Genomic DNA, 111,672 nt, shown 5'->3' with positions numbered 1-111,672 from the left:
CTGGCGCGGGGGCGGGCAGCCTCGGCCGCGGGGCTGTGGCAGGGTGCAGCCGAGTGGCGGGTGGTGCCGGCGACGGGGGCCGCCTGGGAGCCGGTCTCGCCCTCGGGCTGGCTGGTGGAGGACACGCTGTCGGCACGTATCTCGCCCCGGCTGGCGCTGGGCGCGCTGGAGGAGGCGCTGCGGGGGCGGGGGGCCGAGGTGGTTCCCGATGCGGCCGAGGAGGGGGCGGTGGTCCATGCGACGGGGGTTGCGGGACTGGCCGATCTGTCGGCGGCGCTGGGCCGCAAGGTCGGGGCCGGGGTGAAGGGGCAGGCGCTGGCCCTGCGGTTCGAGGCTGGGGACCGGCCGCAGCTTTTCGTCGACGGGCTGCACATCGTCGGCCATGTGGACGGGACGGTGGCGGTGGGATCGACCAGCGAGACCGCCTGGACCGAGGACGGGCCGGACGGGCAGCTGGACGGGCCGCTTGCCCGGGCGGTGGCGGCAGTGCCGGCACTGGTGGGGGCGCCGGTCATGGCGCGCTGGGCCGGGGTGCGGCCGCGGGCCGTCAGCCGGGCGCCGGTCCTCGGGGCCTGGCCGGGGCGAGCCGGGCATTTCCTGGCCAACGGGGGGTTCAAGATCGGCTTCGGGATGGCCCCGAAGGTGGCCGAGGTGATGGCCGACCTGGTCCTGGATGGCCGTGATGGGGTGCCGGAGGGGTTCCGGGTTGAGGACCTGCGCTAAGGCTGTCCACGGTGGACATTCCCCGGAAGTCTTTTCGAAACAAAGACTTGGTTGTGGGCGTTAAGGATCTGGTAAGTCCTGCGACGAGCGTTGCAGGTCGCGCGCACGGGGCGGGTCGGTATCCGGCTGATCCGGCCGCTGGGGGCGCTTCGCCCCCCAGACCCCCCGAGGATATTTGTGGACAGAAAATGTCTGGCGGGGAGGGAAAGGGGGGCGGTGCCCGGCCGCTCTGGAGCGGGGCGCCGGGGCAGGGTGGCCCATGCAGGGCCGGGGCTGCGCCGGCGCTGAGCACCTTGCATCGGTCGGCCCGTGGGGACGGCGTGGCAGATCGGCCTTACCGGGCCGCCTCGGCGCGCAGGGCTTGCATCAATTCGGCAAGGGCCTTGTGGTAGCGGGCGTCGATCAGGTGGCCTTCGGGGGTGAAGGCGTGGGCAGCGTCGGCGACGAGGATTTCGGGGCCGGGCAGCAGGCGCGGGCGAAAGGGGGTCAGCATCAGGCGCAGGGCGAACTGGCTGCGGTCGCCGCCGCCGCGCCCGTCGGCGGCGGAGATGATGGCGACCGGCTTGTCGCGGAAGGGCGCGCCCTTGGTGCGGCTGACCCAGTCGAGCGCGTTCTTCAATACGCCGGGCGGGGACTTGTTGTATTCGGGCGTGGCGATCACCACGGCATCGGCGGCGGCGATCTGGTCGGCGAGGGTCTGCACCTCGGCCGGGATGCCGTCACGATCCTCAAGGTCGCCGTCATAGAGGGGGAGGCGCAGGTTTGCCTCGGTGTGGATGGCTTCGCCGAAGGCACGGCGCGCCTCGGCCAGCAAGAGGCGGTTGGTCGAGGCGGCGCGCAGGGCGCCGGGGATGCCAAGGAGGGTGAGCATGGGGGGCCTTTCGGGTTTTGGACCGAGGTAGGGGAACGCCGTGTCACGGCAAGGTCAGGTCGGCCGGGCTTTCGTCGTGCAGCGGCTGGGGGACGGCGGGGCCAAGGGCAAACTCGGTAAAGCAGGCCTGAAAGCCGGGGCCTTCGGGGGAGCAGGCCATCGGGCCGATGGTCGCAGGGCCGGTCGGGAAGGGCGTGACGCGGAGCAGTTGCCAGCGGTTCGCGGTATTGCGGGCCTGCACGACAATCGCGCCACCCAGCCGGGTGAGGCGCAGGCGCTGGGTGCCGGCGGGGCCTTGGAGGGGGAGGGTTGACCAGTCGGAATGGCCGACGGTCGCCACGACCGAAAGGTTGGCGACGCCGTCCGAAAGCTCGATCCCGGCTTTCACCCAATGCGCCTCGTCCTGCCAGAGGAGGAGGCCGGCCTGGTCGTAAAGGTCGCGGTAGTCGCCCTGGAAGGTCAGGTGCAGGGTGAAATCGCCGGGAACGGCGGCAAGGAGCGCATGGCCCGAGGCGCGGCGGAAGCCATAGAGCGTGTCGCGCCAGAAATCGGTTTTCGGGGCGGTGGTGAGTGTGAGGCTGTCGCCGAGGTGCGAGGCAGGCGGCGGGTTGAGCCAGGTGGCTTGGGCAAGGTGGTTCATGGGACAGGTCGCCGGAAGGTGAGTGAGGTGGGCCGGTCATAGCCGGGATGGGCGGTGCGGGCCGTTTCGGCAAAGCCGAGGGCGCGGAAGGTGGCGTGGTTCTCGGTCAGCTCGATCCGGGTCTGGAGTTCGAGGGCGGGAAGGTCAAGGGCGCGGGCGCGGGTCTCGGCCAGGTCGATCAGGCTGCGGGCAAGGCCCTGGTGGCGATGGGTGGCGGCGACGGCCAGCTTGCCGATGTAGAGGGCGCCCGGTTTCGGGGTGAGGAACACGCAGGCGAGGGGCGGGGTGCCGATGGCCCAGACCTCACCGCTGCGGGCCTGGGCGGCGATGGTCTCGGGGGTGAGCGCGTGCATCGAGGAGGGCGGGTCGATGCGGCTGTCCATGAAGGCGAAGGCGTCCTGGATGAGCCGCAGGAGCGCGGCCCAGTCATAGGGATCGGTGGCGCGGATGGGGGTCATGCGGCACGCAACGCGTCCGAAAAGGGGAGCCAGGCGAGGGCCGATGCAGGGTTAAGCATGGCGCGAGGCTGGCACGGGCGGGTGACTGGGGCAAGCGGGCGGTTTTAAAAAGGAGCGCCTTGCGGCGCGAAGACTCCTTGTCTCGTCGTCGGGGCTTGCGCCCTCCTCCTCGGCCGGGGGTTTTCCATCCCCGGACCCCCGGAGGATATTTGGACAAATGTGAAAGGCGCTTTGCGCAAGATGTTGGGGATAAGCCGCCAGGATTCGCGAGATGCTGGGGGGTCGGGTTGACTCCTGCCCGGTGCGGCGGGAACATCGCGGCCCTGCGACTCGTGAGGTATCCGTGCGTCTGACCCGGCTGCGGCTGAATGGATTCAAGAGCTTTGTCGACCCCACGGATCTGGTGATCCACGAGGGGTTGACGGGCGTTGTGGGTCCGAACGGGTGCGGCAAGTCGAACCTGCTGGAGGCGCTGCGCTGGGTGATGGGGGAAAACCGCCCCAGCGCCATGCGCGGCGGCGGGATGGAGGATGTGATCTTCAACGGCGCGGCCACGCGGGGGGCGCGGCATTTCGCCGAAGTCGCGCTGGTGATCGACAACCAGGATCGGCTGGCGCCGAGCGGATTCAATGACGCGGACCAGATCGAGATCGTGCGGCGGATCACGCGGGATGCGGGCAGCGCCTATCGGGCCAATGCCAAGGAGGTCCGCGCGCGGGACGTGCAGATGCTGTTTGCCGATGCCTCGACCGGGTCGCACAGCCCGGCGCTGGTGCGGCAGGGGCAGATTTCCGAGCTGATCAACGCCAAGCCGAAGTCGCGGCGGCGGATTCTGGAGGAGGCGGCGGGGATCAGCGGGCTTTATGCGCGGCGGCATGAGGCGGAGCTGAAGCTGTCGGGGGCCGAGCAGAACCTGTTGCGGGTCGATGACGTGCTGGAAAGTCTGGCGCAGCAATTGTCGGTCTTGACCCGGCAGGCCAAGCAGGCGGCGCGGTACCGGGAAATCTCGGAAGAGTTGCGGAAGTCCGAGGGGATGCTGCTGTGGCGGCGCTGGCGCGAGGCGGATGAGGCGCGGTCCCAGGCCGAAGCGGCCTTGCGGGAACGGCTGATCGCGCAGCACCAGGCCGAAGCGGCGTCGCGCGCCTCGGGCAAGGCGCGGGAGGTGGCAGAGGATGCGTTGCCGCCGAAGCGCGAGGAGGAGGCGATTGCCAGCGCCATTCTGCAGCGGCTGGTCTTGCAGCGGGATGCGCTGGGCGACCAGGAGGCGCGGGCGCTGGCGACGATCGACACGCTGCGCGGCCGGATCGAGCAGCTGTCGCGCGACATGGAGCGCGAGGCGGGGCTGAACCGCGATGCCGGTGAGGTGATCGAGCGGTTGGAATGGGAAATCCGCGAGCTGACGCGCGCCCATGACGGGCATGAGGAAAAGCTTGCCGAAGCGGTCGAGGCCGCGCGGGAGGCGGGGGCGGTGCTGTCCGAGCGCGAGGGTGCGCTGTCCGAACTGACCGAGGACGCGGCGCGGTTGGCGGCGCGGCACCAGTCGACGCAGCGGATGCTGGCGGATTCGCGGTCGGTGCTGGAGCGGGCGGAAGACCAGGCTGGCACGGCGCGGGAAGCGGTGGCAGCAGCGGCCGGCGCGCTGGAGGCGGCGGGCGAGGCGTTCGAGGCGGCGGAAGAGGCGCAAGAAGCGGCGCTGGCCGAGGGCGAGGCGACGGAAGCCGCGCTGGAAGCGGCCGAAGTGGCGCGGGCCGAGACACAGGGGCGCGAGGCCGAAGCGCGGGCGGCCCGATCCTCGGCCGAGGGTGAAGCCAACGCGCTGCGGGCCGAGGTGGCGGCCCTGGCGCGGCTGGTGGAGCGGGAGTCGCAGGCGGGGCATCAGCTGCTGGACCGGCTGGAGGTGGAGCCGGGCTTTGAAAAGGCGCTGGGCGCGGCGCTGGCCGACGACCTGCGCGCGCCCGAAGTGGCGGCGGAGGCGCGGTCGGGCTGGGCGGTGCTTGCGCCCTATGACGAGGCGCAGGCCTTGCCGGTGGGCGCTGAGGCTCTGGGCGACCGGGTGAAGGCCCCCGCGGTCCTGGCGCGCCGGTTGTCGCAGATCGGGTTGGTCAGCCGTGCGCAGGGGTTTGCCTTGCAGGCGGCGCTGCAGCCGGGTCAGCGGCTGGTCAGCGTCGAGGGCGATCTGTGGCGCTGGGACGGGTTCCGGGCGGGGGCCGAGGATGCCCCGTCAGCGGCGGCGCTGCGGTTGCAGCAGCTGAACCGCCTGGTGCAGCTGAAGCGCGATCTGGAGGACGTGGGCGCCCGGGCCGATGGCGCGCGGCAGGCGCATGAGGCGTTGCAGGCGCGGTTGGGGGAACTGGCGACGGCGGACCAGCGGGCGCGGGATGCGCGGCGGGCGGCGGATGCGCGGCTGGCCGAGGCGAACCGGGCGCTGGCGCGGGCCGAGGCGGATCGCTCGATTGCCGGGGGCAAGCTGGAGGCCGCGAAACTGGCGGTCAGCCGCTTCGAGGACGAGGCGATGGGCGCCCGCGCCCGGCTGCGCGAGGCGGAGGCGGCGGTGTCCGACCTGGGCGATCTTGACGCTGCGCGGGGCGCGGTGGAGGCCGCGAAGATCACGGTCGAGGCAGCGCGGATCACGATGATGACGCGGCGGTCCGCACAGGATGAGGTGCGGCGCGAGGGCGAGGCGCGGGTGCGGCGGAGGCAGGAGGCGACGAAGGAGCTGTCGGGCTGGAAGCACCGGCTGGAGACGGCATCTCGGCGCACGAAGGAGTTGACGGAGCGGCGGGCCGAGACCGAGGAGGAACTGGCCGAGGCGATGTTGGCGCCCGAGGAGATCGCGGCCAAGCGGGACGAGTTGGTCGAGGCGATTGCCGATGCCGAGGAGCGTCGTCGCCGCGCCGCCGATGCGCTGGCCGAGGCCGAGGGTGCCCTGCGCGAGGCGGCCATGGCCGAGCGCGAGACCGAACGACTGGCCGGGGAGGCCAGAGAAGCCCGGGCCCGGGCCGAGGCGCGGCTGGATGCAGCGCGGGAAGGCGTGGCGCTGGCGGCCGAGCGGATCGCCGAGGAGGACGACCGGACGCCGGATGAGCTGCTTGCCAGCTTGCGGACCGACCCCGACAAGATGCCCGATGCCGAGACTCTGGACCACGATGTCAGCCGGTTGAAGCGCCAGCGCGAGGCTTTGGGCGCGGTGAACCTGCGCGCCGAGGAGGACGCAAAGACCATCGAGGCCGAATACGATGCTCTGGCTGGCGAAAAGTCGGATCTGGAGGAAGCGATCAAGAAGCTGCGCGCCGGGATTGCGGGCCTGAACAAGGAAGGCCGCGAGCGGTTGCTGACGGCGTTCGAGCAGGTGAATGCCAATTTCTCGACCCTGTTCACCCATCTTTTCGGCGGCGGTGAGGCACGGCTGGTGCTGGTGGAAAGCGACGACCCCCTGGAGGCCGGGCTGGAGATCCTGTGCCAGCCGCCGGGCAAGAAGCTGGCGACTCTTAGCCTGCTGTCGGGTGGCGAGCAGACCCTGACCGCGCTGGCGCTGATCTTCGGGGTGTTCCTGGCGAACCCCGCGCCGATCTGCGTGCTGGACGAGGTGGACGCGCCCCTGGACGACGCCAACGTGACCCGGTTCTGCGACCTTCTGGACGAGATGACCCGGCGCACGGAAACGCGGTTCCTGATCATCACGCACCATGCGGTGACGATGGCGCGGATGGACCGGCTGTTCGGGGTGACGATGCAGGAGCAGGGGGTGTCCCAGCTGGTCAGCGTCGATCTGAAGAAGGCCGAGGCGCTGGTCGCGTAAGCCACGGTTAACCTTCCCTCACTACCCCTTGGCGGGCCGCAACCCTTTGCGGTGCACGGAGGTGAGGGAACTGAACGAAAAAGACCATCGTAAATGGATGGCGCTGATCGCGGCGGGAACGCTTGCTGTCTGCCATCCAGCTTCTGATCGGGGCTGACCCTGAAAAGAAGGGGACCCGGCGGAGCAGCAACTCCGCCGGGTCTTATTCAAGGTGAGGACCCTGAACGATCAGAACTATCGTAAGTCCAGAATGATGGGCATTCCTTGCCAAAATGTAAAGTCCGGCGCGGGCGCATGGTTAACGGGATGGCAAGCAGAATCGGGTAGAACGGGGCGTGAACAAACGCACCAGGGGCCCATCATGCACAGCCTTATCACCTCGATCACCATCCTGATCCTGGCCAGCATCGCGCAGGGCCAGGTCTCGGACGCGGTGGCGGGCTGGGACCCGTTCGCCAAGGTGGCACCCGCCGCCCCCTGATGGCAGAAACGGACGATCCGGTGGCGAAAACGGATGCGTTTTCCGACCTCTGCGGGCCTAGAACAGGGCAAACAGGAGGTCGGGCGTGCGCTATTCGGGATTTCGGGTCATTGCCGAGGCACTGACGGGCCACAAGGGCTGGAAGCCGGTGTGGCGGGACGCCACGCCTCAGGCGGAATACGACTATATCATCATCGGCGGCGGTGGGCACGGGCTGGCGACGGCCTACTACCTGGCGAAAGAGTTCGGCCAGGCCCGGATCGCGGTGCTGGAGAAGGGCTATCTGGGCGGCGGGAACGTCGGGCGGAACACCACGATCATCCGGTCGAACTACCTGCTGGACGGAAACGAGCCGTTCTACGAGTTCAGCCTGAAGCTGTGGGAAGGGTTGGAGCAGGACTTCAACTATAACGCCATGGTCAGCCAGCGCGGGATCATCAACCTGATCCACACCGATGCGCAGCGCGATGCGGCCACCCGACGCGGCAATGCGATGCGGATGCACGGGGCGGACGCGGAACTGCTGAACCGCGAGCAGGTGCGCCAGATGTATCCCTGGCTGAACTTCGACAACGCCCGCTTTCCGATCAAGGGTGCCTTGATGCAGCGCCGGGGCGGGACGGTGCGGCATGACGCGGTGGCCTGGGGCTATGCGCGCGGGGCCGATCTGCGCGGGGTGGACCTGATCCAGAACTGCGAAGTGACCGGCATGCGGATCGAGAACGGCCGCATCAAGGGGGTGGAAACCACCCGCGGATACATCGGCGCGAAGAAGGTCGGTGTGGCGGTGGCCGGGTCGTCGTCCAAGGTCATGGCACATGCCGGGATGCGCCTGCCGATCGAAAGCCACGTGTTGCAAGCCTTTGTTTCCGAAGGGCTGAAGCCGCTGATCGACGGCGTGATGACCTTTGGCGCCGGGCACTTCTACGTCAGCCAGTCCGACAAGGGCGGTCTGGTCTTCGGTGGCGACATCGACGGCTACAACTCTTACGCGCAACGCGGGAATCTGCCGGTGGTCGAGGACGTGGCCGAGGGTGGCATGGCGCTGATGCCGGCGATCGGCCGCGTGCGGTTGCTGCGCAGTTGGGGCGGGATCATGGACATGTCGATGGACGGCTCGCCCATCATCGACAAGACGCATGTCGAGGGGCTCTATTTCAACGGCGGCTGGTGCTATGGCGGGTTCAAGGCAACCCCTGCCAGCGGCTGGGCCTTTGCCCACCTGCTGGCGAAGGACGCGTCGCACCAGACGGCCACGGCCTATCGCTTCGACCGGTTCCTCAAGGGCCGGATGATCGACGAAAAGGGCCAGGGCGCCCAGCCGAACCTGCATTGACGGAATAAGCGAATGATCATTCATCATCCGATCCTCGGACCCCGCGACGCGCAGGAATTCGTCTATCTGGGCGACGCCGCCCTGATCGACCGGCCCGACGGCATGACGGCGGGCGTCGAGGTGTTCCATGACTGGCTGTACAACCGGGACAACCCGGCCGGCGAGCATCGCGAGCTGTGGTATCACGAACAGGGCGACCGGTCCTGGCTGGTGGTGACGCGGAACACCGTCACGCATGAGATCACCAGGGTGGAACTGGCGCGCGACGTGGCGCGCAGCAAGGGGCGGTCGAAATGACCCAGTCTAATCGGATTTCGGGCGGCCAGATCGACCGCACCAAGACCCTGCGTTTTACCTTCGACGGCATCCCCTATCAGGGGCATCCGGGGGATACGCTTGCCTCGGCCCTTCTGGCCAACGGGGTGCGGCTGATGGGCCGCAGCTTCAAGTATCACCGGCCGCGCGGGCCGATGACCGCTGGGTCGGAAGAGCCGAACGCGCTGGTCGAACTGCGTAGCGGCGGGCGGCAAGAGCCGAACACGCGGGCCACGGTGGCGGAGCTGTTCGACGGGCTGAGCGCGAACAGCCAGAACCGCTGGCCCAGCTTGCGCTTTGACGCGATGGGGATCAATGACCGGCTGTCCACCTTCTTTGCGGCGGGCTTCTACTACAAGACTTTCATGTGGCCCAAGGCCTTCTGGGAAAAGCTGTATGAGCCGATCATTCGCCGTGCGGCGGGTCTTGGCTCGGTCAGTCGGGAAGAGGACCCGGACGACTATGACAAGGGGTTCCTGCACTGTGACCTGCTGGTCATCGGGGCCGGTCCTACCGGGTTGATGGCGGCGCTGACGGCGGGTCGTGCGGGCAAGCGGGTGATCCTGGCGGATGAGGATTTCCGCATGGGCGGCCGGCTGAATGCCGAAACCCTTGCCGTTGGCGGGACGCATGGCGCGGACTGGGCGGCCGGGGTGGTGGCGGAACTGGCCAGCCTGCCGAACGTCCGGCTGATGCCGCGGACCACGGTGATCGGCGCCTTTGACCACGGGATCTATGGCGCGGTAGAGCGGGTGAGCGACCACCTGGCGCTGCCTGCGGCCGGCAAGCCGCGGCAGGTGCTGTGGCGCATCTACTCGCACCGGGCGATCCTGGCGGGCGGCGCGACCGAGCGGCCGATTGCGTTCGAGAACAACGACCGTCCCGGCATCATGCTGGCGGGTGCCCTGCGCGCCTATGCGAACCGCTGGGGCGTCAAGGTGGGTCAGCGGGTGGCGGTGTTCACCAACAACGACGACGGGCTGCGCACGGCCGAGGATCTGAAGGCCAAGGGGGTCGAGGTCGTCGCGGTGCTGGACAGCCGGCAGGGCGACGAGGTGATCGACACCTCGGGCCGGTTGGGGCTGAAGTCGATCATCGTGCGCGATGCCAAGGGCCGGACCCGCGAAATCGCGGTCGAGGCGCTGGGCGTTTCGGGCGGGTGGAACCCGAATGTGAACGTCCATTCGCATCACCGCTCGCGTCCCGTCTATGACCCGACGATTGCGGCCTTTGTGCCGGGGGCCGAGGGGCCTCCGGGCCTTATGGTCGCGGGGGCGGCGGCCGGGGTGCTGTCCACGCATGGCGCGCTGCGCACGGGGCGCGATGCGGCGGTCGAGGCGCTGGGTCTGACCGGCGCGGCCGACCTGCCCGAGGCCGAGGATGCGCCGGTGCGGATCAAGGCCCTGTGGCATGTGGCGCACGGCAAGGGCCGGGCCTGGATCGACCAGCAGAACGACGTGACCGTGAAGGACGTGAAGCTGGCCAAGCAGGAGAACTTTACCAGCGTCGAGCATCTGAAGCGCTACACCACGCTGGGTATGGCGACCGACCAGGGCAAGACCGGCAACGTGCTGGGCCTGGCGATCATGGCCGAGTTGACGGGACGCTCGATCCCCGATACCGGGACCACGATCTATCGGCCGCCCTATACTCCGGTCGCGATGGGCGCGCTGGCGGGGCGGTCGCGAGGGACAGAGTTCAAGCCGTTCCGCCTGACGCCCAGCCACCATTGGGCCAAAGAGCAAGGCGCGGTCTTTGTCGAGGTCGGGATGTGGCTGCGCACCCAATGGGTGCCGAAGGCCGGCGAGACGGAATGGCGGCAGTCGGTGGACCGCGAGGTGCTGGCGACGCGGCGGTCCGTGGGTATCTGCGATGTGACCACACTGGGCAAGATCGACATCCAGGGCACCGATGCGGGGGCCTTCCTGGACCGGGTCTATGCCAACACGTTCAGCACCCTGGCCGTGGGCAAGTGCCGCTATGGCCTGATGCTGCGCGAGGATGGGATCGTCTTTGACGACGGCACCACCGCCCGGATGGGCGAGCATGAATATGTGATGACCACGACCACGGCCAATGCGGTCCCGGTGTTCCGGCATCTGGAATACTGCCGTCAGGTGCTGTGGCCGGACATGGACGTGCAGCTGATCAGCACCACGGAAGCCTGGGCGCAGTTCTCGGTCGCCGGGCCCAATGCGCGGAAAGTGCTGGAAAAGGTGGTCGATCAGGATATCAGCGACGCGGCTTTCCCCTATATGGGCGCGCGCAACATCACGGTCTGCGGCGGGCTGCGGGCGCGGCTTTTCCGCATCAGCTTTTCGGGCGAGTTGGCCTATGAGATCGCGGTTCCCACGCGCTATGGCGATGCGCTTCTGCGCGAGATGCTGGCGCGCGGGGCGGAGTACGATCCGATCGTCTATGGCACCGAGGCGCTGGGCGTGATGCGGATCGAAAAGGGCCACGTCGCGGGCGGCGAGTTGAACGGCCAGTCCACGGCGCTGAACATGGGTCTGGGCAAGATGGTGTCGAAGAAGAAGGACTCCATCGGCATGGTGCTTTCGCAGCGCGAGGGGCTGGTGGAGGCGGAGGGGTATCGCCTTGTCGGCGTGAAGCCGGTCGATCCGAAGGGCAAGCTGAGCGCGGGCAGCCATTTCCTGGAAAAGGGGGCGGCGGCGGTGGCGGCGAACGATGGCGGGTGGCTGACCTCCAAGGTCTATTCCCCGCATATCGGCTGCGACATCGCGTTGGGCTATCTGAAGGCGGGCGACCAGAAGATCGGGCGGCGGATGCGCGCGGTGAACCTGCTGAGCGGGCAGGACACCGAGGTCGAGATCGTCAGCCCGCATTTCTTTGATCCGGAAGGGGAGCGGCTTCGTGGCTGAGTTGCAGGCAATGACGGCGCTTGGCGCGCGCCAGGCGGCGGTGGCGGTGGTCGGCCCGGTGACGATCACCGAGCGGTGCGACGTGGCGCTGGCCTCGGTCGCGGCGCGGCGGGGGCGGATGGCGGACCTGGCGCGGGCGGCGCAGGCGGCGGGGGTTCCGTTGCCGGACGCTGCGCGCCATGCGGGTGGGGCGGTCTACAACGCCTTCTGGGTCGCGCCCGAGATGTGGTTCGTCGAGGCGCCCTTTGCCAGCCACGAGCTGATCGCGGACCAGTTGAAGGCCGCGCTGGGCGATGCGGCCAGCGTGACCGAACAGAGTGACGCCTGGGTGATCTATGACCTGACGGCCCCGGATCTGGCCCCACTCTTGGAACGGCTGTGCAACGTCGACTTCCCCGCCGCGCCCGATGGCTTTGCCACCCGCACGGTGATCGAGCATCTGGGCTGCTACCTGATCCGCCACGGTCGCGGACAGGTGCGGATCATCGGGGCGCGGTCGTCGGCCGGCAGCCTGTTGCACGCCCTGGAAGTGGCCGCCGCGGCCGCCTGGTAGGCTAGTGCTTGCCGCAGGTGGTGTTTCCTGCTAGGAAAATCCTGTGGTAACAGGGGTTCCAGATGTCCGAAGACGCCAGCGTAACGCTTCCTCGCGGCAAGCCCGCCTTTGAACAGGACCCGCACCGTGTCCGCGAGATCACCGAACGGAACCTGGAAGCCGCCATCGGCCGCGAGGTGCGGAACTTTCGTCGCCAGCAGGGGATGACGGTCGCCGACCTGGCCAATGTCACCGGCCTGTCGATCGGGATGCTGTCGAAGATCGAAAACGGCAACACCTCGCCCAGCCTGACGACCTTGCAGGTGCTGAGCCACGCCTTCTCGGTCCCGGTGACGTCCTTCTTCCGCAGCTATGAAGAGCGGCGCGAGGCGCAGCATGTGAAGGCGGGGGACCACCTGGAGATCGAGCGGCGCGGCACCCGTGCGGGGCATCAGTATCACCTGTTGGGGCATATCGGGTCGAACAACTCGGGCGTGGTGGTCGAGCCTTACATGATCACGCTGTCGAAAGAGAGCGATACGTTTCCGACCTTCCAGCATGGTGGGCTGGAACTGTTGTTCATGCTGGAGGGCGAGGTGGATTATCGCCACGGCGACCAGGTCTATCCGCTGAAGCCGGGCGACAGCCTGTTCTTCGACGCGGATGCGCCGCATGGGCCGGAGGTCCTGGTCAAGCTGCCGGCGCGGTATCTTTCGGTGATTTCGTATCCCCAGGGCTAGGGACGGCTCCTCGTGCGGCTTCGCCTTCTCGTCGCGCGACGAGTGACGCAGTCATCGAGGAGCGTTTCGGTGATCCCAGACGGCGCGGCGGATGCGCGCGGTCTTGTAGGCATCGAGGATCGCCATCGCCCAGACGAATAGCCCGCCCGCAAGCTTGCCGACAAATGACACGTCGGGCGCGGCGGTCTTGAGGGTGAAGCCCCCCAGAAGGACGGCAAAGCAGACGAAGATCAGCCCGCGCACCGGCTGGCGGTTCAGGACCTGGCCCATGCCGGGCAGGGCCACGGCGACGGCCAGGACGAGGTAGGGGTTCAACGGCGGTTTCATGGCGTCTCCGTCAGGGCCAGCACATCCTTGCGCAACTGGTGCAAGCGGTCCAGCAGCGGCTCCAGGCGCGCGGCGGCAAGCGGGGTCATGCCCATTTCAGCCTCGCGGAAGATCAGGTAACGGCTGCGGTCGGCTTCCTCGGCCAGGATCACGATGCGCAGGCCCTTGGGGGACAGGACCAGTTCCTTGACCCGCTGGTCGTCGAACAGGTCGGCATGGCGGGCGATCAGGTCGGGTGGCGGGATGCGGCTGGCATCGTCGCTGCGCACGGCCACCTCTTTCGGCAGATCCGGTGGCGTCGGCAGCGACTGGGGCAGGCTGGCGAAGCGGGTGAAGGGTTCGTTGCCGGACGGGCGGGCCATGAGGTCGAGACTGGCGTGCAAGGGCAGCGGCTCGGGCAGGGTGACCAGGACCCACAGCGCGGGAAGCTTGCGGAAGGTCAGCGTGTCGGGGATCGCCTGCAGATCGAAGGCCAGCCCGTCGCGGCGGCCGGTCATGCGGGGAAAGCCGGTGGGTTGCAGGCGCGTCTCGCCGTCCTGGAACAGGGGTTTCACCGCGTCGAAATAGGCGGCGCGGGCGGCGGTGCGGCTGCGGGATTCGGTGACAAGCCGGTAGCCCAGCCAGAGGCCGAGCAGGGCAAGAGCGAAGCCGAGGGGAATGAGGGGGGACATCCGGGGGATGGCCCGCGCCGAACGGGGCGCGGGCCATTTGCCTTAGTAGCCGCGCGGCTTTGGCCAGGGCATGGTGAACTGCGCGCCCCGGTTCACGAAGCGGTAGCGCCAGAAGTGGAACCACAGCGACACGACGATGTAGAAGCCGATCATCGCGACAAGCTGGGTGCCGTAGCCCAGGAACACCGCAAAGAAGGTCACGCCGCACAGCGTCAAGAGCGTGATCGCGGGGATCGGGTGGAACGGGTGTTCATACCCGCGCTTGATCGTCTCCAACGGCCATTTGCGCCGGAAGAGGATGATGTTCAGCGGCATGAAGGTATAGCCCAGCAGGCCCGAGAGGATCGAGAAGGTGATCACCTGGTCCAGGGGCGCGCCAAGGGCGAAGATCAGCGCGATCGGGACCAGGAAGATGATCGACCGATATGGGGTGCGATAGCGCGGATGCACCGCCCCGAACCAGCCGGGCAGGTACTTGTCGCGGCCCATGGCGAACCAGGCCCGCGAGGCGTCGTTGATGCAGCCGTTGGCCGAGGCCAGCGTGGCAAAGAGGGTGCCGAAGCCCAGAAGCCAGACCAGCGCGGTCGAGCCCGAGAGCCGTGCCGTGTCGAACAGGGGTGCCACCGAACCGTTCACCCCGTCGCCCAGGTATTCCCAGGGCAGCACGCCCGAGCACATGAACCAGGTCAGCGTCGCCGCGATCAAGAGCGTCATGATCCCGGCCAGCGTCCCGAAGGGCAGCGAGCGGGCGGGCGAGCGGACCTCTTCCGCGGCCTGGGTCGTGCCTTCGATGCCAAGATAGTACCAAAGGCCGAAGTGCATCGCCGCCAGCACGCCGATCCAGCCGTAGGGCAGTTCGTGCCCTTCGAACAGCGCGGCGTGTTCCAGGATGCTCTCTCCCAGGATGCCCGAGGTGGACAGGAACAGGACCAGGATGGCGCAGAAGGCGATGGAGGTGATGACCAGGTTGAAGGTCAGCGTCGCCAGCACGCCGCGATAGTTCAGCCAGGCCAGGAACATGATGACCAGGATTATGAAGGGCCGCTGGTCCAGCTCTCCGGTATGGCCGGACATCGTGGCCACGACCGAGAAGAGATAGCCCGCCGTGATCGCGTTCGCGGCCTCCAGCATGGTGTAGGCGAAGACAAGGTAGAGGCCGACATTGAAGGCCATCAGCGGCCCGACGATGTGTTTGGCCTGGGTATACTGCCCGCCGGCCGAGGCGACGGTCGAGGTGACCTCCGAATCGATCATGGCGACGCAGGAATAGAGGATGCCCGCAAACCAGCAGGCGATCAGCGCGGCATAGGCACCGCCTTTGCCGACGGCAAAGTTCCAGCCCATGTATTCGCCGACCAGAACGATGCCGACGCCCAGGGCCCAGACGTGGGCCGGCCCCAGGACGCGCAGCAGGCCGACCTTGGTGCCATGCGGCCCCATGCCGTCCATGGTCTGCGAGGTGATGTCGAAGTCGCTCATGATCTCACCCCGTGCTTTTCGGCGTGTTCTTCGGCCATCGCCTCAAGCTCGCCTTCGCGCGAGGAGGTGAGGACGTCTTCGGAATAGGTGCTGTCGGTCTTGAGCCAGTCGAAGGCCATGTGCAGCCCCAGAAGCGCCGAAAGCGCCCAGGCGCCGTATTCAAGCCAGTTCCACAGATCCATGGCAGGTTACTCCCCGAATTTTTCGGAAATGACCTCGCGGTATTCCACTTCGGAAAACCGCAGGATCAGGAAATAGTACAGCAGGATGACCCCGATCATCACCAGAAGCGCGGTGACCGAGAAGCTGTAGTCGAAGCGGGCCAGGATCAGGTCATGCGCCGTTTCCGGGGTGTAGCCCAGGGCCTCGTACTTGGCGGCCTGCGCTGCGTTCTGGCCCAGGGCCTCCCATGTGGGGTTGGCGACCGGGGTGGCGACGGACTTGGCCGCGCCGGCCATGCCCATCCAAAGCGGCACGAACAGCGCGCCGACGGTCAGGACCACCAGCACGACCACGTCGAAAAGCTGGCTGGCCTTGCCCTGGGTCGGGGGTTTGTAATGGGTCATCTCAGTTCCTCCGCCCCTTGGCTTCGTCCAGGAACTTGATGTCGATCCCGTACATGAAGTCGCGATCCTCGCGGTAATGCCGCAACATCGCCAGGATGGCGGCAGTATTGAACAGCAGCACCACAGCCCCGGCGATCAGAAGCAGCGTCCGGGCCGTGCCGTTGGGTGCCAGGTCCCAGGTGGCGATGGCCACGAAGATCACGGAAAACCAGAGGCCAATCACGAACGCCCATGCCACAAGCACGTCGCGTCGGTGCATCGCCTCAATCCGCCGATTAAGGTCCGTCACAGGTTTCCTCCCTTGGGCTGTTTTGCTTTGCCGCCCCCAAGACGCAGCCCGACGTCTTTTCCCTACGCGGCAAAATTGTTTTCCGTAGGGAAAGCGAGCTGCGACATTCTGTCAAGGGAAACTGCTGCTTTTTGCGGCAGTCTGAGAAGATTCCCCATCAGGTGAAAAAAAGTTTCTTACCAGTTGATGGACGCAAAACGTGATGCTAGCGTCACCTCAATCACGCAAAGGAGAGACGAATCCATGTGCGGCATCGTTGGACTGTTTCTGAAGGACCCCAAGCTGGAACCCCGGCTGGGCGAACTGCTGACAGACATGCTGATCACCATGACCGACCGCGGCCCCGACAGTGCCGGGATCGCGATCTATGGCGGGGCCAAGGACGGGTTGGGCAAGATCACCATCCAGTCGGCCACCCCGGACGCCGATTTCAAGAACCTGGACGGCGACATGCATGATGCCATCGGCCAGCCGGTCACGATGAAGATCAAGTCCACCCATGCCGTGCTGGAAGTGCCGCTGGACCAGATCGACGCCGCACGCTCGGCCCTGTCGCACCTGCGCCCCGGCGTGAAGGTGATGAGCGCGGGTGACAGCATCGAGATCTTCAAGGAAGTCGGCCTGCCCAAGGACGTGGCCGCCCGCTTTGACGTGGCCCGGATGAAGGGCACCCACGGCATCGGCCACACCCGCATGGCGACCGAATCCGCCGTGACCACGATGGGTGCGCACCCGTTCTCGACCGGGCCGGACCAGTGCCTGGTGCATAACGGCAGCCTGTCGAACCACAACGGGCTGCGGCGCGAGTTGATCCGCAAGGGCATGACCTTCGAGACCCAGAACGACACCGAGGTCGCCGCCGCCTATGTCAGCCAGAAGCTGAAGGAAGGCGAGGATCTGGGCACCGCGCTGGAATCCGGCCTGGACGATCTGGACGGGTTCTACACCTTTGTCGTCGGCACCAAGAACGGCTTCGGCGTCGTCCGTGACCCCATCGCCTGCAAGCCCGCCGTGATGGCCGAGACCGACGAGTATGTGGCCTTCGGATCGGAATACCGGGCGCTGGTCAACCTGCCGGGCATCGAGAACGCCCGCGTCTGGGAACCCGAACCCGCCACCGTCTACTTCTGGGAGCGTTGAGAGAATGCAGAGTTTCGATCTGGGCAAAGAGGGCCTGCGGGCGCTCAACTCGGCGCTGCATGCGCTGAAAGGCCAGACCAACATGACCGACTGGGAGGTCATCAATCCCAAGGGCGCCCACGCCATCGCGGCGGGGGTGGACGCGCCGGTGAACATCACGGTGCATGGCTCGACCGGGTACTACTGCGCGGGCATGAACAAGCACGCGACGATCCGCATCAAGGGCAGCGCCGGGCCGGGCGTGGCGGAAAACATGATGTCGGGCACGGTGATCATCGACGGCAACGCCAGCCAGTATGCCGGCGCGACCGGGCGGGGTGGTCTCTTGGTCATCAAGGGCAACGCCTCCAGCCGCTGCGGTGTGTCGATGAAGGGCATCGACATTGTGGTGCATGGCTCCATCGGCCACATGTCGGCCTTCATGGCGCAGTCCGGGAACCTGGTGGTGCTGGGCGATGCGGGCGATGCGCTGGGCGACAGCCTGTACGAAGCGCGGCTTTTCGTGCGCGGTTCGGTGAAATCGCTGGGCGCGGACTGCATCGAGAAAGAGATGCGGCCAGAACATCTGGCGCTGCTGGCCGACCTTCTGAAGCGCGGCGAAGCGGACGGCAAGGCCAAGCCGGAAGAGTTCAAGCGCTATGGTTCGGCCCGGAAGCTGTATAATTTCAACATCGACAATGCGTCGTCGTACTGAGGCACAGGAATGACCGATCTTCCCCGTACCCCGCCCCGTTTCTCGGCGACCTTCACCCCCGCGGTGAACGCCGAAATCCGCCGCGCGGCCGCCTCTGGCATCTACGATATCCGCGGCGGCGGCACGAAGCGGCATCTGCCGCACTTTGATGACCTTCTTTTCCTGGGCGCCTCGATCAGCCGCTATCCGCTGGAAGGCTACCGCGAGAAATGCTCGACGGACGTCTGGCTGGGGACGCGCTTTGCCAAGAAGCCGATCCACCTGGATATCCCGATCACCATCGCGGGGATGTCTTTCGGGGCGCTGTCCGGCCCCGCCAAAGAGGCCCTGGGCCGGGGCGCATCGGAAGCCGGCACCTCGACCACCACCGGCGACGGCGGGATGACCGAGGAAGAGCGTGGGCATTCCAAGACGCTGGTCTATCAGTATCTGCCCAGCCGTTACGGCATGAACCCCGACGACCTGCGCCGCGCGGATGCGATCGAGGTTGTGGTCGGCCAGGGCGCAAAGCCGGGTGGCGGCGGGATGCTGCTGGGCCAGAAGATCAGCGACCGCGTGGCGAACATGCGGAACCTGCCGAAGGGCATCGACCAGCGTAGTGCGTGCCGGCACCCGGACTGGACCGGGCCCGATGATCTTGAGATCAAGATCATGGAACTGCGCGAGATCACCGATTGGGAAAAGCCGATCTACGTCAAGGTCGGCGGCGCGCGGCCCTACTATGACACGGCGCTTGCGGTGAAGGCGGGCGCTGATGTGGTCGTGCTGGACGGCATGCAGGGCGGCACGGCGGCGACGCAGGATGTGTTCATAGAGCATGTCGGCATGCCGATCCTGGCCTGCATCCCGCAGGCGGTGAAGGCGCTGCAGGACCTGGGGATGCACCGCAAGGTGCAGCTGATCGTCTCGGGCGGCATCCGGTCGGGCGCGGACGTGGCCAAGGCGATGGCGCTGGGCGCGGATGCGGTCGCCATCGGGACGGCGGCGCTGATCGCGCTGGGCGACAACGACCCGCGTTGGGAGGAAGAATACCAGAAGCTGGGCACCACCGCCGACGCCTATGACGACTGGCACGAAGGCCGCGACCCCGCCGGGATCACCACGCAGGACCCGGAACTGTCCAAGCGGTTCGATCCTGTCCTCGGTGGCCGCCGCCTGAAGAACTATCTCAAGGTGATGACCCTGGAGGCGCAGACCATCGCGCGGGCCTGCGGCAAGAACCACCTGCATAACTTGGAGCCCGAGGATCTGTGCTCGCTGACCATCGAAGCGGCAGCGATGGCGGGTGTACCGCTGGCGGGCACCAACTGGATACCGGGGCGGAACGGCGGCTGGTAAGCCGCCGTTTCCACGTCGCGACAGAAGAAACGATAAAAGACTCAGGGAGTTACAGTGATGGCTAAGGACCTTGCCAAATGGGCAAAGGAAAAGGGCGTCAAGTATTTCATGGTTTCCTACACCGACCTGTTCGGTGGCCAGCGGGCAAAGCTTGTGCCCACTCAGGCGATCAACGACATGGCGGTGGACGGTGCGGGTTTTGCGGGCTTTGCCACCTGGCTGGACCTGACGCCGGCCCATCCCGACATGATGGCCGTGCCTGACCCGGATGCCGCGATCCAGTTGCCGTGGAAGAAAGAGGTGGCCTGGGTTGCCTCGAACTGCGTGATGGAAGACAAGCCGCTGGACCAGGCCCCGCGCAACGTGCTGCGCCGCCTGGTGGACGAAGCGGCCAAGGACGGCCTGCGCGTCAAGACCGGGGTGGAGCCGGAGTTTTTCCTGCTCACCCCGCAGGGCGACAAGATCGCCGACCCCTACGACAATGCCGAAAAGCCCTGCTACGACCAGCAGGCGATGATGCGGCAGTATGACTGCATCTCGGAGGTCTGCGACTATATGCTGGAGCTGGGCTGGGAAGCCTACCAGAACGACCATGAGGACGCGACCGGCCAGTACGAGATGAACTGGAAGTATGACGATGTGCTGGCCACGGCCGACAAGCACAGCTTCTTCAAGTTCATGATGAAGTCGGTGGCGGAAAAGCACGGCTTGCGCTGCACCTTCATGCCGAAGCCGTTCAAGGGCCTGACCGGTTCGGGCTGTCATGCCCATATCTCGGTCTGGAGCCTGGACGGGTCGACCAACGTCTTCGCGGACAAGTCGAAGGAACTGGGCCTGTCGGATCAGGGCCGCAACTTCCTGGGCGGGATCATGAAGCATGCCAGCGCACTGGCGGCGATCTGCAACCCGACGGTCAACAGCTACAAGCGGATCAACGCACCCCGCACCTCGTCCGGGGCGACCTGGGCGCCGAATACGGTGACCTGGACCGGCAACAACCGGACCCACATGGTCCGCGTCCCGGGACCGGGCCGGTTCGAACTGCGCCTGCCGGATGGGGCGGCGAACCCCTACCTGATGCAGGCGGTGATCCTGGCGGCGGGTCTGGACGGCGTGCGGACCAAAGCCGACCCGGGCCGGCGCTATGACATCGACATGTACCAGATGGGCCATACGGTGAAGAACGCGCCGAAGCTGCCGCTGAACCTGCTGGACGCCCTGCGCGAATACGACAAGGACAAGACCCTGAAGTCGATGATGGGGGATGCGTTCTCGTCCGCCTTCCTGAAGCTGAAGCACAAGGAGTGGAACGACTATTGCAGCCACTTCTCGGCCTGGGAAACGCAGAACACGCTGGACGTCTGACGCCGGCCTCTGACCAAAAGCGGTTCCGCGATTTCAACGGGTTGCGGGGCCGCGTTCACTGACTTGATCATCGTCCTTTCAGCCCAAGGGACGGTACTGCCCATTTTTGCCTTACCTGACCCCCAACTGGCCCCGGAGCGATCCGGGGCCCCTGTTTTTCTTTTGGGGAAAGATTCTTGACTCAGGTCAAGGTGTCGCGCGCCCGGCTGTGGTTTCATATGCATGAAGCCAATGGACCAGAGGGTGCGGCAATGACCAAGAAGATCCTTTGCCCGGTGGACGGCAGCGACCACGCCGAGACCGGACTTTTGCACGCGGCAGAGCTTGCAAGACTGACCGGGGCGCATCTGACGATCTGCGCTGTCAACCTTGCGGTCGGCGGGGCGCGGGGGCCGACGATCAACCATTGGACCGACGCCGAGGCCGAGGCGCTGCTGGCGGCCGCGGCTACCCGGGCCAAGGCAGCCGGGGCGGGCGAGATTTCCACCGCGGTCCTGATTTCGCGCGGGGCGGGTCCGGCGATCATCGCCTATGCCGAGGAAATCACCGCCGACCATATCGTCATGGGCACCGGCGACAAGCGTGGGGTCAAGCGTCTGGTCCTGGGGTCCGTGGCGGCCGAGGTGGCCGGCCAGGCGGGCTGTTCGGTGACTGTTGCCCGTTAGCCAGTGATCTGCCAGAATTTCGTGCAGAAGTTGTGAGTCGGACCCCAGAGGTGCAAACCTCTGGGGTTTCTGCTTTTCACCACTGGGAAGAAGATTTGACACACACGCAACTTGTCCTCTAGGCTTTTGGTCAAGACGACGCCTGGAAGCGTCGCGACGACTGACCAACACCGGAGGTACAGATGAAGAAGAGAGTCGCCGTCATCGGGGCGGGCCCGTCCGGGCTTGCGCAATTGCGCGCGTTCCAGTCGGCCAAGGCGAAGGGCGAAGATATCCCGGAAGTGGTCTGCTTCGAGAAGCAGTCGAACTGGGGTGGCCTTTGGAACTACACCTGGCGCACGGGGCTGGACGAGCATGGCGAGCCGGTCCACTGCAGTATGTACCGCTATCTGTGGTCGAACGGCCCGAAGGAAGGTCTGGAATTCGCCGACTATTCCTTCGAGGAACATTTCGGCAAGCAGATCGCCAGCTACCCGCCGCGCGCGGTGCTGTTCGACTATATCGAAGGCCGGGTGAAGAAGGCGGGCGTCCGCGACTGGATCCGCTTCTGCACCACGGTCCGCATGGTCAAATACAACGAGGACAAGGGAAATTTCACGGTCACCGTGCATGACCTGAAGGCCGACCGGATGTATTCCGAGGACTTCGACAACGTCATCGTCGCGTCCGGTCACTTCTCGGTCCCGAACGTCCCGGAATACCCCGGCTTCGACAAGTTCAACGGCCGCGTCCTGCACGCCCACGATTTCCGCGACGCGCGCGAGTTTGCGGGCAAGGATCTGCTGTTGCTCGGCTCCAGCTACTCGGCCGAGGATATCGGGTCGCAGTGCTGGAAATATGGGGCCAAGTCGATCACCGTCGCCTACCGGAACGCGCCGATGGGATTCAACTGGCCGGACAACTGGAAGGAAGTGCCAAAGCTGGTGCGCGTCGATGAGACGACCGCCTACTTCGCCGACGGCACGTCAAAGAAGATCGACGCGATCATCCTTTGCACCGGCTACAAGCACCATTTCCCGTTCCTGCCGGACGACCTGCGGCTGAAGACGGCGAACCGGCTGGCGACGGCGGACCTCTACAAGGGCGTGGCCTGGGTCCACAACCCCAAGCTGTTCTACGTCGGGATGCAGGACCAGTGGTTCACCTTCAACATGTTCGACGCGCAGGCCTGGTGGGTGCGCGATGCGATCATGGGCAAGATCCAGATCCCGACCGACAAGGCCGTGTTGCTGAAGGACGTCGAGGACCGTGTGAAACACGAGGACGAGGGCAAGGATGCCCACGACGCGATCCACTATCAGGGCGACTATGTGAAAGAGCTGATCGCCGAGACGGACTATCCGTCCTTTGACGTGGACGGCGCCTGCGAGGCCTTCTTCGAGTGGAAGGAACACAAGAAGAAGGACATCATGGCCTTCCGCAACAACGCCTACAAGTCGGTCATCACCGGCACGATGGCCCCGGTCCACCACACGCCGTGGAAGGATGCGCTGGAAGATTCGATGGAAAGCTACCTGCGCAATTGAACCACGCCCGGCGCGCCCCCTGATCCGGGCGCGCCGGGCACGTTTTCCGGGCAGCGCGTGCGGCTGCCGAAACCCTGGGAAACATTTTTTCGCGTAGATGAATTTTTTCTCGCCATGCGGGCAGGAGCGTGCTTTCCTTTCCGCGTTCGGCACCAAAAGCCTGACTGTCTGGACGAAGGAAAACCGGCGGAACCTATCGCCCCACGTCCCGGTGAAAACGAAAACCGGAAGCGGACCATGGACTGGCCATGCGGGAGGGCACCGGCCGCGAACCTCCGCTTCTTCCAACAGGAGTGAGGGAATGACGACTGAAATCGGAGTGGGCAATCCAGCCCAGCCGCATAGCGGGTCCGGGCAGATGGTCCGGGCGCTAAGCTGGAAGGGCGCCTTCTGGGTCGCCGCCGGCGTGCCGCCACTGGTGCTGTTCTCGATCGGCGGGATCGCGGGCACCACGGGGAAACTGGCTTTCGCGGTCTGGATGATCTCGATGGTCATGGGGTTCCTGCAAAGCTTCACCTATGCCGAAATGGCGGGGATGTTCGGCAACAAGTCGGGCGGAACCTCGGTCTACGGGGCGACGGCCTGGCTACGCTATGGCAAGCTGATCGCGCCATTGTCGGTCTGGTGCAACTGGTTCGCCTGGTCGCCCGTGCTGTCCTTGGGCTGCGCCATTGCGGCGGGCTATATCCTGAACGCGCTGTTCCCGATCCCCTTGGCGGATAGCCAGCCGGTGATCGACTGGGTGACTGCGAACATCGCCAGCTACACGGCCCAGACGCAGTCGGTCATCGACTACATGGCCGCGAACGCGGGCGTTGCGGTCGAGGATGCGATCAAGGCGGTTGCGGCAACGGACGGTGTTGCGGCGCTGACCCCGGCCTTCCGGGTCTGGGAAGCCTTCACCATCACCATTCCGGGCCTTGGGACGCTGCACTTCAACTCGACCTTCGTGATCGGCGTGATCCTGATGCTGATCATCCTGACGATCCAGGAGCGGGGCATCGCCTCGACCGCCTCGGCGCAGAAGTACCTGGCGATCATCGTGCTGGTGCCGCTGCTGCTGGTCGGTCTGGTGCCGATCCTGACCGGGTCGATCAACTGGATGAACGTCACCAACCTGGTTCCGCCGACAGCGGCCTATTCCGGGGTGGATGGCGAGTGGAACATCGGGGGCTGGACGCTGTTCCTCGGCGGCATGTACATCGCCGCCTGGTCGACCTACGGGTTCGAGACGGCGGTCTGCTACACGCGCGAACTGAAGGACCCGAAGACCGATACGTTCCGCGCGATCTTCTACTCGGGCCTGCTGTGCATCGTGTTCTTCTTCCTGATCCCGTTCTCGTTCCAGGGCGTCTACGGGGTCGAGGGCATGCTGGCCACCGGCATCGTCGACGGCACGGGCGTGGGCGAGGCGATGGGCAACATGATCGGCGGCGGGCCGGTGATCACCCAGATCTTCGTGATCCTGATGATCATGGCGCTGTTCCTCGCGATCATGACCGCTATGGCCGGATCGTCGCGCACCCTTTACCAAGGCTCGCGCGATGGGTGGCTGCCGAAGTACCTGGGCGAGGTGAACAGCCACGGCGCGCCGCGAAACGCGATGTGGACGGACTTTGCGTTCAACGTCGTGCTGCTGGCGCTGGCCTCGGACATCGGCGGGTACTTCTACGTCCTTGCGATCTCGAACGTCGGTTACATCCTGTTCAACTTCCTGAACCTTAACGCCGGCTGGATCCACCGCATCGACAGCGCCCATATCGAGCGGCCGTGGAAGGCGCCGACCTGGCTGATCGGGGTGAACACGCTGCTGGCCTTCGTCAACGCCCTGTTCCTGGGCGCGGGCGCCAAGGTCTGGGGCTATGAGAACGCGCTGTGGTCGGGGCTGATCTTCGCGGCCTTCATCTTCCCGGTGTTCTGGTATCGCCACTATGTCGTGGACGGCGGCAAGTTCCCGAAGGAGGCCTATGACGATATGGGCCTGGCCTATGGCGATCTGGGTGAGCGGAAGGCGGGGATGCTGCCCTACCTGGCGCTGATTCTGGGTGCAGCCGTGGTGCTGTGGGCGAACTGGTTCTTCGTGCTGCCTGCCTGACCGGGGGCAAACCGCTTTGGAAAGGGCCGTCCTTCGGGGCGGCCTTTTTCTTGGGCGATTGTTTTCTGGCAAGAAATTTTGTTGCACTTCATTATTGCTTTCTGGCGGGAATCGCCTGACACTCGGCGAAAATCAAGACCACAGGGGAGGGTTGAAGCATGACGAATTCCTGGCGTTTCTCGGCACTGATGGACCGGCATCGGGCGCTCGGCTCGAACCTGGAAGATTGGAGCGGGATGGGCACGGCCTGGTCCTATTCCAAGGGCGACCCGAATGCCGAATACATGGCGATCCGCACCAAGGCCGGCCTGATGGACGTGTCGGGTCTGAAGAAGGTCCACATCACCGGTCATGCGGCCAGCCATGTGATCGACCGGGCGACGACCCGCGACCCGGAGAAGATCGCGCCCGGCAAGTCGGTTTACGCCTGCATGCTGAACGACGCGGGCAAGTTCGTTGACGACTGCATCATCTACCGGATGGGGCCGAACAGCTATACCGTGGTGCATGGCTCGGGTCAGGGGCATGAGCAGCTGACGATGGCGGCGACGGGCCGCGACGTCTCGATCCGGTTTGACGACAATCTGCACGACCTGTCGCTGCAAGGCCCGCTGGCAGTGGACTATCTGGAAAAGCACATCCCCGCCGTGCGCCAGCTGCCCTATATGGGTCATATGCCGGCGATGCTGTTCGGCAAGCCGATCACCCTTTCGCGCACCGGGTATACCGGTGAACGCGGCTATGAAATCTTCTGCCGTGGCCAGGACGCGGGCGTGATCTGGGACACCATCCTGGAAGAAGGCAAGGCGATGGGGATCATCCCCTGCCGCTTCACCACGCTGGATATGCTGCGGGCGGAAAGCTACCTGCTGTTCTTCCCCTTCGACAACTCGGAAATGTACCCGTTCGAGGACGAAGGCCCGGGGGATACCCTGTGGGAGCTTGGCCTCGACTGGACCGTGACCAAGGGCAAGACCGGCTTCCGCGGCGCGGAGGAGCATTACCGCCTGCAAGGCAAGGAACGCTTCAAGATCTGGGGCCTGAAATTGGAGGGCAAGAATGTCCCCGGCAACGCCCCCGTCTACAAGGATGGCAAGAAGATCGGCGTCGTGACGCAGCCGATGTATTCGCCGCTGAACGACTGGGTCGTGGCGATTGCGCGTCTGCCGGTCGATTGCGCGGTGGATGGCGTCGAGGTGGAAGTGCGCTGCGGGACGCATGGCCCGATCAAGGCCGTGACCCATTCGCTGCCCTTCTACGACGTCGAGAAGAAGCGCCGCACCGCCAAGGACTGAACCGCGTTCGGGACCCGCTGCCAAGGCGGGTCCCCTCTGCAAGGAACCGGAGCCTGTGAAAATAGACCTGACCCCCATCGACGCCCCCGCGATCAAGTCGCGCCCGGTCTATGCGCCGCTTGAACCGCGTCCGGGCAAGCTGCATGTGATCGTGGCCGACGATGCCGGTGCGGATGCCGTGACGGACCTGCTGGCCAAGGCGAGCAACCGTTCGGAAATCCTGGCGGTGGCCCATGTGATGTACTGCCCCGGGCCGACCGGGACCGATGGATCGGCGAAGCTGGAGGCTTTGGGCGCGGCCCAGTTCTTTCGTGCCCCCACGATTCCGGCGCTGCTGCCACGACTTGTGCGGGTGCTGGCGGATGCGCATATGGGAACTCAGTTCTACCTTGCGGGCACCGAAAGCCTGATCGGTCAGGCCGAGCGCGAGATCATGAATACCGGCTTTCCCTTCGCCTCGATCCAGAAGGAACAGCGCGGGTCCACCCTGCGGCGGGTGCAATGCGTGCATTGCAAGGGGATCACCGAGAACGTGGCGACGGACCCGTTCAAATGCAGCCATTGCGGGCTAAGCCTTTTTGTCCGCGACCATTATTCCCGGCGCATGGCCGCCTTCCAGGGCGTCAACATCGACGCCGAGGACCCCGGCCAGGTGCCGGAAAGCGTGGTGAGGTTCAAATGAGCGGGGGTGCGAAACTTCTGGTTCGCGTGGCCGAAGTGGTCGAAGTCAACGAGTTGATCAAGCGCTTTCGCTTTGTCAGCCGTGACGGCTCGCCGCTGCCCGCCTTTTCGGGCGGCGCGCATACCGTGGTCGAGATGGATGACCACGGGACGCGCAGGCTGAATCCTTATTCACTTATGTCCGACCCCGAGGACAGGTCGGGCTATGAGATCAGCGTCCGGCGCGATGATGTCGGCCGTGGTGGGTCGCTTTACATGCACCGGCACGTGGTGTCGGGCATGGAGATGGTGCTGTCGCACCCCGTCAACCTGTTCCCCTTGGACAACCGGGCGAAAAAGCACCTGATGATTGCGGGCGGGATCGGGATCACGCCATTTCTGGCGCAAATCTCGCAATTGACCCATTTCGGGGGCCGGTTCGAACTGCACTATTCGGCCCGCTCCCCGGCCCTGGGGGCCTATATGGACCGTCTGACGGCGGCGCACCCGGACCGGGTGCATTGCTACTTCGACGAACAGAAGCAGATTGTCGACCTGAAGAAGGTCCTAGAAAATCAGCCGATTGGTACGCATCTGTATGTCTGTGGCCCGAAAGGAATGATCAACTGGGTGCTGTCCACGGCCGAAGGCATGGGCTGGCCGAAGCAGGCGCTGCACCACGAGGAATTCCTTGCCCCCGGCACCGGCCTGCCGTTCGAGGTGGAGCTTGCCATCACGGGCAAGACCATCACCGTCGGCACGACGCAAAGCCTGCTGGAGGCGATGGAGGCCGCCGGTGTGGATGCACCCTACCTGTGCCGGGGCGGCGCCTGCGGTCAATGCGAAACGGCCGTTCACAAATGTGACGGAACGATCCTGCATCGCGACCACTGGCTGACGCCGGAAGAGCAGGCGTCCAACCAGAAGATCATGCCCTGCGTAAGCCGCTTCGAGGGCAAGACCCTCGTCATCGACCGATAGGAGACGACGATGAGCCTTGATTTCCGCCCCGGTGCGTTCAGCGAATTTTTTCGGGACGAGACGTTCCGCGACACCTTCACGTACACCAACAGCAACCCGCGCCGGTTTCCGTTCCCCTTCGACCGCGACGACTACATGTACTCGGTCAATATGGAGCCGCATGTTCCGGGTCGAAAGGGCACGGCCTTCGAGCATACCTTTGACGTCGACGAACACTATGTCGCCGAGATGATCGACCGCGCCAAGGTGCTGGCCGAGGATCCGCTGCGCTGCCAGTCGCTGCCACACATGACGCTGGCGGGCTGGGACGTGCTGGAACTGATCATGGAGGCGAAGGCGCGGGATTATCCGCAGTGGTTCAGCCTGACCAAGGACGGCAATCGCTGGCACTGGGTGAACCGGCCGCTGGGTATCGAACAGTCGTTCACATTCCTGGATGAGGCGACGCTGCCTTATCCCCCGTTCGAATACATCATGCGGCAGACCCAGGGCGACTGGACCTTGCAGGATGAGCGCGACGGGACATTGTGGATGGATGCGGGGATTGCAACCTCGCAGGCTGACTGGTCGGTGGACTTTGACGTGGGGATGAACTTCCACGAATGGCACGCCCCGGTCCCGCTGGCGCATGAGAAGGGGGTTTTCGACCGGGCGCTGAAGTTCCTCTTGAAGCTGCAGCAAGGTGCCCCGGTGCGGCGGTTCAACTGGACGATGACGGTGAACCCGCTTCTGGACACCGCGCCCGAGACCTACCCGAAATGGGGGCCGATGAAGGCCAGCATCACCCCGGAAAATCTGGGCCGGAAGCAACACCTGCGGGTAGAGTTGCAAAGCCTGTACCGTCTGCCCAGGTCGAATGCGATCGCCTTCGACATTCGCTGCTACCTGTGCAGTTTCGAGCAGATCGTGACGGTCCCGAAATGGGCGCGCCGGTTGCACCGGGTGATCCGCGACCTGCCGGAAGAACTGGCAACCTACAAGGGCTTCAGCCGGAACCGTGCTGCCATGGTCACATGGTTGTCGCAGTATGACGATGGGGCGCCGACCTCGGCCGGCTGGTGGCCAGATGACTGAGGCGCGCGCTCCGGAGTCGCTGCGGCTGGGGTTCCTTCTGTTCCCCGGCTTTCCGATGGCCTGCCTGACCTCGGCCATCGAACCCCTGCGGGCGGCGAACGAAATCACCGGCCGCCGCGCCTTTGACTGGACTCTGGTGGCCGAAAGCCCGGCGCCGGTCCGGTCCTCGGCCGAGATCGGCTTTGACCCGGACGCGACCCTGCAGACGGTCGAGGGGCTGGACCACCTGTACCTGCTGTCGCCGCCGACGGCCGAATTCGCCGACCCGCGCCGCAGCCCGGCGCGGCTGCGCTGGCTGGACCGGACCGGGGTGACGCTGGGCGCATTCTCGGGCGGGATCTTCCCGCTGGCCCGCGCCGGGCTGATGGAGGGGCGGCCCTGTTCCGTCCACTGGTGCTATGAGGCGGCATTCAAGGCCGACTTCCCGGGGATCGAGGCGCGCGAGGTGACCATCCTGCGCGAGGGGCGGCGGATCACCGCCAGCGGCGCCGGGGCGGTGTTCGACCTGATGCTGCGCCTGATCGAGGAACGTCTTGGCCGCGACTGCATGACCGAGGTCGCCTGCTGGTTCCAGCATCCCTTCGTCCGCGATGCCGACGCTAGCCAGAAGGTTCCCGTGGCGCGCGCCGGTGGCACGACTGACAGCCTGCCCGCCCCGATCCGCGAGGCGATCCGCCTGTTCGAGACCCATGTCGAGGACCCGCTGCGCATCCCTGACGTTGCGGCCGCCGTGGGCCTGTCGGGCCGGCATTTCGAGCGGACCTTCAAGCGTGAGACCGGGCAAAGCCCGCTGCGGTACTACCACCAGATGCGGCTTATGAAGGCGCGGCAGCGGGTGCTGTATTCCAATGACAGCTTCCGCGAGATCGCCGCTTCGGTGGGCTACATGACCTCAAGCCCGATGATCCGGCATTATACCGAGCTGTTCGGCGTCTCGCCCCGGGACGAGCGGCGGCTGACCCAGTCGATGCGCCGGGCAGCGCCGCCCCGCGTGGAAGCGGCGGAATAGGGCCCCGGCGTAGGGTGGGCGATATCGCCCACCTTACGCCCTTGCCAAGATTTAGAACGGTTCCAAACTTGACAGTCGGGGGTCTAAGGCGCATATCCGAGTAATCCTGTCGGAGACTCGACCCATGTTCATCCAGACCGAATCCACCCCGAACCCCGCGACGCTGAAATTCCTGCCCGGCCAGACCGTGCTTGAACTGGGCACCGCCGATTTCCCCAGTGCCGAAGCTGCGGCGAAATCCCCGCTGGCGCGGCGCATCTTCGCGGCTGGCGGCGTGACCGGTGTCTTTTTCGGCACCGATTTCGTGACCGTGACCAAGGCCGAGGCCGTGGACTGGGCGCATATCAAGCCGCAGATCCTGGGCGCGATCATGGAGCATTTCCAGTCCGGCCAGCCGGTGATCGAGGGCGAAGCCTCGGGTGGCGGTCATGCCGAGCATACCGGCGAGGATGGCGATATCGTCCGCCAGATCAAGGAGTTGCTGGACACTCGCGTCCGGCCTGCCGTGGCGCAGGATGGTGGGGACATCACCTTCCACGGCTTTGACCGGGGCGTGGTCTACCTGCACATGCAGGGCGCCTGCGCCGGCTGCCCCTCCAGCACGCTGACGCTGAAGATGGGGATCGAGAACCTGCTGCGGCATTACATCCCCGAGGTCCTGGAAGTCCGCCCCGTCGCCGCTTGATGGCTTGGGCCTGAAATGATCCTGCCGATCCTGGCCTTCGACACGTCGGCCGCGCATTGCGCGGCCGCTTTGCTGTTGCCCGACCGGGTGGTCCTGCGCGACGAACCGATGGAGAAGGGCCAGGCCGAACGGCTGGTGCCCTTGCTGGAGGAGGTGCTGGCCGAGGGTGGGCTGGCCTGGTCCGACCTGAAGGCGCTGGCGGTGGGGACTGGGCCGGGGAACTTTACCGGCGTCCGCATCGCCGTGGCCGCTGCCCGGGGGCTTGCCCTGGGGCTGGGGATTCCGGCCGTTGGCGTGACCCGGCTGGAGGCGTTGGCGCATGGCCTGCCGCGTCCCGTGATGGTGATCGAGGATGCCAGGCGCGGGCAGGTCTATGTCCAGCTTTTCACGCCCGGTGGTGCCGGGCCGGCGCATCTGGCCGACCGGGTGGTCCCGGCCTGCGCTGCCACCGGCTCGGCCGCGGGGCAGGGGGCGCTGGTCCCGGCGATGCCGCTGGTCGAGGCGATCGCCCGGATCGGGGCGACGCGCGCCGCGATGCCGCAGCCCCGGCCTGCGCCCTTCTATCTGCGCGGTGCCGATGCCGCCCCGCCGGCCGACCCGCCTCCGGTGATCCTGCCGTGACGCCTGCCGATCTTGCCGCGCTGCACGCCCGCTGCTTCACCACCCCCCGACCCTGGACCGAGGTGGAATTCGCCGGCTTCCTGGCCGATCCACTTGTGTTCCTGCTGGTCGAAGGCGATGCCGGGTTCCTGCTGGGCCGCGCAGTGGCGGGTGAGGCCGAGTTGCTGACCCTTGCCGTCGCGCCTGAGGCGCGGCGTCGGGGGCTGGGGCAGCGGCTGGTCAGCCGGTTCCTGTATCAGGCCCGCCTGCGGGGGGCCGACAGCGCCTTTCTGGAGGTTGCTGCGGACAATCTGGCGGCGCAGAGCCTGTATGTGCGCGCTGGCTTTGCCCCTGCCGGCCGCCGGCGCGGCTATTACCGCGCGGCCAGCGGCGAAAGCCTGGACGCGCTGGTGCTGCGCCGGCTGCTTACGGATGCGGCGGCCGCTGCGTCAACCTGACCGGACGGTCAAAATTCACCGCGACCGCAATGGAATATCCCTTGACCCACCTGCGGGAACCGGCCCAATTTCAACCGGAGTGCCGGGTTCCGACTCTGGTCCCCCTTGGGGTCCGATAAAGTCCGGGCATGACGAATAACAACAACGACCGGGAGCATCCGATGACCTTCATGAAATCCCTGCTGGGCGCCTCTGCCATCGCCCTGACCGCCGGGGCCGCCTTCGCGGAACCCGCGATCATCTTCGATCTGGGCGGCAAGTTCGACAAATCCTTCAACGAAGCCGCCTTCAACGGCGCCGAGAAGTGGGCCAAGGAAACCGGCGGCACCTACAAGGAACTGGAGATGCAGTCCGAGGCCCAGCGTGAGCAGGCCCTGCGTCGTCTGGCCGAATCCGGTGCCAACCCGGTCGTCATGACCGGCTTTGCCTTCGGTGACGTGCTGAACACCGTCGCGCCCGACTTCCCGGACACCAAGTTCGCGATCATCGACATGGTCGTCGATCAGCCGAACGTCAAATCGGTCGTCTTTACCGAGCATGAGGGGTCCTACCTTGTCGGCATGATGGCGGGTCTTGCCTCCAAGACCGGCACCGTTGGTTTCATCGGCGGCATGGACATTCCGCTGATCCGCCGCTTTGGCTGCGGCTACGCCCAGGGCGTCGTTGCCGCCAACCCCGAGGCTAAGGTTGTGCTGAACATGACCGGCACCACTCCGGCGGCGTGGAACGACCCGGTCAAGGGCGCGGAACTTGCCAAGGGTCAGAAGTCGCAAGGCGCGGACGTGATCTATGCGGCGGCTGGCGGCACCGGCGTGGGCGTCCTGCAAGCGGCGGCGGACGAGGGCATTCTGGCCATCGGCGTTGACAGCAACCAGAACGGCATGCACCCCGGCAAGATCCTGACCTCGATGCTGAAGCGCGTGGACGTTGCCGTCTACAACGCCTTCAAGGAAGGTGTCGACCTGGCCCCCGGCATCAACGTCCTGGACCTCAAGTCGGACGGCGTCGGCTATGCGATGGACGAGAACAACGCCGCCCTTGTGACCCCGGAAATGCAGGCAGCGGTTGATGCCGCGGCCGAGAAGATCAAGTCGGGCGAACTGGTCGTTCACGACTACATGTCCGACAACACCTGCCCGGCGGCAACGTTCTAATCGTCGGATCAGAGCAAATCGGTGCCGCGCCAGACATGGCGCGGCACTTTTCGCAAGGATGCCTTGAAACCCGCGCACCAGAAGCGGACCATCCGGCGTGAAGGGGGAACACATGGCTGCTGACGGCGCGCTCGCCATCGAGTTGAAGGGCATCTCCAAGGCCTTCGGTCCGGTCCAGGCAAACAAGGACATCAACATCGCGGTGCCGCGCGGCACGATCCACGGGATCATCGGCGAGAACGGGGCGGGCAAGTCCACGCTGATGTCGATCCTCTATGGGTTCTACAAGGCTGATGCCGGGCAGATCTTCATCGGCGGCAAGCTGACCGCGATCCCCGACAGCCAAAGCGCGATCCGGGCCGGGATCGGCATGGTGTTCCAGCATTTCAAACTGGTGCAGAACTTTACCGTCCTGGAAAACGTCGTCCTGGGCGCGGAAGAGGGGCAGCTGCTGAACACCAGTCTCGCCAAGGCGCGCAAGGTGCTGGAGGCGCTGTCCCGCGACTATGAACTGGACGTGGACCCCGACGCGCTGGTCGAAGACCTTTCGGTCGGTCACCAGCAACGGGTGGAAATCCTGAAGGCCCTGTATCGGCAGGCCGAAATCCTGATCCTGGACGAACCCACGGGCGTCTTGACCCCGGCCGAGGCCGACCATCTGTTCCGCATCCTGAAAGGGCTGAAAGAGCAGGGCAAGACGATCATCCTGATCACTCACAAGCTGCGCGAGATCATGGAGGCCACCGACAATGTCAGCGTCATGCGGCGCGGCACGATGGTCGCCACGGTCAAGACCGCCGAGACCAGCCCCGAGCAACTGGCCGAGCTGATGGTGGGCCGCAAGGTATTGCTGGAAGTCGAAAAGAAGCCCGCGACGCCGGGTGCCGTGGTTCTGAAGGTCGAGGATCTGCGGGTCAACGACGAACACAAGGTCGAACGCCTGAAAGGCGTCAGCTTCGAAATCCGCGCTGGCGAGATCCTGGGCATCGCCGGTGTCGCGGGCAATGGCCAGTCGGAATTGCTGGCAGCCCTGGGTGGCATGATGCGCGCCACCGGCAAGGTCACGCTGAACGGGGCCGATCTGCCCCTGTCCGGCAAGGGCTCGGACGGGCAGTCGCGCCGCCGGGCGGGTATCGCTCATGTCCCCGAGGACCGGCATCATTACGGGTTGATCCTGGACTTCACCGCCTGGGAAAACGTGGCCTTCGGCTATTTCAACGAACCGGAATACCAGAAGAACGCGCTTTTCATGGACAACGAGGCGCTGCGCGCCGACACCGCCCGCAAGATGGAGAAGTTCGACGTCCGCCCGCCGATCCCGGGCCTGGCGGCGAAAAGCTTTTCCGGCGGGAACCAGCAGAAGATCGTCGTCGCCCGCGAGATGGAGCAGAACCCCGACCTGTTGCTGGTCGGCCAGCCCACCCGGGGCGTGGACATCGGCGCGATCGAGTTCATTCACAACCAGATCATCGCGCTTCGCGATGCCGGCAAGGCCGTGCTTCTGGTCAGCGTCGAACTGGACGAGATCATGTCGCTGTCAGACCGCATCGCGGTGATGTTCGACGGCAAGCTGATGGGATTCCGCGACCCTGAAAAGACCGACGAGCGCGAGTTGGGGATGCTGATGGCCGGAATGACCGGCAAGGGAGAGGCAGCATGACCCCTCTGCCGCAATCCCCCGCCCCGACCCTCTTGCCAAATTGCGGGAGGGGAGGGGCCTTGGCCCGCTCCCCCCGCCTGACCATCAACGTCGGGATGCCCGCGAAGGGGAATGGCAGCGGGGCATCCCGCGCAAACCGAAATGACCGGAGGGCCGTCTGATGGACCGCTTGCCACGCTGGGCCGACGTCGTCCTCGTCCCGCTCGTCTCGTTGATCCTTGCCGGGGCCATCTCGGCGCTGGTGCTTCTGTCCATCGGGCAAAGCCCGGTCGAGGCGTTCAACGTCATGGTCGAGGGCGCGCTGGGATCGGCCTATGGCTGGGGCTATACGCTATACTACACCACCAGCTTCATCTTCACCGGATTGGCGGTGACGGTGGCCTTCCATGCCGGCCTGTTCAACATCGGCGGCGAGGGGCAGGCACAGCTGGGCGCCCTGGGCGTGGCGCTGGTCTGCCTTTCGCTGGACTGGCCGCACTGGACGCTGGCCTTGGCCGCCGCAACGATGGGGGCGGCGATCTTCGGGGCGGCCTGGGCGGCGGTCCCGGCCTATCTGCAAGCGAAACGCGGCAGCCATATCGTGATCACCACGATCATGTTCAACTACATCGCGGCGGCGCTGCTGGTCTACCTTCTGGTCGATGTCCTGCGCCCGGATGGCCAGATGGACCCCGCCTCGGCCCGCTTTCCTGCTGGCGCAGCCCTGCCCACCTTCAGCGAAATCCCCGGCATCCGGCAGCTTTACGCGGTGATGGGGCCTGACGGCGTGCAGCGCATCAATTCCCGGGGCGAACCGATGTATACCGGCGTCCCGGCGAACGTGACCCTGTTCCTGGCACTGGCCATGGCGGTCGTGGTCTGGGCGATCCTGTGGCAGACGCGGCTTGGCTACCAGATCCGCGCCTTCGGCAAGTCCGAGGCCGCGGCCCGCTATGCCGGGATCAACCCGGTTTTCATCATCATGGTGGCGATGCTTCTGTCCGGCGCGCTGGCCGGAATGATGAGCGTCAACAACGTGATGGGCGAAGCGGGGCGCCTGCTGCAGAACTCCTCGGAAGGGGCGGGTTTCATCGGTATCGCGGTGGCGCTTATGGGACGGAACCATCCCCTGGGCGTGGTGCTGGCGGCGCTTCTGTTCGGGTTCCTGTATCAGGGCGGCGCCGAACTGGGCCTGATCCTGCAGATCCCGCCCGAAATGCGGATCGTCGTGCAGGGGTTGGTGATCCTGTTCACCGGGGCGCTGGACATGATGGTGCGGATGCTTCTGACCCGGATCTTCGGCCTTTTCCGCAGCCAGAAACTGGGGGCCGCGTGATGGACTACGCCACACTCCTGCAACTGCTCGACTCGACCCTGCGCCTGGCGACGCCGCTGCTGCTCGCCTGCCTTGCGGGGTTGTTCTCCGAACGGTCCGGCATCTTCGACATCGGGCTGGAGGGCAAGATGCTTGCCGCCGCCATGTCCTCGGGTGCGGTGGCCTTCCTGACCGGGTCGGTCTGGCTTGGCCTTCTGGCCGGGATCGGCGCCTCGCTGATCTTCGCCGCTATCCACGGGATCGCCTCGATCACCTTCCGGGGCAACCAGCTGATTTCCGGGGTCGCACTGAACTTTCTCGCCTCTGGAATCACGGTGCTGATCGCTCAGGCCCTGTTCGGCCAGGGCGGCCGCACCCCGCCGCTGGAAGGTGCGGCGCGGTTCAACCCGATCACGCTGCCTTTCGCCGAAAGCCTGCAGGGCGTGCCTCTCCTTGGACCGTTGTATTTCGAGGTGATCTCGGGCCACTCCCTTCTGGTCTATGTCGCGCTTGCCATGGTTCCCCTGTCCTGGTGGGTTCTGAACCGTACCCGCTTTGGCCTGCGCCTGCGTGCGGTGGGCGAGAACCCGGCCGCCGTCGATACTGCGGGTGTCTCGGTCGTCGGCCTGCGCTTTGCGGCGGTGGCGATCACCGGCGTCCTGTGCGGCCTAGCCGGGGCCTATATGGCCACCGCGCTGCAAGCAGGCTTCGGGCGCGAGATGACGGCGGGACGCGGCTACATCGCCCTTGCCGCACTGATCTTTGCCAAGTGGCGTCCGGTGGCGGCGCTTTGGGCTTGCCTGCTGTTCGGCTTCTTCCAGGCGCTGGCGCTGAGGCCCGACGTGGTGCAGGCGGTGGTGCAGGTGAAGGTGCCTGTCCCCTTCCTGGATGCTCTGCCCTATCTCCTGACCGTGATCGTGCTGGCAGGGTTCATCGGCAAGGCCATCCCGCCCCGCGCCGGCGGTGAACCCTATGTGAAGGAACGCTGACCCGGACAATTCGTTTAAAATTGTCTTTCTCTTCTCCAAATATCCCACGGGGGTGCGGGGGTGTGAAACCCCCGCTTCCCCGGCCAGCCAGAGGCGCAGCCGATGACAGACTCCGCGACCCTTGCCACGCTGATCCGCGCCCGTGCCGGCGACGCCCCGGTCCGCCTGGGCCTGATCCTCGGCTCGGGCCTCGGTCATATCGCGCGCGAGGTCCAGGGCGAGGCGATCCCCTACGACGACCTGCCCGGCTTCCCGCATGTCGGCGTTTCGGGCCACAACCCCAACCTGCATATCGGAGAGCTGGAGGGCATCCGCGTTGCCGTCTTTGGCGCGCGTGAGCATTACTATGAAAACGGCAATTCCCGGGCCATGCTGCTGCCCTTGCAGGTGCTGAAGGCTCTCGGCGCCAGCGACCTGATCTTGACCAATGCAGCCGGCTCGCTGCGCGGCGACATTCCGCCGGGCAATGTCATGCTACTGTCCGACCACATCAACTATTCCGGCCTGAACCCGCTGATCGGCGAAAAGACCGACGCGCGCTTCGTCCCGATGACCGAGGCCCACGACCCCGGCCTGCGCGCCGCGCTCAAGGTCGCTGCCGCGCGGGCAGGCGTGGATCTGCCCGAAGGCGTCTACTGCTGGTACTCCGGCCCCTCGTTCGAAACCCCGGCCGAAATCCGCATGCTGAAACTTCTCGGCGGCGACGCGGTCGGCATGTCCACCGTGCCCGAGGTGATCCTGGCGCGCTTCCTCGGCCTCAAGGTCGCCGCCATCTCGACCATCACCAACATGGCCGCCGGGATGAGCGACGAGAAGATCAGCCACGAACACACCAAGGCTATGGCCCCCCTGGGTGCGGCAAAACTGGAACGCATCCTGCGGGATTTCCTGCGCAACCTCCGATGAGGGCAAAGGCCGTTTGACATCGCGGTCAAAGGTGCGCAACCCTTTGATCACTCCGCCGCTTTCCCCCTGATCGGGCCCGTGCCCATGCAGCTTTACCTCCCCATCGCCGAGGTTTCGGTCAATGCCTTCCTGCTTCTGGGGCTGGGTGGAATCGTGGGCTTCATGTCCGGCATGTTCGGCGTGGGTGGCGGCTTTCTGATCACGCCCTTGCTGTTCTTCATCGGCGTGCCTCCAGCGGTGGCGGTGGCGACCGGGGCGAACCAGGTGGTGGCCTCGTCGGTCTCGGGCGTCCTGGCGCAGCTTCGGCGCAAGGGGGTAGACTTCACCATGGGCTGGGTGCTGCTGGTGGGCGGCATCGTCGGGTCTGCCATCGGCATCTGGGTCTTTCGGTTGATGACGGCGGCAGGTCAGGTCGACCTGTTCGTGCAGCTTTCCTATGTCATCTTCCTGGGCCTGATCGGCGCGATGATGTTCCAGGAAAGCCTGCGCAGCCTGCTGCGCGCCCGCAAGCCCGGCGCGCCGATCCGGCGGGCCCATGTCCATTCCTGGGTGCATGGGCTGCCCTTCAAGATGAAATTCCGCGCCAGCGGCCTTTACATCAGCGTGATACCACCCCTGGCCGTGGGGGCGCTGGTCGGCTTTCTGGCGGCGATCATGGGGGTTGGCGGCGGGTTCATCATGGTCCCCGCGATGATCTATCTCCTGGGGATGCCCACGAAGGTCGTGATCGGCACCTCGCTTTTCCAGATCATCTTCGTCACCGCCTTCACCACGGTGATGCATGCGGTGACCAGCCAGACGGTTGACATGATGCTGGCGCTGCTGCTGATCCTGGGCGGGGTGGTCGGCGCGCAGATTGGCACTCGCGTCGGCATGCGGCTGAAGGCCGAACAGTTGCGCATCCTGCTGTCGCTTCTGGTGCTGGCCGTGTCGGTCCGTATCGCCGTCGACCTGCTGCTCGAACCGTCAGAACTCTATTCGGTCGCCGGGGCGCTGCCATGATCCGCCTCGCGCTCCTTCTGGTGGCCCTGGCGCTGCCTGCCGCCGCGCAAGAGCAGATCGTCGCCGGGATGAGCCAGAACCGCGTCTCGATCACCGCTGATTTCGACGGATCGGAAATCCTGATCTACGGCGCGGTCAAGCGCGCCGGCCCCCCGCCCGAGGGGGTGGGTCCGCTGGAGGTGATCGTGACGGTCCAGGGGCCGTCCACCCCGGTCACCGTGCGCCGCAAGGATCGCGTCGCGGGCATCTGGCTGAACAATGCCGAAGTGCGGGTGGACAGCGCGCCCAGCTTCTATGCCGTGGCGACGACCGGCCCCTTGGACCACATCCTGTCGGACACCGACAACCTGCGCCACGCCATTACCATCGAACGCGTGATCCGCGCCGTGGGCATCACGCAAGAGGCCGACCGCGCGGGCGAGTTCCTGTTGGGCCTTCTGCGCGTGCGCACCGACGAAGGCCGCTACCGCGTGCTGCAGGGCAAGGTGGAACTGACCGAGGAAACCCTGTTCCGAACCGATGTGATCCTGCCCGCGAACCTGACCGAGGGCGAATACAAGGTCCGCCTGTTCCTGCTGCGCGACAAGCGCGTCATTGCGCATCAGGAACGGGTGATCGGCGTGCGCAAAGAGGGGTTGGAGCGTTGGATCTTCAACCTCGCGCAAGAAGAGCCGCTGATCTACGGCCTTCTGTCGCTGGTGCTGGCCGCGGTCGCGGGCTGGGGTGCTTCGGCCGCATTCCGCCTGGTGCGCGCCTGAACGGGCCGCCTCCTCGTGCGACTTCGTCTTCTCGTCGGGGACGCTGCCGCCGCGAGGAGTGACGCAGTCATCGACGAGCAGTCCCGGACCGGAACCGCTGACGGGCCGCGTTCAGCCCTTCTTCTTCGCCAGGGCCGCTTCCAGCGCGGCGATCCGCGCCTCCAGCGCCGCATTCTCCTCGCGCGCTTTCTGGGCCATCGCCCGGGCGGCGTCGAACTCTTCCCGCGTCACGAAATCGCGGTCGGCCATCCAGCGGTCAACCATGCTTTTGAAGGCGGTCTCGGCCTCGGTCTTGGCCCCCTGGGCCACGCCCATGGCGTTGGTCATCAGCTGGCTCATGTCGTCGAAGAACTTGTTGCGGGTCTGCATGGGGACCTCCTTTGCGCTTGCCCTTATATGGCCCCGCCCGCGCGGCGGGGCAAGGCGGATGGCCCGCCGGTTGACTTCACGCGCCCCGCCCGCGACAAGCGCGGGGCACGGAGGCCCGCATGATCCCCTTTCCCGACATCTCGCCCACCCTGTTCGAGATCGAGCTTTTCGGCTTCACCCTGGCGCTGCGCTGGTATGCCCTGGCCTATATCACCGGCATCCTGTTCGGCTGGTGGATCATCCAGCGCGCCGTGCGCACGCCGCGCCTTTGGGCCGGTGAGCCACCGCTGACCCCCGATCAGGTCGAACGCTTCCTCACCTGGGCCGTTGTCGGCATCATCCTGGGCGGGAGGATCGGCTATGTGATCTTCTACGATCCGGGCACCTATCTGGACGATCCCCTGCAGATCATCCGGGTCTGGGAGGGTGGCATGGCCTTCCACGGCGGCTTTGCCGGGGTGGTCGTCGCGGGCCTGTGGTTCTGCAAGCGCGAGCGCATTCCGATGCTGTCGATGGGCGACCTTCTTGCCCTTGCGGTGCCCGTCGGCCTGATGCTGGGCCGCCTGGCGAACTTCATCAACGCCGAGCTTTGGGGCCGCCCGACCAGCCTGCCCTGGGGCGTGATCTTCCCCGGCGAGGCTGCGCAGGCCTGCGCCACCGCAACCGCGGCCTGTGCCCGCCATCCCAGCCAGCTGTACCAGGCCGCGCTTGAGGGGCTTTTGCTGGCCGTCGTCCTGACCTGGCTTGCGTTCCGCCGCGGCTGGTTGAAGCGGCCGGGCGCCATCATGGGCCTGTTCCTGGTGGGCTACGGCCTGGCGCGGTTCCTGGTGGAATTCGTCCGCCAGCCCGACGCGCAATTCGTCAGCCCCGGCAATCCGATCGGCTGGGCGGTGCAGTTCGGCAGTCTGGGCCTGACCATGGGCCAGCTTCTGTCCCTGCCGATGATCGCGGCCGGCCTGTGGTTTCTGGCCCGCGCCCGGGCAAGATGACCCCGCTGGCAGCACTTCTGGTCGACCGCATCCGCGAAGGCGGGCCGATCACGGTCGCCGATTACATGGCCGAGTGCCTGCTTCACCCGCAGCACGGCTATTACACCACGCGCGAACCCTTTGGCACGGCGGGCGACTTCACCACCGCGCCCGAGATCAGCCAGATGTTCGGCGAGCTTCTCGGCCTGGCCCTGGCGCAAGCCTGGCTGGACCAGGGCGCACCCGCGCCCTTTACCCTGGCCGAGCTTGGGCCGGGCCGTGGCACGCTGATGGCCGACGCCCTGCGCGCGACCCGCGCTGTCCCGGGCTTTCACGCGGCGGCACGGGCGGTGCTGGTCGAAGCCTCGCCCCGCCTGTGCGACGTGCAGGCCGCGACGCTGGCCCCCCATGTGGTCACCTGGGCCGACCGGGTGGAAGACCTGCCCGACCGCCCGACCTTTCTGGTGGCCAATGAATTCCTTGATGCCCTGCCGATCCGGCAGTTCCTGCTCTCGCCCGAAGGCTGGCGAGAACGTCTGGTCGGCCTGCAGGACGGCGCACTTACCTTTGGTCTCTCCGCCCCGCTGCCGCAGGTGCCCGACACCCCGGCTTTCCGCGCCGCGCGGCCCGGCGATCTGGTCGAACATTGCGCCCCGGCGCACCAGGCCGTCACGGCCGCGCTGCGCCCGATCCTGCGGCACGGGGGGCTGGCGCTCTTCATCGACTACGGCGGCTGGCGGTCCTGCGGCGATACGTTGCAGGCCCTGCGCGGCCATGCCTTCGATCCGCCGCTGGCCCATCCCGGCCAGGCCGATCTGACCGCCCATGTCGATTTCGAGCCCTTGGCTGCGCTGGCCCCGGCCCATGCCTATGCCACGCAAGGGCAGGTCCTGGGGCGCCTCGGGATCGATATCCGCGCCGAGCGTCTGGCCCGCAGTCTGACCGGACCGGCGCTGGACAGCCACCGCGCGGCGCTTGCCCGCTTGACCGATCCGGCAGAAATGGGTTCGTTGTTCAAGATGCTGGCCCTGACCCGGGCCGGCGCGCCCCTGCCCCCCGGATTCGCCTGATGCAATCGATGCTGGAGATCATCACCTCGCCCGCCCTGACCACGCGACACGGGTTCTTCACCCGCAAGGGCGGGGCCTCGTCGGGTATCTTTGCCGGGCTGAACTGTGGCACGGGATCGTCGGACCAGGCCGAGATCGTGGCCATCAACCGCACCCGCGTGGCCGAGGCGATGGGCCTTGGCCCGCAGGCGCTGGTCACCGTGCATCAGGTCCATTCCGCCGATGCGATTCCCGTCACCGGCCCGCTGGCCGACCGCCCGCAGGCGGATGCGCTGGTCACGGCGACGCCTGGCGTGCTTTTGGGGGTGCTGACGGCGGATTGTCAGCCGGTGCTGTTCCACGATGCCGCAGCCGGGGTGGTCGGTGCCGCCCATGCCGGCTGGCGCGGCGCGGTCGACGGGGTGCTGGAGGCGACCATCGACGCGATGGAGCGCCTTGGCGCGCAGCGTGCCAATATCCACGCCGTGATTGGCCCGACGATCAGCCAGGCCGCCTATGAGGTCGGGCCGGAATTCTTCGACCGCTTCCGCGACGAAGACCCTGAAACAACGCGCTTTTTCGCCAATGGCCAGGGGGATCGGCTGCTGTTCGATCTGCCCGGCTATGGCCAGTGGCGGCTGCGGGCGGCGGGGGTCGGCCATGCCGAATGGACCGGCCACTGCACCTATCGCGATGCCGCGCGGTTCTATTCCTTCCGCCGCACGACCCATGCGGGCGAGGCGGATTACGGGCGGCTGATCTCGACAATACGGCTATAATGCGGCTCAAACGGGCATGAAAATGCACCGTTTGGTCCCAACCTTTTCCCCATCGCCGCCGCATTCCCCCGGCAGGGTCTCGCCATAGGGGAACTGCGTGCTGCGGGGAAAAGCATGATCATCGAGTTGAAGACCAAGCGGCGCTGGATCGTATCGGTGCTTGCGGCCGTGGCCGAAGCGCAGGAAACCCGCAGCCCGGCCCGCGTTTCTGCCAAGCAGCCCGCCGCGCGGCGGATGGCTTCGGGTGAAAAGGGCTTTGCCATGCGGCTGAAGGCGGCAACCCGCCCGGTCCACGACGCCTCGCGCTAGGCGTTCTTCGCCAGCCGCGCTTCCAGCACGTCAAAGGGCAGGCCAGGCTCGTCCTTGGCGCAGCGGATCACCAGGCTGGTCTTTACGTTGGCCACATGGTCGGCCTTCAGCAGTTCCTCGGTCAGGAAGCTTTGGAAGGTCGACAGGTCAGGCGAGACGCACTTCAGGATGAAGTCGATCTCGCCGTTCAGCATGTGACATTCACGGACCAGGGGCCAGGCCCGGCAGCGCGCCTCGAAGGTCGACAGGTCGGCCTCGGCCTGGCTGTTCAGGCGGACCATCGCAAAGACCTGGACTTCGAACCCCAACTCGCGTGCGTCGATGTCGGCATGATAGCCACGGATGAAGCCCGTTTCCTCCAGCCCGCGAACGCGCCGCAGGCAGGGCGGGGCGGAAATCCCGACACGGCTTGCCAGCTCGACATTGGTCATGCGACCGTCGGCCTGCAATTCGGCCAGAATCTGACGGTCGATGGGGTCAAGCTTGTGTCCGGCCATGGGGCGCCTCCGTTCGGATGCCTTACTTAAGCAAGGCCGGCCCTTTGCGCAATAATGTTTCAACTTTGCGCAAGAAAACATTCACCTTCTGCCAAGGCGCTGCCTGCAAAGCCGCCATGCAGGGGCTTTCCGCCCCCGGCCGCCCTGGCTATATCGGGGCGTGGACTTCCAGGGGGCAAGCATGGGCGAGACGCGGCATACCAAGGTTCTGATCATCGGTTCCGGCCCTGCGGGCTATACCGCCGCGGTCTATTCGGCCCGCGCGATGCTGGAGCCGATCCTGGTTCAGGGCCTGCAACCGGGCGGCCAGCTGACCATCACGACCGAGGTCGAGAACTGGCCGGGCGACCACTCGGTTCAGGGGCCCGACCTGATGGTGCGGATGGAAGCGCACGCCCGCGCGATGGGGGCCGAGGTGATCCAGGATTATATCACCAGCCTTGACCTGTCGCAGCGGCCGTTCACCGCGCAGGCGGACAGCGGGACGACCTATACGGCCGATGCGGTGATCCTGGCGACGGGGGCGCAGGCCAAATGGCTGGGGCTGCCGAGTGAGGAGAAGTTCAAGGGCTTCGGGGTCTCGGCTTGCGCGACCTGCGACGGGTTCTTCTATCGCGGGAAAGAGGTTGTGGTGATCGGGGGCGGGAATACCGCCGTCGAAGAGGCGCTGTTCCTGACCAACTTCGCCTCGAAGGTCACGGTGATCCACCGCCGCGACAGTTTCCGGGCCGAGAAGATCATGCAGGATCGCCTCTTCAAGAACCCGAAGATCGAGGTGGTCTGGGACACCGGCGTGACCGAGATCCTGGGGACCGAGGCGCCCTTGGGGGTGACCGGGGTGCGGGTCCAGAATCTGAAGACCGGGGCAGAGGGGGTGATCCCCTGCGATGGGTTCTTCGTGGCGATCGGCCATGCCCCGGCGTCGGAGCTGGTGAAGGACCAGCTTCCCCTTCACTCCGGGGGCTATGTGGTGGTCGAACCCGGCAGCACCCGGACGGCTGTTCCGGGGGTCTTCGCGGCGGGGGACTTGACGGACCACATCTATCGGCAGGCGGTGACCAGCGCCGGGATGGGCTGCATGGCGGCCTTGGATGCCGAGAAATTCCTGGCCGGGCACTGATCCTGTCCACGGTGGACAAAGGCGCAAACCCCTGCATGGTCAAGGGGTTGCGCTTTTTCGTTCAGGAATTCTTAACGGATGCTCCTCGTGCGACTTCGTCTTCTCGTCGCGGTTGCCATAGCGAGGAGTGACGAAGTCATCGACGAGCGGACCCTTTAGCGCAGCCGTAACCCGTCCTGGTCGAACAGCATCGCGTCCCGCGCGTCGAAGCTGATCCCGACCTTGGCCCCCGGCTCCAGGTTCACCTGGTCGTGGCGTTCGACGATCAGCTTTTCGCCCGACGGTGCGGTGAGGTGGACGTAGCTCACGCCGCCCAAAGCCTCGGTCAATTCCACCCGGTGCGTATCGCCCGGCCCGATCTTGAGGTGCTGCGGGCGCAGGCCCACCGTCACATCGGCCCCGGATGCCGGCAGGCCGATCGACGTCGCCACCGTTCCGGCCAGACCCTTGGCCGCCACCGACCCCGCCTGGGCCACCCCGGCCACGAAGTTCATCGCCGGGCTGCCGATGAAGCCCGCCACGAACTTGTTGTCGGGATCGTTATACAGGTCCAGGGGCTTGCCCACCTGCTCGATCCGGCCCGAACGCAGGACGACGATCTTGTCGGCCAGCGTCATCGCCTCGACCTGGTCATGGGTCACATAGATCATCGTCGCCCCGATCTCGCGGTGCAGGCGGGCGATTTCAACCCGCATCTCGACCCGCAACTCGGCATCCAGGTTCGACAAGGGTTCGTCGAACAGGAACACCTCTGGCCCCCGGACGATGGCCCGCCCGATGGCGACGCGCTGGCGCTGGCCACCCGACAGGGCCTTGGGCTTGCGGGCCAGCAAGGGTTCCAGTTTCAGGATGCGGGCGGCCTCGGCGACCTTGCGGTCAATCTCGGCCTTGGGATGGCCGGTCATCTTCAGGCCAAAGCCCATGTTTTCCGCCACCGTCATGTGCGGATAAAGCGCGTAGGTCTGGAACACCATCGCCACCCCGCGTTCCGAAGGGTCGATATGCGTCACGTCCCGCGCGCCGATGCGGATGGCCCCCGAGGACGTTTCCTCCAGCCCCGCGATCATGCGCAGAAGCGTCGATTTCCCGCAGCCTGACGGGCCGACGAAGACGCAGAACTCGCCATCTTCGATCTTCAGGTCGACCCCATGGATCACCTGCACGTCGCCGTATCGCTTGACGACGGATTCCAGCGTCACTCCGGTCATGTGTTCCTCCCCTTAAACCTGTTCCGGAAAGCGCCAGCTTTCCGCTTCGGCGGCGATCTTCGCCGCGATGTCCTTGATCATCGGTGCCTGCGCCCCAAGGGCGTCCAGCGTCGTCCGCGCCGTGGTCGAGGTGACCGACAAGGCCCCCATCACCCGGCCCTGCCGCGACAGAATCGGGACGGCGCAGCAGATGATTCCCGCCTCATGCTCTTCGGCGTCCCAGGCGTGGCCGCGTTTGCGAATCGCCTGAAGCTCGGCCAGCAGCGCCTCGCGACTGGCCAGCGTGTGCGGCGTGTGGCGGTGGAAGGACTGGCGTGCCAGCGCCGCCTCCAATGCGTCCGGCGGCAGGTAGGCGAGCATCGCCTTGCCGACCCCGGTGCAATAGGCCGGGCCGACCTTGCCCGCTTGCGCGAACATCTCGACGGGCCGGGCGGCGTTGCGCTTGTCGACATACAAGACCTGCCCCAGGTCCATCTGCGCCAGATGGATCGTCTCGCCGGTTTCGCGTGCCAATTCATCAAGATAGGGCCGCGCGATCGGGGCCAGCGAGGACTGCGCCCAGGCGGCATGGGCCAGCCGGACAAGGCGCACGCCCAGCGCATAGGTGCCGGTGTCAGGGTCCAGCGTCAGCATCCCCTGATGCGTCAGCGTCTGCAAAAGCCGGTAGAGCGTGGCCTTGGGATAGGCGGATTGCGTCAGCAAATCGGAAAAGCGCACGGGCCGGCCATGGCTGGCCACCATGTCCAGCACATCCAGCGCCTTGCCGACGGTTCCGTCCGCGTGCCCCTCGGCCCCCATCGTCCCCTCCTTGGAACGTCCTTGTTGACAGGGATAACGATAGCCGACATAGTTTTCAATATTCAAGACTAAGTTTCAAATAGTGAAACCAAACGGGAGGAAACCATGGTTCACAAACTGACGGGCGCCCTGACGCTCGGGGCGGCTTTGCTGCTGTCCACCTCGGCCTTCGCGCAGGACAAGCGCGTCGTCACCTGGAACGCGGACTATGACCCGATTCCGCTGGCCGCCGCCGAAGCCCTGATCGCCGATTTCGAGGCCGCGAACCCCGAGATCGACGTCCAGCTGACCAACTTCGACCACGAAGCCTACAAGAACGCGATCCGCAACTTCCTGACCGCCGATGCGCCGGACCTGGCCAACTGGTATGCCGCGAACCGGATGCGTCCCTTCGTCGAGGCCGGTCTGTTTGCCGATATCTCGGACGTCTGGGCGAACAACGGCCTGATGGAATCGCTGGCCTCGTCGGTCCCGTCGTCGACCATCGACGGCAAGCAGTATGCGATCCCCTACACGTACTATCAGTGGGGCATCTATTATAACCGCGACGCTTACGCCGCTGCTGGCGTTGAAGTGCCGGGACCGGAAGGCGTGAACTGGGAAACCTTCCTGGCGAACTGCGAGAAGTTCAAGGCTGCGGGCATCGACTGCGTGACCACCGGCTCGTCGGCGCTGTGGCCGGTCGCGGGGATCTTCGATTATGTGTCCCTGCGGACCAACGGCTATCAGTTCCACAGCGATCTTGCTGCCGGCAAGATCTCGTGGACCTCGCCCGAAGCGCGCGCCGTGTTCGAGAACCTGGGCAAGCTGCAGCCCTATGTCACCGAGAACCATGCCGCCATCGACTGGCAGGATGCGGCGGCGCTGTTCGTGCAGGGCAAGGCTGCCAACTATGTCATGGGCAACTTTGCCGTCGGCGTCTTCAAGGAAGGCGGGATGACGAACGACAACCTGGGCTTCATGGTGTTCCCGGAGATCGCCGCGGGTATCGCCCGGGCCGAGGAAGCGCCGACCGACACGATCCACCTGACCTCGGGCGCGAAGAACCCCGAGGACGCCAAGGCGTTCCTGGCCTATATGGCCAGCCCGGAAGCGCAGTCCAAGTGGAACACCGCTGTTGGCCAGCTCCCGACCAACAAGAACGCGACCGTTCCGGCGGACGATCCGTTCCTGACGGCGGGCTTCGAGGCGCTGTCCACCGCGACGGGCGGCATCGCCCAGTTCTGGGACCGCGACGCGGACGCTGAATATGCCAAGGCCGGCATGGAAGGCTTCCAGCGGTTCCTGGTGCAGCCCGAGGCGCTGGAAGAGATCCTGACCCAGCTGGAAGCGACGCGCACGCGCCTGTTCCCGCAGTGATCCAAGGCTAACGGGCGCTCCCCTTGCGGGGGGCGCCTTTTTCGGTTTCCGGGGGGAGTGACATGGCACAGGCATCGCAGGCGGCGAGACGCTGGAACCAGAGGACCATCGCGCCCTGGCTGTTCCTGGCGCCCGGGCTGTTCATGTTCGGCGTCTATGTGCTGTGGCCGATCATCCAGAGCGTGACGCTGTCGTTCTATGACTGGAACGGCCTCTACAACCAGGATGGCGAGTTCACCGGGACCTTCGTCGGCACCCGCAACTATGCCGAGCTGATGACCGACCCGGCGTTTGAGACCAGCCTGTGGAACAACCTGAAATGGCTGGTCCTGTACATGCTGGCCCTTCCCATCGGCCTTTTCATCGCGATTTTCCTGAACCAGACCGTCACCGGCATCCGGCTTTACAAGTCGCTCTTTTTCTTCCCCTTCGTGATCAGCCAGGTCGTCGTCGGCCTGATCTTCGCCTGGTTCTATGCGCCGAACTTTGGCCTCTTCTACCTGCTGACGGAATCGCTGACGGGCAAAGGCACCGCGATCCTTGCCGACCCGGACCTCGTCACCTACGGCATCATCGTCGCCGGGCTTTGGCCGCAGATTGCCTATGTGATGATCCTGTACCTGACGGGCCTGAACAACGTCGCCCCCGACCAGATCGAGGCGGCGCGGCTGGATGGGGCCAAGGGCTGGCGGATGCTGTGGTATGTGGTGCTGCCGCAACTGCGGCCTGCCACCTTCATCGCGGTCATCGTCACCGTGATCGGCGCGCTGCGGTCGTTCGACCTGGTGTCGATCATGACGACCGGCGGGCCGTTCGGATCAAGCCGCGTCCTGTCCTACTACATGTTCGAGATGGCGCTGGGCGAGTTCGGCTTCCGCATGGGCTATGGCGCGGCGATTGCCGTCGTCCTGTTCGCCATCATGATGATCTTCATTTCGGGCTTCATCTGGAAGATGTGGCGCGACGAGAAGGAGCGCTGAGATGTTCCCGCGTCCGATCCAGAAATCCTCGACCGCCGCGCAGTGGCTTTATGCCGTGGCGCTGCCCATCGCCCTGCTCGTCTGGCTGTTCCCGCTTTTAGGCGTCGCACTCACCTCGCTGCGCCCGGCGTCGGATCTGGCGCAGGGCAATTACTTCGGGATGCCCTCGGGGATTGCCTGGGAAAACTATATCTTCATCTTCACCGAAACGCCCATAGGGCAGTACATGATCAACTCACTTTGGGTGACGATCCCCACGGTGATCGGCGCGGTCAGCCTGTCGCTGATGACGGGGTTCGCACTGGCGGTCTACGGGTTCAGGGCGAACATCCTGGTGTTCTTCATGTTCGTCGCCGGGAATTTCGTCCCGTTCCAGATCCTGATGGTGCCTGTCCGCGACATGACACTGCAACTGGGGATGTACGACACCTGGTATGGCCTCGCGCTGTTCCACATCGCCTTCAACACCGGGTTCTGCACCCTTTTCATGCGGAATTTCATCAAGGCCCTGCCGTACGAGCTGATCGAGGCCGCCCGCGTCGAGGGCGTCACCGAATGGCGCATCTTCTGGTACATCGTCCTGCCCCTGATGCGCCCCGCGATTGCGGCCCTTAGCGTGCTGGTCTTTACCTTCATCTGGAATGACTTCTTCTGGGCCACGGTCCTGACGCAAGGGGTGGACAGCCAGCCGATCACCGCCGGCCTCTCCAGCCTGAACGGCCAATGGATCGCCCAGTGGCACCTGGTCAGCGCGGGGTCGATCCTGGCCGCCCTTCCCCCTGTCGCGATGTTCTTCCTGATGCAGAAGCACTTCATCGCCGGGCTTACTCTTGGAGCCGTGAAGTAATGCACTGGCGCATTGATACGCAGGGGCAGACCATCGCCCTTGCCACCGAAGGCGGGATTCCCGAGGTCATCTATTGGGGGCCGTCCCTGCCCGAGGCCGAGGATCTGGGCCAGCTTGCCCTTGCCGCGCGAAACGACATCACCGGCGGGATGCTGGACAAGCTGCCGTCGTTAAGCCTGTCGCCCGAGCCGGGGCGGGCTTTCCAGGGCCAGCCGGGCCACATGCTGGCCGAGGCGGACGGCACGCCGCTGCTGCCCGCCTTCCGTTTTGACCGGGCCGAAGCCGCGCCGGGCCGCCTGACCCTGCACAGCCGGGCCGAGGGGCTGACCCTGTCGCACCACCTGCGCGCGGAAGATACTGGGGTCATTACCCTGCAAACCACGTTGCAGTCCGACCGCCCGATCCGCGTGCAGTGGCTGGCCGCCCCCGTGTTGCCCGCGCCGCAGCAGGGCGAGATGATCGACGTCCACGGCAAATGGATCGGCGAGTTCCACCTGATCCGCACCCCCTGGGCCCCCGGCATCCGCCTGCGTGAGGCGCGGACCGGCCGCTCGGGCCACGAACATCCGCCCTATCTGATCCTGGCGGGCGAGGGCTGCACCAACACGGCCGGCGCGGCTTTGGCCTTGCATTACGCCTGGTCCGGCGGGCACCGGATGGTGGCCGAGGAATTGCCGGACGGCCGCCGTCAGGTCCAGTTCGGCCATGCCCTCGGGGCCGAGACGGAACCCGGAACCCGGTTCCAAACGGCCGAGTTGATCGTCGCCTGTTCGAGCCAGGGGCTGAACGGCCTTGGCGCCGCGTTCCAGCGCGACCTCCGCGACCGGGTGGTGCAGTGGCCCGACGCCGCGCGCCCGCGCCCGGTGCATTACAACTGTTGGGAAGCGGTCTACTTTGACCACAAGCTGGACACTCTGGCCGAAATCGCCACCCGCGCCGCCGCCTTGGGGGCAGAGCGGTTCGTGCTGGATGATGGCTGGTTCGGGCGGCGGGACGACGATACCTCCTCGCTTGGCGACTGGACGATGGACCGGCGCAAATGGCCGCAGGGGCTGCATCCGCTGATCCGGCATGTTCACTCGCTTGGCATGACGTTCGGGCTGTGGTTCGAACCCGAGATGGTGAACCCCGACTCGGACCTGTTCCGCGCGCATCCGGACTGGATGCTGGGGCCACGGGACCAGATCACCGGGCGGCAGCAGATGGTGCTGAACCTGGCACTGCCCGAGGTGCGGGAGAACCTGTTCCAGCAGGTCTCGGCCATCCTGCAGGAATATCCGATCGACTATATCAAATGGGACCACAACCGGCTGTTGCCGGTGGTCGATGCCGCCCAGACGCGGGGGATCTATGACCTGATCGACCGCCTCCGTGTGGCGCATCCGGGGGTCGAGATCGAAAGCTGCGCTTCGGGTGGCGGGCGGATCGACGCAGGCATCCTGGCGCGGACGCATCGGGTCTGGCTTTCCGACAGCAACGACGCTCTGGAACGCTTGCGCATCCAGCACGACGCGGCGCTGTTCCTGCCTGCGGCGGTGACCGGCAGCCATGTCGGGCCGCGCCATTGCCATACCTCGGGGCGCGTCCTGCCGATGGCCTTCCGCGCCTGGGTCGCGGCACAGCGGCACATGGGCTTCGAGATGGACCTGCGCGAGTTGACCGAGGACGAGGCGCTGACCCTGGGGCGTGTGACGTCCTGGTGGAAGGCGAACCGCGACTGGACCATGGCGGGCACGATCCTGCGGCTGGACAGCGACGATCCGGCGGTGACGGCCGAGATGCAGGTCTCGGCCGCGGGCGACCGCTTTGTCGTCTTTGCCGGTCAGGCGGAAACCAGCCGGCAGATCCTGCCGCGGCCCTTGCGGCTGGCGGGGCTGGAACCCGGGGCGCGCTACACGGTTACCCTGACCAACCCCGAGGACGCCCCGCGCCAGTCGCGCGGCCCCACCGCGATGAAAGCTGCCCCCTTGACGCTGACCGGCCAAGCCCTGATGACCCGCGGCATCCTGTTGCCGGTAGCCTGGCCCGCCACGATGTGGGTCGTCGAAGGACGCAAAGCATGACCGATCCCGTCTTTCCCGACCTGAAGAACCGCTCGGTGTTCATCACCGGCGGCGGCTCGGGCATCGGGGCCGCGCTGACCGAGGCGTTCCTGCGCCAGGGCGCGCGGGTGGCGTTCTGCCAACGCTCGGACGCGACGGCGTTTTGCGACCGGATGGAACAGGCGACGGGCAACCGCCCCTTGTTCCTGCCCTGCGACATCGGGGTCACCGATCAGTTGCAGCTGACGCTGGCCACGGCGGCGCAGGTGCATGGGCCGATCACCGTGCTGGTGAACAACGCCGCGAACGACCAGCGGCACGAGACGCTGAAAACCGACCAGACCTTCTGGGACTGGTCGATGGCGGTCAACCTGCGGTCCTATTTCTTTGCCTGCCAGACCGTGATCCCCGGCATGAAGCAGGCCGGCGGGGGCAGCATCATCAACTTCTCCTCGATCAGCTTCATGATGGCGGATGCGGGCTATGCTGCCTACATCACCGCCAATGCCGGGATCGTCGGCCTGACCCGCACCCTGGCGCGAGAGTTCGGGCGGGACCGCATCCGCGTCAACGCCATCGCGCCCGGCTGGGTGCTGACCGAGCGGCAGAAAGAGATGTGGGTGACCCCGGACAGCCTTGCGGCGCATCTGGCGCGGCAGTGCATCCCCGACCCGATCCAGCCGGAAGACATGGCCGGGGCGGTGCTGTTCCTGGCCTCGGGGGCGTCGCGGATGATGACCTCGCAGACGTTGATCCTGGACGGGGGGTATATCTCGGCATGACTACGAACCCCGCATGGATCGCCGTCGACTGGGGCACCTCGAACCTGCGCGCCTGGGCGATGGCGTCGGATGGCCGGGTCCTGGCCGAAGCCACCAGCGACGAGGGGATGGGCAAACTTCCGCGTGATGGGTTCGAGCCTGCGCTGCTGCGTCTGATAGGGCCGTGGCTGGGCGCGCACCCGCCCGTCGTGGCCTGCGGCATGGTCGGCAGCCGCCAGGGCTGGTGCGAGGCACCTTATCGCAGCGTCCCCTGCACCCCCTTGGACCGCGCGGCGCAGGTGATGGCGCCTACCACCGACCCGCGCCTGCGGGTGTCCATCGCGCCCGGCCTGAAACAGACCAGCCCCGCCGACGTGATGCGCGGCGAGGAAACCCAGATCGCCGGCGCGCTGCGGCTTTTGCCCGGCTATGACGGCGTTTTCTGCCTGCCCGGCACCCATTCCAAATGGGTCCACATCAGCGCGGGCGAGGTGGTCAGCTTTCAGACCTTCATGACAGGCGAGATGTTCGCGCTGCTGTCCGAGGCATCCGTCCTGCGCCACGGGATGCAGGGCGAGGGCTGGGACGATACCGCCTTTGACACCGGCGTCGGCGATGCGCTGTCGCGCCCCGAACGCCTTGGCGCGCGGCTTTTCTCGCTGCGGGCCGAGGGGCTGATCGCCGGGCTGTCGCCGCAAGCCGCCCGTGCAAGGCTGTCGGGATTGCTGATCGGTACCGAACTGGCGGCCGCGAAACCCTATTGGCTTGGCCAGCGCGTCACCCTGATCGGGGCCGAGAAACTGTCAGCCGCCTATGCCCGCGCCCTTGCCGCGCAAGGGGTCGAGGCGCAACGCCTGAACGCCACCGATTGCACCCTTGCGGGCCTTGCTTCGCTTGCCCCCCAGACCGAGGCAGCCCGATGACCCAGCACCGCAACCTGATCGCCATCCTGCGCGGGATCACCCCGGCCGAGGCCGCCGCCGCCGCCCGCGCGCTGGTCGCCGCCGGGATCACCCGGATCGAGGTTCCGCTGAACTCTCCCGACCCCTTCGCCTCGATCACCGCCATGGCTGCTGCCGTGCCGGACGCCGAGATCGGGGCCGGCACCGTCCTGACCGTCGATCAGGTGGGGCAGGTGAAAGCGGCAGGGGGCAGCCTTGTCGTCTCGCCCAACTGCGACCCGGACGTGATCATTGCCGGCCGGGCGCACGGCATGGCCTCTTGGCCGGGTGTGATGACGCCCACCGAATGTTTCGCGGCAATCAAGGCCGGGGCCACGGGGCTGAAGCTGTTCCCCGGCAGCCTGATCGGGCCCGAGGGGTTGAAGGCGATCCGCGCCGTCCTGCCGAAAGACCTGCCGGTCTATGCTGTCGGCGGGGCGGGGCCTGCCAATTTTGGCGACTGGGTCAAGGCCGGGGCCAGCGGCTTTGGCATCGGCACGGCGCTGTATACGCCGGGCCTGTCCACCGACGAAATCCACGCCCGCGCGGTCCAGATCGTCGCGGCCCATGACGCGGTATTCGCATGATCCATGACGCGCGCCCCTGTGAACTAGGCGAAGGCCCGCTGTGGCATCCCATACGTGAGGACCTGTATTGGTTCGACATCCTGAACCGGACGCTTCATTCGCAAACACGGTCCTGGACCTTCCCCGAGATCGTCTCGGCCGCCGGCTGGATCAGCCGGGATGAGCTGCTGATCGCCTCGGAATCCGGGCTGTACCGCTTTGACCTGACGACCGAGGCGCGGCAGGTGGTGGCGCTGGCGGGCTCGGCCGAGACGCGGTCGAACGACGGGCGGGCCGACCGGCAGGGCGGCTTCTGGTTCGGCACGATGGGCAAGAAGGCCGAGAAGGGCGCAGGCGCGATCTGGCGCTGGTATCGCGGCGAATTGCGCCAGCTTTTCAAGGGTGTGACCATCCCGAATTCGATCTGTTTCACGCTGGATGGGGCGGCGCATTTCTCGGACACCGCGACAGGGCAGGTAATGAAGGTCGCGCTGGATACGGCCGGCTGGCCGGTGGGCGAGCCCGAGGTCTGGCTGGACCTGGCCCGCGCCGGGTTGAACCCCGATGGAGCGGTGATCGACGCCGAGGGGCGGTTCTGGAACGCGCAATGGGGTGCGGGGCGGGTGGCCTGCTATGCCCCCGACGGCAGTTTTGTGCAGGCGGTGGAAACCCCGGATGCGCCGCAATCCTCTTGCCCGGCCTTTGGTGGCCCCGACCTTTCCACGCTATTCATCACCACCGCCCTTGAACACATGGACGCCGAGGCGCGCGCGAAGCATCCGGCCTCGGGCCAGCTTTTCGCATTCCCCGGCGTCGCCAAGGGCCTTCCCGAACCCCAGGTCATCACATGAAAAGAACGCTTGGCGTCTGCTACTACCCCGAACACTGGAACGAGGCGCAATGGGCCGAGGACGCCGCCCGGATGGCCCGTCTGGGCCTGACCTGGGTCAGGATCGGCGAATTCGCCTGGAGCCGGATGGAACCCGAGCCGGGGCGCTATGACTGGGCCTGGCTGGACCGCGCGATCGAGACCTTGGGCGCGCGCGGGCTGAAGGTCGTCCTGGGCACGCCCACGGCCACCCCGCCGCGCTGGATGATCGACCGTCACCCCGACATGCTGCCGGTGGACGCCCAGGGTCGGCAAAAGGTCTTCGGGTCACGGCGGCACTATGACTTCTCGCACCAGGGCTACCGCGCCGAATGCGCGAAGATCGTCACCGCGCTGGCGGAACGCTACGGGAAGAACCCGCATGTGGCCGCCTGGCAGACCGACAACGAATATGCCTGCAACGAGACGACGCTTTCCTATTCCGAGGCCGCGAAGACCGCGTTCCAGGATTGGCTGGCGCAGAAGTACCAGTCGCCCGACGCGCTGAACCGGGCCTGGGGCAACGTGTTCTGGTCGATGGAATACCGCGACTTCCGCGAGATCGGCCTGCCGAACCTGACGGTGTGCGAGCCGAACCCGTCCCATGTCCTGGACTTCCGCCGCTTCGCCAGTGACGAGGTGCGCGCCTTCAACAAGCTGCAGGTAGAGATCATCCGCAAGCACTCGGCCGCCCCCGTCGCGCACAACTTCATGGGCGCGATCACCGAGTTCGACCATTGGGACGTGGGCGACGACCTGGATATCGCGTCCTGGGACAGCTACCCCTTGGGCTTCCTCTCGGACCGCATCCCCGCGGATGCCGAGCACAAGCGCCGCTTCGTCCGGCAGGGCGACCCTGATTTCCAGGCCTTCCACCACGACCTTTACCGCGCCGTGGGAAAGGGCCGCTGGTGGATCATGGAACAGCAGCCCGGCCCGGTGAACTGGGCGCCCTACAACCCCGATCCCCTGCCGGGCATGGCCCGCCTCTGGGCCTGGGAGGCCTTTGCCCACGGGGCCGAGGCGGTGTGCTATTTCCGCTGGCGCCAGGCGCCCTTTGCGCAAGAGCAGATGCACGCGGGCCTTCTGCGCCCCGACAGCGCCCCCGCGCAGGCCTTTGCCGAGGCGGAACAGGTGCTGCAGGAACTGGCCGCGATGCCCGAGGTGGGGACGGCGCGGGCGGATGTGGCGCTGGTGTTCGACTATGCCTCGGACTGGGCGTGGAGCATCCAGCCGCAGGGACGCAGCTTCAGCTATTTCTGGCTGGTGTTCCATGTCTACAAGGGCCTCCGCCGGCTGGGGCTGAACGTGGATATCCTGCCTGCCGATACGGCGGACCTGTCGGGCTACAAGCTGGTGCTGGCGCCGGGGCTATTCACTCTGGCTGCGCCGTTGAAAGCCGCGCTGGCGGGGTTTGGCGGCACGGCGATCCTGGGACCGCGGACAAACTCCAAGACCGCGGATTTCGCGATCCCGGTGCCGCTGCCGCCGGCCTTGCCGGGGCTGGACGCGGTGGTGGCGCGGGTCGAAAGTCTGCCGCCCGACGTTCCCGTGCCCCTGGCCCTGGGTGGGGCGCTGGTGAACTGGCGCGAAAAGCTGGAGGGCCGGGCCGAGGTGGTCGAGACGGCCGAGGACGGCTGGCCCGCGCTGGTGGCGGTGGGCAAGCTGCACTACTTGGGCGGCTGGCCGGACGATGCGGCGCTGGCCCGCATCCTGGGCCGGGCCTGCGCCGCCGAGGGGATCGAGTGCGACCCCCTGCCCGAAGGGCTGCGCCGCCGCGACACGGCCACGCACCGTTTCCTGTTCAACTACAACCCGGTCCCGGCGGAATGGGGTGGGGTCTCGATCCCTCCGGCCGGGGTCCACTGGACGGCACGGTAAGGTGGGCGATACCGCCCACCCTACGCCCTTGCGCAAGTCCGACCGGCGGGGGCCTGGGGCACGGGCGTAGGGTGGGCAATGTGCCCACCCACCCGGCACAACTGGGACAGGCTGTCGCATAGGGCAGCCCGTCGCAGCCCCCTAACAGTCTGGCCGCGCAATCCTACCTTCGCTTTGACCCAACGGAGCGGATCATGGACACCCTGCTGCTTTCGCGTATTCAGTTCGCGGCAAACATCTCATTCCACATCCTTTTTCCCACCATTACCATCGCCCTTGGCTGGGCGCTTCTGTTCTTCAAGGTCCGGTTCAACCGCACCCGCGACCGCAAGTGGATGGACCTGTATCTGTTCTGGGTGAAGGTCTTTGCCCTGTCCTTTGCGCTGGGCGTCGTCTCGGGCATCACCATGTCCTTCCAGTTCGGCACCAACTGGCCCGGCTTCATGGAGACCGTCGGGAACGTCGCCGGGCCGCTCTTGGCCTATGAGATCATGACCGCCTTCTTCCTGGAGGCCGTGTTCCTGGGGATCATGCTGTTCGGCGCCAGCAAGGTGCCGGGCTGGCTGCACACGCTGGCCACGTTCCTGGTCGCCTTCGGCACGACGATGAGCGCGTTCTGGATCCTGGTCCTGAACAGCTGGATGCACACCCCGGCGGGCCATGAACTGCGCGATGGCGTGGTCTATGCGACCGACTGGTGGGCGATCATCTTCAATCCTTCGATGCCCTACCGGCTGGCCCACATGCTGCTGGCCAGCGGCCTGACCGTCGCTTTCCTGATCGCGGGCCTTTCCGCCTGGCGCTGGCTGCGCGGCGACCGTGAGCCAGAGGTCGCGACCGGCCTGCGCTTTGGCGTCATCCTGGGCGCGCTTCTGATCCCGGTGCAGATCCTGGCCGGCGACATGCACGGGCTGAACACGCTGGAGCATCAGCCGCAGAAGGTGGCCGCGATGGAGGGCAACTGGGAGACGGGCGGCAACGTGCCCCTCCTCCTTTTCGCCCTGCCGGACGAGGCGGCGCGGGTGAACCATTACGAGATCGGCATCCCCTCGCTGGCCTCGATCATCCTGAAGCATGACCCCGCGGGCGAGGTGCCGGGCCTTAACGACTTTGTGGCCGAGGATGGCACCGTGATGCACCCGCCCGTCGCCCCGGTGTTCTGGTCCTTCCGCATCATGGTCGGGATCGGGATGCTGATGCTGGTGGCAAGCTGGGCCGGGGCCTGGATGATGTGGCGGCGCGGGGCCGACAACCTGCCGCGTCCCTATCTTTGGGGCCTGACCGGCATGACCTTTGCCGGCTGGGGCGCGACGCTTGCCGGCTGGTACACGACCGAGATCGGCCGCCAACCCTGGCTGGTGCAGGGCGTCCTGACGGTCGAGGAGGCGGTGGGCGACATCGCGGGCGGCATGGTCCTGACGACGCTGCTGGCCTATGTCGCGATCTACCTTGCGCTTCTGGCCGCCTATATCGCCGTCCTGTTCCACCTGGCGCGGAAGGGCGGGCGCATCGCTGCACCCCTTGCCGCCCCCGTCATCCAGCCGGCGGAGTAGCGCGATGTTCGACCCTGTTGCGTTGCCCCTGATCTTTGCCGGCCTTCTGGGCCTGTCGATCCTGCTTTATGTCGTGCTTGACGGCTTTGACCTGGGGGTGGGCCTTCTCTTCCCCTTTTCGGACGAGGCCGAGCGGGACCGCATGGTCGCTTCGATCGGTCCGTTCTGGGACGCGAACGAGACCTGGCTGGTGCTGGCCATCGGCATCCTGCTTGTCGCCTTTCCCACCGCGCATGGCGATATCCTGACCGCGCTGTATCTGCCGGTCGCAGTGATGCTGATCGGGTTGATCCTGCGGGGCGTGGCGTTCGAGTTCCGGGCCAAGGCGCCCATCGGGCACAAGCGGCCCTGGGACCTGGCCTTCTGGTCTGGCAGCCTGATGACCGCGTTGGCGCAGGGTTTCATGCTGGGCATGTACATCATGGGGCTGCAATGGAGCTGGGCCACGGTGGCTTTCGCGACCCTCTGCGCGGTGGCCCTGGCGGTGGCTTACAGTTTCATCGGCGCGGCCTGGGTGATTCTGAAAACCGACGGCGACTTGCAGAAAAAGGCAGTCGGCTGGGCCAGGGGCGGGATCTGGGGCGTGGTTCTGGGGATGGGCGCGGTGTCCATCGCCACGCCGCTGGTCAGCGAGCGGATCTTCGACAAATGGTTCCGCTTCCCCGAGATCGTGACGCTTGCGCCCCTGCCCTTGATGTCGGGCCTGCTGGTCGCGCTCTTGTGGCTGGCGCTGCGGCGGCTGCCCACGGCGAACGACAGTTTCGCCTGGTTCCCCTTTGTCGGCGCGGTGGTGCTGATGGTGCTGGGTTTCTTCGGGATGGCTTACAGCTTCTACCCCTATATCGTGCCGGAACAGCTGACGATCTGGCAAGCCGCCGCCGCGACGGAAAGCCTGGCGATCATCCTGGTCGGCACGCTGGTCGTGCTGCCGATGATCCTGGGTTATACCGTTCTGGCCTATGTGATCTTCCGGGGAAAGGCCACGAAACTGAGCTACGACTAGTCGCGCACGGCCACATCGCCGGTGACGGAAAGGAAGGCGGCGGCATTCGGCCCCAGGGTCAGGCGGTCGCCTTCCAGCACGGCGTTGAACGAGACCGGGTCCAGTGCCTCGGCCCCGTGCAGGGCAACCGACAGCGCAACGGGCGAGAGGTTGAACAGGCACAGGACCGCGCCCGCGCCCTCGCCCCGGACAAAGCCCAGGATCGGGTCGTGCAGGTCCAGAAACCGGGTGTGGCCGGTGCGCAGGGCGGGGGTGGCGCGGCGGAAGGCCAGCATGGCGCGGTAATGCTCCAGCACCGATCCGGGCACCCCGGTCTGCCCCGCGACATGACGGGCGGCCTGCTCGGGTTTGACCGGCAGCCAGGGCTTGCCGGTCGTGAAACCGCCATGCGGCGCGGCGTCCCAGACCATCGGCGTGCGGGTGTTGTCGCGGCCCACGGGTTCCGGCCAGAAGGCGATGCCCTGCGGATCGGTCAGCTCCTCAAACACCAAGGGCGTGTCGGTCTGGCCCAACTCCTCGCCCTGCCAGAGGCAGATCGAGCCTTCGAAGGACAACAGCAGCGAGCCGGCCTGTTTCGCCAGCGACTCAAGCGTGTCGCCATGTTTCGCCCAGCGGGTGACATGGCGCGGCACGTCGTGGTTGGAAAAGGCCCACATCGGCCAGCCGCCACCGCCGGCGAAGAACTCGCCCAGCTTGCGGCGGAAGAAGGCGGGGGAATAGTCGTAGCCCATCAACTCGAAGCTGTAGCACTGGTGCAGCCGACCGGGGGCGGTGTAGTCGCCCATCATGCGGATCGCGTGGTGGCTTTCGCCCATCTCGCCCACGCTGGCCGCGCCGTATTCGTCCAGAAGGCCGCGCACCCGTTCCAGCCACAGCAGCGTCTGGGGCTGGTTCTTGTCGAACAGGTGATACTGCATGCCGTAGGGGTTGGCCTCGACCTCGTTCTTGACGCGGTAGTCGGACGGATTGTCGCGGAACTTGGGATCGTGGAAGAAATAGTTGACCGTATCGAAGCGGAAGCCGTCCACCCCCCGGTCCAGCCAGAAGCGCAGATTGGCCAGCGCCCAGTCCTGAACCTCGGGGTTGTGATAGTTCAGGTCGGGCTGGCTGGTCAGGAAGTTGTGCAGGTAATACTGCTTGCGCCGCGCGTCCCAGGCCCAGGCTGTGCCGCCAAAGACCGACAGCCAGTTCGACGGCGGCGCGCCGTCGTGGCGGGCGTCGGCCCAGACATACCAGTCGGCCTTGGGGTTAAGCCGGTTCTGCCGGCTTTCGACAAAGGCCGGATGCTGGTCCGAGGTGTGGCTCAGGACCTGGTCGATGATGACCTTCAGCCCCAACTCATGCGCGCGGGCGACAAGGGCGTCGAAATCGGCCAGCGTGCCGAATACCGGGTCCACGTCCTGGTAGTCGCTGACGTCATAGCCCATGTCCTTCATCGGGCTGCGGAAGAAGGGCGAGAGCCAGACCGCATCCACGCCAAGACCCGCCAGATGCTCCAGCCGCCGGGTGATGCCGGGCAGGTCGCCGATCCCGTCGCCGTCCGTATCCTGAAACGACCGGGGATAGACCTGATAGGTCACCGCTCCACGCCACCAGTCCTGCATCCCCGCCTCCGCTTGTCGCGGGCGTAGGGTGGGCGATACGCCCACCTTACCCCCGTGCTTTGCCCTTAGCGTCAGGCCGCTTGCCGCAAAAGGCCCGGACCCCGCGAATCCCCGGCTTGCGGCACATCCGCCACGTCACGGCGGGCCGGTTGCGCAAATCGTGATCGTATCCATCACAATTCTCCATTTGACGCCGCCCGCGCACGGACGCACCTTCCGCCCCCCGGAGCCCGGAGCGCGCCCATGACCACCGTCCCCTCGATCAAGGCCCCCCTGATCACCCCCGTCCTGATTGCCGGCTGCGTGATCCTGATGATCTCATTCGCGATCCGGGCCAGCTTTGGCGTGTTCCAGATCCCCATCGCGACCGAGTTCGGCTGGATGCGGGCCGATTTCTCGCTGGCCATCGCGATCCAGAACCTGGCCTGGGGCATCGGCCAGCCGATCTTTGGCGCGCTGGCGGAACGCTTCGGCGACCGCAAGGCGATCATCTGGGGCGCGATCCTCTATGCGGCGGGGCTGGTGATCTCGGCCTATGCCGTCACGCCGGGTCAGCACCAGCTGTTGGCGATCATGGTCGGCTTCGGCATCGCCGGCACCGGCTTTGGCGTCATCCTGGCCATCGTCGGCCGCGCCGCCAGCCCGGAGAACCGTTCCATGGCGCTTGGCATCGCCACCGCCGCCGGGTCCGCCGGCCAGGTGATCGGCGCGCCGACGGCGGAACTTCTGCTGCAATCCTACAGCTGGCAGATCGTGTTCATCATCTTCGCTGGCGTGATCCTTGCCACGCTTGCCGCCCTGCCGTTCCTGCGCAGCCCGCAGATGGCGACGAAGCAAGAGCTGGAGGAAAGCCTGGGCACCGTCCTGGTCCGCGCCTTCAAGGACCCGTCCTATATGCTGATCTTCCTGGGCTTCTTCTCCTGCGGCTATCAGCTGGCCTTCATCACCGCCCATTTCCCCGCCTTCGTGACCGAGCTTTGCTCGCCCATCGACGCCGGGTCCATGCTGGCCGGGATCGGAGTCACCTCGACCTCGATCCTGGGGGCGGTGGCGATTGCGGTGATCGGGCTGTTCAACATCGTCGGCACCCTGACAGCGGGCTATCTGGGCAAGCGCTACACCAAGAAATACCTGCTGTTCTGGATCTACGTCGGCCGCACCATCGCCGCAGCCGCCTTCATCCTGATGCCGATCACGCCGACCAGCGTGCTGATCTTTTCGGCCGTGATGGGGTCCCTGTGGCTGGCCACGGTTCCACTGACCAGCGGATTGGTCGCGCATATCTACGGCATACGCTACATGGGGACGCTGTATGGCGTGGTGTTCCTCAGCCACCAGATCGGCGGCTTCCTGGGCGTCTGGCTGGGTGGGCGGATGTATGACCTGAACGGCGATTACACGCTGGTCTGGTGGATCGGCATCGGTGTGGGCGCGTTCAGCGCCATCGTCCACCTGCCGATCCGCGAACGCCCGATGGTCGCGCAGGCGGTCTGAACCATCGGCTCGTCGAGAACTTCGTGCACTCCTCGCCCGCCGCAGTACGAGGAGTGCATGAAATGCTCGACGAGCGAGGCACCTAGTCCTTCGGCATCGGCTGGACGATCAGCACCTCAAGATCGCGGTCCGGTGTGTAATTGGTCTTTTCGACCACGAAGGTCGTCGGCCCGGTCTTCTTGACCCCCTCGGCACAAAGCGAGATCACATTCCCCGGATCGCCCTTGTCCAGCGTCAGGGTGAACGTGCCGATCGGCCCGGCCCAGCTGTTCGCCGTCCGCAGGACGTAGGACAGGTAATAGGCGGTCCCATAATTCCCGAACTCGTCCCCGTCCGGGTTCTGCAGCACCTTCGCAATCGCCTTCGAGGTGCCTGCGTCGATGCAGTACTGGTCGGTCAGGGTGGCCTGATAGTCTTCCGGCGGGTCGGACCAGTAGAACAGGCCGCCGGGCGGGCGGTTGGTGTAGCTGTGGCTGACTGCCAGCGTCTTGCCTGCCGGGAAGGTCTGGGTCCAATGGTATCGGGTGACGATGGCCCAGCTGCCCCAGACATCGGGCGGAATGTCCTGGGCCGCGTCGCCCTCGTAATACTCGGCCAGCCCCAGGGCGGTGACCTCTGCCCGCTTTTCGGGCGGCAAAGCCAGCAGTATTTCACGCACCGCCATATAGTCCAGCGTCAGGGGAATCCCCAGCCGTTCAAGGTCTGCCGTCACGTCGCGGCCGGGGTTGTCGTATTGCTTCGACGGCGGATTGGGCTGGTCCCAGCCTTCCTCGACCACGGCGATCCGGTCGATGGTCACCTGCACCGGCTGGCCGTCCACCGTGGCGGTGAAATCCACCAGATCCGGTTGGGTCAGATCCTCGGGCAGGTTCATCATCGCTTCATAGCCCGACCAGACGCCGATGGGCGGCAGGGGAAAGATCACCTCGCCGGTGACGTCCTGGTCGGTCAGGTTGCGAAAGACGTAATCGACGCTGATCCGGTCCAGGCCGATGAACAGCCGCTCTTCCTCCATCGCCACGGCGTCGGTCTGGCCGAAGGTCAGGCCGGTGGCGGACAAGCCGCCGAAGCCGTCATTGGCAAGGAGCGGGGTGGAAATCGCGATCAGGGCTATCGGCAAACAGCGCATGGCATCCTCCGGCACCGCAGATGGACGCATCTGACTTGCAGATCCGGCCCTTGGCAAGTGGGGTAGCCGACCCCGTGCCAGCAGAGGCCCCGATGCGGATCATCGCGGCGTTTCCCGTTTCACGAAGGCGATCTCCAGGTCGCGGTCGGGCCGGAAGTCGGTCCTTTCCCAAAGCTGCGTCATCGGCCCGGTCTGGATCATGCCGTCCAGGCAAGCGAAGGCGAAAGCCGAGGGGTCCGTCGTGTCGATCGTCAGGCGGAAGCGGCCGATCGGCCCGGCCCAGCTTTTGGCCGTAAGCAGGATGAACCGGGAAAAGCTGACGCTCCACACCTGGCCGGAATCGGACCTCACGGTTGACGCGACCCTGGCAAACGCCGTGTCATCGACGCAGTATCGCGCCGCATCGGCCGAGTGCAGCGAGGCAGGCAAGGACGCGGCGTCGAACAGCATCCCGTCCATCAGGTTCCGGTACGAGATCGAAATCCGCACGTCCTGTCCGGCCGGAAAGGTCTGCGTCCAGTGATGCCGGATCGACAGCGACCACAGGTTGCGCGGGTATCCCCGGCCATAGTTCTGGTCGGCCGCGTCAAGCAGACCCAGCGCCACCGCCTCGCGCACCGCCCCTTCGGAAAGCGCAAGGATTGCAGGTTTCAGCACGTCCTTGTCGACCGAAACCGGAAGCCCAAGCCGTTGCAAATGGGCCGTCACATCCCGGCCCAGAGAATAGGGGGGATCGGTCTGGCGGAGGATCGTCGGCGGGCCCCTGGATGGCAGCACGGCTGCAAGCTGGACTGCGGCCAGCGTTTCCTGACCATTCACTGTCAAGGAGAAGGCAACAAGCTGCTCTGGCGGCGGCAGCCCGTCGCTGAACCGCGGCCATCGGATCCAGTCCATGTCCTCGATGGCAGGCAAAGGAAAGATGACCTCGCCCGTGACGTCGGCTGCGGTCAGGTTTCGGAAAAGGTAGTCGACCGTGATCCGGTCGGGGTCGATGCGAAGGTCTTGCTCGATCAGGGCGACAGCTTCGGTCTGGTCGAACTGAAGGCCGGTCGATGTCAGACCGCCGAAGATCGGATCGGGGCACGCCGGCGTGGCATAAGACAGGACAGCAAGAAGCAGGGGCAGGCGCATGTGACCCTCGGGTCTGGCCAGACCATCTGATGCCTGTTGCGGGCGGTCTGCAAGTCGGAACGCAACGCGGTTCGTCCATTTTTTGGGCAGATTCTGCCTTGCCTCTGCCGCCCGGCCTTGCCACAACCGGCCAACCCCCGAAAGGTCTGCCCCATGCGCATCGGCATCGCCGCTCTTGTCCTCGCCTATGTTCTAAGCCAGTTCTACCGCGCTTTTCTGGCGGTGATGTCGCCGGTGCTGACGGCCGACCTGGGCGTCACGGCGGCCGAGCTGGCCTCGGCCTCGGGGTGGTGGTTCCTGACCTTTGCCGCGATGCAGATCCCCATCGGGGCCTGGCTGGACAAGGTGGGGCCGCGGCTGACCTCGGGGCTGCTTCTGGCTGTGGGGGCCGCGGGGGCGGTGCTGTTTTCGCAGGCCACCGGGGCCTTGCAGATCAAGCTGGCGATGGCGCTGATCGGCATCGGCTGCGCGCCAGTGCTGATGGCCGGCTATTTCATCTTCGCGCGCAGTTACTCGCCGGCCGTGTTCGGCACGCTGGCCGCGCTGATGCTGGGGGTGGGGACCTTGGGCAACGTGGCCTCGTCGCTGCCCCTGTCCTGGGCCGTGACGGCCTTTGGCTGGCGCGAGACGGTGCTGGGCATCGCGGTGCTGACCGGGGCGGTGGCGCTGGCGATCCTGCTGCTGGTGCGCGACCCCGAGCGGTTGGAGGGCGCGCAGGGCGGGTCCTTGCTGGAACTGCTGAAGATGCCGGTCCTCTGGCCGATCCTGGTGATGATGATGGTCTGCTATGCCCCCATCGCCGGGTTGCGCGGGCTGTGGATCGGGCCCTACTTCGCCGATGTCCACGGGGCGACGCAATCGGGGATCGGCGAGATCAGCCTGTGGGTCGGCCTTGCAATGGTGGCCGGGAACTTCGCCTATGGCCCGCTGGACCGCTGGCTTGGCCGCCGCAAGGCGCTGGTGGTCGTGGGCAACGCGCTGACGTTGGCGTGTCTGTTCGGGTTGTGGTGGTTCGCCGCCGCCCCGCCGCTGGTCGGGACGGCGATCCTGGTTGCCGCCGGCTTCTTCGGCGCAAGCTTCCCCATCGTGCTGGCGCATGGCCGGTCCTTTGTCCCGCCGCATCTGACCGGGCGGGGGGTGACGCTGCTGAACTTCTTCGGCATCGCCCCCATCGGCATCGCCCAGATCGTCACCGGCCGCATCCACGCCGCGACGCCGCCCACGCCCCCCGCTGCCCCCTATGAGGCGGTGTTCCTGTTCTTCGCCGTGGCCACCGCCATCGGCCTGGCCGTCTACCTTCTGTCACAGGACCGGCCCCACTGACGCCGCCCCGGACGAATCCGCTTTCCCCGGCCCGGCCCATAGGCTAACAGCCGCCCGTCCCGAGGTCCGGGACGGACAAAGGAGAACCCCGATGGGCTACAAGGTCGTCGTCGCGGGTGCCACGGGCAACGTGGGCCGCGAAATGCTGAACATCCTCGCCGAGCGCGAGTTCCCGGTCGATGAGATCGTCGCGCTGGCGTCGCGAAAATCGCTCGGCACTGAGGTCAGCTTTGGCGACAAGACTCTCAAGACCAAGGACCTGGACACTTTCGATTTCACCGGCTGGGACATCGCGCTTTTCGCCGTGGGGTCCGAGGCGACCAAGCTTTACGCGCCCAAGGCCGCCGCGGCCGGTTGCGTGGTGATCGACAACTCGTCGCTCTACCGCTACGATCCGGAAATCCCGCTGATCGTGCCGGAAGTGAACGCCGACGCGATCCACATGTACAAGAACAAGAACATCATCGCGAACCCCAACTGCAGTACCGCGCAGATGGTTGTCGCGCTGAAGCCCTTGCATGACCGCGCGAAGATCAAGCGCGTCGTCGTCTCGACCTACCAGTCGGTTTCGGGCGCCGGCAAGGAAGGCATGGACGAGCTGTGGGAGCAGACCAAGGCGGTCTACAACCCGGTCAAGGAAGTGCCGCCGCAGAAATTCTCCAAGCAGATCGCCTTCAACGTGATCCCGCATATCGACGTCTTCCTGGACTCGGGCGAGACCAAGGAAGAATGGAAGATGGTGGCCGAGACGAAAAAGATCCTCGACCCCTCGATCAAGGTCACCGCGACCTGCGTCCGGGTGCCGGTGTTCGTCGGCCATTCCGAGGCGATCAACATCGAGACCGAGGAATTCCTGGACTGGCAGGAAGCCCAGGACATCCTGCGCGAAAGCCCCGGCATCATGCTGGTCGACAAGCGTGAACCCGGTGGCTACATCACGCCCATCGAATGCGTGGGCGAGTTTGCCACCTATGTCTCCCGCGTGCGGCAGGACAGCACCATCGACAACGGGCTGAACCTGTGGTGCGTCAGCGACAACCTGCGCAAGGGCGCGGCGCTGAACGCGGTGCAGATCGCGGAACTTCTCGGTTCCAAGGTGCTAAAGAAGGGCTAAGCCTTTCTTAACCGATCCATGGAAGGGTCTTGGTCCATGGCCGAGACCCTTTTCCATTGCGATGACGTGTTGTGGCAGCGGTTCACCGCGCTGTGCCGGGCGCGGGATGAAACCCCCGGCGCGGTCTTGCGCGACCTGATCCGGTTGGAAGTGAAGCGCGCCGCCAGCCGCTCAGCGAGGAGTGACGAAGTCATCGACGAGCGGCTCCTCGTGCGACTTCGTCTCCTCGTCGCAGAGGCCCTTGCCGCTTCGGAAAGCTGGGGCCAGCTGCAAGTGGAGCTGGGCGACCGTGGCCTGCGGTTCATCCCCTCGGGTGGCGGTCTCCTCCTTGCTGACGCCGCCACCGGCGCAGCCGTGGCCAAGTCCAGCCAGGTCGGCCCGGCCTACCTCGACCTGGTCCGCCGCTTTGGCGCGGGCTTTCCCGGCCATCCCCGACCTGGCCTTGCCACCCAGGCCCTGGCCCGCACAGGCTGAGACGCAGGCCACCAGCCCGGGCTTGGGCAGGGGTTTCCTGCCTTGCGCCGCTGGTTCCCGCAGCCCTAGTCTGCCGCCTGCATTCCCTGTGAAAGGCCTTTGCCATGCGCGCGCTTCTTGCCCTTCTTCTGGCCACCACGGCCCTGCCGGCCCTGTCCGACACGATCACCGCAGCCAGCCGGATCACCGCCGTCACCGTCTACCCGGACGGCGCGAAACTGACGCGCGAGGTGACCTTCACCGCCCCCGCCGCCGGCCGGCACGAGTTGCTGGTCGCCGACCTGCCCGTCGGCAGCGAGGCCGGGCTGATCCAGCTTGCCCCCGGCGCGGGCGTGCAGCTTGGCGCCTTCAACCTGCGCAGCGACCGGCTTCCCCCGCGTGAGGACCCGCTGACCCCCGATCAAGCCGCCGCGAAAGCCACGGTCGAAGAGTTGGAAGCCGCCGAACGCCAGGCCCTTCTGGCACTGGAAGCGGTGCAGGCCCGGGTCGAGGCCGCCGAGGCGCAGGCGCGCTTCCTGTCCTCGTTCACCGGTGCCCTGCCCGAGGCCGCGACGCCCGAGACGATCAAGGCCATGGCCGCCATGATCGGGGCCGAGACGCTGGCCGTCCGGCAATCCGCCCTTGCCGCCCGGGCCGACCTCTTCCCGGCCGAAACGGCGCTGAAGGAGGCGCAAGAGGCGCTGGCCAAGGCCCGGGCCGCCTATGACGCGCTGCCCTCAGCGGATATGGACTATGTCGCGCTGGCGGCGGATGTGTCGGTCGAGGCCGGTGAGCATAGTGTCACGATCACCCAATATGTCGCCGACGCCGGTTGGCGGCCGTTCTACGACCTGGACCTGACCCGGCAGGGCGGTGCGGCGCTGGCTTTCAACCGCTCGGTCCTGGTGACGCAGTATACGGGTGAGGACTGGTCGGACGTGGCGTTGACCCTGTCCTCCTCGGCCCCCGCCCAGCAGGCGGCACCGTCGGTCCTTTGGCCCGAACTGCGCCGGATCGAGCCGGAACGCGAGGCCGAGGATGCGATGGCCCGGGCCGACTTTGGCGCCGCGCCCGAGCTGGTGTTGGAGGCGGCCCCCGCCCCGATCACCGCTGCGGCGGCGATCGAAGGTGACACGGTGGTCTATCTTTACCCCGATGCGGTGACCGTCGCCTCGGGGTCCGAGGACCTGCGGCTGGCGCTGGACAGCCTTGCCTTCACCCCGGTCGTCGAGGCGGTCGCCGTGCCGCGGCTGGACCGCACGGCCTTCGTCTCGGCCAGTTTCACCAATGCCAGCGACGAGCCGCTGCTTCCTGGCGAGGCGATGCTGTACCGCGAAGGCGTGCTGGTCGGGACCGCCTGGCTGGACACCATTGCGCCGGGCGAGGAAGTGGACGTGGGCTTTGGCGCGCTGGAGACGCTGCGGCTGAAGCGCGAGATGCCCAAGCGGGCCAGCGGCGAGACGGGGGTGTTCACGACCTCGAACGAGCAAAGCGAAAGCGCGGTAATCACGGTGGAGAACACCGGAACCGAGGCCTGGCCGGTGCGGCTTCTGGACCTGGTGCCCTATTCCGAACAGGACGATCTGGAAGTCGAGATCCTGGCGACCCCGGAACCGACCGAGACCAACGTCGAAGGCCAGCGCGGCATCCTGGCCTGGGAGTTCGACCTGGCGGCCGGCGGCAAGCAGACGATCACGCTTGAGCATCGGCTTAGCTGGCCCGAGGGGATGGACCTGCGTTAAGGCACGGGCGTAGGGTGGGCGATATCGCCCACCTTACATCCCGACAGGGTTGACCAACGGTTAATGCCCGCAGGCAACCCGTTGAAATCGCCTCGGTCCGCCGGTCCGACCAGCGTGGACATCAGACCGGCGCAAAGCTTCCCCGCGTCGGATCGTACTGCTCCAGCCCGCCTTCGCCGGTGTCGGTCCACAGGCCATGCAGGGTCAGCCGGTCACCCTCGACCGCGGTTTTCACGAAGGGGAAGGTCAGAAGGTTTTCCAGGCTGGTCAGCACCGCCTGCTTCTCCAGCGCCGGCAGGATCTGGTCGTCCGGTAGGCCCGCCACCTTCTGGAACCCCGGCCGCAGGATATCCATCCACCGCCCGACGAAGCTGGTCTTTTCCTCCAGATGCGGCGCATGCCCCCGGCACATGTCGTGGCACCCCTTCACGCCCCCGCAGTTCGAATGTCCCAACACCACGATATGCGCGACCCCCAGCCCCGTGACCGCATATTCCACCGCCGCCGAGGTCCCGTGATACTCGCCGTCCGGGTTGTAGGGCGGCACCAGGTTGGCGACGTTGCGGTGGATGAAGAACTCCCCCTCATCCGCGCCGAAGATCGAGGTGACATGCACCCGGCTGTCGCAGCACGAGATCACCATCGCCCGCGGATGCTGCCCGCTTTCGGCCAGTCGGCGATACCAGGCGCGGTTGTCCTGATAGGTCGTCGCGCGCCAGCCATGAAAACGCTGCACCAGATAGGCGGGCAGGGGGCGGATATGGGTCATGCTTGGTCCTCGGCTACCCGCTGGCTATGCGGCATTCGCGGAAAATTCGAAAGGCAAAATCCGTCACGGTCTCTCCGGGGGCAACCCTTTCTTCAGCATGAGCGCGCAGGATCGCCGACGGGTTGTGTTGGATTTTGGGTGATCCGAATGGGACAAGTGACGGCTCTCAGGCCGCGCGAGGTGGTGCGCCAGGATGTCGAGGCGATTGCGGTGATCTACCGCAATCTGGGCGCGCCGGTGGCCGAGCAGATGGTGACGCGGGCGCTGGGTGAATTGGCGCTGACGATGGCGGGGATCGCGGAGAAGGTCCGCGCGCAAGAGCTGCGCGATCTGGCACACCAGCTGGGCCGGCTGCGCCGGCTGTCCGAGGATATGGGGCTGGTCAGCCTGGCCACGGTGGCGGGTGACGCGAAATACTGCCTGGAGAGGGCGGATGGCACGGCTTTTTCGGCCGTCTGGGCGCGGCTGCTGCGGGTGGCCGAACGCTCGCTGGCGCCCGACCACGGTACGGCCGATCTGTCCGGCTAGCGGGTCCTGCGCCCGACTCGCGACCGCCTGCGCATCCTTGGGCTGCGCGGGCGCGTCCGGTGCAACCGCGACGTGGGTTGCTGCGTCGCTTTTTCCGCATCAATGCGACGGGATTCCCCGATCCTTCAGGAATTGTTAGACCTTTCCGACGCAGGACTTGTCTGGCCTGCGCTTCCCTTGCACTAGAGGACCATCGCCGTGTCACGTTCCCAAGCCGCAGCCAATGCCATGACCTTCGCGCCTGCCTCTGCCTCTGTCCTTCCGCTGCATGTCCTGCGGCCCGAGGAGCTGGACGCCTTCCTGTCGGGGGCAGGCCGGTCCTGGGCCGACTGGCTGAAAGCCTCGCGCTTCGAGGCGGGGCTGGGCGAGTTGCGGTTGTTGCCCGGCCCCAAGGGCGGGGTTGTCGGGGCCGTTGCCGGCTATGGCACGGCCCAGGCCCGTCGCCGGTTGCGTTTCGGCTTGGCCAAGGTTGTAACGGCGTTGCCGGGCGGCGACTGGGTCTTGCAGGGCAGCCTTTCGCAGCCCGAGCGGGCCGAGGCCGCGCTTGGCTGGCTGCTGGCGGGCTATCGCTTCGATCGTTATCGCCCGGGCCGCAAGCCGGCCGACCTGCCGCGCCTGGTCTGCCCTGAGGGGGTGAACGCCGATCTGGTGACCGCGATGGCCGAAGGTGAGGCGCTGACCCGCGACCTGATCAACACGCCGGCGCAGGATATGGGGCCGGGGGAGCTGGAGGTTGTCCTGAACTCGCTGGCGCGCGGTTTCGGGGCCAAGGTCGCGGTCACCTCGGGCGATGCGCTTCTGGCGCGGAACTTCCCGATGATCCATGCGGTGGGCCGCGCCAGTCCGCGGGCACCGCGGCTTCTGGATATGACCTGGGGCGAAAGCGGGCCGAAGCTGACGCTGGTCGGCAAGGGGGTCTGCTTCGACACCGGGGGGCTGAACCTGAAGCCCTCGACCGGCATGAACCTGATGAAAAAGGACATGGGCGGCGCGGCCACGGTGATGGGCCTGGCGCAGATGATCATGGCGCTGAACCTGCCGGTGCGTCTGCGGGTGCTGATCCCGGCGGTCGAGAATGTGATCTCCGGCAATGCCTTGAAGCCGAAGGATATCCTGACCAGCCGCAAGGGCCTTACGGTCGAGGTGAACGACACTGACGCCGAGGGCCGGCTGGTCCTGGCGGATGCGCTGGCCTACGCCTGCGAGGACAAGCCCGACCTTCTGGTCAGCATGGCGACGCTGACCGGCGCGGCGCGGGTCGCGGTCGGGCCGGACCTGGCGCCCTATTACTGCGACGATGCCAGGATAGCGGCCGCGCTTGAGGCGGGGGCGGCCGAGGGGTTCGATCCGGTGTGGCGGATGCCATTCCACGACGCTTATGAAAGCGTGATCGAGCCGGGAATCGCCGATCTGGACAATGCGCCAGGCTTTGGCTTCGCCGGGTCGATCACCGCGGCACTGTTCCTGCGGCGCTTTGTCGATGTGCCGCGCTATGTGCATTTCGATATCTACGGCCATACGCCCAGCGACCAGCCAGCACGGCCGAAAGGCGCGTCCGGGCAGGGCGCGCGGGCGATCCTTGGGGCCTTGCCACAAGTGCTGGGGGTGACTGTAAGATAGGTTCGGGCCCGCGTGGCCCTTTGCGTTGGTGGGAGAGTAACGATGGACCGCAGGACAAGGGCCTTTTCCGGACGGGTGGCCCATGTCTCGATGGAGGGGCTGGTGCATGCCCCCCTGACCGAGGGTGATGTGGCGCAGGTCGTGCAGCCGCTGGCCGACTTGCGCGTGGCGCCTGATGGCGCGCGGGACCGGCAGCTTCTGATGGGCGACAAGGTCACGGTGATCGACCGCGACCAGGGCCATGCCTTCGTTCTGTCGGACAAGGACGGCTACTGCGGCTGGGTCGCCGAAACTGCGCTGGGCCAGGGGCCAGAGCCGACGCATTGGGTCGTCGCGCCCTCGACGCATCTTTATGAAGAACCTTCGGTCCAGGCGCAGGAGTTGATGTCGGTCAGCCTGGGCTCGCGGGTGACGGTGGTGGGGTCCTGGGGGGCCTGGGCCAGCACGCCCCTGGGTTACCTGCCGGTGGCGCATCTGCGGCCGATGGGACAATGGGCGCCGGATCCGGTCTATGTGGCCGAAAGCCTGCTGGGGACGCCCTATCTTTGGGGCGGAAACTCGCGCTTTGGGATCGATTGTTCGGGGCTCGTGCAGGTGGCGCTGCATGCGGCGGGCAAGCAATGCCCCGGCGACAGCGACATGCAGATGGCCGTCGGGCGGGCGCTGGGTGCCGATGACGTGATGCAACGCGGCGATCTGATCTTCTGGAAGGGCCACGTTGCAATGGTGGTGAACCCCGACGTGCTGATCCATGCCAACGGCCATACGATGTCGGTCAGCTATGAAGGCATCCGCGATGCAGTGGCGCGGATTTCCTCTGGCGGCGGCGGGTTGGTGCAAGCGCGGCAACGGCCCTGAACGGCTGGCTCGTCGAGCATTTCGTGCACTCCTCGCGCGGTTCCACCGACGAGGAGACGCAGTCGAACGAGGAGGCGGGCCCCAAGATCAGACCGGGCCGATCATCCGCTTTTCCAGGACTTTAAGCACCTGGTCCAGATCCTGGCCCCGGCGCAGGACGCGGCCGTCCATGCCGACGACAGCGTAAAGCCCCTGGCGGCTGCGCAGTTTCGGCCGCTTCTCGATCCGGTACAGTGGGGTTTCGGCCGTTCGGCGGAAAACGGCGAACACGGCCAGATCGCGCATCGCGGCGATGGCATAGTCGCGCCATTCGCCAGCCGCGACCATGCGGCCGTAGACACGCAGGATCTGGCCCAACTCGCGCCGGTCAAAGCTGACCTCTTCCGGCATGCGGGCCGATTGCGGAAAGGGGATCGGGGCTTCGGCGTTCATCCCGAAAGCTTACCCGCTTCGCCCTTCAAATCAACGGGGAAAGCCCGGAGCGACCCGGATCGTGCCGGTTTCCAGCCCACGCCAGTTGCGCTGCACGCCGCCCAGCCGCTTCTGCGCGGCCGGGTGTGCCGGGTCGAGGACGCCCGCCCGCACCAGAAGTGCGGTGATCGCCGCTTCAGAGCCCCGGGTGCCGCCGTCGACGATCTTCAGCGCAATGCCACGCTTTTGCTTGGGCAGGATGGCGACAAAGACGGCCTCGGCGCCGGTCTTGGCGACGGTATGGCCCATGGCGCGCATCAACTCGGTGCAGGCGCGGCCCTCGCCGGCCACGAGTTCGGGGTGGGTGGCCATGGCATGGGTCAGCCGGTGCATGGCGCGGGATCGGGCATCGCCATCCTCGCGCGCGGCGGCGAAGGCCTGCATGGCGCGGGCAAGGCCGGCGACGGTGACGGCGAAGTTCGGAGCCGAGCAGCCGTCGATGCCGTAGCCGGCGGCGGTTTCGCCGGTCACTTCTTCGGTCGCCTGGCGAATCGCGCGCTGCAGGGGGTGGTCGATCTCGACATACTCGGGCCCGGCGCCGAGGTGCCGGGTCACGGTCAGGAAGCCGCAATGCTTGCCCGAGCAGTTGTTGTGCAGCTGGCAGGGGCTTTCGTCGGTCTTGATCAGGCGGTTCCGCTCGTCCCGGTCGTAGGGTTCATGCGCGCCGCAGCGCAGGTCGGGTTCGGCAAGGCCGATCGTGGACAGCCAGTCACCGGCCATTCTCACGTGCCGCGCCTCGCCCTGGTGGCTGGCGCAGGCAAAGGCCAGATGCGCGGGGGTCAGGCCCACGGCATCGGCGGCGCCGGTCTCGACCAGGGGCAGGGCCTGGATCATCTTGCAGGAGGAGCGCGGGAAAATCACGGTAGAGGGATCGCCCCAGGCGGTCTCGATCCCGTCCGGTCCCCAGATCACAGCATGGCCGGCATGGGTGCTTTCCAGCAGGCCGCCGCGCCAGAGTTCGACCATCGGATAGGCTGCGGACATCGGCTTCCCCCGTAACATGTGCGCGAATTGTCGCCCATGGGGCTTTCGCGGATTGGTGTTTTTGGCTAAGGCTGGATTACCGGGTAGATGGGCGCCGCGCCAGTGAAAATGGCCAACCGGGCGCCACGCAACAAGACAGCTTGGAGGCTGCGTCAGACATGACTTCCCCTTTCGGTCGCGCGCTTGCGGTCGCCACCCTTTCGGCCTTGGGCCTTCCGGCCGTGGCACAGGAATCCACCAACCTCGTCGCCACGATGACGGATTGGAGCGTCTTTACGGAAGAAAGCCCCAAGGAATGCTGGGGTGTTTCCAAGCCGAAAGAGACGGTGAACACGCGTGAGGGCCAGCCGGTCAGCGTGCGGCGCGGGGACATCCTGTTCTTCGTCACGTTCCGCCCCGGCAAGCCGGGCGAGATCAGCTTTACCGGCGGATATCCGTTCGCTGGCGGGTCCACTGTGGACGTGGTGGTCGATGGCCAGACCTACAAGCTGTTCACGGACGGCGAATGGGCGTGGCCCGGCCCCGACGATGAAGCCAAGCTTCTGGCGGCGATGAAGGCCGGAAGTTCGGCCACGCTGACGGCGCGGTCCGGCAAGGGCACGCAGACCCAGGACACGTTCAGCCTGCGCGGCTTTACCGCCGCGATGGAAGACGCCGAGAAGCGCTGCTCGTAAGGGCAGGGAAAGCGGATAGGGCGCCCCCGTCGCGGGGCGCTTTTCTATTGGTGGGGAATCACCTATATCCGCCCGACATTCCAGATCGCCTGTGACAAGGCCCCAAGCAAGGATCTGCCGCCATGACCGCCCCGATCACGCAAGACGTGCTGACCATTCCGCGCAAGCTGCCCGCTTCGGACAAGGTGAACCTTGTCGGCCTGACCCGCGCCGCCCTGCGCGAGGCGCTGATCGCGGCGGGAACGCCGGAAAAGCAGGCCAAGATGCGGGTGGGGCAGGTCTGGCAGTGGGTCTATCACTGGGGCGTCCGCGATTTCGCGCTGATGACCAACCTGGCCAAGGACTATCGCGCGCTTCTGGCCGAGAATTTCACCATCGAGATCCCCGAGGTGGTGACCCGCCAGATCTCGACCGACGGCACCCGGAAGTATCTGGTGCGGATCGCCGGTGGGCATGAGGTCGAGGTGGTCTATATCCCCGAGACGGATCGTGGGACGCTGTGCATTTCCAGCCAGGTTGGCTGCACGCTGACCTGTTCGTTCTGCCACACTGGCACGCAAAAGCTGGTGCGCAACCTGACGGCGGCGGAAATCGTCGGGCAGGTGATGATGGCGCGGGACGATCTGGACGAATGGCCGGTTCCGGGGGCGCCGAAGGAAGAGGTGCGGCTGATCTCGAACATCGTGCTGATGGGGATGGGCGAGCCCTTGTACAACTTCGAGAACGTGCGCGACGCGATGCAGATCGTGATGGACGGCGAGGGGATCGCGCTGGGTCGCCGCCGGATCACGCTGTCCACGTCCGGCGTCGTGCCGGAAATCGCCCGCACTGCGACCGAGATCGGCTGCCAGCTTGCGATCAGCTTCCATGCGACCACGGATGAGGTCCGCGATGTGCTGGTCCCGATCAACAAACGCTGGAACATCGCCACGCTGCTTGAGGCGCTGAAGGCCTATCCTGGCCTGTCCAACAGCGAGCGGATCACGTTTGAATATGTGATGCTGGACGGGGTGAACGACACGAAAGAGGACGCGCACCGGCTGGTGAAGCTGCTGGAAGGCATCCCGGCCAAGGTGAACCTGATCCCGTTCAACGAATGGCCCGGCGCGCCCTACAAGCGGTCGTCGGGCAACCGCATCCACGCCTTTGCCGACATCATCTATCACGCCGGCTATGCCAGCCCGATCCGCACCCCGCGCGGCGAGGATATCATGGCCGCCTGTGGCCAGCTGAAATCCGCGACCGAGCGCGCCCGCAAGTCGAAGGCGCAGATCGCGGCGGAAGCGGGACTCTGACCACCTGGGGTCGGGGCAAGGAACATTCCTTTCGGCGCAGGGTTGGGTCCGTCCACAGTCAAAGGAGACGGGCCCATGAAACCCACCCCGATCGCGGCCATGGTCGCAGCCGTGCTTTGCCTTGGCGCGGGCAATCTTGCAGCACAGACCACCGAGGACGCTGCTCCGCCATCCGAAGAAGAGATGCAGGCCGCCATGACGACCCCGGCGGCCTTTGCGGAACGCGCGGCCTCGTCCAACCAGTTCGAGATCCAGTCGAGCCAACTGGCGCTGGAGGTCTCGCAGACCGACGCGGTGCGTGGCTTTGCCGAGATGATGGTTGCTGACCACCAGTCCGCCGGCGAGAAGATGAAAACAGCGGCCAGCGCCGAGGGCGTGGCCCCGGCCGAAACCCTGATGCCCGACCACCAGTCGCAGTTGGACAACCTGTCGGGTCTGTCGGCCGAAGAGTTCGACGCGGCCTATCTGGCGGCCCAACTTGCGGCGCATGTCGAGGCGGTGACCCTGTTCGAGGGCTATGCCAAACAGGGTCAGGATGGCGCGCTGAAAGAGTTCGCGGCCGAGACCCTGCCAAAGCTGCAAGATCACAAGGCCAAGGTGGAACCGCTGGCGCAGCAATAACGGTCAGCCAGACCCCGCCGGTTCCGTGCTGTCGGGACCGGCAGTGTCCGGTGCCTTACGCGCCATCTGCCGGTCCAGCAGGTGGAACAGCAGCGGGTTGGCCAGGATCGAGATCATGGCCCCCGCGACCACCAGGTCGCGCGCCTCGGTCGGGACGATGGCCAGCTTGACGCCCATGGTGATCAGGATGAACGAGAACTCGCCGATTTGCGCCAGGCTGGCGGCGATGGTCAGGGCCATCTCGCGGTCCCGCCCGAAGGCGCGGACGATGTAATAGGCTGCGGCCGCCTTGCCGCCGATGATGATTGCCACGGTGGCGACAAGTGCCAGCGGGGCCTCCAGCACGATGGCGGGGTTGAACAGCATCCCGACCGAGACGAAGAACAGGACCGCGAAGGCATCGCGCAGCGGCAAGGTCTCGCGCATGGCCTGGGACGAGAGGGTGGAGGTGGACATGACCATCCCGGCAAAGAAGGCCCCCAGCGCGAAGGACACGCCGAACAGCCGGGTCGCGCCGTAGGCCACCCCGAGGGCGATGGCCAGGACCGAGAGCCGGAAGAGTTCACGCGAGTGGGTGTGCGAGACGAAGTGCAGTACCCAGGGGATGACCCGGCGGCCGATCACCAGCATCAGAATGACGAAGGTGGCCGCCTTGGCCAGGGTGACCAGGACGGTCGCGGCGATTGGGCCGACGCCGACCTGGGCAACGATCTCGGCCTCCTCACCCACGGGTTGGGCGATGCCGCCCAGAAGTCCGGCCAGCGGCGGGATCAGGACCAGGGCCAAGACCATTGCCAGGTCCTCGACGATCAGCCAGCCCACGGCGACGCGGCCACGTTCCGAGGTGACAAGCTCGCGGTCCTGCAAAGCGCGCAGCAGCACGACGGTCGAGGCAACCGAGAGGGCAAGGCCGAAGATCAGCCCCGCACCAAGGCCCCAGCCCATCAGCCAGCCCGTCAGCGTGCCCGCCGACATGGCGACGGCGATCTGGCCCAGGGCGCCGGGCACGGCGATGGCGCGGACGGCCATGAGGTCGCGCGGCGAAAAGTGCAGGCCAACGCCGAACATCAGCAGGATCACCCCAAGCTCGGCCAGTTCCGCTGCAAGGCCGGCATCGGCCACATAGCCCGGCGTGAAAGGGCCGATCACCACGCCGGCCAAGAGGTACCCGGCGATCAGCGGCAGGCGCAGCCGCTGGGCCAGCAGGCCGAACAGGAAGGCCAGGCCAAAGCCCGCGACCAGGGTGGTGATAAGGGGCGTGTCATGGGGCACGGCCGTGCAGGTCCTTTCCGGCGGACCGATGGTCCGGCCACCTTGCTGCTAGGGGAGGATAGGGGCGAGTGTATGGCCCCTGTCCGGCAATACAATCGGCTTTTCAGCAGATTTCCGGCAGCGAGGTGGCTTGACCGCATCTTGTGCGGTGGTAGCCCTGAGCGATGCTTCCGCTGATCCCCAATCCTCGCGCCCGGCGACTGTTCCTGAACCGCCATGCCCTGATCGAGGCCCCCGTCGGCCCCGCCACCGGCCCCGCCGTGCAGGCGCTGGTGGAGCGTATCGGCTTTGTCCAGGTGGACAGCATCAACACTGTCGCCCGGGCGCATGAGATGATCCTGTGGTCGCGGCGGCAGTCCTTCCGCGCGCCGGTCCTGAAGCGGCTACTGGAGCGGGACCGGGCGCTGTGGGAGCATTGGACGCATGACGCCTCGATCCTGCCGGTGGGGCTGCATGGGGTCTGGCAGCACCGCTTTGCCCGCGACGAGGAGCGGCTGCATCAGAACTGGCGGCGCTGGTTCCGCGAAGGGTATGAGGCGCAGTTCGACAGCATCCTGGACCGCATCGCCCGGGACGGCCCGGTCGGGACGGCCGATGTGGGCGAGGGCGAGGTGCGGGGCAAGGGCGGCTGGTGGGACTGGCACCCGTCGAAAACTGCGCTGGAATGGCTGTGGCGGACTGGGCGGCTGGCGATCACGCGGCGCGACGGCTTTGCCAAGATCTATGACCTGACCGAACGGGTGATCCCCGAGACCCACCGCGCCCCGGTGCCGGCCGAGGCGGTGATCGACTGGGCCTGCCGCTCGGCGCTGGCGCGGCTGGGGTTTGGAACCAGTGGCGAGATCGCGGCCTATTGGAACGCGATCGGACCCGAGGCCGCGAAAGCCTGGTGCCGCGCGGCGCTGGGCCGGGGCGAGATCGTCGAGGCCGAGGTCGAGGGTGCGCTGGGTCAGCGCCGCCGGGTGGTCCTGTTCCCTGCGACGCTGGAGGAAACCCCGCCCGACCCCTCGGCCCGGCTGCGCATCCTGTCGCCCTTCGACCCCGCCCTGCGGGACCGCGACCGGGCCGACTTCCTGTTCGGCTTCCACTACCGGATCGAGGTCTTTGTCCCCGAGCCGAAACGAACCTACGGCTATTACGTCTTTCCGGTGCTGGAGGGCGACCGGCTGGTCGGCCGGATCGACGTGAAAGCCTTCCGCGATGCTGGCGCGCTGCGGGTCAAGGCGTTCTGGCCCGAGGCCGGGGTGCGACTGACCAAGGTCCGGCAGGGCAAGCTGGAGGCCGAATTGAGCCGGCTGGCGGTCTTTGCCGGCTGCGACCGGGTGGACTACCTGGCGGGCTGGGAACGCGAAACGCTGGCGCGGCCGGGTGGCTAAGTGTGCGCGGGGGTAGGGTGGGCGATATCGCCCACCTTACGCCCCCGCAGGCTGTTCCCAACCGTCGATCACGGCAACCGCCTCTTCCGCGGTTTCGACCATGGCGAACAGCGACAGATCCTCGGGCGAGATCACGCCGGCTTCGGCGAGGTGTCCCCAGTTCACAACCTTTTCCCACCAGTCGCGGCCGAAGAGAAGGAAGGGGATGCGCTTCATTCGGCCGGTCTGGATCAGGGTCAGGCTCTCGAAAAGTTCGTCCATCGTGCCGAACCCGCCCGGAAACACCACGATGGCCTTGGCCCGCATCAGGAAATGCATCTTGCGGATCGCGAAGTAATGGAAGTTGAACGACAGGTCCGGCGTGACATAGCTGTTCGGGGCCTGCTCATGCGGCAGGACGATGTTCAGCCCGATCGACTGGCCGCCGGCCTCATGCGCCCCGCGGTTGCCGGCTTCCATCACGCCGGGACCGCCGCCCGTGGCGATCACCCATTCCCGGCCATAGGTGCCAAGGCTGCGCTCGGTCATCTGCTGGGCAAAGCGCCGGGCCTCTTCATAGTAATGCGACAGGTCGGCGAGGGTCTGGGTCCGCGCCTGGTCGCGGTGTTCCGGCGCGGGGATGCGGGCGCCGCCGAACATGACCACGGTCGATTCGATCCCGCGTTCGTCCATGATCAGCTGCGGCTTCAGAAGCTCTAGCTGCAGGCGGACGGGGCGCAACTCGTCGCGCAACAGGAAATCGCGGTCGGCGAAGGCCAGCCGGTAGGCCGGGGCGCGGGTCTGGGGCGTGTCCGGGATCCGCTTGGCGGCCGCGATATCCTCGATGCTGTCGCGGAACGGATGGGTGCGGGGTTCGTCTTTCATGCGGGCACTCGGATTGCGTGGTGTCGGGTTCAGCCTTATAGGGTGGGCACGCCCGTGACCAACCGAAAAGGGAATGCCCCATGTCCTATGCCGCACTGGAAGCCGCCATCGACGCCGCCTGGGAGGCCCGGGACACGATCACCCCCGCCACCAAGGGCGAGATGCGGGTGGCGATCGAGGCCACGCTTTCGGCGCTGGATTCGGGCACGCTGCGGGTCGCGGAAAAGCGCGGCAATGACTGGCATGTGAACCAGTGGGCCAAGAAGGCGGTGCTGCTGTCGTTCCGGCTGACCGACATGCACGAAATCTCGGGGTCGAACGGGGGCGCCAACTGGTGGGACAAGGTGCCCTCGAAGTGGCAGGGCTGGACCGCCGAGGATTGGCGCAAGGCCGGCTTCCGCGCGGTGCCGGGCAGCATCGTCCGACGCTCGGCCTTCATCGGGAAGAACGTGGTCCTGATGCCGTCCTTCGTGAACCTTGGGGCTTTTGTGGATGAGGGCAGCATGGTCGACGGCTGGGCCACGGTCGGGTCCTGCGCGCAGATCGGCAAGAACGTGCACCTTTCGGGCGGCGTCGGGATCGGCGGCGTGCTGGAACCGATGCAGGCCGGCCCGACGATCATCGAGGACAACTGCTTTATCGGCGCGCGCTCCGAGGTGGTCGAGGGCTGCATCATCCGTGAGGGCAGCGTCCTGGGGATGGGGGTCTTCATCGGCAAGTCCACGAAGATCGTCGACCGGGAAACCGGCGAGGTGATGTATGGCGAGGTTCCGGCGGGGTCGGTGGTCGTCGCGGGCTCGATGCCGTCGAAGGGCGGGATCAACCTGTATTGCGCGGTGATCGTGAAGAAGGTCGACGCGCAGACCCGGTCCAAGACCAGCATCAACGAGCTGTTGCGGGACTGACCCCTAAGCCACCAGCAATGCCGCGACATGGGCGCGGACCTCGGTGCGCGCCGAGGGGCCGTATTTTGCCGGATCGGCGGCAAGCTCGGGGAACAGCGCAAGCAGTTCCTCTTGCACTTCGGCGTCGTGACCGGCCAGCGTGGTCGGGCCGGGATAGTAGCTCTCGCTCCACATCCCTTCTGCGCAAAGGATCTCGTGGCGGCCGAAAAGCAGGTGGTGGTAGGTCACCATCGCGCCAGAGTGGTCCTGTGCCAGCCGCCCGGCGCGCACGAGGTGGATCGCCTTGACCAGGACCTCATCCTCGCCCGCGTAAAGCTGGGCACGCCAGCCAGAGAAATGCAGCCGGTGCTGCGGCGAGACGGAAAGTGCGCCGTGGTCGCCGAAAGCGCCGGCGGGGATGCGCACGGCGGCCATGGCCCCGCGCGAGGGGACCTGCCGCACCCCGTGCCAGACGACCGGCTGAAAGCCATGGTCCAGGGTCAGCACCAGGTCGCCCACGGCGATGTCTTCGACCGGGACAGGGCCGCGGACCGTCTCGATCCGGGTGCCCTGGACAAAGCAGGGGACGACTTCACCGGAGACAAAGCCCACATCGGTGATGCCGTCCTGGTTCATCACTTCGTAGGAAAAGCTTGCCTCGCCGAGGGCGTCTTCCCCCTCTGCGACAGCCGTGATCGTGCCGTCGGCGTTCACCACAATTCCCAGGCCCGAGGGCAGGATCACATAGTCGCCCGCCGTGACCGGAATGCCGTTGATCTTGGTGATCGTCAGCGTGCCGCCCGCTGTGTTGGTGTCGTTGGCGACGAGATCGACCTCGGTCAGGTTGTTCCGTGCCACCGTAAATGCGTCGTCCTGTGCGATGACGGCGGTCTGGACCGAGGCGCCTGCAATCAACAGATTGCTGTCATAGGCTGTGTCCCCGCCATCGGCGATCCCGATCTTGATCGTGTTCACCTCGCCCGGAACGACCGGGGCCTTCAGGGTCAGAGTGACGGTGAACCCGTCCATCTCGGTGTTGTAGACGTCGTTTGCGTTGTCGACGTAGAGGTTGCTGTTCGTCGTGGGGTTGATGTTGTCGATAGAGATGTCGCCGTTGCCAACCGTCAGTTCTGCCTTCTGCCCGTTGACCCAGACGCCGACCGCGTCGTTGAAGCCCGAGCCGACGTATTCCAGATATTCTTCGGATGAGAAGGTGATCTGCATGGTCAGGGTCGAACCAGCCGGGATGAAATCGGCCTGGAAGATCGCCCCATCAAAGGTCGCGGCACCGGCAAGTTCGTTCATGCTGCTGTCGCCGTCGACCCCGGCGGTATCCGTGGTCGTGCCGGCCGAAATGTTGACGTCGCCCGAGGCGTTGGTGAAGTCTGCGGCCCGGCCTGTCGAAAGGATGACGCCGCTGTCGGCTGGCGTCACTGCGGGGGCTATGGTGTCGCCTTGAGTATAGATGCCGGCCGAAAGAGGGTCCCCATTGTAGGTCGCGTTGAGGATCTGGATGCCGGTGCCAAACATCGCCTCGGCCAGCTGCATTGCGCTGACGCCGGTCTGGATCGGCAGTTCGCTAGCCTCGGTCATGTGGTCCTCGCGGTTCTGCAAAGCTTGGGGGCAGTGTGCGAAGGAACATCTCAAGAACGGTTAACGGGTCCATCCAAGATGTCTAAAATTGTTCGGGTCTCGGGTGGCTGGCCGTCTCCCTCGGTCGCGCCTGGTGAAGGGTGGCGCTGCTGGACGGCTTCGGCTATGCCTGTGCGGGCCTTTCGGAGGGAAGTCATGTCGGACGCAGCCAAGCCCAAACGCCCGCAGCAGGTCTATTCGCTGATCGTCGAGGTGGGCCGCAAGGACGGCGACGGGCTGCCCCCCAAAGCCACCGGCGCGGCGCTTTTGTGCTATGCCTCGGGCGTGGACGAGGCCGAGGCCGTGCGCGAGACGGTGGCGATCCTAAAAGAGGCCGAGATGGCCCCGCTGGAGGTGCAGGGCCTGGGCACGCTGGACGAACGGCTGAAAGCCGGCGACGATATCGACGCTGAGGAACAGGCGCTGATGCAGCGGGCGCTGGAAGAGAACTCGGTCGTCGTGGCGCAGATGACGCCGTTCTTCGACTGAGGCAGCCGACGCTCCTCGATGGTCTTCGACCTCTCGTCGCGAGGCGCGCCACGACCTGCGTCCAGTCGCGCCTTGGTTGCGGCACGGCGCGCGAGAGGATACGGAAGGGGCACCTGATCCTGGATGGCCCTGATGACGACCCAACCGCTTGATCCTGTAGACCTGACTGCCCGGCTGATCCGCTGCCCCTCGGTCACGCCGGTCGAAGGCGGTGCGATCGCGCTGTTGGCCGAGGTGCTGGGTGCGGCCGGCTTCACCTGTACGCGGGTGGACCGGAACGGGATTGCGAACCTGTATGCCCGCTGGGGCAAGCAGGGTGCGAACCGGGCCTTCGGTTTCAACGGGCATACTGATGTGGTGCCGGTCGGTGACGCAGCCGCCTGGCGCTTTGACCCGTTCGGGGCCGAGGTCCAGGATGGTATCATGTATGGACGGGGCGCCTGCGACATGAAGTCGGGTGTCGCGGCTTTCGTTGCCGCAGCGGTGGACTTCGTGCGCGACACGCCTCCCGATGGGGCGGTGATCCTGGCGATCACCGGCGATGAAGAGGGTGAGGGCAAGGACGGCACCCTGGCGATCCTGGACTGGATGGCTTTCAACGGCGAGCGGATGACGCATTGCCTGGTGGGTGAACCGACCTGCCCGAACGAGATGGGCGAGATGATGAAGATCGGTCGTCGCGGGTCGATGACCGCCCATATCACGGCGACCGGGGTGCAGGGCCACAGCGCCTATCCGCATCGGGCGAAGAACCCGCTGACCGCGATGGTCCGCCTGCTGGCGCGGCTGGAGGCGGAACCCCTGGACCGCGGCACGCCGCATTTCGACCCGTCCACGCTGGCGATCACCACGATTGATTGCGGCAATCCGGCCAACAACGTGATCCCGGCGCGGGCGACGGCGACGGTCAACATCCGCTTCAACGACACCCATTCCGGCGACACGCTGTCCTCCTGGCTGCGGTCCGAGGCCGAAGCAGTGGCCGAGGCGACGGGGGTCGAGATCGCGCTGAAGATTTCGGTCTCGGGCGAGGCGTTCCTGACCCCGCCGGGTGAGTTGTCCTCGCTGGTGGCGCGGGCGGTGGAGGCCGAGACAGGGCGAAAGCCGGTGGCATCGACCAGCGGCGGGACGTCGGACGCGCGCTTTGTCAAGGACCACTGCCCGGTGGTGGAATTCGGTCTGGTGGGCAAGACGATGCATCAGGTCGACGAGCGGGTAGAGGTGGTGCAGATCCAGCAGTTGAAGGCGATCTATGGCCGTATCCTGCGCGAGTATTTCGCATGACCCGGATCGAGGTGACGCGCGACATCGCCACCTGCCAGCGCCTGCGCCGGATGGTCTTCATCGAGGAGCAGGGCGTCAGCGAAGCCGATGAGGTCGACGGGCTGGACGATCAGGCGATCCATCTGCTGGCCTGGGACGGCGAAGTGCCAGTCGGGACCGCGCGGCTGCTTTTGAAAGGCGCGACCGGCAAGATCGGCCGGGTTTGCGTGTTGGCCCAGGCGCGGAGCACGGGGCTTGGCGCGGAGCTGATCCGGACGGCGCTTGGGGTGCTGAAAGGTCAGCCGGGGGTAACCGAAGCCTATCTGGGATCGCAGTCCCATGCGACGGGGTTCTACGAAAAGCTTGGCTTCACGGTGGAGGGCGAAGAGTTCCTGGACGCCGGCATCCCGCATCGCCACATGCGCCGTCCGTTGTAAGCTGGGGTTGCAAAGCGGAGCGCTGGCGCGCTGAGTCTTTCTCTCGTCGTCGGGGCTTGCGCCCTCCTCCTCGGCTGATGGTGGCATTCTGCCCCCAAACCCCCTGAGGATATTTGCGGAAGAGAAAGCCGTCTTTCTCTTCTTCAAATATCCCCGCCGGAGGCTGCCGACCTTGCAACCCGTGCAAGGCTGTCCGGTCCGCGCCGGCAGCGCCGCCCTTGGGGGCTCGATGCCCCCAAGGGCGGCACCCCTTCTCAGGCTGCGTCCAGCATGGGGCGCAAAAGCTGCATCGGATGGGCACGCAAGGTCAGGCGGTAGGACAGGTAATCCTCGACCACCGCCTCGCCAAGGGTCAGGTCGCGGAACTGCACCTGGGGTTCGGCGATGGCCTCGCCGTCCATGTCAGTGGCGAAGAGTGGCAAGGTGGGGCCGGGGGCAAGCGCCTCGGCCTGCCAGAGTGCCTCGCGCCGGGACAGGCCCAGGGCGGCAAAGGCGTCGGCCTCGGCCAGGCGGGCGAGCGTGGCGGGGTTAACCCCGGCGCGGCGGTGGACATCGGGCAGGGTCTGATAGCCGTTGCCGCGCGCGGCGGTGATCCAGCGGCCCTCTTCCTCGGCGATGCCCTTGATCTGGCGGAAGCCCAGCCGCAGCGCCAGTTCCGCCGGGCCCTTTGCGGGCGGGGCCAGCCATTCCATCCGGTTGTCCCAGTCGCTGGCCTGGATGCAGGGCGGCAGGACGGTCACGCCATGTTCCCGCGCGTCGCGGACGATCTGCGCGGGCGCGTAGAAGCCCATCGGCTGGCTGTTGAGCAGCGCGCAGGCGAAGATGCCGGGGTGATGCCGCTTGATCCAGGCCGAGGCGTAGACAAGGAGCGCAAAGCTGGCGGCATGGCTTTCGGGGAAGCCATAGCTGCCGAAGCCTTCGATCTGGGCAAAGCAGCGGCGGGCGAAATCCTCGTCATGGCCGTTGGCCAGCATTCCGTTGATGAAGCGGTCGTGAAACTCGCTGACCGAGCCATGTTTCTTGAACGTCGCGAGCGAGCGGCGCAGGCGGTCGGCCTCGTCCGGGGTGAACCCCGCGCCGACGATGGCGATCTGCATCGCCTGTTCCTGGAACAGGGGCACGCCCAGCGTCTTGGCCAGCACGCGACCCAGCGCGTCCGAGGGGAAGCTGACCTTCTCCTGCCCGTTCCGGCGGCGCAGGAAGGGATGCACCATGTCGCCCTGGATCGGCCCGGGCCGGATGATCGCCACCTGGATCACCAGGTCGTAGAAGCAGCGCGGCCGCATCCGGGGCAGAAAGTTCATCTGCGCGCGGCTTTCCACCTGGAATACCCCAAGGCTGTCCGCCCGGCAGAGCATCCGGTAGGTCTCGGCGTCCTCGGGGGGCAGGGTGGCCAGGGTGAAGGTCTGCTGGTGGTGCTGGCGGATCAGGTCAAAGCCCTTGCGCAGGCAGGACAGCATCCCCAGGGCCAGGATATCGACCTTGAGGATCTTCAGCGTGTCGATGTCGTCCTTGTCCCAGGGGATGATCGTGCGATCCTCCATCGTGGCGTTTTCCACCGGGCAAAGCTCGTCCAGCCGGCCTTCGGTGATGATGAAGCCGCCGACATGCTGCGACAGGTGGCGGGGGAAGCCCTGGATTTCGTCGATCAGCGCCATGGTCTGCGTCAAGCGGCGGTCCTTGGGGTCAAGGCCGATCTCGGCCAGGCGCTGGTCGGTGATGCCACCCGGGCCGCCCCAACCCCAGATCTGGCTGGACATCGCGGCCAGCGTGTCCTGGGTCAGGCCCATGGCGCGGCCGACCTCGCGCACGGCGCGCTTGCCGCGATAGTGGATCACGGTCGCGCAGAGGCCGGCGCGGTGGCGGCCGTAGCGGGCGTAGATGTGCTGGATCACCTCTTCCCGGCGTTCGTGTTCGAAATCCACGTCGATGTCCGGCGGTTCGTTGCGCGCCTCGGAGATGAAGCGTTCGAAGACCATGGTCCCGATCTCGGGTGAGACCGAGGTCACGCCCAGGGCATAGCAGACCACGGAATTGGCCGCCGAACCGCGGCCCTGGCAGAGGATGCCGCGCGAGCGGGCGAAGGCGACAATGTCGTGGACGGTCAGGAAATAGGGCTCGTACCGCAGCTTGGCGATCAGGGCGAGTTCATGCGCCATCTGGGCGCGGACCTTGTCGGGCGGGCCTTCGGGATAGCGCCAGTCCAGCCCGGCCTGGGCCAGCCGGGCCAGGCGCTGGCTGGCGGTCTCGCCGGGGGCATTCTCGGAGGGGTATTCGTACTGAAGTTCGTCCAGCGAGAAGGCGGCGCGGGTGGCGATCTCGCCTGCGCGGTGGACGGCGGCGGTGTGGCCGCGGAAAAGGCGCAGCATCTCGGTTTCCGAGCGCAGGCGGCCTTCGTTGTTGGGCAAGGCGCGGCGGCCCAGGCGGTCGACGGGCACGCCCAGGCGGATTGCGGTCAGCACATCGGCCAGCCGCCGCCGCGCGCCGTGGTGCAGGAAGGGCAGCGCCGTGGCGACGGGGGGAATGCCAAGGTCGGCGGCCAGAGCGGCAAGGCGCTGGAAGCGGTCGGGGTCCTGGCCGTCGTAGCGCGGCGCCATCGCCAGGCTGACTTGGCCCGGGAAGCGGGCGGCCAGCGCGCGGACATGCGCGCGCCAGCGGGATGTGTCCCCCATCGCGGCGGGTGGCGCCTCGGCCAGGGTCAGGCGCTGGCCGGGGGGCAGGACCAGCATCTCCAGCCCCGCGCCCCAGCCCAGAAGGTCGGCCAGTTCCAGCCGGCATTCGCCTTTGGGCGCGCGCAACTGGCCCAGGCTGAGCAGCCGGCTAAGCCGCCCCCAGGCGGTGCGGTCGCGGGGCAGGCAGGTCACCTGGAAGCCGTCGGTCAGGACGATGCGGGCCGCGGGGATCAGCCGGATGCGCGGCCCGCCGTCCCGCGCGATCTCACGCGCCTTGGTATGGGCCCGGACGATTCCCGCGACCGAGTTCACATCGGCCACCGCCAGCGCCGGCATCCCCATTTCTGCGGCGCGCAGGATCATCTCCTCGGGGTGGGAGGCCCCGGTGAGGAAGGTGAAGTTCGTCAGAGTGGACAGCTCGACGAAGGGCATGGGGGCGACTCGGGCAATGTGAACAAAGAGCGAACATAATGCCATGGACGCGCCCGGCAGGCCAGCGCAAGTGCGGGTTCGGGCGGTTTTCAGATTGAGCGCTGACGCGCACGCCTTTGTCTCGCCTTATGCGCGCGAAGGGCGCGCAACGGCTCGCGTTGGGGCATTCTGCCCCAAACCCCTGAGGATATTTGCCGAAGGGAAAGTCTTAGCGCAGGAGTGTCAGGACTTCGAGGCTGGGATAGCCGTCCGGCACCAGGCCGCGCGCCTTCTGAAACGCTTTCACGGCGGCCACCGTTTTCGGCCCCATCCGACCGTCGACCCCACCCGCATCGAAGCCGGCCCGGGTCAGGCGGTCCTGCAACTCCCGGCGTTCGTCCAGGGTCAGGGCGCGCAGGTCGCGTGGCCAGGTGGACTGGATCGGCGGGCCGCCCCTCAACCGGTCGGAGAGCGAACCGATCGCCACGACATAGGCGTCGGCGGTATTGTATTTCTCGATCACCTGGAAGTTCGGCCAGATCAGGAAGGCCGCGCCGCGATGGCCGCCGGGCAGCAGGATCGAGCCGGGACCATGGTCCGGCAGGTCAGCGCCGAGGATGGTGCGCACCCCCATCGCCTGCCAGTCGGCGACCGGTTTCACCACCCGCTCGGTCGTCTGGTCGTAGTCGAAGCCATCGGACAGCTTCACCTCTACCCCCCAGGGCTGGCCCTTGGTCCAGCCCCAATGCCGCAGGTAGTTCGCGGTGGAGGCCAGTGCATCGGCGGGTTCGTCGCCCCAAAGGTTGCGCTTGCCGTCGCCGTCGAAATCGACCGCGAACTTCTCCCAGCTGGAGGGCATGAACTGCGTATGCCCCGAGGCCCCGGCCCAGGAGCCGGCGAAGCGGTCCACATGCCCGCCCTGAACGATCTTGAGGGCGGCAAGAAGCTCCGCCTCGAAGAAGCTCGCCCGCCGTCCCTCATAGGCGAGGGTGGCTAGCGAGCCGAGTACGGGCAGGTCGCCCCGATAGGTGCCATAGGCGCTTTCCAGGCCCCAGACGGCAGCGAGGACCTCTTTCTCGACACCATACTGCGCCTCGATCCGGTCCAACAGCGCCCGGTGCCGGTCGAGGGCTTGCAGGCCAAGGGTCACGCGGTCCTCGGACACGGCGGTGTCGAGGTAGTCCCAGATGGTCTTGGAGAACTCGTTCTGGTTGCGGTCGCGTTCGACGACCTTGGCGTTGAACTCTACCCCCCGCAGCGCCGCGTCGAAGGTGGCGGCTGGAATGCCTGCCGCCAGGGCGCGGGGCCGGAAGTCCTGAATCCAGGCGTCCAGCCCAGCTTGCGTTCCCATCTCACCCTCCACCCCTGCCACGGGATCGGGCAGGATCGTCTGCGACTGGACCATGCCGGCCGAAAGGCCCAGAGCCAGGCCAAGGCCGGGCGCCACCAAAATCCTTCGAAGGATTTTGCAAATCTTTTCGAAAAGATTTGCCGCGCCCGTCATCGCCGTTTGCGCACCAGACGCCGTTTTGCTGCCGCCTGGGCCGGCTTGCGCGGCTGATACTTCCCGCCCTTGCGTCGCGTGGGGCGCACTGTGGCACCTTCGACCGACAAGAGGTCCAGGATCAGCCCGCCGGTCACCGGAACCGCCTCGGCCAGGCGCACCATGACCTTCTGTCCGATCCCCAGGGTCATGCCGGTTTCCGAGCCCATCAGGGTCTGGCTGCCTTCGTCATAGTTGAAATACTCGCGGCCCAGGGCGCGCACCGGGATCAGGCCGTCGGCACCGGTTTCGTCCAGGCGCACAAACACGCCGAAGCGTTGCACGCCCGAGATGCGGCCCGCGAACTCGGCCCCCACCCGGTCGGCCAGATAGGCGGCCAGATAGCGGTCGTTGGTGTCCCGCTCGGCCGCCATGCTGCGGCGTTCGGCTTCCGAGATCAGCTTGCCGGTTTCTTCCAGGTTTTCCATGTCCCAGGCCGACAGGCCGTCCTTGCCCCAGCCATGGCCGGCGATCAGGGCGCGGTGGACGATCAGGTCGGAATAGCGCCGGATCGGGCTGGTGAAATGGGCGTAGTTCTGCAGGGCAAGGCCGAAATGGCCGTAATTTTCAGGGTGGTAATAGGCCTGGGTCATAGACCGCAGGGTAGACAGGTTGATCAGCTCGTCAAACTCGGTCCCCTGCGCCTGGGCAAGGAGGCGGTTCAGGTGCTTGGTCTGGAGGACCTGACCCTTGGCCAGCGTCATTCCCGCACCTTCGGCGACCTCGCGCAGACCTTCCAGCTTCAGCGGCGAGGGTTCTTCGTGGACGCGGAAGAGAAGGGGGCGCTTCAGCCGGATCAGTTCCTCGGCCGCTGCGACGTTGGCGAGGATCATGAATTCCTCGATCAGCTTGTGCGCGTCGAGCCGTTCCTTGAACGCGACCGAAGCGACCTTGCCTTCGGCGTCCAGTTCGATCTTCCGCTCCGGCAGTTCCAGGTCCAAGGGCTGCCGCACCTCTCGCGCCTGCTTCAGCGCGGCATAGGCGGCATACAGCGGCTTCAGGATCGGCTCGACCAGCGGGGCGGTCTTTGCGTCAGGGGCGCCGTCCACCGCCGCTTGCACCTGTGCGTAATGCAGCGAGGCGACCGAGCGCATCATCCCCCGCACGAAACGGTGGCTGCGCTTGTGGCCGCCCGCGTCGATCACCATGCGCACGGCAAGGCAGGCGCGGTCCACCCCTTCGTGCAGCGAGCAGAGGTCGCCCGAGAGGATGTCCGGCAGCATCGGCACGACGCGATCAGGGAAATAGGTGGAGTTGCCGCGCTTGCGCGCCTCGCGGTCCAGGGCGCTGCCGGGGGTGACGTAATGCGCCACATCGGCGATGGCGACCCAGATGACGAAGCCGCCGGGGTTGGCCAGATCGCTGTCCGCCTCGGCGAATACGGCATCGTCGCGGTCGCGGGCGTCCACCGGGTCGATGGTCAGAAGCGGCAGGTCGCGCAGGTCCTCGCGGCCCGCAAGTCCGACGGGTTCGGCGCTGTCCGCCTCGGCGATCACCGAGTCGGGGAAGGTGTCGGGGATGCCGTGCTGGTGGATGGCGATCAGGCTTGCCGCGCGCGGCCCGGCAGGGTCGCCCAGCCGGGCGATGATCTGGGCTGCGGGCAGGCCCAGCTTGCGGGCGCCGACCGCCTCGGCCTCGACCAACTCGCCGTCCTTGGCGCCCATGGTCATGTCGGCGGCGACGCGCCATTCCTTGTCGTCGCCCTTTTCGATCGGGACGATCCGGCCACCCTGCGACCCGATGCGGAACACGCCCAGCACCTTGCGGGGGTTCGAACCGAGGCGCCGGATCAGCCGCGCCTCATAGGCGTAATCGTCAAGGTCGACCTTCGCCAGCCGGGCAAGGATGCGGTCGCCCGCACCCAGGGCCGGGTCGCCCTTCTTGGGGATCACCAGGATGCGCGGGGTGTCGTCGACGCCTTCTTCCAGCGGCTTGGCGTAAAGGTCGCCGTTCCCATCCGGCGGCAGGACTTGCAGGACGGCCACGGGCGGCAGCACCCCCGGCTCGCGGAAGCGGCGGGAGGACTTTTCGACGACCCCCTCGCTTTCCAGCTCGCGCAGGAGGTTCTTCAACTCGATCCGGGCGTCGCCCTTGATGCCGAAGGCCTTGGCAATGTCGCGCTTGGCCGAGAGGCCGGGGTTCTCGGAAATCCACTGACGGATTTCATCCTTGGAAGGCAAAGGTTTCATGGGCCTAGAGGTAGCATGTCCCGACCGGGAAGGCCATCATGCCGCAACCGGCCCCGTGGCATTGCGGCATTGGTCTGCCCGTGCTAACGCGACGGCCCTCGTGGCACGGCGGCGGGACTGCGACATGACCCCATCCACCTACCCCCCTTTGCGTGATCTGGTGCTGGTTGGCGGCGGGCACGCCCATGCGCTCGTCCTGCGGATGTGGGCGATGAACCCCTTGCCAGGCACACGGCTGACGGTGATCAATCCCGATGCGGTGGCCCCCTATACCGGGATGCTGCCGGGGCTGATCGCGGGGCATTACCGCCGCGACGCGTTGATGATCGACCTAGTTCGCCTGGCCCGCTTTGCGGGCGCTCGGCTGATCCTGGACCGGGCCACGGGGCTGGATCGCGAGGCACGGCTGATCCATCTGCGGGACCGTCCGCCGCTGGCCTATGACCTATGTTCGATCGACGTGGGCATCACCTCGGACTTGCCGGGCCTGCCGGGGGCCGAGCATGCGGTGGCCGCGAAACCGCTGGCCGCCTATGCCGAGGCTTGGGAGGCCTTTGTCGCCCGGGGCCTGGCCTTTCCGCGCGTGGCGATCCTGGGGGCGGGTCTGGGCGGGGTGGAACTGGCGCTGGCGTCGATCCACCGGCTGCGCAGCGCCGGGGCAAAGCCGCAGGTCACGCTGATCGACCGGGCGACCACGCTTCTGCCCGGACTGGGGGCGGCAGCGCGGCGCAAGGTGCTGGGACAACTGCACGCGGCGGGGGTTGTGCTGCGTACCGGGGCCGAGGTTTCGCGGATCGCGCCCGGTGCCGTCACGCTGGCCGGGGGTGAGGAGATCGGGTCGGATTTCACCCTGACCGTGGCCGGCGCGCGGCCGCAGGGCTGGCTGGCCGAGCTTGGCCTGCGACATGACCGGGGGTTTCTGGTGACGGATGCGGCGTTCCGCACCTCGGACCCGCTGGTTTTTGCCGTCGGGGATTGCGCCACGATCGAGGGCGCGGCGCGGCCAAAGGCGGGGGTGTTTGCCGTGCGCTCGGCCCCGGTCCTGCATGGCAACCTGCGCGCGGCACTGACCGGCCAGCCGCTGCGTCCGTTCCGCCCGCAGCGCGATTACCTGAAGCTGGTGGCCCTGGGCGGAAAGGCCGCGGTGGCGGACAAATGGGGTCTGGCGCTGGCGGCCCCGTGGCTGTGGCGGGTGAAGGACCGCATCGACCGCGCCTTCATGGAACGGCTTTCGGACCTGCCGGCGATGGCGCGGTCGGTGGCTCCGGCCGATGCGACCGAAGGGCTGGCGCAGCATCTGGCGCGTCGGCCCCTGTGCGGTGGCTGTGGGGCGAAGCTGGGGCCGGGGACGCTGGCGGATGCCTTGGGCGCGCTGCCGCCGCCGGTCCGGGCCGAGGTTCTGTCAGGCCCCGGCGACGATGCCGCGGTGCTGGAGATCGGCGGCACGCGGCAGGTGCTGACCACTGACCATCTGCGCGCCTTCACCCCCGACGCGCGGCTGATGGCGCGGCTGACCGCCTTGCATGCGCTGGGCGATATCTGGGCGATGGGTGCCGCGCCGCAGGTCGCCCTGGCGCAGGTCACGCTGCCGCCGCTGGGGCCGGAATTGCAGGCGCGGATGCTGGGCGAGGTGATGGATGAGGCCGCCGCCACCTTCCGCGCGGCTGGGGCCGATGTGGTGGGCGGGCATTCCACCGAAGGGGCCGAGTTGACCGCCGGCTTCACCGTCACCGGCACTGCCGACCGGGTGATCGGCAAGGGCGGGGCGCGGCCGGGCGATGCGCTGGTGCTGACGCGGCCCATCGGTTCGGGTGTGATCCTGGCCGCCGAGATGGCGCTGGCGCGGGTGCCGGGGCTGCTGCTGGGCGAGATCTGGGCCGGGTGCGTCGCGCAGATGTCCCGGCCGCAGGGCGACGCGGCCGCGCTGCTGGCAGCCGAGGCGCGGGCGATGACCGATGTGACCGGGTTCGGCCTGGCCGGGCATCTGTTGGAGATGCTGCGCGCCTCGGGCGCGGCGGCGGACCTGCGGCTGGACGATGTGCCCCTGATGCCCGGCGCGTTGGACCTGGCGCGGGCGGGGCAGGGGTCATCCTTGCAGCCGGCGAACCTGGCGGCAATCAGCTGGCAGATGACCGCGCCGCAGGATGAGAGGGTGGCGCTTCTGACCGATCCGCAGACCTGTGGCGGGCTGCTGGCGGCGGTGCCGGACGACCGGGTCGGGGCGTTGGTGGAGGCGCTGCGCGCACAGGGCCACGCGGCGGCGGTGATCGGCCGGGTGATCGAGGGCGCACCGCACCTGACGGTGGTCTAACGCATGATCGCCCGAGCCAGGCGTTCGGCGATAGCTGGCAGGTCCGCCGGGGCCAGCCGTTCCGCTGCGATCTCGGCCATCGGGGCGGCCATCCGCTCGCGGTGCTTGCCATAGCGCGGGTCGTAGTGGCGTTCCATCAGGCTGTCGGCCAGGGCCTGGAACTGGCCCGCGGCGGCAAGGGTCTGCCAATCCTCGATCACCTCACGCGGGTGGGCCGGTTTCAGCAGATCGACCGTGGCGGCAAGTCGGGCGGGGTCGGCGGTCAGGTCTGCATAGGCGCGGGCCAGGTATTCGGCCCTCGCCGCGCGCGGGGCGGCGATGGTCACGCGCGGGGCGGCGACCATGGCCTTCCACAACTCGGGCGGGATGCGGCAGTTGCCGATCTTGGAGCTTTCCGCCTCGACCACCACGGATCGGGTGGGGTCCAGCCCGGCCAGGGCCAAGGCCAGCGCCCCCTCGAACGCCTTTTGCGAAGGCTGCGGGCCAAGATTGCCGAAAAGCGAGCCACGGTGGCCGGCCAAGCCTTCCAGGTCGATCACCTGCACGCCGAAGCCGGGCAGCAGGTTCAGGATATCGGTCTTGGCCGAGCCGGTGTTGCCGTCCAGCACGACCACGGGAGCTGCGACCGGCGTGTCGTAGACTGCCTGCACCACCAGCCCGCGCCAGGTCTTGTAGCCGCCGACCAGGGTTTCGACCCGCCAGCCGATCTGGGACAGGATCGTGGCGAAAGAACCGGACCGCTGCCCGCCCCGCCAGCAATAGACCAGCGGACGCCAGCCCCCCGGCTTGTCGGCCAAAGGCCCCTGCAGATGCGCCGCCGCGTTCTTGGCCACCAAGGCCGCGCCCACCTTGCGGGCGGTGAAGGGCGAGACCTGCTTGTAGATCGTGCCGACGCGGGCGCGTTCCTCGTCGTCCAGCACGGGCAGCGAGATCGCGCCCGGCAGGTGATCCTCGGCATATTCGGCGGGGGCGCGGACGTCGATGATGTCATCGAAGCCATGCGTCGCCAGATCGGCCAGAGAGGTCAGGGTGATCGCCATCACGCGGTTCTTACCGGCCCCGGCGGAAAGGTGCCAGCCCTTGCCGAGCGAGGGGAATCCGCACTCGCATTTCGGGGCGCGGGCAGGCATGATTCCGCCATGCGCAGCCTGATCCTGATCCTGTCCCTTTGCCTGTCCGGTCCGGCCTTTGCCGGGGCCGAGCCGTCCCGCCTGACCGAGGCGGCACGCGGTCAGGTCGGGGTGACGGTGACCTATGATCCCGCCTATGTCGCGCTGGAGTTTCCGGGTGGCGACCTGCCGCGCGACCGTGGGGTTTGCACCGACGTCATCATCCGCGCCCTGCGCGACGGTTGGGGGATCGACCTGCAACTGGCGGTGAACCGGGACATGAAGGCCGATTTCGCGGCCTATCCGGCGCTGTGGGGCCTGTCGCGGCCCGACCGCAACATCGATCACCGCCGGGTGCCCAACCTGCAGGTGCTGCTGTCCCGGATCGGGGCGGAGCTTTCGCTGGACGACGGCCCGACGCCTTGGCTGCCGGGGGATATCGTGACCTGGGCGCTGCCGGGCAACCTGCCGCATATCGGCATCGTCTCGGACCGGCGGGCCACGGATGGCACACCGCTGATCCTGCACAACATCGGCGCCGGCGCGCGCGAGGAGAACATCCTGTTCGCCTATCCGATCACGGGACATTACCGCATCGGGGCCGATCAGGTCACACGGTTGCAGGCCCTTGCGGGCTGACCGGGCCTGACTTCACGTCAGCCCGCGCAATGACGTGACGTTACGCTGACGTTAACGTCAACCTGTCTGGTATTCTCATCCTTGGGTTCGCATCTGCCTGCCAGATGCTCCCAACGTGACGCGTGTGCCATGAAACCCGATTCAAACCCCGATGTGATGACCATCCGCCAGATGTGCGATGCCTTCGACGTGACCCCGCGGACCCTGCGCTTCTACGAGGCGAAGGAACTGCTCTCGCCGATCCGCGAGGGCACCCGCCGGCTGTTCACCCGGCGCGACCGGGCGCGGCTGGCGCTGATCCTGCGCGGCAAGCGGTTCGGCTTCAGTCTGGAGGATATCCGCCAGACGCTGGACCTTTATGACCGCGACGGCGGCCAGACGGCGCAGCGCCAGAAGGCCTATGAGCTGGCGATGAAGCGCCTGACCGAGATGGAGGCGCAGCGGGCCGAACTGGACCTGGCCATCGCCGAGTTGAAAACCGAACTGGCCGAAGCCGAGGCCCGTGGCCTGGTGTCACGCCACGCCGCCTGACGACCCGCCCTGCCAAGGGTGGCTGCACGAAGCAAGAGGAGAGCACGAATGCCCAGCTACACCGCCCCCGTGAAGGACATGCAGTTCCTGCTGCACGATCTGCTGAAGGTCAGCGAGGCCGATATTCCCGGTTATGCCGACCTTGACCGCAGCTTCACCGAAGCGGTGTTCGACGAGGCCGCCAAGGTCGCCCAGGATATCCTGACGCCCTTGAACGCGGTGGGCGACGTGGAAGGTTGCGTGCTGGAAAACGGCGTGGTGCGCACCCCGAAAGGGTTCAAGGAAGCGTTCCGCACCCTGTCGGAAGGTGGCTGGATGGCGCTGGACGCGGCCCCCGAATACGGCGGGCAGGGGCTGCCCTATCTGATGCATACGGCGGTGAACGAGACCTTCGTGTCGGCCAACATGGCATTCAACATGTATCAGGGCCTGACCCACGGCGCCTATTCGGCGATCCTGGTCCACGGAACGGACGAGCAAAAGCAGAAGTGGCTGCCGAAGATGGTCAGCTGCGACTGGACTGGCACGATGAACCTGACGGAACCGCATTGCGGCACCGATCTTGGCCTCTTGCGCACCAAGGCCGAGCCGCAGGCTGACGGCAGCTACAAGATCACCGGCCAGAAGATCTTCATCTCGGCCGGCGATCACGACATGGCGGAAAACATCGTCCACCTGGTCCTGGCCAAGGCCCCCGGCGGCGGTGAGGGGACCAAAGGCATCAGCCTGTTCATCGTGCCGAAGTTCCTGGTGAACGACGACGGCTCGCTGGGCGACCGCAACGCCGTGTCCGTGGGCAAGGTCGAAGAGAAGATGGGGATTCACGGCAACGCGACCTGCGTGATGAACTATGACGGTGCTGTGGGCTGGCTGCTGGGCGACCTGCACAAGGGCATGAAGGCCATGTTCACGATGATGAACGAGGCCCGGCTTGGCGTGGCGCTGCAGGGCTATGCGGTTGCCGAGGCGGCGTATCAGAACGCGCTGGCCTATGCGAAGGACCGTCTGCAGGGCCGCGACGTGACCGGGGTGAAGAACCCGAACGGACCCGCCGACCCGCTGATCGTCCACCCCGACATCCGCCGCAACCTGATGGAGCAGAAAAGCTTCGTCGAAGGTGCCCGCGCGCTGACCTATTGGGGGGCCACGCTGATCGACCGCGCCCACAAGGGCGACATGGCGGCTGATGGGCTGATCGGCCTGTTAACCCCGGTCCTGAAAGGCTTCCAGACCGACAAGGGTTTCGAGATGGCGGTGCAGGCCCAGCAGGTCTATGGCGGGCACGGCTATATCGAGGAATGGGGCATGTCGCAGTTCGCCCGCGATGCCCGGATCGCCATGATCTACGAAGGGGCGAACGGCGTGCAGGCTCTGGACCTGGTGGGCCGGAAGCTGGCGACCGATGGCGGCAAGCATGTGATGGCGTTCTTTGACCTGGTGAAGGCCGAGTGCAAGGCGCATGACGGCGACGACCGGATGAAGGGCTTCGTCGAACCCTTGAAGGCGGCCTCGAAGCAGCTGCAGCAGGCCGGCATGTTCTTCATGGCCCAGGGCATGAAGAACCCGAATGCCGCGCTGGCGGGGTCCTATGACTTCATGCACATGATGGGCCATGTCTGCCTGGGCCTGATGTGGACCCGGATGGCCAAGGCTGCCTACACGGCCCTGGATGCCGGTGCCGAGGATCGCGACTTCTACGAGGCGAAGATCGCCACCGGCCGCTTCTACATGGCCCGCCAACTTCCGGCCTGCGGGATGCACCTGGCCCGGATCGAGAGCGGCGCGGATACGGTCATGGCGCTGGCCGCCGAGGCGTTCTAGGCTTTTGCCCCAAGGCGGGCCGCGACGGCCCGCCCCTTAGACCGGTCCTGGGGAGAACGACATGAAGCTGTACTGTTTCGGCGAAAGCGGCAACGCCTACAAATGCGCCTTGGCGCTGGAAATGGCCGATCTCGATTGGGAACCGGTCCATGTCGACTTTTTCAAGGGCGAGGGGCGGTCGCCCGAGTTCAAGAAGATCAACGAGATGGGCGAGGTTCCCGTGCTGATCGACGGGGATACGACCCTGACGCAGTCGGGCGTGATCCTGGACTATATCAGCTCCAAGACCGGCAAGCTGGGCGGCAAGTCGGCCGCGGAACGGCGCGAGGTGCTGCGCTGGCTCTTCTGGGACAACCACAAGCTGTCCACGCAGATCGGTACCACGCGGTTCTTGATGAACTTCCTGCCGCCCGAGAAGCGCCCCGAAGGCGTGATCCCCTTCCTGCAAGGTCGCCTGAAGGCCGCCTATACCGTGCTGAACGACCACCTCTCGGCCCGGAACTGGGTCGCGGGCGAGGCCGTCACCATCGCCGACCTGTCCTGCGCGGGCTACCTCTATTACCCCGAGCCCTATGGCTTTGACCGTGCCGAGTGGGCGCATATCGACCGCTGGCTGGACCGCATCGCGGCCCTTCCCGGCTGGAAACACCCCTACGATCTGATGCAGCGGGCCTTGCCCGCCACCTGAGGAGACGACCATGACCGAAGCCTATATCTATGACGCCGTCCGCAGCCCGCGCGGCAAGGGCCGTCCCGACGGAGCCCTGCACGAGCTGACCTCGGTCGCGCTGTCGGCCAAGGTGCTGAACGCGGTGAAAGAGCGGAACGGGCTGGAGGGCCATGTCGTCGAGGACGTGATCTGGGGCAACGTGACCCAGGTCGGCGAGCAGGGCGGGTGCCTCGCACGGTCGGCGGTGCTGGCTTCGGATCTGGACGAACGCATCCCCGGCCTTGCCATCAACCGCTTCTGCGCGAGCGGAATGGAGGCGGTGAACCTTGCCGCGAACCAGGTGAAGGGCGGCGCGGGACACGCCTATATCGCCGGGGGGGTCGAGATGATGGGCCGGGTCGCGATGGGCAGCGACGGGGCGGCGATTGCGGTGGACCCCGGGCTGGCGATGAAAACCTACTTCGTCCCGCAGGGGATCAGTGCGGATATCATCGCCACGGAGTACGGTTTCACCCGCGATCAGGTTGACGCGCTGGCGGTGGAATCCCAGCGCCGCGCCGCGCTGGCCTGGGCGGAAGGGCGGTTCGAGAAGTCTGTCCTGGTGATCCGCGACCAGAACGGTCTGCCGATCCTGGCGACCGACGAATACATGCGCCCCGGCACCGACATGCAGACGCTGGGGGCCCTGCGCCCTGCCTTCAAGGACATGGGCGAGGTGATGCCCGGCTTCGACAAGGTCGCCATGCTGAAGTATCCGCATCTGGAGCGGATCGAGCATATCCACCATGCCGGCAACTCCAGCGGCATCGTGGACGGGGCGGCGGCCGTCCTGATAGGCAACGCCGAGTTCGGCCGTGCCCACGGGCTGAAGCCGCGTGCCAAGATCCGGGCGACGGCGAAGATCGGCACCGATCCCACGATCATGCTGACCGGTCCGGTCCCGGCGACGCAGAAGATCCTGCAGGACAGCGGCATCGGCATCCGCGACATCGATCTGTTCGAAGTCAACGAAGCCTTCGCCAGCGTTGTCCTGCGCTTCCAGCAGGCCTTTGACGTCGATCCTGCGCTGGTCAACGTCAATGGTGGCGCTATTGCCATGGGGCATCCGTTGGGCGCGACCGGCGCGATCATCATCGGCACCCTGCTGGACGAGCTGGAGCGGCAGGACAAGGAGCTTGGCCTTGCAACGCTTTGCATCGCCAGCGGAATGGGCGCCGCAACCATCATCGAGCGGGTCTGACCCATGCGGCACCCTGCCTGCCGCAACGATATGCACGGACGGCAAGTCCGCCATGCTGTCGTTTTCGGGCAGGGTATTGTCGCGTCCGTGCGTCGTGCTAGCTGTGATTCTCCCAAGATCGTTGCTTGTCCATCGGGATGCGAAAGGTCGGGACGTGATGTTTGCGAAGGTTCAGGCGCAGTTGCGCAACCGGGCCGACCTGCTGCTGACCGGGCGGCTGGAGGAGCTGGCCCAGCAGTACCGCTATCCCTTGCCGCTGTTTCTGGGCAAAAGCCGGCTTATCGTGCGCAATGCGGACGACGGGCGGGCGATGCTGGGCGTGCTGCGCCAAGCGTTCCGCGACCGGGGCGTCCATGCCATCCAGCCCGAGGTGGTTGCGGTGGACATGCCGACCTCGGACCGGGTGCGCTTTTGGGTGGACTGGCACGAGATCGCGCCGGACGCGACGCGCGTGTCCTCGGCGCTGTACTACAGCCGATTGACGCCGGACGGGATGCGCACCGAAATGGTGACCTATACCCGTCTGTCGATGCCGGAACTGAACCCCAGCTTCGCAGCACTCGCCCTGTCGGCCTGACCGCGCGGCCCCGGTCGAGCCATTGCCCGCCGGAAGGAGCCCCGCGATGCCCGTGATTGATCCTGCCAAAGTCCCGGTAAAAACCGGCAGCATCTATCCCGAACCCTATGCCAGCATGATGCAGGGGCGATCCTCGCTGCGCCTGGGCGATGCGGGCGGGCTGACCCAGTTCGGCGCCAATCTGGTGACGCTGGAGCCCGGGGCGCTGTCCAGTCTGCGTCACTGGCACCTGAACGAGGATGAGTTCGTGATGGTGACCGAAGGCGAATGCACCCTGGTGCAGGACGCCGGCGAAACCGTCATGCGCGCGGGCGATTGCGCGGCCTTCCCGGCGGGGTCCACGGATGGGCACCATTTCATCAACCGCTCTGCCCGCGTTGCACGGTTCCTGGTGGTCGGAACCAAGGCCCCGCGCGAGGTGGCAACCTATTCCGACGTTGACCTGAAGATCGAGATCGACGGCGGGAAGGCGCGTTTCACCTATAAGGACGGGACCGAGTTCCGGGGGCCGCGATGAGCCCGCTCGACATCTTCCAGCAGGCGCTTGACGCCGTCACCCAGGCCTTCCGGGACGAGGATTTCGACGCCTACATGGCCCTTCTCGACCTGCCCTATCTGGTGCAGACCGGCCGCGCGACGCATCTGATCACCTCGGCCGACGAGATGCGCCCGACCTTCGACACCCTGCTCCGCAGCCTGAAGCCACGCGGCATCACGCACTATGAACGGATCGCCCGTTCCGCCGATTATGTGGCGCGCGACCGGATCGAAGGCTGGCACCGCAGCCATCTGATCGCCAATGGCGAGTCGCTGGCCTATCCGCAACTGTCGCGGCACGCGCTGGTCCGGCGTGGTGACCGCTGGCTTTTCTCGGAAGCGCAGTACGACATGATCGAAGGCGCCAGCTGGCCACTGACCGAGGCCGATCTTATGGGCCACGTCGATGCCCTGACCCGGCAGGAGGTGCAATGATCGTCGCCCCCGCCAGCATCCGTCGCAGCGTCACCCCCGAGGCGGACCTTACCCGCCTGGGACGGGTCGAGACGCTGCATCTGTCGGATGCGGGTGGGCTGACCCAGTTCGGAGTGCATGACCAGACGCTGTTTCCCGGCGCCACGACCGGGCGGCGGCACTGGCACTCGGCCGAGGATGAATTCGTCTATGTGCTGGAGGGCAGCGTGACCCTGCGCGACGATGCGGGGCTGCACGACCTGGGTCCGGGGGACGCGGTGGCCTGGCCGCATGGCTGCCCGAACGCCCATCACCTGCTGAACCGCAGCGCCGCGCCCTGCCGGTATCTGGTGCTGGGCAGCCGGGCCGCGGGCGACATCTGCAGCTATCCGGACGAGGGCCTGCGCCAGGTGAACCATACGGACACCTGGGTGATCGAGGACAAGGACGGTACGGTGATCAAGGGCGGCCCGCTTCCGGCCGGGCTTCTGGGCCTGCGCGCGCCCTGGGGCCGGTCGTGGGACGGCACGCAGCGGCCGGCGGTCATCCGGGCGGGCTCGGTCCCGGATGAGGGGGGGCAGGGCAGCTATCCGCCACCCTATGATGACATCGGCGACTACATCGCCCAGCCCCTTTCGGACGCGGGCGGCCTGACGCAGTTTGGCGCGTTCACCGAGACCCTGCTGCCCGGCGCGCGCTCCAGCCAGCGGCATTGGCATGCGAATGAGGATGAGTTTCTGTTCGTGCTGAACGGCACGGTCACGCTGCACGAAAACGACGGTCCGCATGACCTTTCCCGCGGCGCCTGTGCCTGCTGGCCTGCCGGCGTGCCTAACGCCCATTGCCTGGAGAATCGCACCGATCAGCCCGTTACCTATTTCGTCGCCGGCACCCGCCTGCCCGAGGACGAGGTGACCTATCCCGACATCGACCTGCACTATTCCCGGCGCGACTGCATGCGTGCGCAACTTCACAAGGACGGCACCGTTTATCCCGGCTGGCCGCGCAAGGTTTTGCGGTGATGGCTGGCGGCTGGCATGTTCCGATGATCGCGTCCAGGGTTAGCGTGGGGTCGTATGCGCCTATCTTGAGTTGTGCGCGGATCTATGATCCGTTGGCGCCCTCAGCGACCATGGAAGCCGATGGTGGACGCCTTCTTGTCAGGGGTGGTCGCCATCTCCCGACGACAGGCAAGGACACCGCCGTGCAGCCGACCGCCATTCTACAGACCTATCTTGACGATGTCGGCCATGCCGTCATGTCCGAGCAGTTCGAGGCCTATGCCGCCCGTATCCAGATGCCGCTGCGGATCCTGACCTCGTCCGCCAATCTGAGCATTGCCACGCTTGAGGATCTGGAAGACGGGTTCGACGACTTTGTCGCGATGCTGCAAGGCTATGGCGTGACCAGCATGATCCGCACCGTGCGGGCGGCGGTCTTTCAAGGCACGGACCATATCGTCGGCGTCTACGACACGCGGCTTATGAATGAAAACCACCAGGTTCTGCCGACCTTCCATTCCAAGATGTGGATCGGCTGCTACGGCGGCGTCTGGAAAGCCATCAAGATCCACAACACCACCAAAGCCGCGCGCTGGCCGATCCTGTTGACCCGGCTTGCGTCCGAACCCTGGCCTACCGAGGAGAGCTGAGATGACCGACTTCACCATGACCACCGATGCCGACGGCGTCGCCACCATCACCTGGGACGTCGCATCAAAGTCGATGAACGTCATGTCGACCGAGGCGTTCATGGCCTTGAACGGGCTGATCGACCAGGCCCTGGCGGATGGGGCGGTGAAGGGCGTGATCATCACTTCGGGCAAGAAGGACTTTGCCGGGGGCATGGACCTGAACGTGATCGCGAAGATGCGGGCCGGTGGGGCCGAGGCGATCTTCGACGGCGTGATGCAGATGCACCACGTCCTGCGCAAGATCGAACGCGCCGGGATGGACCCCAAGACGCTGAAGGGCGGCAAGCCCATCGTCGCGGCCTTGCCGGGGACCGCGCTGGGGATCGGGCTGGAACTGCCGCTGTCGTGCCACCGCATCATCGCGGCGGACAACCCCAAGGCCAAGATCGGCCTGCCCGAGATCATGGTCGGAATCTTCCCCGGCGCGGGCGGCACGACGCGACTGGCCCGCAAGCTGGGTGCCATGATGGCGGCACCCTTCCTGCTGGAGGGCAAGCTTTCCTCGCCCAAGGAAGCGAAGGCCGCCGGACTCATCGACGAGGTCGTGGCACCCGAGGCGCTTTTGGCGCGGGCAAAGGAATGGGTGCTGTCGGCCACGGACGCCGACCTGGTGAAACCCTGGGACGCCAAGGGTTACAAGATGCCGGGCGGCGCGCCCTACCATCCGGCGGGCTTCATGACCTTTGTCGGGGCCTCGGCCATGGTTCACAGCAAGACGATGGGCGTCTATCCGGCCGCGAAGGCCCTGCTTGCTGCCGTCTATGAGGGCGCGTTGGTTCCCTTCGACACGGCGCTGAAGATCGAGGCGCGGCACTTTACGTCTGTCCTGATGAACCCCTCGTCCACCGCGATGATCCGCAGCCTTTTCATCAACAAGGAAGCGCTGGAGAAAGGGGCGAACCGGCCCAAGGTCGCCGATATGGCGGTGAAGAAACTGGGCGTCATCGGTGCCGGGATGATGGGTGCAGGCATCGCCTATGTCGCCGCCAATGCCGGGATCGAGGTCGTCCTGATCGACGCGGCGCAGGACGCCGCCGACCGGGGCAAGGCCCATTCCGAGGGCATCCTCGACAAGGGGATGAAGCGCGGCAAGGTCACCGCCGAGAAGAAGGCCGAGGTGCTGGGTCGGATCACCGCAACGACCGATTACGCGGCGCTGGCCGGGGCGGACCTGATCGTGGAAGCGGTATTCGAGGACCCGAAAATCAAGGCAGAGGTGACGGCCAAGGTCGAGGCTGCCGTGGGCCCGGACTGCATCTACGCCACCAACACCTCCACCCTGCCGATCACCGGGCTTGCTGCAGCATCGAAGCGGCCCGAGCAGTTCATCGGAATCCACTTCTTCAGCCCGGTGGACAAGATGATGCTGGTCGAGATCATCCGCGGCAAGGCGACCGGCGACCGCGCGGTGGCCAAGGCGCTGGATTTCGTCCGCCAGATCCGCAAGACCCCCATCGTTGTCAACGACGCCCGCTTCTTCTACGCCAACCGCTGCATCATTCCTTACATCAACGAAGGTATCCGCATGGTGGCCGAAGGGGTGGAACCGGCGCTGGTGGAAAATGCCGCCAAGCTGGTCGGGATGCCGCTTGGCCCGCTGCAACTGGTAGACGAGACCTCCATCGACCTTGGGGTGAAGATCGCCAAGGCGACCAAGGCCGCGATGGGCAAGGACTACCCGGACGAAGCTGTGGATCATGTGATCTTCTGGATGGCCGACCAGGGGCGGCTGGGCAAGAAAACCAACGCGGGTTTCTACGCCTATTCCGACAAGGGCGAGCGTCTGGGCCTCTGGGACGGGCTGGAGGCGAAGTATCCGCTGGACAAGGCGCAGCCCAGCCTTGCCGACGTGCAGCACCGACTGCTTTTCGCGCAGGTACTGGAGGCGGTGCGGGCGCTGGAGGAAGGTGTTCTGACCGATATCCGCGAAGGCGACGTGGGGGCGATCCTGGGCTGGGGCTTTGCGCCCTGGTCGGGCGGACCGTTCTCGTGGCTGGACATGATCGGCGCGGCACGGGCGGTCGAGATCTGCCGGGGCCTGACCGCGCAGTTCGGCCCACGCTTCCACGCCCCGGCGCTTTTGCGCGAGATGGCGGAGAAGGGCCAGACTTTCTACGGCCGGTTCGCCGGTGAACAGGCGGCGGCCTGAGGGGCCGGCGTAGGGTGGGCGATATCGCCCACCTTACGCCCCCGCGAAACGATAGCCGAAGCGGGCGATATCCTCGGCGCAAAGCTCGGCGATCAGGTCTGCATCCGCGTCGCTGTAGTAGCCGCGCCAATCCCGGTCCCGCGTGCTTGCGTTGGTACGGGGCAGGGGCAGGCGAAACCCCAGATGCGCTTCGACCGGGGCGACGTCTGCCACATAATGCTCCAGCCGGATGAAATGCGCCGGGTATTCTGCGCCGTCCGCCCGCCGCAGATAGGCGCCATAGGGCCACATCCGCAAGCCCGCCCTTGTCTGCGAGTGGTTGAGGAAGCCCGAAAAGTCGTGCGCCTTTGCCAGCCCCACCGCAGGGTGAGCGAAGCCTTGCGCCCGCAGCCAGTGATAGTAGCTGACCGCCCGGTCCCATGGATTGCGCACCAGCGTTGCCACAAGGCAGGCCCCGATTTCCTCGGGGGTGACCAGGCCCACCACGTCCGCCAGGGTCGAATGTTTCCACACCCGCCCTGCCGTTCGGACCCCCTTCCAGCGCGCGGCCCGCTTGCGCGCCTTGGGCGTGTCGCCGATCAGGATATCATCCTTCGCCGCCCGCGCCTCATAAGTCAGGGTAAAGGCGGTCCCGCCGGTCTTCGGCACATGCACGAAGACAAACCGGCGGGCCCGCGAGATGATCATGGGTTGACGAGGTTCGGCAGCGGCCGCCCCTCAAGATGCGCGATCAGGTTGGTCACGGCCAGCATCCCCATGTTTTCGCGCACTTCCAGGCAGGCGGTTCCAAGGTGCGGCAGAAGGGTTACGTTCTCCATCGCGATCAGTTCGGGCGGGACCTGCGGCTCGAACTCATAGACGTCGAGGCCCGCGCCGGCGATCTGGCCGCGCTGCAGCGCCGCCACCAGGGCAGCCTCGTCCACCACATCCCCACGCGAGATGTTGATGAAATATCCGCCAGGCTTCATATGTCCCAGTGCGGTCGCGTCGATCAGGTGATAGGTCGCCTTGCCGCCAGGAACGGCCACGATGACGAAGTCCGCCGCCATTGCCTCGGCCATGTCGACCTGGCGCGCGGGCAGGCCTGCATCCTCGACCCGAGAGCGGTTGTAGAACACCACCTCCATGTCAAAGCCGTAGTGGCTGCGCTTGGCGATGGCCTTGCCGATCCGGCCCATGCCGACCACGCCCAGCTTCTTGCCGCTGACATGGGTGCCCAGCATCTGCACCGGCCCCCAGCCCTCCCATTTGCCGGCGCGCAGGATCCGCTCGCCTTCGCCCAGGCGGCGGGCGGTCATCAGGATCAGCGACAGCGCGATATCGGCCGTGGCATCGGTCACCGCGCCGGGGGTGTTGGTAACCGGGAGGCCGGCGGCCTTTGCGGCCTCGGCGTCGATGTGGTTGTAGCCGACGCCGAAGTTGGCCAGGATTCTGGCCCTGGGGTTCGGGACATCCGCAAAGACATCCGCCTGAAAGCGGTCGCCAAGCGTCGGCAGTACGGCGTCAAAATCGCGCAGCGCCGCGCGCAATTCGTCAGGCGACAGCACGTCGGTCCGGTCGCGCAGCGTGACGTCGAACCGGGCGCGGGCGGCGTCCAGCACGCGGTCGGGCAGGCGGCGGGTGATCAGCAGTTTCTGCATCAGAACAGTTTCCCTCCCAACGGGACCTCGTGCTCCGGCCCGATCAACACGACCTGGCCCTCTTCATCCGGTACGCCCAGCACCAGAACTTCGGACATGACCGGACCGATCTGGCGGGGCGGAAAGTTGACCACGGCCAGCACCTGCCGGCCTATGAGCCCCTCGGGAGTGTAGTGGCGGGTCAGCTGCGCGGACGAGCGTTTCTCGCCAATCCCCGGGCCGAAATCGACCCAAAGCTTGATGGCGGGTTTTCGGGCCTCGGGGAAAGGCTCGGCGCGGGTGATGCGGCCGACGCGGATGTCGACCTTGTCGAAATCGGCATACGTGATGGTCATTTGCCCAACTCCCGCCCGCGATCCGCTGCCGCCTTTACCGCGCGGCGCAGCAAGGCCGGGAAGCCAGTCTCGGCATCCATCAGCACCCCCAGCGCCGCTGCCGTCGTGCCACCAGGCGAAGTCACGTTGATCCGCAACTGCGCCGCCGTATCGAGGCTTTGGAACGCCAGTTCCCCGGCGCCGCAGACGGTCGCGCGGGCCAGTTGCATCGCCACCTCGGGTGGCAGGCCCTCGGCCTCGCCTGCGGCAGCAAGCGTCTCGATCAGGTGAAACACATAGGCGGGGCCCGAGCCGGAAACGGCCGTCACCGCGTCGATCTGGTCCTCGGACGACAGGTCCACCACCTGACCCACCGCCGCCATCAGCGCGCGTGCCAGGGCGAAATCGGTGTCCGAGACATGGGCATTGCGACACAGCGCCGTGATCCCCCGACCGACCATGGCCGGAGTGTTCGGCATCGTGCGCACAATCGGCGTCCGCGTGCCCAGCACATCCTCGAAGGTCGCGATCTTCGTTCCGGCGGCGATCGAGACGAACAGCGTCGTCCCGTTTCCCAAAGCCTGCAAGGCAGGCAGGGCCGCGCCCATCATCTGCGGTTTTACCGCCAGCAGCGCCACCGCCGGAGCGCGCGGCACGCCCCGGTTCAGATGTACGCCGGACGCCTTCAGCCAGTCCGAGGGGTTCGGCTCGGTCACCCAGACCGAGTCCGGCGGGACCCCCGCCGCCAGCCAGCCGGTCAGCAAGGCCGTCCCCATCTTGCCGCAACCCAGCAGCACCAGCCCATCCCGGGCCACGCGATCCAGACTCATGGAATTCCCCTTCAAACCGGGGGAAGGTTAGGCGCGGCCGTAAGCCTCGGCAATGGCGACTTTCATCGCCTGGGCCGGCGTCTGATCGCCCCATGAGGCCAGCTGGAATGCCGGATAGAACCGTTCCGAGGCCATGACCGCGCTGGCGATCAGCCGGTCGATCTGCTCGGGCCCAGCCATCTGCCCACCCGTCAGCACCAGGCCATAGCGCCAGACCATCAGCTTCTGTTCGGCCCACCAGGTGAAGGCCCCAGTCCAGACCATGTCGTTGCAGCGGTTCAGCACATCGTAAAGCGCGCCGATCTTGTCTTCGGGCGGCTCCATCTCGAAGGTGCAGATCAATCGCAGCGTTTCATCTTGCGGGCTCCAGGCGAGGGTCAGCGAATAGGTGCGCCATTGACCTTCGACCGCCATTGCGATCTGGTCGTCGGTCACGCGATCGAATTCCCAGGCATGGTGTTCGGCCAGGGTCTCGACGATGTCGATGGGATGAAGATCCTCCATCGACGCGTAATCCTCGGAAAGCGACATTGCCCGGCCTCACTATGAAGCTTCAGGCGGGGACTGACCCACTAGAAGCTGGGTGTCTGGCAAGGGTCAGCGTTTGCCCGACGTGCCCCTTACTAAATATGGTGTGGCCAAAGCGAAAGCCTGTAAAGCGTTTTCTTGGCAAATCTTCTGTGGAAAAGCCGGGTGATGACCGCGCGGCGCAAGGAAACCGTTTGCGGCTCCGTGGGTTATCCAGGCGGAGGATACCGATGCAGCGCTGGACCCTTGCCACCGTCGTCGGGCTTACGGCCCTGCCTGCTCAGGCCCATGTCAAATGGTTCGCGCCCTTCATTGTCGGTGCGGCCCCTGCGTCGCCGACCTTGACGCTGCGCGACCCGTGGTTCTGGGGCGCGCTTGTCCTGGTGCTGGTCTTTTTCCTGGCGACCCGGATCGTCGAGCGGACCGGCCTGGGTCAAACGCTGCAGGAGGGTATCGACCGGGCCACCGCACCGCTGTGGGCGCGGGCCGACGATTTCATGCGCGCGGTCATCGGGGCCTTCTTCGTCGCGGTGTTCTCGGTCGGTGGGGTCTACTTGACGCCTGACCTGCGCACGCCCAGCGAGTGGGTGAGTTGGACCCAACTCGCCATCGCGGCGGGGGTGTTCTGGCGCTGGACGATGCCCCTGTCGGCCTTGGGGATCGTCGGTCTGTGGGTGCTGGCGCTGCGCGATTATGACTTCTTCCACCTGCTGGACTATTTGGCGCTGGGGTTGGCGACCGCCGGTTATCTGGTGCTGACGGCCAGCGGAGACCCGCGGCAGCTGCGGTTTCGTGTGCTGCGCTGGGGCGTCGCCATTGCGCTGATGTGGTCCAGTCTGGAGAAGTTCGCCTATCCCGACTGGTTCTATCCCCTGGTCGAGGAAAAACCCTTCCTGACCTTTGGCCTGCCGCGCGACGTTTTCATCCCGATGGCGGGCGTGGCCGAATTCACCTTGGGCTTCGGCCTCACCGGCACGCCCCTGGTGCGGCGGCTGTCGGCGCTGGCGCTTTTGCTGATCTTCATCGCGGCGGTCTGGCCCTTTGGTCGGATCGACCTGGTGGGCCATGCTCTGATCATGGCGATCCTGGTGCTGATCGTCGCGGACCCAAGCCCCCGGCTGCATCACTGGCGTGCCCTGCGTGAGACTTTGTGGGGCATCCCGCCCGGGCTGATGCTGGCCTTGGCTGGCTTTGCCACGGCTTATTGGGGGCTGCACGCAGCGTTCTACGGGCCGGAGGGCGTTCCCACCCCGCCCGGAGAGACTCACGTCCCGTCAGCCGAGTATCCCCACGACACCCCCTAGAAAAAACCCCCGTGCGGGGGCACGGGGGCAGATCGGGCTTGGCCCTGCCCGACAGGGGACAGTGGGCGGGACCTTGGGCGATGGGGACAGATCGCAGCTCCGAACATCCCGGACGTTAGCCCCTGGATGAATCGGAACCGTGACAGTCAGCCCCGGCGCGAGCGGATCATGCCGGTGATGTCGTAGACCTGTTCCAGGATCGGCCGGGCCAGCGCATCAGCGCGCTCGGCACCTTCGCCAAGGATACGGTCGATCTCGCCGGGATCGGCCATCAACCGGTTCATCTCGGCCGTGATCGGTGCCAGCTTGGCGACTGCCAGATCGGCCAGCGCCGGCTTGAACGTGCCGAACTGCGCGCCCGCAAAGTCGCGGATGACCTGGTCGACGGTGTGCCCCGCAAGGGCGGCATAGATGTTCACCAGGTTCCGCGCCTCGGGCCTGTCCTTCAGGCCCTCGACGCTGTCCGGCAGGGGTTCGGGGTCGGTTTTGGCTTTGCGGATCTTGGCGGCAATGGCGTCGGCATCGTCGGTCAGGTTGATCCGGCTTTGGTCGGACGGGTCGGACTTCGACATCTTCTTGGTGCCGTCGCGCAAGGACATGACACGGGTGGCCGCGCCTTCGATCAGCGGTTCGACCACGGGGAAGAAATTCACGCCATAATCGTTGTTGAACTTGATCGCGATGTCGCGGGTCAGTTCCAGGTGCTGCTTCTGATCCTCGCCCACCGGAACCATGGTGGCATGATAGGCCATGATATCCGCCGCCATCAGCGCCGGATACGCAAAGAGGCCCAAGCTGACATTTTCGGAATTCTTGCCGGCCTTGTCCTTGAACTGGGTCATGCGGCTCATCCAGCCCATGCGCGCGACGCAGTTGAAGATCCAGCCCAGTTCCGCATGCGCGGTGACCTGGCTTTGGTTGAACAGGATCGACCTGGCGGGATCGATCCCCGCCGCGATGAAGGCCGCCGCCCCTTCGCGTGTCTGCTGGCGCAGCTTTGCCGGGTCCTGCCAGACGGTGATCGCGTGCATGTCGACCAGGCAGTAGATCGTCTCGATCCCCTCGTCCTGCTTTTCCACAAAGCGCTTCAGCGCGCCAAGATAGTTGCCAAGAGTCAGCCCGCCCGAGGGCTGGATGCCCGAGAAGATGCGGGGCTTGAAGGGTGTCG

106 protein-coding genes (2 of these 106 running past the window's edge) are annotated in these 111,672 nt (G+C 66.4%); 74 read left to right on the top strand and 32 right to left on the bottom strand.

Going from position 1 to position 111,672, the window contains the following annotated elements; all coding sequences use genetic code 11:
* Window positions 1-723 carry the 3' portion of an NAD(P)/FAD-dependent oxidoreductase gene (locus CXR42_RS15290; protein WP_103258448.1) on the top strand. 312 nt of this gene lie to the left of the window's left edge, so only the last 723 of its 1,035 coding nucleotides appear in the window; its start codon lies off the left edge, out of view; its stop codon occupies window positions 721-723.
* Between the two features lie 334 nt (window positions 724-1,057).
* Here CXR42_RS15290 and CXR42_RS15285 read toward each other — a convergent pair whose 3' ends face one another.
* From CXR42_RS15285 to CXR42_RS15275, 3 genes are read right to left on the bottom strand one after another with little or no spacing between them, the layout of a single operon-like run.
* A complete protein-coding gene (locus CXR42_RS15285; RefSeq protein WP_103258447.1) occupies window positions 1,058-1,594 on the bottom strand; it encodes an NADPH-dependent FMN reductase in 537 nt (178 codons plus the stop codon).
* Between the two features lie 43 nt (window positions 1,595-1,637).
* Window positions 1,638-2,234 (bottom strand): DUF1349 domain-containing protein, encoded by a 597-nt coding sequence (locus CXR42_RS15280; protein WP_103258446.1) that lies wholly within the window; start codon window positions 2,232-2,234, stop codon window positions 1,638-1,640.
* Window positions 2,231-2,692, bottom strand: a complete 462-nt coding sequence (locus CXR42_RS15275) for a GNAT family N-acetyltransferase (RefSeq protein ID WP_103258445.1) — start codon at window positions 2,690-2,692, stop codon at window positions 2,231-2,233. Before CXR42_RS15275 ends, CXR42_RS15280 begins: the two co-directional genes overlap by 4 nt.
* A 343-nt stretch (window positions 2,693-3,035) precedes the next feature.
* Here CXR42_RS15275 and smc point away from each other — a divergent pair, with 343 nt between their 5' ends.
* The 6 genes from smc (at window position 3,036) to CXR42_RS15245 (ending at window position 12,777) form a co-directional block, all read left to right on the top strand.
* On the top strand, window positions 3,036-6,491 hold the full coding sequence (gene smc, locus CXR42_RS15270; RefSeq protein WP_103258444.1) for a chromosome segregation protein SMC: 3,456 nt from the start codon (window positions 3,036-3,038) through the stop codon (window positions 6,489-6,491).
* Between the two features lie 566 nt (window positions 6,492-7,057).
* Entirely contained in the window at window positions 7,058-8,308 is a 1,251-nt protein-coding gene (locus CXR42_RS15265) for a sarcosine oxidase subunit beta family protein (RefSeq protein WP_103258443.1), read from the top strand.
* Window positions 8,309-8,320: 12 nt separating this feature from the next.
* Window positions 8,321-8,605, top strand: a complete 285-nt coding sequence (locus tag CXR42_RS15260; RefSeq protein ID WP_103258442.1) for a sarcosine oxidase subunit delta — start codon at window positions 8,321-8,323, stop codon at window positions 8,603-8,605.
* Window positions 8,602-11,505, top strand: coding sequence for a sarcosine oxidase subunit alpha family protein (locus tag CXR42_RS15255; RefSeq protein ID WP_103258441.1), 2,904 nt, complete (start codon window positions 8,602-8,604; stop codon window positions 11,503-11,505). Before CXR42_RS15260 ends, CXR42_RS15255 begins: the two co-directional genes overlap by 4 nt.
* Window positions 11,498-12,058: a sarcosine oxidase subunit gamma gene (locus CXR42_RS15250; protein ID WP_103258440.1), complete on the top strand. Its 561-nt coding sequence runs from the start codon at window positions 11,498-11,500 to the stop codon at window positions 12,056-12,058. The genes CXR42_RS15255 and CXR42_RS15250 overlap by 8 nt, the downstream gene beginning before the upstream one ends.
* 62 nt (window positions 12,059-12,120) lie before the next feature.
* Entirely contained in the window at window positions 12,121-12,777 is a 657-nt protein-coding gene (locus tag CXR42_RS15245; RefSeq protein WP_103258439.1) for a helix-turn-helix domain-containing protein, read from the top strand.
* A 51-nt stretch (window positions 12,778-12,828) separates the two neighbouring features.
* Here the strand turns inward: CXR42_RS15245 and CXR42_RS15240 are convergent, their stop codons facing one another.
* From CXR42_RS15240 to CXR42_RS15215, 6 genes are read right to left on the bottom strand one after another with little or no spacing between them, the layout of a single operon-like run.
* Window positions 12,829-13,104 (bottom strand): hypothetical protein, encoded by a 276-nt coding sequence (locus tag CXR42_RS15240; RefSeq protein ID WP_103258438.1) that lies wholly within the window; start codon window positions 13,102-13,104, stop codon window positions 12,829-12,831.
* Window positions 13,101-13,775: a hypothetical protein gene (locus tag CXR42_RS15235; protein ID WP_103258437.1), complete on the bottom strand. Its 675-nt coding sequence runs from the start codon at window positions 13,773-13,775 to the stop codon at window positions 13,101-13,103. The genes CXR42_RS15240 and CXR42_RS15235 overlap by 4 nt, the downstream gene beginning before the upstream one ends.
* A gap of 42 nt (window positions 13,776-13,817) precedes the next feature.
* Window positions 13,818-15,254 (bottom strand): APC family permease, encoded by a 1,437-nt coding sequence (locus CXR42_RS15230; protein ID WP_245875463.1) that lies wholly within the window; start codon window positions 15,252-15,254, stop codon window positions 13,818-13,820.
* The gene (locus tag CXR42_RS15225; protein WP_103258436.1) at window positions 15,251-15,436 is read right to left on the bottom strand and encodes a hypothetical protein; all 186 of its coding nucleotides are present in this window, start codon (window positions 15,434-15,436) and stop codon (window positions 15,251-15,253) included. The genes CXR42_RS15230 and CXR42_RS15225 overlap by 4 nt, the downstream gene beginning before the upstream one ends.
* Window positions 15,437-15,442: 6 nt before the next feature.
* Window positions 15,443-15,820 (bottom strand): hypothetical protein, encoded by a 378-nt coding sequence (locus CXR42_RS15220; RefSeq protein WP_103258435.1) that lies wholly within the window; start codon window positions 15,818-15,820, stop codon window positions 15,443-15,445.
* 1 nt (window position 15,821) lies between these two features.
* Window positions 15,822-16,109 (bottom strand): hypothetical protein, encoded by a 288-nt coding sequence (locus CXR42_RS15215; RefSeq protein ID WP_245875462.1) that lies wholly within the window; start codon window positions 16,107-16,109, stop codon window positions 15,822-15,824.
* Window positions 16,110-16,352: 243 nt separating this feature from the next.
* Here CXR42_RS15215 and CXR42_RS15210 point away from each other — a divergent pair, with 243 nt between their 5' ends.
* The 22 genes from CXR42_RS15210 to CXR42_RS15105 all read left to right on the top strand — a co-directional run bounded on the left by CXR42_RS15210 (window position 16,353) and on the right by CXR42_RS15105 (window position 39,457).
* On the top strand, window positions 16,353-17,249 hold the full coding sequence (locus CXR42_RS15210) for a class II glutamine amidotransferase (protein WP_103258433.1): 897 nt from the start codon (window positions 16,353-16,355) through the stop codon (window positions 17,247-17,249).
* A gap of 4 nt (window positions 17,250-17,253) precedes the next feature.
* On the top strand, window positions 17,254-17,943 hold the full coding sequence (locus CXR42_RS15205; RefSeq protein ID WP_103258432.1) for a GltB/FmdC/FwdC-like GXGXG domain-containing protein: 690 nt from the start codon (window positions 17,254-17,256) through the stop codon (window positions 17,941-17,943).
* 9 nt (window positions 17,944-17,952) lie between these two features.
* Window positions 17,953-19,281: an FMN-binding glutamate synthase family protein gene (locus tag CXR42_RS15200; RefSeq protein ID WP_103258431.1), complete on the top strand. Its 1,329-nt coding sequence runs from the start codon at window positions 17,953-17,955 to the stop codon at window positions 19,279-19,281.
* A 57-nt stretch (window positions 19,282-19,338) separates the two neighbouring features.
* Window positions 19,339-20,646, top strand: coding sequence for a type III glutamate--ammonia ligase (glnT, locus tag CXR42_RS15195; RefSeq protein WP_103258430.1), 1,308 nt, complete (start codon window positions 19,339-19,341; stop codon window positions 20,644-20,646).
* A gap of 251 nt (window positions 20,647-20,897) precedes the next feature.
* The gene (locus CXR42_RS15190) at window positions 20,898-21,311 is read left to right on the top strand and encodes a universal stress protein (protein ID WP_103258429.1); all 414 of its coding nucleotides are present in this window, start codon (window positions 20,898-20,900) and stop codon (window positions 21,309-21,311) included.
* 182 nt (window positions 21,312-21,493) lie between these two features.
* The gene (locus tag CXR42_RS15185) at window positions 21,494-22,837 is read left to right on the top strand and encodes an NAD(P)-binding domain-containing protein (RefSeq protein ID WP_103258428.1); all 1,344 of its coding nucleotides are present in this window, start codon (window positions 21,494-21,496) and stop codon (window positions 22,835-22,837) included.
* Window positions 22,838-23,138: 301 nt separating this feature from the next.
* On the top strand, window positions 23,139-24,932 hold the full coding sequence (locus tag CXR42_RS15180; RefSeq protein WP_103258427.1) for a trimethylamine N-oxide permease: 1,794 nt from the start codon (window positions 23,139-23,141) through the stop codon (window positions 24,930-24,932).
* A gap of 158 nt (window positions 24,933-25,090) precedes the next feature.
* Window positions 25,091-26,227, top strand: coding sequence for an aminomethyl transferase family protein (locus CXR42_RS15175; protein ID WP_103258426.1), 1,137 nt, complete (start codon window positions 25,091-25,093; stop codon window positions 26,225-26,227).
* Window positions 26,228-26,282: 55 nt separating this feature from the next.
* Window positions 26,283-26,909 (top strand): dimethylamine monooxygenase subunit DmmA family protein, encoded by a 627-nt coding sequence (locus CXR42_RS15170; protein WP_146038086.1) that lies wholly within the window; start codon window positions 26,283-26,285, stop codon window positions 26,907-26,909.
* Complete coding sequence (locus CXR42_RS15165) at window positions 26,906-27,868, top strand: PDR/VanB family oxidoreductase (RefSeq protein WP_103258425.1); 963 nt, start codon at window positions 26,906-26,908, stop codon at window positions 27,866-27,868. Before CXR42_RS15170 ends, CXR42_RS15165 begins: the two co-directional genes overlap by 4 nt.
* A gap of 9 nt (window positions 27,869-27,877) precedes the next feature.
* Complete coding sequence (locus CXR42_RS15160; RefSeq protein ID WP_103258424.1) at window positions 27,878-28,942, top strand: heme-dependent oxidative N-demethylase family protein; 1,065 nt, start codon at window positions 27,878-27,880, stop codon at window positions 28,940-28,942.
* Window positions 28,935-29,951, top strand: a complete 1,017-nt coding sequence (locus tag CXR42_RS15155; protein ID WP_103258423.1) for a GlxA family transcriptional regulator — start codon at window positions 28,935-28,937, stop codon at window positions 29,949-29,951. Before CXR42_RS15160 ends, CXR42_RS15155 begins: the two co-directional genes overlap by 8 nt.
* Before the next feature lie 124 nt (window positions 29,952-30,075).
* Window positions 30,076-30,636: a NifU family protein gene (locus CXR42_RS15150; protein WP_103258422.1), complete on the top strand. Its 561-nt coding sequence runs from the start codon at window positions 30,076-30,078 to the stop codon at window positions 30,634-30,636.
* Between the two features lie 15 nt (window positions 30,637-30,651).
* Window positions 30,652-31,257 carry a tRNA (adenosine(37)-N6)-threonylcarbamoyltransferase complex dimerization subunit type 1 TsaB gene (gene tsaB, locus CXR42_RS15145; RefSeq protein ID WP_103258421.1) on the top strand — a complete coding sequence of 202 codons (606 nt, stop codon included), beginning with the start codon at window positions 30,652-30,654 and terminating at the stop codon, window positions 31,255-31,257.
* Complete coding sequence (locus tag CXR42_RS15140) at window positions 31,254-31,694, top strand: GNAT family N-acetyltransferase (RefSeq protein ID WP_103258420.1); 441 nt, start codon at window positions 31,254-31,256, stop codon at window positions 31,692-31,694. The genes tsaB and CXR42_RS15140 overlap by 4 nt, the downstream gene beginning before the upstream one ends.
* Window positions 31,695-31,855: 161 nt before the next feature.
* On the top strand, window positions 31,856-32,848 hold the full coding sequence (locus CXR42_RS15135; protein WP_103258633.1) for a BMP family lipoprotein: 993 nt from the start codon (window positions 31,856-31,858) through the stop codon (window positions 32,846-32,848).
* A 112-nt stretch (window positions 32,849-32,960) separates the two neighbouring features.
* Window positions 32,961-34,508: an ABC transporter ATP-binding protein gene (locus tag CXR42_RS15130; RefSeq protein WP_103258419.1), complete on the top strand. Its 1,548-nt coding sequence runs from the start codon at window positions 32,961-32,963 to the stop codon at window positions 34,506-34,508.
* Window positions 34,509-34,668: 160 nt separating this feature from the next.
* Window positions 34,669-35,823, top strand: a complete 1,155-nt coding sequence (locus tag CXR42_RS15125; protein WP_103258418.1) for an ABC transporter permease — start codon at window positions 34,669-34,671, stop codon at window positions 35,821-35,823.
* Window positions 35,823-36,791: an ABC transporter permease gene (locus CXR42_RS15120; protein WP_103258417.1), complete on the top strand. Its 969-nt coding sequence runs from the start codon at window positions 35,823-35,825 to the stop codon at window positions 36,789-36,791. Before CXR42_RS15125 ends, CXR42_RS15120 begins: the two co-directional genes overlap by 1 nt.
* A 102-nt stretch (window positions 36,792-36,893) precedes the next feature.
* Entirely contained in the window at window positions 36,894-37,697 is an 804-nt protein-coding gene (locus CXR42_RS15115; protein ID WP_103258416.1) for a purine-nucleoside phosphorylase, read from the top strand.
* Window positions 37,698-37,781: 84 nt separating this feature from the next.
* Window positions 37,782-38,699, top strand: coding sequence for a sulfite exporter TauE/SafE family protein (locus tag CXR42_RS15110; protein WP_103258415.1), 918 nt, complete (start codon window positions 37,782-37,784; stop codon window positions 38,697-38,699).
* The gene (locus CXR42_RS15105) at window positions 38,696-39,457 is read left to right on the top strand and encodes a TIGR02186 family protein (protein ID WP_103258414.1); all 762 of its coding nucleotides are present in this window, start codon (window positions 38,696-38,698) and stop codon (window positions 39,455-39,457) included. The genes CXR42_RS15110 and CXR42_RS15105 overlap by 4 nt, the downstream gene beginning before the upstream one ends.
* Window positions 39,458-39,568: 111 nt before the next feature.
* On the opposite strand, the gene CXR42_RS15100 is transcribed toward CXR42_RS15105, so the two are convergent.
* On the bottom strand, window positions 39,569-39,886 hold the full coding sequence (locus CXR42_RS15100) for an accessory factor UbiK family protein (RefSeq protein WP_146038085.1): 318 nt from the start codon (window positions 39,884-39,886) through the stop codon (window positions 39,569-39,571).
* A 59-nt stretch (window positions 39,887-39,945) separates the two neighbouring features.
* Here CXR42_RS15100 and lgt point away from each other — a divergent pair, with 59 nt between their 5' ends.
* The 4 genes from lgt to CXR42_RS15080 all read left to right on the top strand — a co-directional run bounded on the left by lgt (window position 39,946) and on the right by CXR42_RS15080 (window position 42,931).
* The gene (lgt, locus tag CXR42_RS15095; protein ID WP_103258412.1) at window positions 39,946-40,815 is read left to right on the top strand and encodes a prolipoprotein diacylglyceryl transferase; all 870 of its coding nucleotides are present in this window, start codon (window positions 39,946-39,948) and stop codon (window positions 40,813-40,815) included.
* Entirely contained in the window at window positions 40,812-41,864 is a 1,053-nt protein-coding gene (locus CXR42_RS15090) for a class I SAM-dependent methyltransferase (RefSeq protein ID WP_103258411.1), read from the top strand. Before lgt ends, CXR42_RS15090 begins: the two co-directional genes overlap by 4 nt.
* An 8-nt stretch (window positions 41,865-41,872) precedes the next feature.
* A complete protein-coding gene (pgeF, locus tag CXR42_RS15085; RefSeq protein ID WP_103258632.1) occupies window positions 41,873-42,622 on the top strand; it encodes a peptidoglycan editing factor PgeF in 750 nt (249 codons plus the stop codon).
* A gap of 114 nt (window positions 42,623-42,736) precedes the next feature.
* Complete coding sequence (locus CXR42_RS15080) at window positions 42,737-42,931, top strand: hypothetical protein (RefSeq protein ID WP_103258410.1); 195 nt, start codon at window positions 42,737-42,739, stop codon at window positions 42,929-42,931.
* Here the strand turns inward: CXR42_RS15080 and CXR42_RS15075 are convergent.
* On the bottom strand, window positions 42,928-43,428 hold the full coding sequence (locus CXR42_RS15075; RefSeq protein ID WP_103258409.1) for an Lrp/AsnC family transcriptional regulator: 501 nt from the start codon (window positions 43,426-43,428) through the stop codon (window positions 42,928-42,930). The two genes, CXR42_RS15080 and CXR42_RS15075, sit on opposite strands and share 4 nt — an antisense overlap.
* A gap of 181 nt (window positions 43,429-43,609) precedes the next feature.
* Here CXR42_RS15075 and trxB point away from each other — a divergent pair, with 181 nt between their 5' ends.
* A complete protein-coding gene (gene trxB, locus CXR42_RS15070) occupies window positions 43,610-44,548 on the top strand; it encodes a thioredoxin-disulfide reductase (protein ID WP_103258631.1) in 939 nt (312 codons plus the stop codon).
* Window positions 44,549-44,703: 155 nt separating this feature from the next.
* On the opposite strand, the gene CXR42_RS15065 is transcribed toward trxB, so the two are convergent.
* Window positions 44,704-45,756: an ABC transporter ATP-binding protein gene (locus tag CXR42_RS15065; protein WP_103258408.1), complete on the bottom strand. Its 1,053-nt coding sequence runs from the start codon at window positions 45,754-45,756 to the stop codon at window positions 44,704-44,706.
* 12 nt (window positions 45,757-45,768) lie between these two features.
* A complete protein-coding gene (locus CXR42_RS15060; protein ID WP_103258407.1) occupies window positions 45,769-46,554 on the bottom strand; it encodes an IclR family transcriptional regulator in 786 nt (261 codons plus the stop codon).
* A gap of 105 nt (window positions 46,555-46,659) precedes the next feature.
* Between CXR42_RS15060 and CXR42_RS15055 the strand changes: the two genes are divergently transcribed.
* The 11 genes from CXR42_RS15055 (at window position 46,660) to CXR42_RS15005 (ending at window position 59,355) form a co-directional block, all read left to right on the top strand.
* Complete coding sequence (locus CXR42_RS15055; protein ID WP_103258406.1) at window positions 46,660-47,913, top strand: ABC transporter substrate-binding protein; 1,254 nt, start codon at window positions 46,660-46,662, stop codon at window positions 47,911-47,913.
* A 62-nt stretch (window positions 47,914-47,975) separates the two neighbouring features.
* Window positions 47,976-48,893, top strand: a complete 918-nt coding sequence (locus tag CXR42_RS15050; RefSeq protein ID WP_180996078.1) for a carbohydrate ABC transporter permease — start codon at window positions 47,976-47,978, stop codon at window positions 48,891-48,893.
* 1 nt (window position 48,894) lies between these two features.
* The gene (locus CXR42_RS15045) at window positions 48,895-49,740 is read left to right on the top strand and encodes a carbohydrate ABC transporter permease (RefSeq protein ID WP_103258405.1); all 846 of its coding nucleotides are present in this window, start codon (window positions 48,895-48,897) and stop codon (window positions 49,738-49,740) included.
* Window positions 49,740-51,803 carry an alpha-galactosidase gene (locus CXR42_RS15040; protein ID WP_103258404.1) on the top strand — a complete coding sequence of 688 codons (2,064 nt, stop codon included), beginning with the start codon at window positions 49,740-49,742 and terminating at the stop codon, window positions 51,801-51,803. Before CXR42_RS15045 ends, CXR42_RS15040 begins: the two co-directional genes overlap by 1 nt.
* Window positions 51,800-52,564: an SDR family NAD(P)-dependent oxidoreductase gene (locus CXR42_RS15035; protein WP_103258403.1), complete on the top strand. Its 765-nt coding sequence runs from the start codon at window positions 51,800-51,802 to the stop codon at window positions 52,562-52,564. Before CXR42_RS15040 ends, CXR42_RS15035 begins: the two co-directional genes overlap by 4 nt.
* On the top strand, window positions 52,561-53,466 hold the full coding sequence (locus CXR42_RS15030; RefSeq protein WP_103258402.1) for a 2-dehydro-3-deoxygalactonokinase: 906 nt from the start codon (window positions 52,561-52,563) through the stop codon (window positions 53,464-53,466). The genes CXR42_RS15035 and CXR42_RS15030 overlap by 4 nt, the downstream gene beginning before the upstream one ends.
* Window positions 53,463-54,071 carry a 2-dehydro-3-deoxy-6-phosphogalactonate aldolase gene (locus tag CXR42_RS15025; RefSeq protein ID WP_103258401.1) on the top strand — a complete coding sequence of 203 codons (609 nt, stop codon included), beginning with the start codon at window positions 53,463-53,465 and terminating at the stop codon, window positions 54,069-54,071. Before CXR42_RS15030 ends, CXR42_RS15025 begins: the two co-directional genes overlap by 4 nt.
* Complete coding sequence (locus CXR42_RS15020) at window positions 54,068-54,901, top strand: SMP-30/gluconolactonase/LRE family protein (protein WP_103258400.1); 834 nt, start codon at window positions 54,068-54,070, stop codon at window positions 54,899-54,901. The genes CXR42_RS15025 and CXR42_RS15020 overlap by 4 nt, the downstream gene beginning before the upstream one ends.
* Entirely contained in the window at window positions 54,898-56,799 is a 1,902-nt protein-coding gene (locus CXR42_RS15015; protein ID WP_103258399.1) for a beta-galactosidase, read from the top strand. Before CXR42_RS15020 ends, CXR42_RS15015 begins: the two co-directional genes overlap by 4 nt.
* Window positions 56,800-56,993: 194 nt before the next feature.
* Window positions 56,994-58,352, top strand: coding sequence for a cytochrome ubiquinol oxidase subunit I (locus tag CXR42_RS15010; protein ID WP_103258398.1), 1,359 nt, complete (start codon window positions 56,994-56,996; stop codon window positions 58,350-58,352).
* A 4-nt stretch (window positions 58,353-58,356) separates the two neighbouring features.
* Entirely contained in the window at window positions 58,357-59,355 is a 999-nt protein-coding gene (locus CXR42_RS15005; protein ID WP_103258397.1) for a cytochrome d ubiquinol oxidase subunit II, read from the top strand.
* Here the strand turns inward: CXR42_RS15005 and CXR42_RS15000 are convergent.
* The gene (locus CXR42_RS15000) at window positions 59,352-60,959 is read right to left on the bottom strand and encodes an alpha-glucosidase (protein ID WP_103258396.1); all 1,608 of its coding nucleotides are present in this window, start codon (window positions 60,957-60,959) and stop codon (window positions 59,352-59,354) included. The two genes, CXR42_RS15005 and CXR42_RS15000, sit on opposite strands and share 4 nt — an antisense overlap.
* Before the next feature lie 243 nt (window positions 60,960-61,202).
* Between CXR42_RS15000 and CXR42_RS14995 the strand changes: the two genes are divergently transcribed.
* Window positions 61,203-62,453: an MFS transporter gene (locus CXR42_RS14995; protein ID WP_103258395.1), complete on the top strand. Its 1,251-nt coding sequence runs from the start codon at window positions 61,203-61,205 to the stop codon at window positions 62,451-62,453.
* A gap of 82 nt (window positions 62,454-62,535) precedes the next feature.
* Here CXR42_RS14995 and CXR42_RS14990 read toward each other — a convergent pair whose 3' ends face one another.
* Both CXR42_RS14990 and CXR42_RS14985 read right to left on the bottom strand, forming a co-directional pair.
* Window positions 62,536-63,582 carry a DUF4424 family protein gene (locus CXR42_RS14990; protein ID WP_180996077.1) on the bottom strand — a complete coding sequence of 349 codons (1,047 nt, stop codon included), beginning with the start codon at window positions 63,580-63,582 and terminating at the stop codon, window positions 62,536-62,538.
* 99 nt (window positions 63,583-63,681) lie between these two features.
* Window positions 63,682-64,713 (bottom strand): DUF4424 family protein, encoded by a 1,032-nt coding sequence (locus tag CXR42_RS14985; RefSeq protein WP_103258393.1) that lies wholly within the window; start codon window positions 64,711-64,713, stop codon window positions 63,682-63,684.
* Window positions 64,714-64,866: 153 nt separating this feature from the next.
* On the opposite strand from CXR42_RS14985, the gene CXR42_RS14980 reads away from it, so the two are divergent.
* The 4 genes from CXR42_RS14980 (at window position 64,867) to CXR42_RS14965 (ending at window position 69,345) form a co-directional block, all read left to right on the top strand.
* Window positions 64,867-66,036, top strand: coding sequence for an MFS transporter (locus tag CXR42_RS14980; protein ID WP_103258392.1), 1,170 nt, complete (start codon window positions 64,867-64,869; stop codon window positions 66,034-66,036).
* A 91-nt stretch (window positions 66,037-66,127) separates the two neighbouring features.
* Complete coding sequence (locus CXR42_RS14975; protein ID WP_103258391.1) at window positions 66,128-67,150, top strand: aspartate-semialdehyde dehydrogenase; 1,023 nt, start codon at window positions 66,128-66,130, stop codon at window positions 67,148-67,150.
* A 36-nt stretch (window positions 67,151-67,186) separates the two neighbouring features.
* On the top strand, window positions 67,187-67,624 hold the full coding sequence (locus tag CXR42_RS14970) for a hypothetical protein (protein ID WP_103258390.1): 438 nt from the start codon (window positions 67,187-67,189) through the stop codon (window positions 67,622-67,624).
* A gap of 104 nt (window positions 67,625-67,728) precedes the next feature.
* The gene (locus tag CXR42_RS14965) at window positions 67,729-69,345 is read left to right on the top strand and encodes a DUF4139 domain-containing protein (RefSeq protein WP_103258389.1); all 1,617 of its coding nucleotides are present in this window, start codon (window positions 67,729-67,731) and stop codon (window positions 69,343-69,345) included.
* 121 nt (window positions 69,346-69,466) lie between these two features.
* On the opposite strand, the gene CXR42_RS14960 is transcribed toward CXR42_RS14965, so the two are convergent.
* Window positions 69,467-70,114, bottom strand: a complete 648-nt coding sequence (locus CXR42_RS14960) for a carbonic anhydrase (protein ID WP_103258388.1) — start codon at window positions 70,112-70,114, stop codon at window positions 69,467-69,469.
* Window positions 70,115-70,261: 147 nt separating this feature from the next.
* On the opposite strand from CXR42_RS14960, the gene CXR42_RS14955 reads away from it, so the two are divergent.
* The 3 genes from CXR42_RS14955 (at window position 70,262) to CXR42_RS14945 (ending at window position 73,120) form a co-directional block, all read left to right on the top strand.
* The gene (locus CXR42_RS14955) at window positions 70,262-70,642 is read left to right on the top strand and encodes a hypothetical protein (RefSeq protein ID WP_103258387.1); all 381 of its coding nucleotides are present in this window, start codon (window positions 70,262-70,264) and stop codon (window positions 70,640-70,642) included.
* A gap of 228 nt (window positions 70,643-70,870) precedes the next feature.
* Window positions 70,871-72,262, top strand: coding sequence for a leucyl aminopeptidase family protein (locus CXR42_RS14950; protein ID WP_103258386.1), 1,392 nt, complete (start codon window positions 70,871-70,873; stop codon window positions 72,260-72,262).
* A 42-nt stretch (window positions 72,263-72,304) separates the two neighbouring features.
* Entirely contained in the window at window positions 72,305-73,120 is an 816-nt protein-coding gene (locus tag CXR42_RS14945) for a C40 family peptidase (RefSeq protein ID WP_103258385.1), read from the top strand.
* 87 nt (window positions 73,121-73,207) lie between these two features.
* Here the strand turns inward: CXR42_RS14945 and CXR42_RS14940 are convergent, their stop codons facing one another.
* Window positions 73,208-73,552, bottom strand: coding sequence for a DUF2794 domain-containing protein (locus tag CXR42_RS14940; RefSeq protein WP_103258384.1), 345 nt, complete (start codon window positions 73,550-73,552; stop codon window positions 73,208-73,210).
* 30 nt (window positions 73,553-73,582) lie between these two features.
* Window positions 73,583-74,575: an asparaginase gene (locus tag CXR42_RS14935; protein ID WP_103258383.1), complete on the bottom strand. Its 993-nt coding sequence runs from the start codon at window positions 74,573-74,575 to the stop codon at window positions 73,583-73,585.
* Window positions 74,576-74,733: 158 nt separating this feature from the next.
* On the opposite strand from CXR42_RS14935, the gene CXR42_RS14930 reads away from it, so the two are divergent.
* The 3 genes from CXR42_RS14930 to CXR42_RS14920 all read left to right on the top strand — a co-directional run bounded on the left by CXR42_RS14930 (window position 74,734) and on the right by CXR42_RS14920 (window position 77,165).
* Window positions 74,734-75,249: an invasion associated locus B family protein gene (locus CXR42_RS14930; RefSeq protein ID WP_103258382.1), complete on the top strand. Its 516-nt coding sequence runs from the start codon at window positions 74,734-74,736 to the stop codon at window positions 75,247-75,249.
* A gap of 122 nt (window positions 75,250-75,371) precedes the next feature.
* Entirely contained in the window at window positions 75,372-76,544 is a 1,173-nt protein-coding gene (gene rlmN, locus CXR42_RS14925; protein ID WP_103258381.1) for a dual-specificity RNA methyltransferase RlmN, read from the top strand.
* Between the two features lie 75 nt (window positions 76,545-76,619).
* Entirely contained in the window at window positions 76,620-77,165 is a 546-nt protein-coding gene (locus tag CXR42_RS14920) for a DUF4142 domain-containing protein (RefSeq protein ID WP_245875461.1), read from the top strand.
* A gap of 3 nt (window positions 77,166-77,168) precedes the next feature.
* On the opposite strand, the gene CXR42_RS14915 is transcribed toward CXR42_RS14920, so the two are convergent.
* Window positions 77,169-78,437, bottom strand: coding sequence for a cation:proton antiporter domain-containing protein (locus CXR42_RS14915; protein ID WP_103258380.1), 1,269 nt, complete (start codon window positions 78,435-78,437; stop codon window positions 77,169-77,171).
* A 164-nt stretch (window positions 78,438-78,601) separates the two neighbouring features.
* On the opposite strand from CXR42_RS14915, the gene CXR42_RS14910 reads away from it, so the two are divergent.
* Window positions 78,602-79,813 carry a winged helix-turn-helix domain-containing protein gene (locus tag CXR42_RS14910; protein WP_103258379.1) on the top strand — a complete coding sequence of 404 codons (1,212 nt, stop codon included), beginning with the start codon at window positions 78,602-78,604 and terminating at the stop codon, window positions 79,811-79,813.
* A gap of 36 nt (window positions 79,814-79,849) precedes the next feature.
* On the opposite strand, the gene CXR42_RS14905 is transcribed toward CXR42_RS14910, so the two are convergent.
* Window positions 79,850-80,677 (bottom strand): LOG family protein, encoded by an 828-nt coding sequence (locus tag CXR42_RS14905; protein ID WP_103258378.1) that lies wholly within the window; start codon window positions 80,675-80,677, stop codon window positions 79,850-79,852.
* An 80-nt stretch (window positions 80,678-80,757) separates the two neighbouring features.
* Between CXR42_RS14905 and dapD the strand changes: the two genes are divergently transcribed.
* Window positions 80,758-81,582, top strand: coding sequence for a 2,3,4,5-tetrahydropyridine-2,6-dicarboxylate N-succinyltransferase (dapD, locus tag CXR42_RS14900; protein WP_103258377.1), 825 nt, complete (start codon window positions 80,758-80,760; stop codon window positions 81,580-81,582).
* Between the two features lie 3 nt (window positions 81,583-81,585).
* Here the strand turns inward: dapD and CXR42_RS14895 are convergent, their stop codons facing one another.
* A complete protein-coding gene (locus CXR42_RS14895; protein WP_103258628.1) occupies window positions 81,586-83,154 on the bottom strand; it encodes a choice-of-anchor L domain-containing protein in 1,569 nt (522 codons plus the stop codon).
* 195 nt (window positions 83,155-83,349) lie between these two features.
* Here CXR42_RS14895 and CXR42_RS14890 point away from each other — a divergent pair, with 195 nt between their 5' ends.
* The 3 genes from CXR42_RS14890 (at window position 83,350) to CXR42_RS14880 (ending at window position 85,382) form a co-directional block, all read left to right on the top strand.
* Window positions 83,350-83,682: a hypothetical protein gene (locus tag CXR42_RS14890; protein WP_103258376.1), complete on the top strand. Its 333-nt coding sequence runs from the start codon at window positions 83,350-83,352 to the stop codon at window positions 83,680-83,682.
* Between the two features lie 132 nt (window positions 83,683-83,814).
* Window positions 83,815-84,966, top strand: a complete 1,152-nt coding sequence (dapE, locus tag CXR42_RS14885) for a succinyl-diaminopimelate desuccinylase (RefSeq protein WP_103258627.1) — start codon at window positions 83,815-83,817, stop codon at window positions 84,964-84,966.
* The gene (locus tag CXR42_RS14880; protein ID WP_103258375.1) at window positions 84,963-85,382 is read left to right on the top strand and encodes a GNAT family N-acetyltransferase; all 420 of its coding nucleotides are present in this window, start codon (window positions 84,963-84,965) and stop codon (window positions 85,380-85,382) included. The genes dapE and CXR42_RS14880 overlap by 4 nt, the downstream gene beginning before the upstream one ends.
* A gap of 254 nt (window positions 85,383-85,636) precedes the next feature.
* Here the strand turns inward: CXR42_RS14880 and CXR42_RS14875 are convergent, their stop codons facing one another.
* From CXR42_RS14875 to rnr, 3 genes are all read right to left on the bottom strand, one after another.
* Window positions 85,637-88,486 carry an error-prone DNA polymerase gene (locus CXR42_RS14875; protein WP_103258374.1) on the bottom strand — a complete coding sequence of 950 codons (2,850 nt, stop codon included), beginning with the start codon at window positions 88,484-88,486 and terminating at the stop codon, window positions 85,637-85,639.
* Between the two features lie 208 nt (window positions 88,487-88,694).
* The gene (locus CXR42_RS14870; RefSeq protein ID WP_103258373.1) at window positions 88,695-89,969 is read right to left on the bottom strand and encodes a lytic murein transglycosylase; all 1,275 of its coding nucleotides are present in this window, start codon (window positions 89,967-89,969) and stop codon (window positions 88,695-88,697) included.
* Complete coding sequence (rnr, locus tag CXR42_RS14865; RefSeq protein WP_103258372.1) at window positions 89,966-92,197, bottom strand: ribonuclease R; 2,232 nt, start codon at window positions 92,195-92,197, stop codon at window positions 89,966-89,968. Before rnr ends, CXR42_RS14870 begins: the two co-directional genes overlap by 4 nt.
* 124 nt (window positions 92,198-92,321) lie before the next feature.
* On the opposite strand from rnr, the gene selD reads away from it, so the two are divergent.
* Window positions 92,322-94,508, top strand: a complete 2,187-nt coding sequence (selD, locus tag CXR42_RS14860; RefSeq protein WP_103258371.1) for a selenide, water dikinase SelD — start codon at window positions 92,322-92,324, stop codon at window positions 94,506-94,508.
* Here selD and mnmH read toward each other — a convergent pair.
* The gene (mnmH, locus tag CXR42_RS14855; protein WP_103258370.1) at window positions 94,505-95,548 is read right to left on the bottom strand and encodes a tRNA 2-selenouridine(34) synthase MnmH; all 1,044 of its coding nucleotides are present in this window, start codon (window positions 95,546-95,548) and stop codon (window positions 94,505-94,507) included. The two genes, selD and mnmH, sit on opposite strands and share 4 nt — an antisense overlap.
* Window positions 95,549-95,647: 99 nt before the next feature.
* Here mnmH and CXR42_RS14850 point away from each other — a divergent pair, with 99 nt between their 5' ends.
* The 11 genes from CXR42_RS14850 (at window position 95,648) to CXR42_RS14800 (ending at window position 105,888) form a co-directional block, all read left to right on the top strand.
* Window positions 95,648-96,256 carry a DUF1287 domain-containing protein gene (locus tag CXR42_RS14850; protein WP_103258369.1) on the top strand — a complete coding sequence of 203 codons (609 nt, stop codon included), beginning with the start codon at window positions 95,648-95,650 and terminating at the stop codon, window positions 96,254-96,256.
* A 129-nt stretch (window positions 96,257-96,385) separates the two neighbouring features.
* Complete coding sequence (locus CXR42_RS14845; RefSeq protein WP_103258368.1) at window positions 96,386-96,787, top strand: MerR family transcriptional regulator; 402 nt, start codon at window positions 96,386-96,388, stop codon at window positions 96,785-96,787.
* A 48-nt stretch (window positions 96,788-96,835) separates the two neighbouring features.
* Window positions 96,836-98,608, top strand: coding sequence for an acyl-CoA dehydrogenase C-terminal domain-containing protein (locus CXR42_RS14840; protein ID WP_103258367.1), 1,773 nt, complete (start codon window positions 96,836-96,838; stop codon window positions 98,606-98,608).
* Window positions 98,609-98,669: 61 nt separating this feature from the next.
* On the top strand, window positions 98,670-99,296 hold the full coding sequence (locus tag CXR42_RS14835) for a glutathione S-transferase family protein (RefSeq protein ID WP_103258366.1): 627 nt from the start codon (window positions 98,670-98,672) through the stop codon (window positions 99,294-99,296).
* 10 nt (window positions 99,297-99,306) lie between these two features.
* On the top strand, window positions 99,307-100,518 hold the full coding sequence (locus CXR42_RS14830; RefSeq protein ID WP_103258365.1) for an acetyl-CoA C-acetyltransferase: 1,212 nt from the start codon (window positions 99,307-99,309) through the stop codon (window positions 100,516-100,518).
* Between the two features lie 157 nt (window positions 100,519-100,675).
* On the top strand, window positions 100,676-101,095 hold the full coding sequence (locus CXR42_RS14825) for a hypothetical protein (protein ID WP_103258364.1): 420 nt from the start codon (window positions 100,676-100,678) through the stop codon (window positions 101,093-101,095).
* Window positions 101,096-101,141: 46 nt separating this feature from the next.
* The gene (locus CXR42_RS14820) at window positions 101,142-101,612 is read left to right on the top strand and encodes a cupin domain-containing protein (protein WP_103258363.1); all 471 of its coding nucleotides are present in this window, start codon (window positions 101,142-101,144) and stop codon (window positions 101,610-101,612) included.
* Window positions 101,609-102,067 (top strand): hypothetical protein, encoded by a 459-nt coding sequence (locus CXR42_RS14815; RefSeq protein ID WP_103258362.1) that lies wholly within the window; start codon window positions 101,609-101,611, stop codon window positions 102,065-102,067. The genes CXR42_RS14820 and CXR42_RS14815 overlap by 4 nt, the downstream gene beginning before the upstream one ends.
* Window positions 102,064-103,068 carry a cupin domain-containing protein gene (locus tag CXR42_RS14810; RefSeq protein WP_103258361.1) on the top strand — a complete coding sequence of 335 codons (1,005 nt, stop codon included), beginning with the start codon at window positions 102,064-102,066 and terminating at the stop codon, window positions 103,066-103,068. The genes CXR42_RS14815 and CXR42_RS14810 overlap by 4 nt, the downstream gene beginning before the upstream one ends.
* A 182-nt stretch (window positions 103,069-103,250) precedes the next feature.
* The gene (locus CXR42_RS14805; protein WP_146038084.1) at window positions 103,251-103,697 is read left to right on the top strand and encodes a hypothetical protein; all 447 of its coding nucleotides are present in this window, start codon (window positions 103,251-103,253) and stop codon (window positions 103,695-103,697) included.
* Between the two features lies 1 nt (window position 103,698).
* The gene (locus CXR42_RS14800; protein ID WP_103258359.1) at window positions 103,699-105,888 is read left to right on the top strand and encodes an FAD-dependent oxidoreductase; all 2,190 of its coding nucleotides are present in this window, start codon (window positions 103,699-103,701) and stop codon (window positions 105,886-105,888) included.
* Between the two features lie 33 nt (window positions 105,889-105,921).
* Here the strand turns inward: CXR42_RS14800 and CXR42_RS14795 are convergent, their stop codons facing one another.
* Genes CXR42_RS14795 through CXR42_RS14775 form a run of 5 tightly spaced genes read right to left on the bottom strand, consistent with a single transcriptional unit; the run spans window position 105,922 to window position 109,203 of the window.
* A complete protein-coding gene (locus tag CXR42_RS14795; protein ID WP_103258358.1) occupies window positions 105,922-106,575 on the bottom strand; it encodes a sulfotransferase family 2 domain-containing protein in 654 nt (217 codons plus the stop codon).
* Complete coding sequence (locus tag CXR42_RS14790) at window positions 106,572-107,528, bottom strand: 2-hydroxyacid dehydrogenase (protein WP_103258357.1); 957 nt, start codon at window positions 107,526-107,528, stop codon at window positions 106,572-106,574. The genes CXR42_RS14795 and CXR42_RS14790 overlap by 4 nt, the downstream gene beginning before the upstream one ends.
* Complete coding sequence (locus tag CXR42_RS14785; RefSeq protein ID WP_103258356.1) at window positions 107,528-107,863, bottom strand: tRNA-binding protein; 336 nt, start codon at window positions 107,861-107,863, stop codon at window positions 107,528-107,530. The genes CXR42_RS14790 and CXR42_RS14785 overlap by 1 nt, the downstream gene beginning before the upstream one ends.
* Complete coding sequence (proC, locus tag CXR42_RS14780) at window positions 107,860-108,672, bottom strand: pyrroline-5-carboxylate reductase (protein ID WP_103258355.1); 813 nt, start codon at window positions 108,670-108,672, stop codon at window positions 107,860-107,862. Before proC ends, CXR42_RS14785 begins: the two co-directional genes overlap by 4 nt.
* Before the next feature lie 27 nt (window positions 108,673-108,699).
* A complete protein-coding gene (locus CXR42_RS14775) occupies window positions 108,700-109,203 on the bottom strand; it encodes a type III secretion system chaperone family protein (protein WP_103258354.1) in 504 nt (167 codons plus the stop codon).
* A gap of 227 nt (window positions 109,204-109,430) precedes the next feature.
* Between CXR42_RS14775 and CXR42_RS14770 the strand changes: the two genes are divergently transcribed.
* Window positions 109,431-110,504 (top strand): DUF305 domain-containing protein, encoded by a 1,074-nt coding sequence (locus CXR42_RS14770; RefSeq protein WP_245875460.1) that lies wholly within the window; start codon window positions 109,431-109,433, stop codon window positions 110,502-110,504.
* Window positions 110,505-110,650: 146 nt separating this feature from the next.
* On the opposite strand, the gene trpS is transcribed toward CXR42_RS14770, so the two are convergent.
* Window positions 110,651-111,672 carry the 3' portion of a tryptophan--tRNA ligase gene (trpS, locus tag CXR42_RS14765; RefSeq protein WP_103258353.1) on the bottom strand. It continues 31 nt past the right edge of the window, so 1,022 of the gene's 1,053 nt are visible here — the last part of the coding sequence; its start codon lies beyond the right edge, outside the window — the gene reads right to left on this strand; the stop codon is at window positions 110,651-110,653.

The sequence above is a fragment of the Tabrizicola aquatica genome, from assembly GCF_002900975.1.
GTDB classification, from domain to species: domain Bacteria; phylum Pseudomonadota; class Alphaproteobacteria; order Rhodobacterales; family Rhodobacteraceae; genus Tabrizicola; species Tabrizicola aquatica.
The sequence above is the reverse complement of the archived record's forward strand: the minus strand, read 5'-3'. Positions and strand labels throughout refer to the sequence as shown.

Excerpts from the sequence above, each read along its gene's own strand:
- CXR42_RS15285 (WP_103258447.1), bottom strand. The coding sequence starts at position 1,594 with ATGCTCACCCTCCTTGGCATCCCCGGCGCCCTGCGCGCCGCCTCGACC.
- CXR42_RS15280 (WP_103258446.1), bottom strand. The coding sequence starts at position 2,234 with ATGAACCACCTTGCCCAAGCCACCTGGCTCAACCCGCCGCCTGCCTCG.
- CXR42_RS15275 (WP_103258445.1), bottom strand. The coding sequence starts at position 2,692 with ATGACCCCCATCCGCGCCACCGATCCCTATGACTGGGCCGCGCTCCTG.
- CXR42_RS15260 (WP_103258442.1), top strand. The coding sequence starts at position 8,321 with ATGATCATTCATCATCCGATCCTCGGACCCCGCGACGCGCAGGAATTC.
- CXR42_RS15255 (WP_103258441.1), top strand. The coding sequence starts at position 8,602 with ATGACCCAGTCTAATCGGATTTCGGGCGGCCAGATCGACCGCACCAAG.
- CXR42_RS15245 (WP_103258439.1), top strand. The coding sequence starts at position 12,121 with ATGTCCGAAGACGCCAGCGTAACGCTTCCTCGCGGCAAGCCCGCCTTT.
- CXR42_RS15240 (WP_103258438.1), bottom strand. The coding sequence starts at position 13,104 with ATGAAACCGCCGTTGAACCCCTACCTCGTCCTGGCCGTCGCCGTGGCC.
- CXR42_RS15235 (WP_103258437.1), bottom strand. The coding sequence starts at position 13,775 with ATGTCCCCCCTCATTCCCCTCGGCTTCGCTCTTGCCCTGCTCGGCCTC.
- CXR42_RS15230 (WP_245875463.1), bottom strand. The coding sequence starts at position 15,254 with ATGAGCGACTTCGACATCACCTCGCAGACCATGGACGGCATGGGGCCG.
- CXR42_RS15225 (WP_103258436.1), bottom strand. The coding sequence starts at position 15,436 with ATGGATCTGTGGAACTGGCTTGAATACGGCGCCTGGGCGCTTTCGGCG.
- CXR42_RS15220 (WP_103258435.1), bottom strand. The coding sequence starts at position 15,820 with ATGACCCATTACAAACCCCCGACCCAGGGCAAGGCCAGCCAGCTTTTC.
- CXR42_RS15210 (WP_103258433.1), top strand. The coding sequence starts at position 16,353 with ATGTGCGGCATCGTTGGACTGTTTCTGAAGGACCCCAAGCTGGAACCC.
- CXR42_RS15205 (WP_103258432.1), top strand. The coding sequence starts at position 17,254 with ATGCAGAGTTTCGATCTGGGCAAAGAGGGCCTGCGGGCGCTCAACTCG.
- CXR42_RS15200 (WP_103258431.1), top strand. The coding sequence starts at position 17,953 with ATGACCGATCTTCCCCGTACCCCGCCCCGTTTCTCGGCGACCTTCACC.
- glnT (WP_103258430.1), top strand. The coding sequence starts at position 19,339 with ATGGCTAAGGACCTTGCCAAATGGGCAAAGGAAAAGGGCGTCAAGTAT.
- CXR42_RS15190 (WP_103258429.1), top strand. The coding sequence starts at position 20,898 with ATGACCAAGAAGATCCTTTGCCCGGTGGACGGCAGCGACCACGCCGAG.
- CXR42_RS15185 (WP_103258428.1), top strand. The coding sequence starts at position 21,494 with ATGAAGAAGAGAGTCGCCGTCATCGGGGCGGGCCCGTCCGGGCTTGCG.
- CXR42_RS15180 (WP_103258427.1), top strand. The coding sequence starts at position 23,139 with ATGACGACTGAAATCGGAGTGGGCAATCCAGCCCAGCCGCATAGCGGG.
- CXR42_RS15175 (WP_103258426.1), top strand. The coding sequence starts at position 25,091 with ATGACGAATTCCTGGCGTTTCTCGGCACTGATGGACCGGCATCGGGCG.
- CXR42_RS15165 (WP_103258425.1), top strand. The coding sequence starts at position 26,906 with ATGAGCGGGGGTGCGAAACTTCTGGTTCGCGTGGCCGAAGTGGTCGAA.
- CXR42_RS15160 (WP_103258424.1), top strand. The coding sequence starts at position 27,878 with ATGAGCCTTGATTTCCGCCCCGGTGCGTTCAGCGAATTTTTTCGGGAC.
- CXR42_RS15155 (WP_103258423.1), top strand. The coding sequence starts at position 28,935 with ATGACTGAGGCGCGCGCTCCGGAGTCGCTGCGGCTGGGGTTCCTTCTG.
- CXR42_RS15150 (WP_103258422.1), top strand. The coding sequence starts at position 30,076 with ATGTTCATCCAGACCGAATCCACCCCGAACCCCGCGACGCTGAAATTC.
- tsaB (WP_103258421.1), top strand. The coding sequence starts at position 30,652 with ATGATCCTGCCGATCCTGGCCTTCGACACGTCGGCCGCGCATTGCGCG.
- CXR42_RS15135 (WP_103258633.1), top strand. The coding sequence starts at position 31,856 with ATGACCTTCATGAAATCCCTGCTGGGCGCCTCTGCCATCGCCCTGACC.
- CXR42_RS15130 (WP_103258419.1), top strand. The coding sequence starts at position 32,961 with ATGGCTGCTGACGGCGCGCTCGCCATCGAGTTGAAGGGCATCTCCAAG.
- CXR42_RS15125 (WP_103258418.1), top strand. The coding sequence starts at position 34,669 with ATGGACCGCTTGCCACGCTGGGCCGACGTCGTCCTCGTCCCGCTCGTC.
- CXR42_RS15120 (WP_103258417.1), top strand. The coding sequence starts at position 35,823 with ATGGACTACGCCACACTCCTGCAACTGCTCGACTCGACCCTGCGCCTG.
- CXR42_RS15115 (WP_103258416.1), top strand. The coding sequence starts at position 36,894 with ATGACAGACTCCGCGACCCTTGCCACGCTGATCCGCGCCCGTGCCGGC.
- CXR42_RS15110 (WP_103258415.1), top strand. The coding sequence starts at position 37,782 with ATGCAGCTTTACCTCCCCATCGCCGAGGTTTCGGTCAATGCCTTCCTG.
- CXR42_RS15105 (WP_103258414.1), top strand. The coding sequence starts at position 38,696 with ATGATCCGCCTCGCGCTCCTTCTGGTGGCCCTGGCGCTGCCTGCCGCC.
- lgt (WP_103258412.1), top strand. The coding sequence starts at position 39,946 with ATGATCCCCTTTCCCGACATCTCGCCCACCCTGTTCGAGATCGAGCTT.
- CXR42_RS15090 (WP_103258411.1), top strand. The coding sequence starts at position 40,812 with ATGACCCCGCTGGCAGCACTTCTGGTCGACCGCATCCGCGAAGGCGGG.
- pgeF (WP_103258632.1), top strand. The coding sequence starts at position 41,873 with ATGCTGGAGATCATCACCTCGCCCGCCCTGACCACGCGACACGGGTTC.
- CXR42_RS15080 (WP_103258410.1), top strand. The coding sequence starts at position 42,737 with ATGATCATCGAGTTGAAGACCAAGCGGCGCTGGATCGTATCGGTGCTT.
- CXR42_RS15075 (WP_103258409.1), bottom strand. The coding sequence starts at position 43,428 with ATGGCCGGACACAAGCTTGACCCCATCGACCGTCAGATTCTGGCCGAA.
- trxB (WP_103258631.1), top strand. The coding sequence starts at position 43,610 with ATGGGCGAGACGCGGCATACCAAGGTTCTGATCATCGGTTCCGGCCCT.
- CXR42_RS15065 (WP_103258408.1), bottom strand. The coding sequence starts at position 45,756 with ATGACCGGAGTGACGCTGGAATCCGTCGTCAAGCGATACGGCGACGTG.
- CXR42_RS15060 (WP_103258407.1), bottom strand. The coding sequence starts at position 46,554 with ATGGGGGCCGAGGGGCACGCGGACGGAACCGTCGGCAAGGCGCTGGAT.
- CXR42_RS15055 (WP_103258406.1), top strand. The coding sequence starts at position 46,660 with ATGGTTCACAAACTGACGGGCGCCCTGACGCTCGGGGCGGCTTTGCTG.
- CXR42_RS15050 (WP_180996078.1), top strand. The coding sequence starts at position 47,976 with ATGGCACAGGCATCGCAGGCGGCGAGACGCTGGAACCAGAGGACCATC.
- CXR42_RS15045 (WP_103258405.1), top strand. The coding sequence starts at position 48,895 with ATGTTCCCGCGTCCGATCCAGAAATCCTCGACCGCCGCGCAGTGGCTT.
- CXR42_RS15040 (WP_103258404.1), top strand. The coding sequence starts at position 49,740 with ATGCACTGGCGCATTGATACGCAGGGGCAGACCATCGCCCTTGCCACC.
- CXR42_RS15035 (WP_103258403.1), top strand. The coding sequence starts at position 51,800 with ATGACCGATCCCGTCTTTCCCGACCTGAAGAACCGCTCGGTGTTCATC.
- CXR42_RS15030 (WP_103258402.1), top strand. The coding sequence starts at position 52,561 with ATGACTACGAACCCCGCATGGATCGCCGTCGACTGGGGCACCTCGAAC.
- CXR42_RS15025 (WP_103258401.1), top strand. The coding sequence starts at position 53,463 with ATGACCCAGCACCGCAACCTGATCGCCATCCTGCGCGGGATCACCCCG.
- CXR42_RS15020 (WP_103258400.1), top strand. The coding sequence starts at position 54,068 with ATGATCCATGACGCGCGCCCCTGTGAACTAGGCGAAGGCCCGCTGTGG.
- CXR42_RS15015 (WP_103258399.1), top strand. The coding sequence starts at position 54,898 with ATGAAAAGAACGCTTGGCGTCTGCTACTACCCCGAACACTGGAACGAG.
- CXR42_RS15010 (WP_103258398.1), top strand. The coding sequence starts at position 56,994 with ATGGACACCCTGCTGCTTTCGCGTATTCAGTTCGCGGCAAACATCTCA.
- CXR42_RS15005 (WP_103258397.1), top strand. The coding sequence starts at position 58,357 with ATGTTCGACCCTGTTGCGTTGCCCCTGATCTTTGCCGGCCTTCTGGGC.
- CXR42_RS15000 (WP_103258396.1), bottom strand. The coding sequence starts at position 60,959 with ATGCAGGACTGGTGGCGTGGAGCGGTGACCTATCAGGTCTATCCCCGG.
- CXR42_RS14995 (WP_103258395.1), top strand. The coding sequence starts at position 61,203 with ATGACCACCGTCCCCTCGATCAAGGCCCCCCTGATCACCCCCGTCCTG.
- CXR42_RS14990 (WP_180996077.1), bottom strand. The coding sequence starts at position 63,582 with ATGCGCTGTTTGCCGATAGCCCTGATCGCGATTTCCACCCCGCTCCTT.
- CXR42_RS14985 (WP_103258393.1), bottom strand. The coding sequence starts at position 64,713 with ATGCGCCTGCCCCTGCTTCTTGCTGTCCTGTCTTATGCCACGCCGGCG.
- CXR42_RS14980 (WP_103258392.1), top strand. The coding sequence starts at position 64,867 with ATGCGCATCGGCATCGCCGCTCTTGTCCTCGCCTATGTTCTAAGCCAG.
- CXR42_RS14975 (WP_103258391.1), top strand. The coding sequence starts at position 66,128 with ATGGGCTACAAGGTCGTCGTCGCGGGTGCCACGGGCAACGTGGGCCGC.
- CXR42_RS14970 (WP_103258390.1), top strand. The coding sequence starts at position 67,187 with ATGGCCGAGACCCTTTTCCATTGCGATGACGTGTTGTGGCAGCGGTTC.
- CXR42_RS14965 (WP_103258389.1), top strand. The coding sequence starts at position 67,729 with ATGCGCGCGCTTCTTGCCCTTCTTCTGGCCACCACGGCCCTGCCGGCC.
- CXR42_RS14960 (WP_103258388.1), bottom strand. The coding sequence starts at position 70,114 with ATGACCCATATCCGCCCCCTGCCCGCCTATCTGGTGCAGCGTTTTCAT.
- CXR42_RS14955 (WP_103258387.1), top strand. The coding sequence starts at position 70,262 with ATGGGACAAGTGACGGCTCTCAGGCCGCGCGAGGTGGTGCGCCAGGAT.
- CXR42_RS14950 (WP_103258386.1), top strand. The coding sequence starts at position 70,871 with ATGACCTTCGCGCCTGCCTCTGCCTCTGTCCTTCCGCTGCATGTCCTG.
- CXR42_RS14945 (WP_103258385.1), top strand. The coding sequence starts at position 72,305 with ATGGACCGCAGGACAAGGGCCTTTTCCGGACGGGTGGCCCATGTCTCG.
- CXR42_RS14940 (WP_103258384.1), bottom strand. The coding sequence starts at position 73,552 with ATGAACGCCGAAGCCCCGATCCCCTTTCCGCAATCGGCCCGCATGCCG.
- CXR42_RS14935 (WP_103258383.1), bottom strand. The coding sequence starts at position 74,575 with ATGTCCGCAGCCTATCCGATGGTCGAACTCTGGCGCGGCGGCCTGCTG.
- CXR42_RS14930 (WP_103258382.1), top strand. The coding sequence starts at position 74,734 with ATGACTTCCCCTTTCGGTCGCGCGCTTGCGGTCGCCACCCTTTCGGCC.
- rlmN (WP_103258381.1), top strand. The coding sequence starts at position 75,372 with ATGACCGCCCCGATCACGCAAGACGTGCTGACCATTCCGCGCAAGCTG.
- CXR42_RS14920 (WP_245875461.1), top strand. The coding sequence starts at position 76,620 with ATGAAACCCACCCCGATCGCGGCCATGGTCGCAGCCGTGCTTTGCCTT.
- CXR42_RS14910 (WP_103258379.1), top strand. The coding sequence starts at position 78,602 with ATGCTTCCGCTGATCCCCAATCCTCGCGCCCGGCGACTGTTCCTGAAC.
- CXR42_RS14905 (WP_103258378.1), bottom strand. The coding sequence starts at position 80,677 with ATGAAAGACGAACCCCGCACCCATCCGTTCCGCGACAGCATCGAGGAT.
- dapD (WP_103258377.1), top strand. The coding sequence starts at position 80,758 with ATGTCCTATGCCGCACTGGAAGCCGCCATCGACGCCGCCTGGGAGGCC.
- CXR42_RS14895 (WP_103258628.1), bottom strand. The coding sequence starts at position 83,154 with ATGACCGAGGCTAGCGAACTGCCGATCCAGACCGGCGTCAGCGCAATG.
- CXR42_RS14890 (WP_103258376.1), top strand. The coding sequence starts at position 83,350 with ATGTCGGACGCAGCCAAGCCCAAACGCCCGCAGCAGGTCTATTCGCTG.
- dapE (WP_103258627.1), top strand. The coding sequence starts at position 83,815 with ATGACGACCCAACCGCTTGATCCTGTAGACCTGACTGCCCGGCTGATC.
- CXR42_RS14880 (WP_103258375.1), top strand. The coding sequence starts at position 84,963 with ATGACCCGGATCGAGGTGACGCGCGACATCGCCACCTGCCAGCGCCTG.
- CXR42_RS14875 (WP_103258374.1), bottom strand. The coding sequence starts at position 88,486 with ATGCCCTTCGTCGAGCTGTCCACTCTGACGAACTTCACCTTCCTCACC.
- CXR42_RS14870 (WP_103258373.1), bottom strand. The coding sequence starts at position 89,969 with ATGACGGGCGCGGCAAATCTTTTCGAAAAGATTTGCAAAATCCTTCGA.
- rnr (WP_103258372.1), bottom strand. The coding sequence starts at position 92,197 with ATGAAACCTTTGCCTTCCAAGGATGAAATCCGTCAGTGGATTTCCGAG.
- selD (WP_103258371.1), top strand. The coding sequence starts at position 92,322 with ATGACCCCATCCACCTACCCCCCTTTGCGTGATCTGGTGCTGGTTGGC.
- mnmH (WP_103258370.1), bottom strand. The coding sequence starts at position 95,548 with ATGGCGATCACCCTGACCTCTCTGGCCGATCTGGCGACGCATGGCTTC.
- CXR42_RS14850 (WP_103258369.1), top strand. The coding sequence starts at position 95,648 with ATGCGCAGCCTGATCCTGATCCTGTCCCTTTGCCTGTCCGGTCCGGCC.
- CXR42_RS14845 (WP_103258368.1), top strand. The coding sequence starts at position 96,386 with ATGAAACCCGATTCAAACCCCGATGTGATGACCATCCGCCAGATGTGC.
- CXR42_RS14840 (WP_103258367.1), top strand. The coding sequence starts at position 96,836 with ATGCCCAGCTACACCGCCCCCGTGAAGGACATGCAGTTCCTGCTGCAC.
- CXR42_RS14835 (WP_103258366.1), top strand. The coding sequence starts at position 98,670 with ATGAAGCTGTACTGTTTCGGCGAAAGCGGCAACGCCTACAAATGCGCC.
- CXR42_RS14830 (WP_103258365.1), top strand. The coding sequence starts at position 99,307 with ATGACCGAAGCCTATATCTATGACGCCGTCCGCAGCCCGCGCGGCAAG.
- CXR42_RS14825 (WP_103258364.1), top strand. The coding sequence starts at position 100,676 with ATGTTTGCGAAGGTTCAGGCGCAGTTGCGCAACCGGGCCGACCTGCTG.
- CXR42_RS14820 (WP_103258363.1), top strand. The coding sequence starts at position 101,142 with ATGCCCGTGATTGATCCTGCCAAAGTCCCGGTAAAAACCGGCAGCATC.
- CXR42_RS14815 (WP_103258362.1), top strand. The coding sequence starts at position 101,609 with ATGAGCCCGCTCGACATCTTCCAGCAGGCGCTTGACGCCGTCACCCAG.
- CXR42_RS14810 (WP_103258361.1), top strand. The coding sequence starts at position 102,064 with ATGATCGTCGCCCCCGCCAGCATCCGTCGCAGCGTCACCCCCGAGGCG.
- CXR42_RS14800 (WP_103258359.1), top strand. The coding sequence starts at position 103,699 with ATGACCGACTTCACCATGACCACCGATGCCGACGGCGTCGCCACCATC.
- CXR42_RS14795 (WP_103258358.1), bottom strand. The coding sequence starts at position 106,575 with ATGATCATCTCGCGGGCCCGCCGGTTTGTCTTCGTGCATGTGCCGAAG.
- CXR42_RS14790 (WP_103258357.1), bottom strand. The coding sequence starts at position 107,528 with ATGCAGAAACTGCTGATCACCCGCCGCCTGCCCGACCGCGTGCTGGAC.
- CXR42_RS14785 (WP_103258356.1), bottom strand. The coding sequence starts at position 107,863 with ATGACCATCACGTATGCCGATTTCGACAAGGTCGACATCCGCGTCGGC.
- proC (WP_103258355.1), bottom strand. The coding sequence starts at position 108,672 with ATGAGTCTGGATCGCGTGGCCCGGGATGGGCTGGTGCTGCTGGGTTGC.
- CXR42_RS14775 (WP_103258354.1), bottom strand. The coding sequence starts at position 109,203 with ATGTCGCTTTCCGAGGATTACGCGTCGATGGAGGATCTTCATCCCATC.
- CXR42_RS14770 (WP_245875460.1), top strand. The coding sequence starts at position 109,431 with ATGCAGCGCTGGACCCTTGCCACCGTCGTCGGGCTTACGGCCCTGCCT.